The organism is Palleronia salina, assembly GCF_900141995.1.
Taxonomy (GTDB): domain Bacteria; phylum Pseudomonadota; class Alphaproteobacteria; order Rhodobacterales; family Rhodobacteraceae; genus Palleronia; species Palleronia salina.
Map to the genome: position 1 here is coordinate 61,457 of NZ_FQZA01000002.1, position 111,434 is coordinate 172,890.

Consider the following 111,434-nt stretch of genomic DNA (forward strand, 5'->3'; position numbering starts at 1 on the left):
GAAGTCGGACGCGACCGACGCGTAATCCAGCGCAGCGGCATCGGCGCCGAGACCCACGGGCTCGAGCGAGGTCGGCGAGATCAGGATGCCGATATAGCCCGCAACGGTCCAGCCATCACCGGGATACATCAGGTTGAAGCCCACGAACCAGTACATGATCGACGCGATGGAGAAGAGCGCGATGTTCTTGGTCAGCTGCGTGGTCACGTTCTTCGACCGCACCAGGCCGGCCTCGAGCATGGCAAAGCCCGCCGCCATCCAGAACACCAGGAAGCCGCCCACGAGGAACAGCAACGTGGTCATGATGTAGGGGCCGATTTCGTCGAAGCCCGGCGCGGCGGCGTCCTGGGCAACGGCCGCCAGCGGCACGAGCGTGGCCACGGCGGACAGGGGGAGAAGTTTCTTCAGTTGCATTCGTCGTTATCCTTCAGGCTGTGCCGCTTAGATGGCATCGTCGTTGGTTTCGCCGGTCCGCACGCGGATGGCGCTCTGGACGTCCAGCACGAAGATCTTGCCGTCGCCGATCTTGTCGGTCTTGGCGGTGGTCGCGATGGTGTCGACGACCTGATCGACCATGCCTTCGCTGACCACGATCTCGAGCTTGATCTTCGGCACGAAGTTCACGGCGTATTCGGCACCGCGGTAGATCTCGGTATGGCCCGACTGCGACCCAAAGCCCTTGATCTCGGTGACCATCATCCCGCGCACGCCAATTGCGGTCAGCGCCTCGCGGACCTCCTCGAGCTTGAACGGTTTGATCGCTGCAATGATGAGTTTCACGTGTCTGTCCCTTGTCGTTGCGATGAGCCGGCCCGGGGGCCTTGCCCGTGAGAGAGAGTGAAAGCCCCGGGATCGGCAAGAAATCGCCCCGGGTCGCGGCGCCTCAGAAAGGAACAAACGCACAATTTTTGCACAATTTGATGTGGTGGATTAAAAAATAGGCGGAAACGAATCCACCATCAGGCTTGCATCCGCGTTCCGCATCGCCAGATCAGACGTTATGCTGTGGTAAAAGAGCAGTGCAGTTTAAAGGGATCGGCCATGGCCAGTTCCGGCAAGGGCAAAGCCCCCCTCGTCGCGCATCGCCGCACCCGGCAGGCGAACAAGACAAAACCGACCAAGCGCAAACCGGCGCGCGCCACCGCGCGGCGGACGCGCCGCCGTGGGCCCTTGGGCTGGATCGCCGCCCTGTTCTCGTGGGTGCTGCGCCTGTTCGGGCGTCTCGTCGTGCGCGGGGTGGCGGTTGTCGCGCTGCTCGTGGGCCTGGCCACCTTCTACGTCTACACCACGCTGCCCCCGGTGACCGAGGTGCTGGATGGCCGTGCCAAGGGGTCGGTCACCATGCTAGACCGCGACGGCGACGTTTTCGCCTGGCGGGGCGAACAGTTCGGCGGCCAGATCGACGCGCAAACGATCTCGCCGCACCTGAAGAACGCCATCATCGCCACCGAGGACCGGCGCTTCTACAGCCATTTCGGTATTTCTCCGCGCGGTATCGCCAGCGCCGTGCGCATCAACCTGCGCGAAGGCCGCGGGCCGCTGTCGGGCCATGGCGGCTCGACCATCACCCAGCAGTCGGCCAAGCTTCTGTGCCTCGGCGTGCCCTACGACCCCGACACGTGGGAGTCCGAGGCCGATTACGAGGCCGACTGCCGCCGCGGGTCGCTGTGGCGCAAGGCCAAGGAGGCGATCTATGCCCTGGCGATGGAAGCCAAGTATTCCAAGGACGAGATCCTGACCATCTACGTGAACCGCGCCTTCCTCGGCGCCGGCTCGCGCGGGTTCGAGGCTGCCGCGCAGCGCTATTTCGGCAAGTCCGCCAATGATGTCACCCCGGCCGAGGCGGCGATGCTGGCGGGCCTCCTGGTGGCGCCCACCCGCTATGCCCCGACCAACAACCTCGAGCGCAGCCAGGACCGCGCGACCCTGATCGTCAGCCTCATGGAGGAACAGGGCTACCTGTCCGAAGCCGAGGCCCAACGCGCCCGCAACAACCCCGCCGTCCTGTCCGAGGCGGCCGAGGCGCGGGCCGGCGGCTATTTCGCCGACTGGGTCATGGGCGCGGCCCCCGATTTCCTGACCCGCAAGACCACCGAGGACGTGATCCTGCGCACCACCTTCGATCCGCGCATCCAGACGGCGGCCGAATCGGCCCTGCGCGAGGTGTTCGAAACCAAGGTCTCGCCCTCGTCCAAGGCGCAGGCCGCCATCGTGGTGATGAGCGCCGAAGGCGCCGTGCGTGCCATGGTCGGCGGACGCAAGTTCAAGGGCGTGGCCGGTCAGTTCAACCGCGCCACCATGGCCAACCGGCAGCCGGGCTCGGCCTTCAAGCCCTTCGCCTATGCCGCCGCGCTGGACATGGGCTATTCGCCGCTGGACCAGATCGTGGACGAACCGATGTCGCTGCAGATCCCCGGATCGGGTGACTGGTCGCCGCAAAACTATACCCGCGACTTCGCCGGTGCGATGACCATGGCCGACGCCCTGAAGGACAGCCGCAACATCCCCGCCATCAAGGTGACCGAGGCCGTGGGCCGCGACGTGGTGCGCCGGGTGGCAAGCGAATTCGGGCTTGAGTCGGACTTGGCATCGGGTCCCGCGCTGGCCCTTGGCGTGTCCGAGACGACGCTGCTGAACATGACCGGCGCCTATGCCGGGATCCTGAACGGCGGCACCTCGGTCGAGCCCTACGGCATCCTCGAACTGCGCCTGAAGGCCAGCGACGAGCCGCTGATGGGCCAGGACGGCGGGCTGGGCCAGCGCGTGATCTCGGAGGACGCCGCGCGGCAGCTGGTCTGGATGATGTCCCGCGTGATCGACGAAGGCACGGGCCAGCGCGCGCGGCTGGACGGGCGCGAGGCCGCGGGCAAGACCGGCACCACGCAGGAGGCGCGCGACGCCTGGTTCCTGGGCTTCACCGCCGATTACGTGGTGGGCGTCTGGATGGGCTACGACGACAACACCCCGCTGACCGGCGTGACCGGCGGCGGCCTGCCTGCCGACATCTGGCGCGAGACGATGGTGCGCATCAATCGCGACGTGCCCCCGCGCCCCCTGCCGATGAGCCCGCCGGCCGGCGTGTCGGGCCAGAGACAGGCGCCGCGCTACGAAGGTCAAAGCGCCGGTGCCCAAAGCGGCGGTCAACCGCAGGGTCAGCCGCGCAACCTCGGCCCGGTGCGACAGCCCAGCGTGGGCGACGTGGCCGACCAGATCATTAACGACGTGCTGGGCAAGATCTTCGGCAACTGACCGGGGCGGGTGCGAATTTTCGCAGAGGATTCGCGCGTCCCGGTCCGGCCTAGCTGCGGACCGACGTGCATTTCAGACCGCCGCCCTCGTCGTCGCGGGCCCAGGCGTCGCTGCGCGTGAGGCCGCCGGCCTCGGCGAAGCGGCGACCGTCCTGCACCGCGCCCCGGGCGGGCGTGCCCATTCCGGGCGTCAGCCGCGCGCGCAGGAACGACATGGGGTGGCGGCGCAGGGTCAGGCGCATGGCGACGTAATCCTCGATCACCTGCTCGCCCTCGGTCATCTGCGGCAGGTAGGCGGCGGGCTCGACGATGCCCTCGCCGTCCATGTCCCCGCCGAACAGCGGCAGCGGCTCGGTCCCGTGCAGCGCCTTGGCGGCCCAGATCGCCTCGCGCCGGCTAAGGCCCAGCCCGGCGAAGGCGTCCGCCTCGGCCAGCGCGCGCAGCGACCGCTGGCACAGCCCCGCGCGGCGCCACAGATCCTCGACCTGCACGTACCCGTTGCCGCGCGCCGCGGTGATCCAGTGCGCCTCGTCCTCGCGCATGGCCTTGATCTGGCGGAACCCCAGGCGCAGCGCCAGGCCCCCCTTGGCGTCGGGCTCCATCACGTTGTCCCAGAAGCTGGCGTTGACGCAGACGGGCCGCACCTCGACCCCGTGTTCGCGGGCGTCCCGCACGATCTGCGCGGGGGCGTAGAACCCCATGGGCTGCGCGTTCAGAAGGGCGCAGGCGAAGATGCCGGGATGGTGCCGCTTGACCCAGGCCGAGGCATAGACCAGCAGCGCGAAGCTGGCCGCGTGGCTTTCGGGGAAGCCGTAACTGCCGAACCCCTCGATCTGGGCGAAGCAGCGTTCGGCGAAGTCGCGGTCGTAGCCGTTGTCGCGCATCCCTTTCAGGAAGCGGTTCCGGAACTCGCTGATATTGCCGAGCTTCTTGAAGGTGGCCAGCGCCCGGCGCAGGCGGTCGGCCTCGTCCGGGGTGAAGCCCGCGCCGATGATGGCGATCTGCATCGCCTGCTCCTGGAACAGCGGCACGCCCAGCGTCTTGCCCAGCACCCGGCCCAGCGCGTCCGAGGGGAATGTCACCTCCTCTTCGCCCGCGCGGCGGCGCAGGTAGGGATGCAGCATGTCGCCCTGGATCGGGCCGGGCCGGATGATCGCCACCTCGATCACCAGGTCGTAGAAGGTGCGCGGCCGCATCCGGGGCAGGAAGTTCATCTGCGCCCGGCTTTCCACCTGGAAAACGCCAAGGCTGTCGGCCTTGCACAGCATGTCGTAGGTCGCGGGATCCTCGGGCGGCAGGCTGGCCAGCGTGTACTCGGTCCGGTGATGCCGCTGGATCAGGTCGAACGCCTTCCGCAGGCACGACAGCATCCCCAGCGCCAGCACGTCGACCTTGAGGATCCCCAGGCTGTCGATGTCGTCCTTGTCCCAGCAGATGACCGTCCGGTCCTCCATGCTGGCATTTTCCACCGGGACCAGTTCGTCCAGCCGGCCCTCGGTGATGACGAAGCCGCCCACGTGCTGGCTCAGGTGGCGCGGGAAGCCGATGATCTGGAAGATCAGTTCAAGCGTCAGGCGCAGCCGCTTGTCGCGCGGGTCGAGCCCGATTTCCGCCATGCGGTGCGCCTCGAGCCCGTTGGTGCCGAAGAATCCCCAAAGCTGCGACGACAGCGATGCCAGCGTGTCGTCGGTCAGACCCATGGCGCGCCCCACCTCGCGGATGGCGCGCTTGGCGCGATAGTGGATCACCGTGGCGCACAACCCGGCGCGGTGGCGGCCGTAGCGGTCGTAGATGTGCTGGATCACCTCCTCGCGGCGCTCGTGCTCGAAATCCACGTCGATATCGGGCGGCTCGTCCCGCGCCTCGGAGACGAAACGCTCGAACACCATGGTCCCGATCTCGGGGGAAACCGAGGTCACGCCAAGGCAGTAGCAGACCACCGAGTTCGCCGCGCTGCCCCGCCCCTGGCACAGGATGTCGCGCGACCGCGCGAAGCTGACGATATCGTTCACGGTCAGGAAATACGGCTCGTATCCCAGCTTGCCGATCAGCGTCAGCTCGTGTTCGAGCAGCTGGGCCACGTGGTCCGGCGCGCCCGAGGGATAGCGCCACTCCAGCCCCTTCAGCGCCAGCCGCCGCAGCCGGTCCGACGCCGATTCGCCGTCGGCCACCTCGGACGGGTATTCATAGCGCAGCTCGTCCAGCGAGAAGGTGCAGCGCGCGGCTAGCGCGGCGGCGCGGTCCCATGCCTTTTCGTGCTCGCCCAGCAGGCGCCGCATCTCGGGGCCCGCGCGCAGGCGCTGCTCGGCATTGGCCAGCGACGCCCGGCCCAGCGCGTCCACCCGCGTGCCGGTGCGGATCGCGGTCAGCACGTCGGCCAGCCGCCGCCGCGCGCCGTGGTGCATCATCGGCCGTGCGCTGGCCACCGTAGGCACGCCCAGGTCCGCGGCGGCGCGGGTGGCGCGGGCCCAGCGCGCGGGGTCCTGCCCGTCATAGCGGGGCGACAGGCACAGGCTCACCTGCCCGGGAAACCGGCCCGCCAGCCGCGCCGCCTGCTTGCGCCAATCGGACGGCCCGCCGGGTTGGACGATCAGCTCGCAGCCCGAGCCCCAGTCCAGAAGATCGTCAAGACGAACCTGGCAGCTGCCCTTCTCGGCCCGAAGCCGCCCGAGCGAAATCAGGCGGCACAGCCGGCCCCAGCCGTCGCGGTCGCGGGGGATGACGGTGACCTGCAGGTCGCGGTCGGTGACGATGCGCGCCGCCGGGATCAGCCGCGGCACGGTGGTGATGTCTGCGCTGGGCGGCCTGGGCAGGCCCGGTGGCGCGGGCGGGCCGATCAGCTCGGCCTCGGCCCTGAGCTTCACCATGCGCCGCAGCTCACGCGCGCGGGTATGGGCGCGCACGATGCCGGCCACGCTGTTCTCGTCGGCGATGGCGATGGCCGACAGCCCCAGCAGCCCCGCCCGGTCCACGTATTCCTCGGGGTGGGACGCCCCGGTGAGGAAGGTGAAGTTGGACGTGGCCGACAGCTCGACAGATGCGGTGACAGGGCGACTCATGCCGCCACTATGTTCTATTTTTGTTCTTCAGTGGAGTCGTTTTGCCGCGCCCCGCGACACGATGCCCCGAAGCCTAGCCGTCGGTGTCGCAGGCCCCGCCGGTGTGGCAGTCGGCAACACGCGCGACCTGCGCGGCGTCGGGATTCTGGAACAGCCATTGCGGGCAGGGCCCCACCTCCAGAACCCGGTCGCCATTCTCATGCCGCAGGAAAACCAACACGTCGCGGTCCTGCGGCGGCAGGTTTCCGCACCAGGCCCCCGCGCAACCGATCTGAACCTGGATGGACCGCGCAAACGGCCTGGCGAACCCGTCCGGGCCCAGCACGCGGCCGCGCAGCCTTGCCGCGATGCGCGTGCCCGGACGCGGCGCGAAATCGGACGAGATCGGGGTTCCGGCCGTGATGCGGCCCAGAACCACCGTGTAGAAATCATCGGAGGCGTCCGCGTCGAGATAGCTGCGCACCACGTCCGGCGCGCGGCAGGACAGCGCCAGGGCCGGTGCCGCCGCGAGGCAGGCCACCAGGGCGCCGAAGATCGCCGCCCGGATCACAGCCTGTCGCGGAAGGCGGCGAACACGGCGTGGTAGATGTCGCGCTTGAAGGGCACGATCTGGTCGATCAGCGCGTCGGGATCGGTCCAGCGCCACGCCGAGAACTCGGGGTGGTCGGTGTCGATGCGCACGTCATCGTCGCTGCCCCGGAACCGCAGCAGGAACCATTTCTGCTTCTGCCCGCGATACTTGCCGCCCCAGACCTTGCCCAGAAGGTCGTCGGGCAGGTCGTAGAACAGCCAGTCGTCCGTCGCCGCCTCGACATCGACAAGGGCGGGCGCGATGCCGGTTTCTTCCTGGAGCTCACGCAGGGCGGCGGTCTGCGCGTCCTCGCCCGGGTCGATCCCGCCCTGCGGCATCTGCCAGGCGCCCGAGGCGTGGTCGATCCGCTGCCCCGCGAAGACGTGGCCGGCCGGGTTGGCCAGGACCACGCCCGCGCAGGGGCGATAGGGCAGATCCTCGGCTTTGACGGCCACGCTTACTGGCCGCCCGGGCTCAGCGCCGACAGGCCCTTGAGGATGTCGATGGCATAGGCCAGCTGGTAATCCTCGTTGCGCAGCTCGGCGGCCTCCTCGGCGGCTTCCTGCTCCTGCAGGATGATCTCGCGCTGATCGTCGGTGACCGAGTCGTTGCTGATCGCGCCGCGCAGGTCCGCCTCGGACCGGCGCTGGAAGGGGCTCGTCTCTTCCTCGGACTCGTCTTCCTCGGGGGTTGCGGCGGGCTGCTGCACCACGATGTCGGGCGACACGCCCAGCGCTTGGATCGACCGGCCCGACGGGGTGTAGTAGCGCGCGGTGGTCAGGCGCATGGCGCCCTCGCCCCTCAGCGGCATGACCGTCTGAACCGAACCCTTGCCGAAGGACTTGGTGCCGACGACGATGGCGCGGCGGTGGTCCTGCAGCGCGCCCGCGACGATCTCGGACGCCGAGGCCGAGCCGCCGTTGATCAGCACGACGATGGGCTTGCCCTCGGTCAGGTCGCCCTCGGTGGCATTCACCCGTTCGCTGTCCTGCACATCGCGGCCGCGGGTCGACACGATTTCCCCTTCTTCGAGGAACGCATCGCTGACCTGGATCGCCTGGGTCAGAAGGCCCCCGGGGTTGTTGCGCAGGTCGATGACGAAGCCGTTGACGTTCTGCATGCCGCCGGCGGCCTCGACCTGTTCTTCCAGGTTCTCGACCAGCTTGGGATAGGTCTGGTCGCTGAAGGTGATGACCCGCAGCACCACGGTGTCGCCCACCAGGCGCGACCGCACGGCCGTCAGCTCGATCGTGTCGCGGATGATCGAAACGTCGAAGGGCTCGTCCACGCCCTCGCGCACGACGGTGACGACGATTTCGCTGCCCACCGGGCCGCGCATCAGGGCCACGGCGTCGTCCAGGGTCAGGCCCAGAAGCGACTCGCCGTCGACATGGGTGATGAAGTCGCCGGCCTGCATGCCTGCGGCGTCGGCGGGGGTGTCGTCCATGGGCGACACGACCTTCACGAAGCCCTCTTCCTGGGTCACCTCGATGCCGAGACCGCCGAATTCGCCGCGCGTCTGGGTGCGCATCTTCTGCGCGTCGTCGGGCGAGAGATAGCTGGAATGCGGGTCGAGCGAGGTCAGCATCCCGTCGATGGCGGCCTCGATCAGGTCACCCTCGTCGACCTCTTCCACGTATTGCGCGCGGATCCGTTCGAAGATGTCGCCGAACAGGTCCAGCTGCTCGTAGACGCTGGAGCGATTGGCGTTTTCCTGCGCGATCAGCGGCCCTGCGATCTGCGTGGTCAGAAGCACCCCGGCCAGCGTCCCGCCGAGGGCGGCCATTACGAACTTTCTCATTTGCCTCGTCCTATTCTTCCTGCACGGTGAACCAGTCTGCGGGGTCCACCGGGCCGTCATCCGACCTCAGTTCCACATAAAGCCTTTGTGGCGCCGTTTGACCAGCGCCGGCTTCGTCGCGGGCTTCGTCAGGGGCCGCGGTCTGTGCGCTGGGCATAAGGCCCAGCGGCGCATCGGCCCCGACGATTTGTCCGGGCGCACCGTAGACCACGTCGAGCCCGGCAAGAACCAGCAGATAGCCTTCGGCGGGCTCAAGCAGCATCACGTTTCCGTAGTCGAGAAGCGGGCCGCGATACCGTATCGTCCCCGGCCATGGCGCCGTCACAAGCGCGCCCGGCGCGGTGTCGATGACCCAGCCCGGCCGCGTGATCCCCGCCGCGTCGCGGTCGCCGAACCCCAGCCGCACCCGGCCCGCCACCGGCAGGTCCAAGCTGCCTTTCGCGCGCAGGAAATCGGCCGCCTCGGTCGCGGCCGGCCCAGCCGGCAGGTTGGCGGCGAAATCCCGGAGACTGCGCGCATCGGACGCAAGGCGGTCCATGGCGGTCTCGTCCTCGGCCACGCGGTCGGGACGGTCAACGCGATCGGCCACCGCCTTGGACAGTGCGGCGCGCGCCGTCTGGATCTGGGACAGGCCGTCGGCCAGGTCGGCCTCGGCGCTTTGTTGCACCGCGCGCAGGCTCGCGATGTTGCGAAGATCGGTCGTCAGCGCCTCGAGCCGTGCGGCCAGCGCGGGCGTCAGGTCGGCCATCAGGATCCCCGCGCGGGCCGTGTTCACCGGCCCCTCGGGATGCAGCAGCAGCGACACCTCGGGCGCGCCGCCCATGACCTGCAAGGCGCCAAGAAGCCGCCCCAGCTGATCGCGCTCGGCATCCAGCCGCGCGGTGATGCGCGCCTCGTCCTCGCGCGCGCGGCGCAACCCGGCGCGCAGGGCGGACAGCCCGTCCTCGTAGGCCTGCACGGTGCGCGTCAGCGCCGCCACCCGGTCGCGCGACGACTCGGCCGCCTCAAGCGACTCGGCGGCCCGCGACAGGGCCTGCGCCGCGCGGTCGGCCATGCTGGCCGCGTCGGATTGCGCCACGGCCGGACCGGCCAGGCAAAGCGAAAGGCAAAGCGCGCGCAGCATCAGCGGATCAGGCTTTTCCCGGTCATCTCGTCGGGCTGCGGCAGACCCATGAGCTCCAGCAGTGTCGGCGCCAGGTCCGCCAGCCGGCCATCGACCAGCGATGCCCCTTCGGGACCGCCCACCAGCATCACCGGCACCAGGTTCGTGGTGTGCGCGGTATGTGGCCCGCCCGTCTCGGGGTCGGTCATGACTTCGCAATTGCCGTGGTCGGCGGTGACGATCATCGCGCCGCCGGCCTTTTCCAGCGCGTCGAGCACGCGGCCAAGACCCTGGTCCACCGCCTCGCAGGCGGCGATGGCGGCATCCAGGTCACCGGTATGACCCACCATGTCGGGGTTGGCGTAGTTGCAGACGATCAGGTCGTAGCCCTTCTCGATCGCCTCGACGAAACGGTCGGTGACCTCGGCCGACGACATCTCGGGCTGCATGTCGTAGGTCGCGACCCTGGGCGACTTGGGCATGGCGCGATCCTCGCCGTCCTCGGGCGATTCCTTCCCGCCGTTCAGGAAGAAGGTGACGTGCGGGTATTTCTCGGTTTCGGCCAGCCGGAACTGGCTGAGCCCGTGCTTGGCCACCCACTCGCCCAGCGTGTTCACCAGCTTGCGCTTGGGAAAGACGGTCGAGAAATAGGCGTTGTGGTCCTGGCTGTACTCGACCATGCCCAGCCGTGCGTTCAGCTGCGGCCGGTCCGAGACATCGAAACCGTCGAAATCGGGCGCACCGATGGCGGCAAGGATCTCGCGCGCGCGGTCGGCGCGGAAGTTCAGGCAGAAGAACCCGTCACCATCGGCCATGCCCGCGTAATCGCCGATGACCGTCGCCGGGATGAACTCGTCGGTCGTGTCCGTGTCGTAGGCCTGGCTGACGGCGGTGTCCGCATCGGCTGCCGTCGCTTTGCCCTTGCCGGCGACCATGGCGCGGTAGGCGGTTTCGACCCGTTCCCAGCGGTTGTCGCGGTCCATGGCGTAGTAGCGCCCGATCACCGTGCCGATGCGGGCACCTTCGGGCAGGTTGTCCTGCAGGTGCCGCATGAAATCGCGGGCCGATTTCGGCGCCACGTCGCGCCCGTCGGTGATGGCGTGGATGACGATGGGAATGTTCGCCCTGGCGATGATCCGCGTCGCAGCGAGGACGTGGTCCACGTGGCCGTGCACGCCCCCGTCCGAAACCACGCCCATCAGGTGCGCCGTCCCCTCGGACGCGCGCAGGTTGGTGATATAGGCCTGCAAGGCCGGGTTCTCGGCAAAGCTGCCATCCTCGATCGCCAGGTCGATCTGGCCCAGGTCCATCGCCACCACGCGGCCCGCGCCGATATTGGTGTGACCGACCTCGGAATTGCCCATCTGGCCCTTGGGCAGGCCGACGTCGGGGCCGTGGGTGGTCAGCCGCGCCTCGGGGCCCGCGTCGCGGATCCGGTCGAAATTGGGGGTTTTCGCCAGCGCGGGGGCGTTCGCGTCGGTCTCGTCCCGCGCGCCCCACCCGTCGAGGATGCAAAGGACGACTGGCTTCGGTGCGGTCATGGCTTGCTTTCCCGTCTTTGGCTGTGCCGCCGTTCTATCGTGCCGGCCGCCGGGGCGAAAGCGTCGCGCGGCCTATTCGCGATGGTAGGGTGCGCCCGACAGGATCGACACCGCGCGATACAGCTGTTCGGACAGCATCACGCGGGCCAGCATGTGCGGCCAGACCATGCGCCCGAGGCTGAGCCGGGCATCGGCGCGCTTGCGCAAGTCCGGGTGCAACCCGTCCGCACCGCCGATCAGGAAGGCAGCCGCGGGCCGGCCCTCGTCCCGCCATCGGGCGAGCAGGTCGGCAAATTCGGGGGAGCTGAGCGTCTTGCCGCGTTCGTCCAGCGCGCAGATAACGGCGCCGTCCGGGATGGCGCGGGCCAGCGCGTCGGCCTCGGCCTCCATCCCGCTGGTCTTGCGGGTCTCGACCTCGTGCTCGGCCAGGGGACCGAGAGACAAGGGCCGTCCGGCGCGGTCGAAGCGGGCCGCGTAATCGTCGATCAGGCTGCGCTCGGGGCCGGGCCGTATCCGGCCCACGGCGCACAGATGGACCTTCACCTGGGGGTCAGGCGCGGCCCGGGGCGTCGGTCGGGCCGAGCCACATCTTTTCCAGCTGATAGAACTCGCGCACCTCGGGTCGGAACACGTGCACGATCACGTCGCCGGTGTCGATCAGCACCCAATCGCCGCCATCCTTGCCCTCGACCTTGCACAGCCGACCGAAGTCGTGCTTCAGCCGATCGACCAGCTTATCGCTGATCGACGCGACCTGGCGCGACGAGCGGCCCGAGCAGATGACCATGAAATCGGCCATTTCGGATTTGCCGCGCAGATCGATCTGCACGACCTCCTGGGCCTGGTCGTCATCGAGGGATTTCAGGATTTCCGCCAGCAGCGCATCGGGCTGCAAGCGCGTTTCGGACAGGGGCGCGGACGTGCGCTGATCCGGGTGTGCGACCTGGCTGGTCGCGGTCTGGGTAGCAGACAGGACGGTGTCCTCCTTCGTGGCTGCGCCGTCTGGCCACGACGCGGGCGTACGGAAAAGATAACCATCGCCTGGCGCGATTCCAACAGCGGCGTTCGCCCGGATCGACGACGCGGCGCGTATTTTGCGCCAAATATGCACCTTTCCGCCGCCGATCCGGCCATCCGGCTGCCCCAGCGGCTGTTTCGGGCCGCGACAACCCTATGTTAATCGTCGGAAGTAACGATCAGAACGGAGGCCGCCATGGCCACCATCCTGGGCCCGGGGCTGAACTGGCGGATCTGGTACCATGCCGCCAAGGGTGTGTTTTTCGAGCTGAACAACAACAACCTGGGCCTGATTTCGGCCGGGGTGGCCTTTTACGGCATGCTTGCGATCTTCCCCTCGGTCGCCGCGGTCATCGCGATCTGGGGCTTTTTCGCCGATCCGCTGACCGTGGCCGAGCAGTTGGATGTTCTGCGCGGCTTCGTGCCCGGCGATGCCTACGCCATCCTCGACCAGCAGGTCAGCGCGCTGATCAATGCCAACTCAAGCACGCTGGGATGGGCCACGGTGATTTCGCTGGGGGCCGCCATCTGGTCGTCGCGGGCGGGTGTCGCCGCGCTGATCCGGGGTCTGAACGCCATCTACCGCGAAAGGAACCGCGAAGGACTGCGCCAGATCGCGGCGGCCTTCGGCGTGACCTTCCTTCTGATCGGTGTCGCGCTGATCGCGCTGGCGTGCGTCGTGATTTTGCCCATCGTGCTGGCCATCCTGCCGCTGGGGCCGATCACGACGCTGCTGATCGCATCCGCGCGCTGGATCATCGCACTGGGCGTCGTGGTCGGTGCGCTGGGCGTGGTCTATCGCTATGGCCCCAACCGACGACATGCCCGTCCCGGCTGGCTGACGCCCGGGGCGATCGTGGCGATCATCATCTGGGGCGCGATTTCCTACGGGTTCTCTTACTATCTGTCGAACTTCGGCAACTACAACCAGATCTACGGCGCACTGGGGGCGGTGATCGCGTTGCTCATGTGGCTGTATCTCAGCGCGTTTTCGGTCCTGCTGGGCGCGTCGCTGAACGCCGAGCTCGAGCTGCGCACGCGAGAGGACAGCACCAAGGGCCCCGAGCGGCCCATGGGCGAACGCGAGGCGCGGGTCGCCGACACCCTGATCGAGAATTGAGGCTCAGATCAGGGGGCGCACCTTGCGCTCAACCTCGTCCATGACGGCCAGTTGGCGCAGGCCTTCCCGGTCGAAGACCCGCACGACACCTTCGGCCCAGCTTGCCAACCCCCGGTCACGCAGTTTCGCAAGGGTCTTGTTGGTGTGGACCAGTGACAGGCCCAGCGCGTCGGCCAGGTCCTGTTGGCGGAACGGGAAGGAGAAGACCCCGTTATCGACACGGCCCAGTTGCCGGAAACGGTCGTGGATGACCACCAATGCCCAGGCCACGCGTTCCAGGGCGGACCGCTGCCCCACCGTCGCCAGGGCCGAGCCCAGAAAATGCTCCTCGCTGCAGACCAGCCACGTCATGTCGAAGGCCCGTTCGGGATGGTTGCGGAACAAGGTCCAGATATCCGAGCGCCGGAAGACGCACAGCGTCATCGGCGTGGTCGCCTCGATCGAGTAGCCGATATCGTCGAGCATCGCGTCCTGCATGCCGATGAAGTCGCCCGGCATCACGAAGTTGGTGATCTGGCTCCGCCCGTCTTCCAGCGTCCGGAACCGCACGCCCATGCCATCCAGCACCGTGAAGAGCTGTGGGCTTTTCGCCCCCTCGATGACCACGGCCTGACCAGAACTCACGTCGATCTCGCCCACCTTGAAGTGCGACATGAACTCGAGCTCTTCCGGCGAAAGGTTTTCGAAGCCCGGAAGGCGACGAAGTGGGCAGTTACTACAGTCGGTCGGCATGAAGTTTCTCGTTGGGATACGTCATACTTTAATGCAAGGCTTCTCGCGGTCTATCAAGAAGCGTTCAAACGCCCATACCAGACACCATTCCGGAAATTGCCCATGCCGATCGTTCTCATTGTCGAGAATGTTCCCGTCGTTTCAGAAGATATCGCCGAAACCGTTCGAACCCAACTGCCCGACGCCGAGACCGTGACCGCCAAGTCCCTGAAGGATGCGGAGGATATTGTCGTGACCGGAACCGATATCCGGCTCTGCATCGTGTCGGGATCTGCCGCGGCGCCGCGGCTCGAGGGTCTGGCCCGGGCCCTGGCGGAACGCCAGGTGCCCACCGTGGTGATGACCAATCACCAGGTCGTCGTCGACATGTTCGACGAGCGGGCCGAGATCCTGGGCAAGCCGTTCTCGACTCAGATGCTCAGCGACGCGCTGCGCAACCTCAATCTTTCCGACTGATCGCGCGCGCGACCGACAGTCCCAGCAGGAAGGCCTGTGCGACATTCGCCGCCGTCAGGGCGCGGGCGCTTGTCTCGTCGGTGGCGGCCTCGGTGGATTTCGTGGGATCCGCCATCTGGCGCGCCTGCTCGCGCGGGATCGCGCGCGGCGGGATCTTGGAATAGGCCAGGATGAGAAGACCGATCACGAAGAAGACGCCGCCCACGATGAGCGACGCGATCAGGCCACCGTAAAGATCGATCAGGTAGATCATGCCGGCGCTGGCGAAAAAGCCGACACCGACCAACGCGAACAAGCCGCCCAGCGTGCCGTACACGGCACGCCGGGCGACGCGCTTGCCCATCAGCTGGGCGCGCAGAAGAATCGGGGCGAACACCGATCAGCGGCGGGTCAGGAAGCCGACGATCAGGCCCACCAGGGCGGCGATGCCAAGGGCCGTGGCCGGGTTTTCGCGCACGTATTCCTCGACCTCGTCGACCTTGTGCTCGGCCTCGCTGCGCATGGCGTTGGCCCGGCGGCGCGCTTCGTCGCTGTAGGCGCGGCCCTTGGCGACACCCATGTCCTTGATGGTATCCGTCAGGCGGGCGATGTCGCCCTTCAAAAGCTCGACCTGGCGCGACAGCTCCTCGGTCGACGGCTCCGGCTTGTTGGTGTTCTCAACCATGAAAAAAGTCCCCTTGAACGTCTGAATTCAAGGGGACAATCACTTGGGCTGCGACAAAGTTCCGCAGCGGTTGGGCTCACATCTGTTTGGCCGTCGTTTCGTCGCCATCCGCGGCCAGGCTCGATGCCCTCTCTTCGCCGCGACGACGCTTGCGCAAGTGGTGATCGGTCCGCTCCTTGCTGACGATTCCGAAGATCGTCACGGCCCCGAGGGTCAGGAGCGCGAGAAGCACGAGAAGGTAGGTCAGGTCCATAACTGGTCCTTTCAGGTTGCTGGTCGTTGGCTGCACAATCCACGACAGCGCCCGCCGTTCCGGAACCGCGGCGGTCTGTGCGGGTTTGCCACAGGCAGGCAAAAAGGAAACAACATGACCATCACCGCACGCACCCTGATGGCCGCCAAGGCCAAGACCGAGGATGGGGATTTTCCGGTACGCGAGCTGTTCTTCTCTTCGCGTGACTGGACCCTGCGCCACGTGCTGGTCGATCTCGGCGGATGGCTGAGCCGGGAAGAGGTGCTGGTGACCATCCGGCGGTTCGAGCGGCCAGACGATTCCGGCTGGCCCCTTGCCATGTCACGGGCCGAGCTTGACGACGCCCCCATGCTCGACCCCGCGTCCGAGCCTGCGCCCGACCTGCCGCCCGTGGTGATCGGGCCGTTCGGGAACACCTTCTCGCCCCTTCTCGCGGCAACGGTCGGCATGGAGGAGTCCATGCCTGAGACGTCCGGAGACGATGCCCCCTCGGACGTCATGCGCGATGGCAGCGGCCGCGTGTTCCGGTTGGAACGGATGTCCGAGTGGATCGGGCGCGAGGCGTTCGGCCCCGAGGGCCCGCTGGGCGAGATCACCGACTTTCGCATGACAGATGATTTCCGCATGACCGACGCCCTGCTGAAGGGCGACGGCATCGTGTCCCTGTCGCGGTTCCGGCGGCTGGCCGACCAGGGCCACGCCGTTTTCGGCTAGACCGGGGCCGCGTCCCGGACCGCGCTGATCTGGTCGCGCGCCTCGTAGCGGGCGGCCGCCGCGTTGACCAACGCCCGGAAGATCGCGCGCTGGCGGTGGGCGTAGAACAGGTGCTCGGGGTGCCACTGCACGCCCAGAGCGAAGGGCGGTGCGACCCGCTCCACCGCTTGGATCATGCCGCCTTCGTCGCGCGCGGCGACCTGCAGACCGTCCCCGAGAACCGACACCGCCTGGCTGTGCAGCGCGTTCACCCACATGGGCGCCGTGCCCGTATGGCGTGACAGAAGCGTGTCGGGCCGCACGTCGATGTGTTTCTTCGGCAGGATGGTCCAGTGCCGTTCGCTGGCCGTGTAGGTGCCGTATGCGTCTTGGTCCAGCCGCCCGCCCAGCGCGACGTTGATCATCTGCGCGCCACGGCAGATGCCCAGGACGGGCTTGCCGGCCGCCATGGCCTCGCCCACCAGGCGCTGTTCCAGCGCGTCCCGCTCGGGGTCGAGCCGGGCGGACGAGATGATCTTTCCGCCGAACAGGTCGGGCGAGATGTCGTCGCCGCCGCCGATGATGACGCCATCCACCGCGTCGATGTCGTCGGGCCGGTTTACCCCCCACCGCACCGCGCGCCCACCCGCCAGCCAGACGTTCAGCGCCACCAGCGGGAAGATCCGCCAGCCCGAGCGTTGCGAGGTGGTGACGCCGATCAGCGGTTTCCTCATGGGTGCATCCCGGCGTCGTTCAGGATCTCGGCCGCGCGGTCACGCCAGCCCCCCGGCAGGTGCAGCACGCCGGAACGGTGGTCCCGCCACGCGGTGCACAGCCGGTCGAGCAGGTCCGCGTCCGCCCCGATTCGCTCGATGGCGCACCAGCGGTTCCATTCCAGCGTGACCGACCAGGCGGGATCGTCGATCCGGCAATCGGGCAGGCGATAATGCCAGGCCGGCCGGGCGGACTTGTGGTCCATCTGCGGAACGGCGGCGACGACGCGGTCGGGCGCGTGCTGCTTCAGGATCGGCAGCAGGTCCAGCGCGTGGTTCCGGCTGGCCGCGTGTTCCAGGTAGGCGTCGGTCAGGGCGTCCATGTCCCAGTCATCGGCCTCGGGCGCGCAGATCTCGTCGGTCAGCGCCGCTGGCATGGGGTCGACGAAGGGCAGGATGCGACGGGCCGGATCGATATCCATGCTGTCGCGTAGACATTCCTCGACCAGGCAGAAGGCGCGCAGGGTCGGAAGGATCGCCGGGACCGACATCGCGGGCAGCGCCGCGTTCAGATGCACCCCGAAGCCCAACGCGACCCCGTCCTGCGTGCCCAGCGCGCCGGCGGCGACCAGGGCTTCGTTCACCGCCTCGATACGGGCCAGCTCACGCGGCAGCACCGGCTCGGTCACGTATTCCACCGGGATGACCGCGCGGCCCAGGTCGAGGCCCATCTGCGCGATCTTCGACGAGGCGTGATCGCGCAGCTTGGTGTCGAGCAGGATTTCCACCGTGCCCAGGTCCGATCCCTCGACGGTCCATTCGTAGTCGCCGGTCTGCCGCTCGGTCCCGCCAAGGCCATTGGCCAGGATATGGGTGACGGCCCGCTCGTCCAGGCCCCCGAGTTCGACCTCGACGCCGACGCGGCGTGGCGCGCCGTCTTCGGTCTCGGGGCGCGGCAGGTCCTGGGCTTCGGGATGATCCTCGGTCATGGCCAGCCAATCCCGGGCGGCAACGCCCGGTTCCCCGCTCAGACGATTTCGCCCGGAACGCCGGGCAGGGGCATGCCGAACTTGCGGGCGGGACGCACATCGTAGGGCAGAAGAAAGCTTTCGCGGTTCTCGGGCTGGCGGAACCGGTCTTCCTCGGCCCAGCCGCGGACCTGTTCGATGGCCGAGCGCTGCGGATCGAAGGCCCGCTGCCCGGCCCAATGGGTCAGGGCGCGAGACAGAACGTTGCGCGCGAAATCGCCATCCTTGGTCAGGACGCCGGCCTCGGTGTCCCAGTGCAGCGACCGACCATTCAGGTTCGCCGACGAGATCAGCGTGCTGCGATCGTCGAAGACACACAGCTTGGCATGGACGTAGATCAGCGGGGCGCCGTCGATCACGTCACGCCCCGGTGGGGGACCGGGCAGTTCGCTGCGCGGCTGGGCGGGCGAGGCGAAATAGGCGCGGTCGCCGAAGGCCTTGGACACCTGTCGCACGCAGCGCGCCTGGAGATACTCGCCGAAGCGCGCATCGACCTTGGTGCGCCGGTGAAAGGCGATATCCTCGGGCGCGGCCGGCAAGACCATCAGCAGTTTGAGATCCGGATGCTGCCCCGCGAGGTCGGACAGGTGCCGGGCCAGCGCGCGGTCGCGGAAGAACTGCGTCTCGAAATAGATCAGATCCCGCGAGGCGGCGGCTTCCTCGAAGATCGTGTCGTTGATCTCGGTCAGCAGCTGGCTGGGCCCGAACGCCGTCAGCGGCCAGTGACGCCGCTTGGACAAGGTCCGCACGAAGCCGCCCTCCCCGGGCGTGGGATCGGCGTCGCCGCGCGTCACGTCGGCCATCGCTTCCAGATGCGCCTCGGCGGCCGCGGCGGCAGGTCCCTCGACGATCATCTGCACGTCGTGCCAGGTCTGTTCGCCCGGGCCGCGGTGCTGCCGCGTGTCGTAGCGGCGCCCGTTCAGGTCCAGCCCGCCGATGTAAAGAACGCGCCCGTCCATGACCGCCAGCTTCTGGTGATGCGACACCGGATGCAGCGGGAACGGCCCGCCGCTGTGTTGTTCGACAAGGTGCTTGGCGCCCACCCGCAGCCAGCGATGCGCGCGCCGCAGGTGGCGGAACCTCGTCAGGCGCGCGGGCGCTTCCAGCCCGTTCAGCGTCTCGCGCAGTTCGGCCAGTTCGCGCGCGACACGCGGCCAGAGCGCAAAGCCGGTCAGCCATCCCACGCGCGCGGGATGCATGGCCGCGCGCGCCCGCAGCGGCGCGGCGTCGGGGCCGGCAAGCTCGGATATCGCCGCCATCTGGCGCATGGAAGACCAGCAGACCGCGTGCATCTCGGGCGAGACGATCGGGTCGAAATCCGACAGTGTCAGGTCGATGCGCACGCCGCGCCGAAGGGTGTGGATCAGCAGGTCGAACCAGTCCTCCCCGATCTCGCGCGCGTTTTCGGAACGCAGCTTGGTCTGCGCGTCGAACACGCGGAAGCCCATGACGATCCGGTCCTGCGCGGCCAGCACGGCCTCTTCGAAGGCGGGAAAGGCTTCCTCTGCCGTCAGCAGCAGCCGGGGGGCGGCCGTGTCTGTCATAGCTCGTCCGTGAATTCGCTGGTGTCGAAGACAAGGGTGACGGTATGGCGTCCTTCCGACTCGCGCACGGTCATCCTGCCGTCCAGCTGCATGACGAACGCCTGCATGAGCTGCGACCCCAGGCCCGAGGCCCCGAGCCCCGCATCGCCGGCGAATCTCGGCCCAAGAGAATTCTCGCAGCACAGCGTCACCGTGCCCTCGGACTCGGTCAGGCCAAGCTTGATCCAGGGCCGCTCATCTTTCTGCGATCCCACGTATTTGAACGCGTTGGTCAGCGTTTCCGTGACCAGCAACGACAGTGGCACCGCCTGGTCCGGGTAGAGCGCCACGGACTGGATGTCGGTCTGCAGGTCGATCGCCCCGTCGCTGACATCCGCGTTGGCGGTGATCTGGTCCACGAGATCGGCGATCAGCTGTGCGCTGTCCACCCGGCTGAGCACGTTGGCGCGATAGAGGTTCCGGTGGATCGTCGCCAGGCCCAGGACCCGGTCCTGCAGGCGGCGGATCAGGCTGCGCGTCTCCTCGGACGTGGCCTTGCGCAATTGCATGTTCATCATCGACGAGATCAGTTGCAGGTTGTTCTTCACGCGGTGGTGGACCTCTTTCAGCAGCACGTCCTTCTCGTGCAGGCTGTTCTCGAGATCGGCCTCGTCGCGCAGGATGCGTTCGGTCAGCTGCTCGAACGCCTCGACGACCTCGCGCAGTTCGCTGGGCAGGTCGCCGCCGTCGCGGAACGGCAGAACGCGGCGCGTCGTGGTGAAGGCGCGGATGCGCAGCCGCAGCTGGCGGATGTGGCGCACCACCAAGCGGTGCACCGCGAAATATGCCACCCCGATGCTGACCAGCCACATGAGCAGCGGGAACAGGATCGCGCTGGCCGCTGTCAGCCCCCCCGTCGAAACGGCCGAGGACCGCCAGATCGACATCGCGAAGATCTCGCCGGGGATGATCGGGACGGTGGTGTAGATGTAGGACCTGCCGTCAGGTCCCTCCTCGATGATCTGGCGGGCGCCCCCGAAGATCGCACCTCGGAAGTGCTCGAAATCGGGCAGCAGGGGCAATATGTCGGTCGTGCTTGCGGCGCTGGCGAGGCTCAGGACCTCGCCCGTCCGCGTCATGGTGAGGGTGGCCAGGGGCGACTCGATCCCGGCCTCTTCGCTTCCGATATTCAGCGGTGCCTGCGGGATCGAGACGCCGAAGAACCCGATCGATCGCCCATCGATACGAACGGGCTCGACGACCGAGACGACGGGCACGCCGGAGATTGCGCCCTGGGACGAAGCGAAGAAGCCGGCATATTCGGAGATCCACCGACGATAGACCGGGTTGTCGGACAGGTCCGTGCCGATACCGGAGGACGCGCACCGCACCACGCCATCATTGTCGACGTAGCCCGCGAACGACACGGACGGAAACCGCGTGGTGAACCGCACCATGTTGGCCGAGCACGCGTCTTGATCCTCGAGCGACGTCGCGACAATCTCGGCAGCGATGCGGGCCGCGCCGCGCATCTGCACCAGAGCTTCGCGCTGGTCGGTCACCGCGTTGACCGTGCGCCCGATCAACGCCGCGCGCGCGACCTCGTCGGCATTGTCGATCACGCGGTAGGTCTGCACCATGGCGATGAGGCCAATGGGCAAAAGGGCGAGGCCCAGAAGGGCCATGAGCCGGACATCAAGACGGTCCAGACCGTCAATTCCCCGCCCGCCAGGTAGCATGACTTAGCCCTGCCGCGTATGCGATGTGGTGATGACGGAATCGTTGGTCGAGTCCTGGATCACCGGATCTTCGTCCGGGTCCAGCTCCATCAGTTCGGCAAGCCGACGGCGGCCGCGGTTGGCGCGGCTCTTGATCGTGCCGACGGCGACGCCGCACATCTCGGCGGCCTCTTCATAGGCAAACCCGGACGCGCCCACCAGCATCAGCGCCTCGCGCTGTTCGTCGGGCAGTTTTTCGAACGCCTTGCGGAAATCGTTCATCGCGAGACGCCCGTCATGGTGCGGCTTCTCGGACATGCCCGCGGCCATCACGCCGTCGACATCCGCGACCTCGCGCTTGGCCTTGCGGCGGATCGAGTAGAAGGCGTTACGCTGGATCGTGAACAACCACGCCCGCAGGTTCGTGCCGGGCTGGAACTTGTCCATGTTCTTCCACGCCTTCTCGATGGTGTCCTGCACCAGGTCGTCGGCGGCGGCGGAATTTCGGGTAAGGGACATCGCGAAGGCACGCAGGGCACCAAGGTGTTCGATCAGCTCGTCCCGGGGGTCTTGGATATCATTCATCCGGTTCGACCTGCCCGCCGGAATCGGCTTCCTGATCCTTCAGCTGCTGAAGAAGCTTCTTGAATCGGTCCGGCACGTCCTCGCCGGCGTCCTGGCGATACACACGCCTTAGGTTCTCGTCGATCTGGCGCATGACTCTATCTGGGTTCTTTTCTGACGACATAAGGGGTTCGCTGTGCAGGACCTGACGGAATTTCTACTTGGCTCGGAACAAACGCCGCTTCCCGCGTGTTGTTCCAGACAAAATCAGGGACACAGTAATGACTACGAACAACCCCACGCTGGACCTGTCCGATACCATCGCTCAGGACCTGCCTTACCTGCGTCGCTACGCGCGCGCTCTGACAGGGTCGCAAAGGACCGGGGACAATTACGCCGCCGCTACCCTTGAGGCGATTCTGCAAGAGCCTTCGATCTTTCAACGCGATGCCGAGCCAAAGGTTGCACTTTTCAATGCATTCCATCGGATCTGGTCGACCGCGGGCGCGCCCACGGCAGATACCGAGGATCCGCGCACCCGCATGGAAAGCGCCGCGCTGGACCACATGGCCGGGCTGACGTCGAACACGCGCGAGGCACTTCTGCTGTCTACCATCGAGGGGTTCAGCTTCGAGAACGTGGGCAAGATCATGGGCATCGACGCCTCGGAAGCCTCCGGCCTCGTCGATATCGCCATTGCCGAGATGGAACGCTCGATGGCGGGCAAGGTGATGATCATCGAGGACGAGGCGATCATCGCCATGGACATCCATTCGATCGTCTCCGAAATGGGCCACCAGATCACCGGTATCGCGCGGACCCGGTCCTCGGCCGTGGACCTGGGCGCGAAGGACAAGCCGGACCTGATCCTGGCCGACATCCAGCTGGCCGACAATTCCAGCGGTATCGACGCGGTGAACGATATCCTCGGTCAGTTCGGGGATATTCCCGTGATCTTCATCACCGCCTTCCCCGAGCGTCTGTTGACCGGCGACAAGCCCGAACCGGCCTTCATGATCGCCAAGCCCTATTCCGAGGAGCAGGTCCGCTCGGCCGTGAGCCAGGCCATGTTCTTCGCCAGCACCGAGTCGCTGAAAGAGGCGTAATCCCCTCGCGGTCCTGACCGCAGACATCGATGCAAAAGCAAAAGGGAAGGCCGAGGCCTTCCCTTTTTTCGTCCAGCAGCTTGCCCGGGTCTAGCGGTCGTTCGCAATCTTCATCGCGAACAGGATCAGCGACGTGAGCAGGCAGACGAAAAACGCGATCTGCGCCAGGCCCGCTACCGCGCTTGCCAGGCCACCAAAGCCCAGCAATCCCGTGGCAAGTGCAGCCATGAAGAAGATCAGTGCAAGATAAAGCATTCAGGCGCTCCGAAGTGGCGTCTACCAGATTATGTCATTTGACAAACGACCGTGGCGAGGACCGGTTCCGAGTGAATCCGAGAATCCACGCCGGAACGGTTCACGTGGCGAAAATGTCGCAGCCCGGTCAGTAGTCCCGTTCGAAGAAGATGCCCAGCGAGGTCTCGCCGCTGTTGCTGGCACCGCCGCGCACGGTGATCGAGTTGGTGACGTCGAGATTAAGATTGATCTCGGCCTCGCCCGTCGCATCGACCGTGACGTCCGTATACAGGTTCTCCGACAGGTAGGCTCCGGCCCGGACACCCACGTTTCCATCCTCGTCAGTCGTAATATCAAGATCGTCCAACCCGGTGCTCTGCCGAAGGTTCCCGATGATTCCGTCGCCGCCCCGGCCCGCCAGGGTCGCGACGGCCGAGGCCAGCTGCGCCGCCTGCAAAGGCGAGATGTTGTCGATCGACCGACCGAACAGCAGCCGGGACAGCACCTCGTCCTCGGGCAGCTCGGGGTCAGACAGGAAACTGATCTCGGGGCTCAGCGCTTCGCCCTCGACCACGATGCGCACGGTCACGTCGCCCGCGTCGGTTTCGGCCACCAGTCGGATCCGGGGCGTGAAATTGCCCGCCAGGGTCACCTGGCCCTCGGTCAGGTTGAGCCGCTGTCCCAGAAGATCCAGACGACCGCGGATCAGGTCGAACTGCCCCGCCGGGATGATATCGGCGGTCGTGCCGCGCACGGTCAGCCGGCCGCCCAGCTCGGCATCCAGGCCGCGGCCCCGCACGAAGATCCGGTTCGGAGCGGAAATCGTCAGGTCCAGCGGATAGGCCACGCCGCCACCGCCGCCCGATCCGGACTCCTCGATCAGCCCCGCGCGGGCACGGGTGGCGCGGACATCGGCGGGCTCGTTCCGGTGGACCAGCCCGTCGGGGATCGGTCCCGTCGCACCCAGCCCGGTCGACGGGATCCGCAGCTCGGTCTCGCCGATCTGGATGCCGCCGGCGATGCGCGCGCCGCCGGTCAGCGGGCCGTTCACGTTGATTCGGCCGTCGAGCGACGTGGTGTAGAGACGCGGATCCTCGAGCGCGAAGCCCAGGAGTTCGACCAGGAGATCGGCGTTGAACCCGCCGCTGAGGCCGATGGGCCCCGACACGCGCAACTGCCCGCCCTCGGGATTGCTGGCCGTCGCGTTCAGCTGGACCGAGTTTCCGTTCAGCCGTGCCGTCGCGTTCAGGTCGGCCAGCGTGAGCGGCACGGAGGGCACGACGAACCGGCCGCCGCCCACCGTGACCTGCCCCGTCACCGACGACAGTTGCAGCGGACCGTTCAGCGCCACGTCGAAATTGGCCTGCCCGGTGATCGAGTTCGAGCCGAGGAACGGGTTGGCCAGCCGCAGGGGAGACGATCCGTTCACCCGCAAATTCGCGCTGTCGAAGCTTTCCGCCACGCGGCCATCCACCTGCGCGGCGATCCCTTGCGGTCCGGTCACGCCGATATCCAGCGTGAAGGACGACCCCGCCTGCCCCGCGCGGCCCTGCGCCGTGACGGGGCCGCTGATCTGGGGGACGAAGGCGCCGAGATTGGCCAGCCGCGCGTTGAAGGTCAGGTTGCTGTTGCCCCCCAGCAGCGTGCCCTGCGCCGAGGCGTCCAGGCCGGGGCTGTCGAGGTTGAAGGTCCGCACCCGGATCGGGGCATCGGCGCCATCGCGGCTGGCGACGGCGGCCAGTGTCGTGCGCCCGGCCAGCAATTGGTCGACCTGCGGGATCCCCAAGGCCAGCCGGTTGGCGGTCACGTCGGCCGTCACGTCGAAGCGGCTGCCATCGACCGTGCCGCTGCCCTCGGCCGTCAGGTCGACCGCACCGCGCAGGTCCCGGTTCGCCAGCCGGCGGAACCGCGACAGGTCGGCTGCGGTCAGTTCGACCCGGCCATCGACGCGGGGCGTTTCGGTCAGGTCGGCGATCTCGGCCATGGCCGACAGATCGACCCCGGCGCCGGTGCCGTCCAGCGACACCTGCCAGATCTCGCCCACCTCTTCGGCGAACAGATCGACGCTGCCCGGTCCCGACATCTCGGGCACGATATCGCCCAGGTTCGGGAAATTCACGTTGGCCTGCACGGCGCTGTCACCGGGGCCGTACTGTCCGTTCGCATCCACGCTGATCTGCGGGTTGCTGAGCGTGAGGTTCGGAACGCGGATCGCGTCGCCGTCCTTGCTGGCCTCGGCGGCCATTCGGGTCAGACCCGCGAACAGGCGGTTGAGCTCGGCCTGGCCCAGCGCGAGGTTGCGTGTCGTCCCCTCGACGGTGCCGCTGGCCTGCGACAGGTCGAACCGCGCCTCGCCCTCGGCCGAAAGGTCTACGGTGCCGCCCAGTTCGCGCCGCGCAAGCTCGGAGAAGACCGACAGGTCGTCCACGGCCAGGCTCAGATCGCCGGCGGCAAGGGGTGAAGTGTCGTCGGCGTTCAGGTCGGTGACCCGCCCGTCCGCGATCACCCGCGCCCCCGCGCCGGTGGCGTCCAGGTCGATGGTCCAGCCGGTAGCGTCTTCGACCGCGTCCAGGACGACAGAGGCCGGGCCGCTCATGGACGGCACGACTTCGGACAGGTTGGGCATGTCGATCCGCACGTCCACGGTGCTGTTCTGCGGCGCGATGCCCGCCGAGCCTTCCAGCGTGATCTGCGGGTTGCTGACCAGCAGCTCGGGCAGGTCGATCTGGCTTTGCAGCTTCGACAGTCGCAGCGCGATCTCGGTCACGCCGCGTAGCAGGCGGTCGGCCTCGGGCTGGTCGATGGTCACGTCCCGCGTCTGGCCGGAAATCTCGGCCTCGACCAGCGAGGTGTCGAGCCGCGCCCGGCCGTCCAGCGCCAGGTCGACCGATCCACCCAGGTCGCGCCCGACGAAGGGGGTGAACTGCGACAGGTCGCGCGCGATGATCTCGGCCGTACCCTCGGCCAGGGGCGACTCGGCCTCGAGATCCGAGACGGTGACATCCGCGGTGACATCGGCCCGGGCGCCCGAGGCGGTGAGGTCGATCTGCCAGGCCTCGCCCGGGTTCACGGCCTCGAAGGAAACCGTCGCGGGGCCGGCCAGCTCGGGATCGATCCGGCCGAGATTGTCCACCGTCAGATTGATGCGCGCCTCGCCCTGCTCGGACGTGATCCGCGCGTCGCCGGTCAGGTCGATCGCCTCGTTGTCGATGCGCAGCACGGGAACACGGGTGCCTTCGCTGTCGCGAATGGCCTGCAGCTCGAGCACCGTTCCGCCGCGCAGAAGCGGGTCAACCTGGTCGATGCCCAGCGCGAGGTCCTGCGCGCTGCCATCCAGCGACAGGTCGAAAGCCTGGTCCTGCAGCGTCGCCTGAAGCGCGACATCCGCCGACAGCCCGCCCGACAGCGGCCGTCCGGCCAGCGCAGCGAAAACAGCCAGGTCATCGGCATCAAGCCGCGCGTCCAGCGCGACCGGGATGTTCTCGCCGTCCGGATCCACCTGGCCCGAGCCCTGCAACTGGAACCCCGCACCGGCCAGGCGCAGCGTCTCCAGAAGGATCGGGTCGCCCGCCTCGTAATCGACCTCGACCCGGCCATTCAGACGGTCGCCCACCGCCTCGCCCAGGCCGGGGTCGTCGAACGACAGGCCCGCGGCCGAGAAGTCCAGGTCGGCGGTGACCGACAAGCTTTCGCCCGCGCCCGCGATGACGCCGCCGCCGTCCAGCGTGACGTTCGCGATCTCGATCCCGGGCTGGTCCAGGCCGGCGATCTCGATCAGCGCGTTCCAGTCTTCGGACTCGCTGGCATCGAATTGCAGGTCCAGGCCCACGCGGTCGACCTGCGTGCCTTCACCCACGGGAAGGGTCACGGCACCGTCGTCGCTGGCGATCTCGCCGGTCACGTCGAAGAAATCGGGCACGCCGTCGGCCCCGATCCGGACCTGACCTTGAAGGTCCAGCGACCGCGCCTGCAGGCGGAACTGGTCCAGCGCCACCGCGCCGTCGCTGCCGCGCTGCCCTTCGGCCACCAGCTGGATGTTGGGGCCGAAGAACGGGCGGTATTGCGGGGTGAAGACCGGCGCGATATCGCCCGACAGGTTCGCGACGAAGCGCTGGTCGCCCTCTTCCTCGATCAGCTCGACCGTGCCGTCCAGCCGCGGCTCGCCCGCGGTCTGCAGGGCGATGTCGGCGGTGAAATCCGAAAGCGGGCCGTCGCCCTCGACCCGCAGCTCCAGCGAAGGGCGGCCCGGCAGGTCGATCAGCGATGCGACGATGCCGTCTGCGCCCTCGTCGACCAGCAGGTTCACCGACAGGTTGCGGGACTCGTTTTCGTAGCCGCCCGACACTTCGAACACGCCGCGTTCGCCGTCCAGACGTTCGGCGCGGATATCGACCTCGCCCTCGCCGCCGGCCAGCGAGGCCGAACCGTCAAGGCTCAGTTCCGCGGGAACACCGATGACGGTTTCGCCCAGCTCGACCCGGGCCGCGCTGATCTCGCCGATCTGGATCGACACCGGAAGGTCCGGCAACGAGAACGGCTGCGCCTCGGGGTTGGGCACATCGACGGTTTCCTCGCCCTGCGGCAGGCGCGGCACGAGGATTTCCTCGGCCGACAGCTCGTTCACCGACAGGCGCCCGCGCAGCAGCGCCGCGCGGTTCCAGTCCAGCGCGGCGTTGTTCACGGTCAGCCAGGGGCCGTTGTCGTCCGAGATGACCAGCGATTCGATCGTGGCGCGCGACGACAATGCGCCTTCGAACCCGCGCACGCTGACCTGGAATCCGGGGCCGGACAGCTGATCCTCGATCAGGTTTTCCAGGAAGCCGCCGCCATCATCCTCGTCGGCGTTGTCCTGCGCGGCGACGGGAAGGGCGCAGAGCGTCAGGGCCAGCGCGGCGCGGCGGAGGGTGCGTTTGATCGTCATGCTCTAGAATGCCTGTCCGATGCCCACGTAGACTTCGACCCCGGACGGATCGCCCGGACCGCTCAGCGGTGCGGCGACGTCCAGCCGGATCGGCCCGATGGGCGTGAGATAGCGCAGGCCAAGCCCCGCGCCGGAATGACTGTCATCGCCGCTGGACGGAAAGCCGTCGCGCCCGACGATGCCGTAATCGTAGAAGGCCACCAGCCCGATGCTGTCGGTGATCCCGGCGCGCAGTTCGGCCTGGACGGCGACGAAGGATGCGCCGCCCGACTCGATCCCGTTCAGCATCACGTCCAGCGACTGGTATTCCTGGCCCCGCACGGTGCCGCCCCCGCCCGAGTAGAAGCGGTAATCGTTGGGCACCCGGTCCAGTTCGGCACCAAGGATGCTGCCCCCCTGGACGCGGCCGGCCAGGGTGATGCGATCCTCTTCGCCGAAGCTCAGGTAGCTGCGCGCGTCGAAGGTGGTGCGCACGCCCGAGCCGGTCGAATCGTTCAGCCCGGCGAAGGGCGTGACGTCGAGGTTCAGATACAGCCCGTCCTTGGCGTCCAGCGGCTGTTCGCGCGTGTCGTAGATCGCCGACAGCGGCAGGGTCGCCAGCGCATAGTCGGTGGTGCCGGCGTCGTCCTCGATCTCGCTGAAGCGCAGGCCGAGCCCGTAAGAGATCGTCAGGTCGTCGTTCACCCGCCGCTCGATCCCGATGCCCGAGGATACCAGGTTCGAAGAATAGTCGTCCTCGTTCAGACGCGCGACGCGGCCCTCGATGACCAGGGTGTTTTCCGGGGCGAAGGTGGCGGGGCGTTCGAACCGGCCGCCGAAGCTGTAATCGGTGCCGCCCGTGGTCGATCCGCCGATACCCGCGATCTCGCCGTCGATGCGCAGCCGCTCGGCCCCGCCCAGCAGGTTGCGGTGCAGCCAGAAGCCGGTGGGCGTCAGGCCGTCGATGGACGACAGCTCGGCGCCGAAACCGATGCGCCGCGGCTCGCGCGCGGCCAGCTGCGCGATGATGTCCATGCTGCCATCGGGGTTGATCGTCTCGGCCTCGGTCAGGGCGACCGACGAGAACACGCCGGTGCGGCGCAGCCGGGCGGCGGATTCTTCCAGATCGGCGGGGCTGAAGACCTGACCCACCGGAAGCCCGGCGATCTCGCGCAGGCGTTCGGGGCGCACCGCATCGCTGCCCTGCAGGATCAGGTTGCCGAAGGTGACGCGCGGCCCCGGGGCCAGCGCGATCTGAACGTCCAGCGTGTTCGCCTCGTGCTGCGCCAGGACGCGCTGATCGGCGATGTCGGCCTTGGCGTTGCCCTGGTCGCGCCAGCCCGACACGCCGGCCGCCGCTGCATCCGCGATGATGGGTGACCGGGCCGTCTGGCCGATGGCGAATTCGTCGGGCAGCTCGGTCCCCGGGGCCAGCGGCGCGATCTCGGCGCGCGAGAACAGGTAGCTTGGCCCGGCCTCGACCCGCACCACCACGTCATTGATCGCGCCCATGCGCGTCAGCGGCGAGATGCGGTCGGCCTCGGTCCCGTTGACGAGGATGTTGATGACCCCGCCGTAATGGCCCTGGTTGTAGAGCGACCCGATCAGCCGGCCGTAATCCGCGCGGGCGGCCGACAGGATTTCCTGCGGGTCGGTGACGCCTTCCTCCTTGGCGGCCACCAGCAGCGACGAGTTGCGCAGCTGGTCTTCCAGGTCCTCGCCGCCCTGGACGACGAAGGACAGGTTTTCGAAGGCGAATGCAGGCGCTGCCAAAAGGCACAGGGCGCACGAGATCCCTGCGCTGGAACGGTTTACGATCACGACGGCCCCCCGCTTTGTTTATCGCACGATAGGCAATGCGCGGGTGGGTTGCCACATCCCGCGCATCACTTTTGCCGTGACGGCCGCGCTACTCTTCGACTTCGGCCTTGACCTGCCCCCAGGTGATCAGCGCGAAAACCGCGGTGCCGCCGACCACGTTGCCGAAGAAAACCGGGATGAAGAAGCCGAAGATAGCCTGCCCCAGGCCCATGCCCCCGTGCATCAGCATGTAGGCCATCTCGACCGACCCGGCGATGATGTGGGTGAAGCCGCCGGCGGCAATCAGCCACGTGAAGACGAGGATGATCATGAAGGGATTGTGCGGCTGCGTCGGGATCATCCAGACCACGGCGGCGATCAGGACGCCGGCCGGGATGGCCTTTGCGAACCCTTCCAGCGGCGGCATGGTCGTGGCCTTTTCGCTGATCTCGTGGATGGCGGCCAGGATCTCGGTCGGGAAGGCACCGGAATAGCCCATAAAGGCCGCGGCGATGAAAGCACCCACGACGTTGGCGGCCAGAACGATCAGCCAGAGGCGCAGCACCAGCCAGATATACTCGAAGCAGGGATTGGCCATCAGCGGCAGGACGGTGGTGATGGTGTTCTCGGTGAACAGCTGCATCCGTCCGAGGATCACCAGCAGGAAGCCCAGCGTGTAGCCGAGGCTTTCGACCAGCGGGACCCAGGCCGGGCCCTTGGGCAGGTGGGCCAGGAAGATCGCCTCGCCCAGCACCGAGAACGAGATCAGGATACCGGCGGCCAGTCCCGAGAAGATCAGCGACGTCTTCGGGCGCGTGATCTCCTCGGCGCCGTCGCGGCGCACGACCTCGTAGATCAGCGGCGCGGTCAGCCGCTGGGCCTTGGTGACGGACTTTTCTTCCTTGCTGTTGGTATTGGCAGACTGTTCGCTGTCGCGTTTGAAATTCTCTTCGGTCTCGCCCATCCGGGTTGGTCCTTGTCGGTCTGTGGGAACCCGCATCGTGCTGGGCCCGTTCGGCAAGGAAATAGCGCGGAGCCCGAGATGACCAAGGATCATGGACCGTCCGTAAAGGACGACGAAACCTACAAATCCCTGCGCGAGGACGGTGCCTCGAAGGAAAAGGCCGCCCGGATCGCCAATGCCCAGGCCAACGACGACATGGACCCGGGCGAGAAGGGCGGCGAAACGCCCCCCTACGAGAAGTGGACCAAGGACGATCTGTACGACCGGGCGCAGGAGATCGGCGTCGACGGACGGTCGGACATGACCAAGGACGAGCTGATCGAGGCGCTGCGCAACCACTAGCAGCCGCCCCGTGCGCGGGTTAAGTCCGGCACGACACCGCGTCCGAGGAGAGATCATGGCCAATACGCTTTATCAGAACGACCTGCCCGACGGTCTGGACCTGGGGCCGGTCGTCGCCATCGACTGCGAGACGATGGGCCTGAACCCGCATCGCGACCGTCTGTGCGTGGTCCAGCTGTCGGGCGGCGACGGCAACGCGCATCTCGTGCAGGTGGCGCCCGGGCAGGACAGCGCACCCAACCTGGAACGGCTGCTGCGCGACCCGGACGTCCTGAAGCTCTTCCACTTCGGCCGCTTCGACATCGCCGCGATGTACCACGCCTTCGGCGCGCTGGCGGCCCCGGTCTACTGCACCAAGATCGCCAGCAAGCTGACGCGCACCTACACCGACCGCCACGGTCTGAAGCAACTGCTGCAGGAGCTGGCGGACGTGGATATCTCGAAGATGCAGCAGCAAAGCGACTGGGGCGCCGAAACCCTGAGCGATGCACAGCTCGCCTATGCCGCGTCGGACGTGCTGTACCTGCACACCCTGCGCGACCGTCTGGACGAGCGCCTGGCGCGCGAGGGCCGGACCGAACTGGCGCAGGCCTGCTTCTCGTTCCTGCCCAGCCGCGCGCTGCTGGATCTCGAAGGCTGGCCCGAGATCGACATCTTCTCGCACTGACCGGGCCGAATTGGCAGGTGTTGCCGGGGCGGATCACACCCTATCTATCGGGCATGACCCCGGACACGCACTTCCATGGCCGTCTTTGACAACCGCCATACCCGCCGCGTCGCCTTCCTGAAGGTGGCGCTGCCGCTGGTCGCGCTGGCGATCCTGTCGACCCTGTTTCTCGTGGCCGACCGGCGGGGCACCGGTAACGAGGTGCCGTTTTCCAGCGTCGAGATGGATCGCCTGATCGTCGACCAGCAGATCTCGGGACCGAACTATGCCGCCGTGACCGACGATGGCGGTGCGGTGACCGTGACCGCCCGGTCGGTCTCGCCCGGCGCCGAGGGCACCCAGCGCGGCACGGCCGAAAACCTGCTCGCCACGCTCGAAGACCCGTCGGGGAGCCGGATCGACCTGTCGGCCCCGGGCGGCAATTTCGACCCTGTGACCGGGGACGCCACGCTGAACCAGGGCGTCGCGCTGCGCAGCTCGGACGGCTACCGGCTCGAAGCGGAGGGCTTCGACCTCGACGCCGCGCGGATGCGCGTCACCAGCGAGGGCACTGTCGAGGGCACCGGACCGCCGGGCGACCTGACCGCCGGCAAGCTGACGGTCCGCCGCGAGGACGGGGCCTATGTTCTGAATTTCACCGACGGGGTGAAGCTGGTATACGACCCCAAAGCCGCGAGGGGAGAGTAGCATCGTGAGACGATTTCTGGCCGGTCTGGCCCTTGTCCTTGTCCATGCCGCGCCCGCCGTGGCGCAGGAAACCGCCATCCAGTTCGGCGGGCTGGCGCAGGACACGTCCCTGCCGGTCGAGGTCGCGTCCGATGCGCTGGACGTGAACCAGGGCGACGGCACCGCGGTGTTCACGGGCAACGTGCTGGTCACCCAGGGCGAGATGAAACTGTCGTCGCAGCGGCTGCGCGTGATCTACGGCGATGGATCCGACGGCGCGGGCCGCATATCCGAGCTTCGGGCCTCGGGCGGTGTCACGCTGGTCAACGGGGCCGAGGCGGCCGAGTCGCGCGAAGCGGTCTACAACATCGACGCGGGCGAGGTCGTGATGACGGGCGACGTGATCCTGACGCAGGGCCAGAACGCGCTGTCGTCGAATCGGCTCGTGATCGACCTGAACAACGGCACCGGCACCATGGACGGTCGCGTGCGCACCGTGTTCCAGCCCGGCGCCGACTGACATGGACGGCACCCAGGGCGATTCTTCCGCCGGCAGCGGGGGGCTGATCGTCAGCAACCTGCAGAAAAGCTACAAGCGGCGGCCGGTGATCCGCGACGTCAGCCTGCGGCTTGGCCGGGGCGAGGTCGTCGCGCTGCTGGGTCCGAACGGATCGGGCAAGACCACCTGCTTCTACGCCATCGCAGGGCTGATCGTGCCCGAAGGTGGACAGGTCATGGTCGACGGGCGCGAGGTCACGTCGCTGCCCATGTATCGTCGGGCCCGCATGGGCATCGGGTATCTGCCGCAGGAAATGTCCATTTTCCGGGGCCTCTCGGTCGAGGACAACATCCTCGCCATCCTCGAGCTGACCGTGAAGGACCGCGCGGCACGGCAGGATCGCCTGAACAAGCTGCTGGCCGAGTTCTCGATCGAGCATCTGCGCCGCACGCCCGCGCTTGCCCTGTCGGGGGGCGAGCGGCGCCGGGCCGAGATCGCCCGCTGCCTTGCCGCTGGACCCAAGTACCTGCTGCTGGACGAGCCCTTTGCCGGCGTCGACCCGATTGCCGTGGGCGACATCCGCGCCTTGGTCGCGGGCCTGACGCAGCGCGGGATCGGTGTGCTGATCACCGACCACAACGTGCGCGAGACCCTGTCGATCGTGGATCGCGCGTATATTCTGCACGACGGCACCGTGCTGATGGACGGCCCGCCCGAGGCCGTCGTGGCCGACGAAAACGTGCGCCGGGTCTACCTCGGCGACAGCTTTTCCCTGGGCTGACCGGCCCCCCGTGTTTGCAGCTGCAGCGAGGGCAAAGCTTGACAGCAGGACCGCAAATGACGCCAAATACGTGGGATGAAGAGACCGACCAACATTGGCAATCTTCGCAGACTTTCCTGCCATACCAGAGACTTGACAGGCATTCGCCCCATGGCGAACGCCGGTTGAGTGCGCGGTTTCCGTCCCGGCGCGATGCCCGGGTCGACCCATGACCATTAGCGAAGGATCCACCATGCGTTACCAGATCAGCGGCAAACAGATCGATATCGGTGAAGCCCTGCAGGCCCATTGCAAGGCCGAGATCGAGGGCGTGATCGCCAAGTATCCCGGTCGTCCGACCGACTGCCTGGTGGTGTTCTCGAAGGACGCGCATGAATACGCCTGCGAGACCGTGGTGCACCTGTCGTCGGGGCTGAGCGTGCAGGCGAAAGCCAAGGAGACCGAGATCTACGCCGCTTTCGACGCCGCGAACGAGAAGATGGAAAAGCAGTTGCGCCGCTACAAGCGGCGGTTGAAGGACCACCATCGCGAACGTCCGAACCCCGTTGAACTCTCGGGAGGCTCCGCGTATATCCTCGCCGCGAATAGCGATAACGACGCGGACGAGCCGGAAACGCTTCAGCCCATCATCGTCGCTGAAATGGAAACCCGCATCCCGTCCCTGTCGGTCGGCGAAGCGGTTATGCAGATGGAGCTGGCTGGCGTCCCGGTCCTGGTGTTCCGGAACGAGAAGCAGGCCAACGGAGTGAACGTGGTCTACCGCCGCGATGACGGCAATATCGGGTGGATCGATCCCAACACAACGTCCTGACCGCGGCGTCAGGCCCAGCGATACAGGCTGACATGACACTTGCAGATTTGCTGACGCTCGAGTCCGTGCGGGTCGTTCCTGCACTCAGCAGCAAGAAACGGCTGTTCAACACGCTTGGCGATCTGGCCGACGAGGTGTTCGGGCTGGATTCCGACCGTGTGAGCGAAGCCCTGCTGGACCGTGAAGGCCTGGGCCCCACCGGCGTGGGCCACGGTGTGGCGCTGCCCCACGCGCGGCTGGACGATCTGGACAAGGTGCGTGGCCTGTTCCTGAAGCTCGAGCGTCCGCTCGATTTCGGCGCCGTCGACCGCCAGCCCGTGGACTTGGTGTTCTGCCTGATCGCCCCCAGCGATGCCGGGGTCGAGCACCTGAAAGCCCTGGCCTCGGTGTCGCGCACGCTGCGCGACCCCGACCTCTGCGCCAAGCTGCGCGCGAACGACCATGCCCAGACCCTGCACGCGGTGCTGACCGACCGCAGCGTGACCCGCGCGGCCTGATCGTCGCCGGTCTGTCGCCGCGTCTCAGGCGCGGTCGCCGAACCCGAACATCATGAAATCCCGCTGGTAGGTATCGCGCACCGCCCGGTCGACCTCGTCGCACCAGATGGCATCGAGGCTGTGGGGCACCTCGGGCGCATCGGGGACATAGGCCTTCGCCTTCGCTCCCACCTGGGTCGCAAGGCGCGGAAGTTCCTCGGGCAACTCGTCCTCGCGGAAGACGCGGTCGGGCAGGACGAACTGGTTCATACCCTGAAGCGTCGTCGCCTGCGTGGCCCAGGCCGGGTCCACCCGCAGGCTGGTCTGCCCGCCCAGGTTGCCGCGCAGGAAATGCAGGAACGACAGGAACGCCGCCCGGTGCGCGTCGGCATCATAGCCCCGGCCCGGCGCGCCCTCGGGAATCGGCAGCGTATAGCGCGCGCGCAGGATCGCGCGAAGGTCGTCGAAGCAGTCGGGTCCGGGCACCAGTATGTGGCGGCAGAAGACGGCGTGGGCCCTATCGGCGGGGTGCCGCAGGACGGTGAAGCTGCGATGCCCGGGGTGGGTGCGCTTCCAACGCCGCAGGCCCTTTTGGTTCAACCCGGTCTCCAGCGCCTCGGGCGCGACATCGTCCAGTTCCGCCAGCCAGCGCGTCACGCTGTCCTCGGGGCCGCCTTTCACCGGCATGTAGACCAGCGGCGCGGTGGCGCCGAACACGTAGGACGGCACGGCGGGTCCGCGCCGCGGCTCGAAATTCGGCGTGCGGCCCAGGCCGAAATGGTCGATCCCGCCCAGTTCGGCGACCATCTGGTCGTAATTCGTGACCTTGTCCCGCAAGGGCGCGGGGTTCTGTACCTTGGTCCGCTCCGACAGGGCATCCAGCCGCCCGTCCAGACCCAGCCACGCGGCGAGACCGTTGATGACGTCCAGCGCGCCCACGTCCTCGTAATCCAGGTAGAAGGCGGTCTGCCCGCTGGATTGCAGGCGGTGCAGCAGCATCCGCTGAAACGCCTGCAACTGCGCCAAGTGAGACGCAAACCCGGCACTGTCGAAGGCCACGCTGGCGCGGCGCGCATCCTTGGCATCGCCCAGCCGCCACTGGTTGGTCTGGCGGGCGATCTGAAGGCTCACGTAGCTTTCCAGCGGGTTGCGCGTCAGCACGACCTTGGCGCAACGCGGATCGGCAAGGCAGGTCTCAAGCACGCGGGGATCGTGGTCGTGGAAGAACCGGAACCCCGGCAAGCCGTCGGTCCGCTCGGCCAAGGCCGACAGCAGCTTGCCCGGATCCCGCTCGCGGTCGTCCAGCGAAACGCCGGCCAGTTCCGACCGGCCCGCATGGCCCACGAAATGCGGGTTGAACGCCTCGCCCCAGCAAGTAAGGCCCGGCAAAAGGTTCAGGTTCTCTTCCAGGAAATTCGAACCCGTCCGCATCTCGGCCAGGACGATGAAACTGTCGAAGGGACGGGCCATGGATTACCGGACGATATAGGGTTTGCGGATCTCGGGCTGCTCCAGGTCCGGGCCGTCCCCGGACGAGAAGTCGCCCATCATGTAGGGGTTCATCCCCTCGTTCTTCAGGTTCTGCAGGAACTGTCCGAACCCGGTCAGGTCGATCATGCGCGGCGCCTCGGTCAGGTTGCGCGCCTGCCAGACGCCGGTCTCCTCGGCGATGCTCTGCAGCGGCTCGAGCGGGGATTCCACGAAGTCGGCCATGGACCAGACGCGCACCCGCGCCTTCACGTGCGGGTCGCGCAACAGGTCCACATGCGCCGCTTCGATCTTCTGGAGGCGCGCTGCCTCGCGCCGGACTTCGCTGAAGGGCGCGTCGGACTTGAACAGCGGCACGGCCCAGCACCCGGTGATGATCAGGATCTCGGCGTTGCTGTCATAGGCGATGAACTCGGCGATGCGCTGGTTGTCGCGGGGGCCGAACAGGAAGGCCTGCCGGTCGCCCCGTGTGTTCCAGATCAGGTTCGTCAGGAACGCGCGCGGGTTGTAGTCGCGCAGGGTCGCACTGTCGGACAGGGCGCCGGCATAGCTGCGCTGATCGTCGGTGAACTCGACCCGCTCGGGGGCGAACAGGTGTCCGTGGGCGCGCACGCCGGTGGCGCGCTGAAGCCAGCCGGGGAAGTCGTGGAACAGGTCGCCGAACCCTTCGAACACGGTATAGCGCGCGCAGGTCCGGCCGGATTCGTAATCCTTGAGCGGGAACCGGCTGGCCATGTAGAGCCCCGCCCGCCCGCGGATCCGCCGCTCGGTCGCCTTGGTGAAGATGCGGTCGATCTTGCCCGGGTTTGGCTCGGACAGGGTGGCCGAGGCCGGACGGTCGGTGAGAAAGGTATCGTAGAGCCGGTTCGCCTGCGGCCAGATCTTGCGCGCCACGAAACAGTCGGACCGCCGGAGAAGCTGCAGGTGATCGTCGTAGAAGATGTGCGGCTTGCCCTGGAAGTCGAACTTGGACAGCGTCAGCGACCGGCTTTCGACCCGGCCCGGATGCAGCCGCACGAGGGTCTGGAAATAGGATTCGTCCGGGATCCAGACCCGGCGGAAATAGCGCTCGAACTCGCCGCGCCGCGGGTCCTCGAGGATCGCCTTCAGCGCGCGGCGCGTCAGGCACCACCATTGCGACCCCATATGCGGGCGGATGCCGTAGGGCAGGCGCCGCTTGACGCCCATCCGCCGTTGCAACCGCACGTAGGCATCGAACAGCCGCCGCTGCCGTTTCCACGAGAACGGAAATCGCAGGGTGAAACGTTCGGAATCCAGCCCCCCCTTGGTCCAAGAAACGTCGGCGGTGGTGACGCTTTCGATGAAGCTCGTGTCAGGGCGGTCGGCCAGGTATGTCTTCAGGTCCGCCACGCTGCGTAGCGGCAGGCATGTGCCCGACACCATGAAGACGTGTTTGGCCTCGGGAAACCGGTCCAGCATGACCTCGGCCGCGCGCAGCGTCGCCGAAACGAGCGACCAGGTGCCCCACTCGCAGGCGACGCGGCTGGAAAAGACGATGTTGTCGTGCCGGGCGAGCGCCGTGCGGAACCGCTCGAACCGGGCGGCCGACACGCGCTTGTCCACGTGGATCACCAGGGGGCAGCCGCGATCGGCCCAGTGGCTGGCCACCTGCGCTGCGCGGTCCAGCGCCTCGTGGCACAACATGATGAAACCGACCGTCACGCCCAGTTGCCCTTCGACATCAGGCCCAGGATCTCGAGCTGACGCCAGTTGATGTATTTCTCGGACCATTTGCACCACAGGTCCGGATCGTCGCGCAAGGCGTCGGCGTAGGCGCGATACTCGGCCGCGCCGCGATAGTGCTCGGCGCGTGCCACCTCGGCCTGCGACTTCTCGAGGAACGCGTCGAGGAACTTGACGTGCAGCAGGCACCCGCAGGCCTTTTCGCCCCCGCGGTCGTCGAAGACCAGGTTCAGCCCCCGGGGCAACAGCATGTGGGTCGAGCTGACGAAGACGTTGCCGCGCCCCCATTTCACCAGCGGCACCTTGTTCAGGGCCGGCGCGCGGTAGGGCGTTTCGGCGAAGAACTTGCGTGCCCGCGGCCCCCCTTGGATCCACAGCGACGCATAGTCCCAGTTGCGGCTGATCATGTAGTTGCCCGCGTCGAACCACGAGCAGATCTCCAGCGGGTCCTGCCCCGGCTGGTAGACCACGTCGGTCATCGCGCCCTTGGGATACATGTCCAGCATCATCGCGCCGAAGGACCGGATCTCGGCCGCGTCCAGCCAGTCGGTCAGGGCGCGGATCGGTCGGGTGTCGCAGAACGGGTAGATGAAGAACTCGTCCACGTCGACGGTCAGGATCCACTTGCCCAGCCCGTACCGGCGGGCCAGCCAGTTCACCCAGTCGACGCCGAACCGCGCGCGCCGGTAGCTGGCACCGGTCGACCACAGCGACACGTCGGGCTGTTCGGCAAGGTATTCGCACGACCCGTCGGTCGAGCCGTTGTCGACCATCAGGAAATGGCGAATGCCCAGGTCGCGGTAGTATTTCAGGAAGAACGGCAGGCGCTTGATCTCGTCGCGCAGCACGGTGACGACCAGGATATCGCGCGTCTTGATCGCCTGGGTCCGGTCGCGCACGCATTCAAGCTCGCGCCGCTTGCGAATGGCGCGCAGGTACAGCCGCCTGCGGCGTGCGCCCCGCTTATACGCGTCGAGAATGCTCACCTAACGGTCCTGCCCAACATCCATGACCCGGGCGGCGGACGTATGCTCGCCCCGATCCGCGCCGATCCTGCTCGGGAACGCCTTTAACACATTCTGCCTTAAAGAAACATTCCAGAAGGACGCGGCGCTCATATCCAGCCACCCCGTGACATGAGGCCCAGCGCCTCGAGATGACGCCAGCCGCGATACCGGGTCGAATGCGGGGTCCAGAGCGTCGGGTTCTCGGTCAGCGCCTGATAATACCGGTCGTAGAGTACGGAGTTCGCGAAATGCTCGCCGCGCTGACGCTCTTCGGCCGACTTCTCAACGATCTGGTCCAGGAACTTGGTGTGCAGAAGAACGCCCGACAGCTCGGCCCCGCCCTCCACGGAATAGACGCGGTTCAACCGCTGGGGCAGCGCCGCGTGGGTCGAGTTCAGGTAGGCATAGCGCCAGTGCCAGCGGATCAAAGGGACCTTGCCCATGGTCGGCGCGCGGCGCGGATCGTCGGCGAAGAAGGCCCGCGCCCGCGGGCCACCCTGGATCCACAGCGCGTCCTGCTTCGGCTGGCGTCGGATCATGTAGTTGCCGGCGTCGAACCAGCCCAGCGCCTCTGTCGGGTCGGTGCCCGGAGGGCAGGTCGCATCCGCCAACCGGCCCTGCGGATACATGTCCAGCATCAGCGCGCCCATGCTGGCGCGGCCGCGCCGGTCCAGCTCGGCGCACAGCGCCGGCAGCGGGCGGGTCTGCCAGTAGGGATAGACCAGCAGCTCGTCCGCATCGAGCGTCAGGCACCAGTGGCCCGAGCCGTGGCGCATCTGGAGCCAGGTGATCCAGTCCAGCCCGAACCGGCTGCGGCGATAGCTCAAATCGGTGGACCAGACCGACACGTCGGCCGCGTCGCGCAGCAGGTCCAGCGATCCATCAGTGCTACCATTGTCGACGGCCAGCACGTGCGCGACACCCAGCCTGCGGCAATGGTCCAGGAAGAAGGGCAGGCGCGCCGCTTCGTTCCGCAGGCAGATGAAGCCCAGGATGTCTCCCGGCGCGATGCCGTCGGTGCGATCCACGACAGGGCGCAATTGGCGCCGCTTGGCGATGGCCCGCGCCAGGAGCCGGCGCCGGGCAAATCGCCAGCGATAGGCCTGCCAGAGATCCCGGTGCGGACGCGCGGACAGGGGTGGGCGCGGCGGCCAACCCTCGCGCGGCGCGATCACTGGGCGAAGTCTCCGTTCTGGTGCCAGGCCCACGCATCCGCGATCATCTGCTCGAGCGTTGAGCGTTCGGGTCGCCATCCAAGCTCGATCTCGGCGCGGGCGCTTCCCGAAACCAGCGCGGCGGCATCGCCTTCCCGACGCGGACCCGTGGTCACCGGCACCTGCCGGTTCGTGACAATCGCCGAGTAGTCCACCACCTGTCGCACGGAAAAGCCCTTTCCCGTGCCCAGGTTGAAGACCCGTGACCCACGGCCATCCTGCAACCAGCGCAGGCCGCGCAGATGCGCCTCGACCAGGTCCATGACATGCACGTAGTCGCGCACACAGGTGCCGTCCGGCGTATCGTAATCGTCGCCGTTGATCGTCAGCGCGGGGCGGCGCCCGTCGATGGCATCCAGCATCAGGGGGATCAGGTGCGTCTCGGGGCGGTGATGCTCGCCCACATCCAGGTCAGGCGATGCGCCGGCCACGTTGAAATAGCGGAAGATGACCGTTTCGAGGCCGTGGGCCGCGCCGAAATTCGCCAGCATCGCTTCGACCGCGCGCTTGGACGCGCCGTAGGCGTTGATCGGGTGCTGGAGACTGTTCTCGTCCAGCATGATGCCATCCTGGTCGCCGTAAATGGCGCATGTGGACGAGAACACCATATGGGGACACCCGGCCGCCACGGCCGCCTCGACCAGGTTCAGCGATCCGCCGACATTAACGCGCCAGTAAAGGCCGGGTTCGCGCACCGATTGCCCCACGTCGGACATGGCCGCGAAATGCATCACCGCCGCGGGTTCGTGGCGGGCAAAGATATCGTCCAGCGCGGCGCGATCCAGCAGGTCCGCCTGCTCGAACGGGCCAAACTGGACGGCATCCCGCCATCCGGTGGAAAGGTTGTCGACAGCGACGGGCGTGTATCCCGCCTGCGCCAGGATCTTGCAGGCGTGCGAACCGATATAGCCCGCACCGCCCGTCACCAGGATCGTGGCGCCCGACACGGTTATCCTCCGAAATCGAGCCCGCGCAGATACGCGCGGAAATCAGGACCCAAGTCGGACCGCGCCATGCCGAAGGCCACGGTCGCCTGCAGGAACCCGCCCTTGTTGCCGCAATCATACCGCTCGCCGTCGAAGATCAGCCCCGAGACACCCGGATCCTTGCCAATCTGCGCGGCGATGGCGTCGGTCAGCTGGATCTCGCCGCCGGCACCCGCCTCGGTCTCGTGCAGCTCGTCCAGCACCTCGGGCGTCAGGATATACCGGCCGATCACGGCCATGTTGGACGGCTGTTCGCCCATGGGCGGCTTTTCGACCATGCCCTTCACGTTGACCACGTTGCCGTCGCGGTTGTCGACGTCGAGAATGCCGTAGGCGCTGGCCGCCTCGGGCTCGACTTCCATCGCGGCCATCATGCAGCCGCCGATCTCGTTATGGGCTTCGATCATCTGCGCCAGGACCGGCTCGTCGGCCATGATGACGTCATCGGGCAGCAGGACCGCGAAGGGCTCGTCCCCGATCAGGCGCCGCGCGCACCAGACGGCGTGGCCCAGGCCCATGGCCTGCTGTTGGCGGACGTAGGAAATGGCGCCCGACGGCATGTTGGTGCTTTCCAGCACCTCCATCAGCTTGTCCTTGTTCTTCTCTTCCAGCGCGTGTTCGAGCTCGGGTGCGCGATCGAAGTAATCCTCGAGCGCGGATTTCCCGCGCGAGGTGACGAAGATGAAGTCGGTGATACCGGCCGCCCGCGCCTCGTCGATGGCGTACTGGATCAGCGGGCGGTCGACCAGCGTCATGATCTCTTTCGGAATCGACTTGGTGGCGGGCAGAAACCGCGTTCCCAACCCGGCGACGGGAAAGACGGCTTTGGTGACGGGCTTGACCATTTCTTTGTCCTTGTTCGTTTCGCGTGCTGCGGCATTCGGCCGCGATACTCGCTGCGCTACGTAACCTGTCTCAGGCGGTCTTCAAATCGACACCCGGGGCGTAGGCGATGAAGAACGGGTTCGCGAAGTCGGCCTTGCCGTACCCCAGGTCCCGGTGATCGTCGAACCGCACCACGCGCCCGCCGGCCCCGATCAGGACGGCATGTCCGGCGGCGGTATCCCATTCCATCGTGCGTCCGAGACGGGGATAGAAGTCCGCCTCGCCCGTGGCGACCAGGCAGAACTTGAGCGACGATCCGGCGCTCTTGCTGTCGGCAGTGGCGTACTTGCCGATGTAGTCGTCGGTCGCCTGGTCCCGGTGCGATTTCGACGCGACGACCCGCAACGCGGCGTTGTCCGGTTGCGAGACCGAGATCGGGGCAAGGTCCCCGACCGTGTCGGGGTCGAGCGCGCCGTCTTCCTCGACCGCCCGGCCGTCCGGCAGGGTCAGGAACATCCGCTTCTTCGCCGGGGCGTAGACCACGCCCCGCACCGGCGTGCCGTCTTCGACGTATGCGATGTTCACCGTGAAATCGCCGCGGCGCTTCACGAATTCCTTGGTCCCGTCCAGCGGGTCGACGATCAGGAAAGTGGAAACATCCTGACCGTGCGAGGCCGATTGTTCCTCGGTCACAAGCGGCACATCGGGAAAGGCGACTCGCAGGCCGGCCGAGATCAGGTCATCGGCGGCCCGGTCGGCGGCGGTCACGGGGCTGTCGTCATCCTTGCGGTCGACATCGAAATCGTCGCGGTCGTAGATCTCCATGATCACGTCGCCCGCCTGCAGGGCCAGCCGCCGCATGACGGTGAAAAGCGTGTCGTAATCCAAATCCCAGCCCTCTGTCGCCTTATTGATCGCGCTCGCGACCGACCTTATGATCCAACGTCAAGAAAACAACAACATTCCTCTTTATAGGTTCGCAGGCGCGCTGTCCCGGCGCGACGGCACAGGCGGAACGGAACCCGATGTTCAAGCAGGACGCGACGGAAACCCGGCTCAAGTCGGCCACCACGGTGGCCGAGCTGATCTATCACATGACCGTCCAGTCGGTGCGCAAGACCCACGCCAATGCGCTCATGGCGATCGGGCTGAACATCCTGCAGACGGTCATCTTCGTGATGGCCTTCTACCTGCTGTTCGTGGTGCTGGGGATGCGCAGCGCGGCCATCCGCGGCGATTTCCTGCTGTATATCATGACGGGCATCTTCCTTTACATGGTCAACACCCGCACCGTGACGGCCGTGGTGGGGTCTGAAGGTCCGTCCTCGCCAATGATGAAGCACCGGCCCATGACAACGGCCGTCGCCATCGGCGCGGCCGCGCTGGGGTCGCTCTATACCCAGGTGCTGTCGATGATGGTGGTTCTCTACGTCTACCACGTGGGCTGGGGCCCCATCAGCATCCATTACTGGCCCGGCGCGTTCGGCATGGTGATCCTGGCCTGGTTCTACGGCGTCGCGGTAGGGATCATCCTGCTGGCGATCAAGCCGTGGTTCCCGCAGTTCGCGGCCACCACGGCCACGATCTATACCCGGGTGAACATGATCGCCTCGGGCAAGATGTTCGTCGCCAACTCGCTGCCCGGCTACATGCTGGTCTGGTTCGACTGGAATCCGCTGTTCCACACCATCGACCAGGCGCGGGGATTCACCTTCGTGAACTACTTCCCCCATTTCTCGGACTGGCACTACGCGCTCTGGACCACTTGCGTGCTGCTGCTTCTGGGCATGATGGGCGAGTTCTACACCCGCCGGCACGCCTCGCTCAGCTGGGAGGCGCGGCGCTGACACCCGCCACGCGCAGGGTGACGTTGATCCGGCCCCCCTGCGGCAACAGGCTGCTCGATCCGAACCGAGTCCGGTCGATTCCGTGATAGGCCAGCCGCGCGTCGCCGCCGATCACCGCCACGTCCCCCGAGGACAGCCAGACCGATTTCGTCCGCCCCCCGCGTTCGGTCCCGCCCACGCGGAACAGCGCGTCGTCACCGAGCGAAAGCGACAGCACCGGGAAGTCGAACGACGCCTCGTCCCGGTCCTGGTGCAGCCCCATGCGCGCGCCTTCGCCGTAGAAGTTGATGAGGCAGGTGTCGGGGGGCGTCGCGCAATCCGCCAGCCGGTCCCACAGCGCCAGCAGGCGGTCGGGGATCGGCGGCCATGCCACGCCGGACGGGTGCGCGGGCTCGTAGCGATAGCCGCGCCGGTCGCTGACCCAGCCCAGCGCCCCGGCCGAGGTCATCCGCACGCTCATCTTCCGGCCGCGGGACGTTTCGGGATGGAACAGCGGTGCGGCGGAAACCACATCGCGCAGGTCCGCGACCAGCGCCTCCTGCGCGGCGTGGTCCAGCGCGCCGGGATGGATCGTGACCCCGTTCAGATCCATTCCGCGGCGCCCCGTTCACACACCCGAAAAAGCTTCACGTTTCTGTGCATTCGCGTCCCCCACATCGCTTGCAGCCCCCAGAGGCCATTCCTATATAGCCGTTCAACGCCGTCCCGCGGGCGCTAAACCGGGAAAATTGGGATCGTCGGTCGGGTGCCGCACCGGGCCAGACCGCACATACATCGCCTAACGAAGAGGACCAGACATATGGCCAAAGTCATCGGCATCGACCTTGGGACCACCAACAGCTGCGTCGCCATCATGGATGGCAGCCAGCCGCGCGTCATCGAAAACTCGGAAGGTGCGCGCACGACGCCCTCGATCGTCGCCTTCACCGAAGAAGAGCGGCTCGTCGGCCAGTCGGCCAAGCGCCAGGCCGTCACCAACTCGGAAAACACCATCTTCGCCGTCAAGCGCCTGATCGGCCGCCGGTTCGCCGACGAAGGCCTGGCGAAGGACAAGAAGAACCTGCCCTACACCATCGTCGACGGTGGCCAGGGCGACGCGTGGGTCCAGGCCCGCGACGAGAAATACAGCCCGTCGCAGATCTCGGCCTTCATCCTGCAGAAGATGAAGGAAACGGCCGAGTCGTATCTGGGCGAGGAAGTGACCCAGGCGGTCATCACCGTCCCGGCCTATTTCAACGACCAGCAGCGTCAGGCCACCAAGGACGCCGGCAAGATCGCGGGCCTCGAAGTCCTGCGCATCATCAACGAGCCGACGGCCGCCGCGCTGGCCTATGGCCTCGACAAGAAGGAATCGAAGACCATCGCCGTGTATGACCTTGGCGGCGGCACCTTCGACATCACCATCCTGGAAATCGACGACGGCCTGTTCGAGGTGAAGTCGACCAACGGTGACACCTTCCTCGGCGGTGAAGACTTCGACATGGCGATCGTCGATTACCTGGCCGACGAGTTCAAGAAAGAGCACGGCTCGGACCTGCGGAACGACAAGATGGCGCTGCAGCGCCTGAAGGAAGCCGCCGAGAAGGCCAAGATCGAGCTGTCGAGCTCCAGCCAGACCGAGATCAACCAGCCCTTCATCACCATGGGCTCGAACGGTCAGCCGCTGCACATGGTCATGAAACTGACCCGCGCCAAGCTGGAAAGCCTGGTGGGCGACCTGATCAAGCGCTCGATCAAGCCCTGCAAGGACGCGATCAAGGATGCCGGCCTGTCGGTGAACGAGATCGACGAGGTCGTGATGGTCGGCGGCATGACCCGCATGCCGCGCGTGGTGGAAGAAGTGACCAAGTTCTTCGGGAAAGAGCCCCACAAGGGCGTGAACCCCGACGAGGTCGTCGCGCTGGGCGCCGCCATCCAGGCCGGTGTGCTTCAGGGTGACGTGAAGGACGTGGTCCTGCTGGACGTGACCCCGCTGTCGCTGGGCATCGAGACGCTGGGCGGCGTGTTCACCCGGCTGATCGACCGCAACACCACGATCCCCACGAAGAAGAGCCAGATCTTCTCGACCGCCGAGGACAACCAGAACGCGGTGACGATCCGGGTCTTCCAGGGCGAGCGTGAGATGGCGGCGGACAACAAGATGCTCGGCCAGTTCAACCTGGAAGACATCCCGCCCGCGCCGCGCGGCCTGCCCCAGATCGAGGTGACGTTCGACATCGACGCCAACGGCATCGTGTCGGTCAGCGCGAAGGACAAGGGCACCGGCAAGGAGCAGAACATCACCATCCAGGCGTCGGGTGGCCTGTCGGACGACGAGATCGAGAAAATGGTCCGCGATGCCGAGGAGAACGCCGAGGCCGACAAGGGCCGCAAGGAGCTGGTCGAGGCCAAGAACCAGGCCGAAAGCCTGATCCACTCGACCGAGAAGTCGCTGGAAGAGCACAAGGACAAGGTCGACCCGACAACCGTCGAGGCCATCGAACTGGCCATCTCGAACCTGCAGGAGCAGCTCGAGACCGACGATGCGGGCAAGATCAAGTCCGGCATCCAGAACGTGACCGAAGCGTCCATGAAGCTGGGTGAGGCCATCTACAAGGCCGAGCAGGAAAAGGCCGATGGTGGCGACGATGACGCCGAAGGCCCGTCGGACGCGGATGACGACGTGGTCGACGCCGACTTCGAAGACCTGGACGACGACAAGCGGGCCTCCTGATCGCCCCGTCGCACTAATCGAAGGGTCGGCCTGAGCCATCGGGCCGGCCCTTTACCGTGAAGGATCATTCCTATGGCAAAACGCGATTTCTACGAGGTTCTGGGCGTCTCCAAGGGCGCCTCGGCCGATGAGATCAAGAAAGCCTATCGCCAGAAGGCCAAGGAACTGCACCCCGACCGCAATGCCGACAACCCCAAGGCCGAGGCCCAGTTCAAGGAAGCGAACGAGGCCTACGAGGTCTTGAAGGACGCCGAGAAGAAGGCGGCCTACGACCGCTACGGTCACGCCGCCTTCGAAGGCGGCATGGGCGGTGGCGGCGGCGCGCGTCGTCCCGGCGCCGGAGGCCAGGGCGACTTCGCCAGCGCGTTTTCCGACGTGTTCGACGACCTGTTCGGCGACATCATGGGCGGACAGCGCCGCGGCGGCCAACGCGCCACGCGCGGCAGCGACCTGCGGTACAACCTGAAGGTCACGCTGGAAGAGGCGCACCAGGGCCTGCAGAAGACCATCACCGTGCCGACCTCGGTGCCCTGCGACACCTGCTCGGGATCGGGCGCCGAAGGCGGGGCCGAACCGACGACCTGCCCCACCTGTTCGGGCATGGGCAAGGTCCGGGCGCAGCAGGGCTTCTTCACCGTCGAACGCACCTGCCCGACCTGTTCGGGTGCGGGCCAGATCGTCAAGAACCCCTGCAAATCCTGCGGCGGCGCCGGCCGGGTCGAGAAGGACCGCGCGCTGAGCGTCAACATCCCCGCGGGCGTCGAGACCGGAACCCGCATCCGCCTGGGCGGCGAGGGCGAGGCCGGCTTGCGCGGCGGACCGTCGGGCGACCTATACATCTTCATCGATGTGACGCCCCACCCGCTATTCCAGCGCGAGGCCGAGAACCTGTATTGCCGCGTGCCGGTGAGCATGACCGACGCGGCGCTGGGCGGAGATATCGAGGTGCCCACGATCGATGGCGGCCGCAGCCGCGTGAAGATCCCCGCGGGCAGCCAGTCGGGCAAGCAGATGCGCCTGCGCGGCAAGGGCATGCCCCACCTGCGCGGCGGCGGCGCGGGCGACATGTATATCGAGCTCGCGGTCGAAACGCCGGTGAACCTGACCTCGAAGCAGAAAGAGCTCCTGCGCGAGTTCGACAAGCTGTCCGAGGACAACAACCCGGAAAGCTCGGGCTTCTTCAAGAAGGTGAAAACCTTCTGGGACGGCCTGAACCAGTAAGACAAAGCCCCGGCCATCGCGCCGGGGCTTTTCGCTTGGTGGACCCGGTGGCGTGCACCGGCCCGCCCCCGCTTAACCTGGCTTTAACCATGCTCGGGCAAGCATCGGGCATGGCGCATGACAGGATCTCTTCCTCCGACCTGCCGCTCTTCGGTCTTGCCGAGGCACAGGCGCCGCCCGCGCGCGGCGACAAGCTGCCGTCCTACCTGCGCGACCACCGGGCCCGGCTGCGCGAGCGGTTCATGGAAGGCGGCGGCGCGCCCATGCCGGATTACGAGCTGCTGGAATTGCTGCTGTTCCGCGCCATCCCGCGCCGCGATGTCAAACCGCTCGCCCGCACGCTGATCGACACCTTCGGCGACCTGGGCTGCGTCCTGGCGGCCAGCCCCGCGCAGCTGAAGAAGATCGAGGGTCTGGGCCCCGCCGTTCTGGTCGAGCTGAAACTGGCCGAGGCGATCGCCCACCGCATCGCCCGCGCCCGCGTGATCGGGCGGCCGGTGGTCAGTTCATGGCAGGCGCTTCTGGATTACTGCCACACCACCATGACCAACCGCGCGACCGAGCAGTTCCGCATAATGTTCCTGGACACGAAGAACGCCGTCATCGCCGACGAGGAACAGGCGCGCGGCACCGTCGACCATGTGCCCGTCTACCCGCGCGAGGTCGTCAAACGCGCGCTGGAGCTCGACGCCAAATCGCTGATCCTGGTGCACAACCACCCCTCGGGCGATCCCACGCCCAGCCAGGCCGATATCGCCATGACCGACCAGATCGACCGCGCCTGCCAGGCGCTGGGCCTGACGCTGCACGACCATCTGATTATCGGTAAATCGAACGAACTCAGCTTCCGGGCACAGGGCTACCTCTAGCGGCCTAGTCCAGCCAGACCTCGACCCTGCGGTTCACGCCCCGACCCCATTCCACATCGTCACAGGCCATGGGAAGGGCTTCGCCGAAGCCGGCCACGTCCAGCGTGATGCGGCTCGGGTCCATGGTGCGGGCAGCGGTCCGCACGGCATCGCGCACCACCTCGGCCCGATCGCGCGACAGGCGGCGGTTCGCGACGGCATCACCGGTGCCGTCGGAAAATCCGGCGAAGGTCAGCCGGCGGTCATCGAATAGGCCGCGCTCCAGGGCCTCGGCCAACAGCGCGACGTTCGACCGGCTCTGCGCATCCAGCAGGGTCGAGCCCCCTTCGAAGCGAAACGAGATCGTCAGGCGCGACCGCCCTTCCAGCGTCGCGATCATGTCCTTCAGGTCCGACAGCGACACCTCCGTCCCCGCATTGCGGATCGCGTTGGCGAGCCGCGCGCCCTGCGCATCCAATGACACCGCCTGCGGGAACTGGTCGACGAACCCCGCCCGCGCGATCACCGCCTGGGCCGCGGGCGAATTGGCGTAGGCCAGGAAATCGCGCGCCAGGCGCGGTAGACGCCGCGCGGGCGTGTACAGGAAAATCGGCGTGGTCAGCGGATAATCCTCGGACTTCAGGGCCATGGCATTGGCCGCGCTGAGCCGCCCACAAGGCCCGCGCAGATCGACCGGCTGCGCGTTGCCGATATCCGAGAAGGCCACCAGTCCCAGCGCCAAGGGATCGTCCGAGACCTCGGAGACCAGTGTCCCATCGTCGTCATGCACAACCGTTCCGTCAGGCAGCGCGACGCTCTCCCGCCGAAGGACGCGCCGCATGAAGGACTGGAAAAGGCCGGTCGACGGGCGGGTGATGTGCAGGACGATCGGGCCCGGCTCCTGCCCCAGCTCGGCCCAGTCGGTGAGCCGACCCGTCACGATGCCGCGCAGATCCTCGAGCGTGATGTCGGGCAGCGGATTCTCGACCGCGACCACCGGAACGATCGCGTCCAGCGCCAGGATGCGGGACCGTCCAGGATCGGTCAGCGTGCCGCGGCCCGCCTGCCGCGCCAGGACGGCCTCGTCGCGGCTGACCGCGCGGCGCGAAATCACCAGGTCGGCCTCGTCGGCGATAAGGTCGGCGAACCCCTCGTCCGACGAATTGAGATTGAAGATGAACTCGCCCGACGGATCGTCGGACCTACGTTCCGAGAGCAGGTATGTCAGGCCACCATCGCCCTGGTCCTCGCGCGCCACGTCATAGCCGTTCCGGACCGCAAAGGTCTCCAGCAGGATCGGCAGCAGCGTGGTCCCCACGCTCGCGCTGCCCGAAATGCGAAGCCGGGCTACGAAGTTCAGAAGATCGGGGCAGCCCGGACCGTCGCAGGTGACGCCGGATCCATCCAGCGTGAGTTCGCCATACTCGGTATCGACGCGGTAGAATTCACCGTCGAAGCCCAGCAGCGTGCCGTCGATGGACAGGCTGCCGTCCCGGGCGCTGAGCGTGACGTCATCGGCGCGCGCCGGCGCGGTGACGATCGCCAGGATGGCCAGCATCCAGGCGCACGCGAATATCAAAGGCGGCGGCCTCCGATCTCGTGGGCTGGCGCGCGACGTGTGGTCGGCCGCGCCGGTGGCCCTGCTGAATGATGCAGGCGAACCCGGTGCGGCGCCGGGGGTCAGACCAGCTGCCCGTGGCAATGCTTGAACTTCTTGCCTGATCCGCAGGGGCAGGCGTCGTTCCGGCCGGGGTTGCCCCAGGTCGACGGGTCCGCCTCGACGAAACCGGGCGCGGCGGCTTCGGCCTGCGCCTCGCCCTGCGGGGGCGTGGCCTGCGCCTCGGCCTCGACCTGCTTCCGCTGCTGCTGCATCTGCGCCAGCATCGCCTGCTGTTCCTCTTCGGTCAGCGGGCGGATCTGGGCGAGCTTCTGGGTCACGTCCTCGCGCAGGCTGTCGAGCATGGATTCGAACAGCTGGAACGCCTCGTTCTTGTACTCGTTCAGCGGGTCGCGCTGCGCGTAGCCGCGGAAGCCCACGACCGACCGCAGGTGTTCCAGCGTCAGCAGGTGCTCGCGCCACTTCGCATCGATCGTCTGCAGAAGGATCTGCTTTTCGATCATGCGCATGTTCTCGGGGCCGAACTTGGAGGCCTTCTCGGCCATGAACTCGTCCGACGCGGTATAAAGCCGCTCGCGGATGACCTCGTCGTCGACGCCGTCTTCTTCGGTCCAGGCGATGACGGGCATGTCGATGCCGACCTTCTCCAGAACGGCGACATACAGGCCCTCGCCGTCCCACTGGTCGGCATAGGTCTTGGGCGGGATGTACTGGTCGACCAGGTCGTCGATCACCTGGTGGCGCATGTCCTGCGCGATCTCGCCCAGGTCCTCGGCCTCCATGATCTCGCGGCGCTGGGCGAAGATCACCTTGCGCTGGTCGTTCATCACGTCGTCGAATTTCAGCAGCTGTTTGCGGATGTCGAAGTTGCGGCCCTCAACCTTCGCCTGCGCCTTTTCCAGCGACTTGTTCACCCAGGGGTGAACGATGGCCTCGCCTTCCTTCATCCCGAGCTTCTGCAGGACGTTTTCCAGCCGCTCGGACCCGAAGATGCGCATGAGGTCATCTTCGAGCGACAGGAAGAACGAAGACCGTCCCGGGTCGCCCTGGCGGCCCGAGCGGCCGCGCAGCTGGTTGTCGATCCGGCGGCTTTCGTGCCGTTCGGTGGCCAGCACGAACAGGCCGCCGGCCTCCTTAACCTTTTCCTTCTCGTCCGCCGTCTCGGCCGCTATGCGGGCGCGGACTTCCTCGGGGTCGGCCTCGGGATTTTCCGCCAGCGCCTGCATGACCTTCATGTCCACGTTGCCGCCCAGCTGAATGTCGGTGCCGCGGCCGGCCATGTTCGTGGCGATCGTGATGGCGCCGGTCTTGCCGGCATCGGCGACGATCTGCGCCTCCTGCTCGTGCTGGCGCGCGTTCAGGACGTTGTGCGGCAGGTCGGCCTTCTTCAGCAGGTCCGAAAGCTGCTCGGACTTCTCGATCGAGGTGGTGCCGACCAGCACGGGCTGGCCCTTCTCGTGGGCCTTGCGGATGGCTTCGACGATGGCCTGGTACTTCTCGCCGGCGGTGCGGTAGACGGCGTCGTGCTCATCCTCGCGGGCGATGGGCTTGTTGGTTGGCACCTCGACCACGCCCAGGCCGTAGATCTCCTGGAATTCCTCGGCCTCGGTCAGGGCGGTGCCGGTCATGCCCGCCAGCTTGTCGTAGAGCCGGAAGTAGTTCTGGAACGTCACCTGCGCCAGCGTCACGTTCTCGGGCTGGATGTTCACGCCTTCCTTGGCCTCGATGGCCTGGTGCAAACCGTCGGACAGGCGGCGGCCCGCCATCATGCGGCCGGTGAACTCGTCGATCAGCACGACCTCGCCGTCGCGGACGATGTAATCCTTGTCCTTGGTGAACAGCTTGTGGGCGCGCAGGCCCTGGTTCACGTGGTGAACGATCGTTGTGGATTCGGGGTCGTAGAGGGTCTGCTCCTCGGGCAGGATGCCGGCGGCGTGCAGGTGCCCCTCGAGGAACTCGTTCCCCTCGTCCGTGTAGGTGACGTTGCGCGTTTTCTCGTCCAGCGAGAAATGCTCGTCCTGCAGGTGCGGGATGACCGTATCGATGGTCTTGTAGAGCTCGGACCGGTCCTGCGCGGGCCCCGAGATGATCAGCGGCGTCCGCGCCTCGTCGATCAGGATGCTGTCGACCTCGTCCACGATGGCGAAGTAGTGGTCGCGCTGGTACATGTCCTTCAGCTCGGACTTCATGTTGTCGCGCAGGTAGTCGAAGCCCAGCTCGTTGTTGGTGGCGTAGGTCACGTCGCAGGCATAGGCGTCGCGCTTCTCGGCGTCGGGCTGCTGCGGGTAGACGACGCCGCAGGTGATGCCCAGCGCGTCATAGACCTTGGACATCCATTCGCTGTCGCGCTTGGCCAGGTAGTCGTTCACGGTGACGATGTGCACGCCCCGCCCGGTCAGCGCGTTCAGGTAGGCCGGGAAGGTCGCGACCAGGGTCTTGCCTTCGCCGGTCTTCATTTCGGAAATGTTGCCCTGGTGCAGGAAGATGCCGCCCATCAGCTGCACGTCGAAGGCCCGCAGGCCCAGGGCGCGTTTCGCGGCCTCGCGGCAGTTGGCGAAGGCCTCGACCAGCAGATCGTCCAGCGACTCGCCCCCCTCGGCCCGGGCCTTCAGCGACTGGGTCTTCTCCTTCAGCGCGTCGTCCGACAGCGCCTCGTACTCGGGCTCGAGCGCGTTGATCGCATCGACGATCGGCCGCGTGGCCTTCACCTTGCGATCGTTCGGTGTGCCAAAAACCTTTTTGGCGACGGAACCCAGACCCAGCATTGTCTCTCCTGACGGCATCGTGTGTGGGGGACATGCTTGCCCGCATCCGGGCGGGCGCATAATTAGGGCGTCAAGCCGGCCCCCTTTTCAAGCTGTTAGCGATGTAAGGGGCGCCTATCACAGTGTCAACGCCGGGGCCCGCTGGACCCTTGCCACGAAGGACGAAAGCATGAATCGACTGATCCCCATCGCCACCGCCTGCACCCTTGCCATGGGCGCCGCCCTGCCGTCCCACGCGCAGGAGGCCGATACCGTCGTCGCCACGGTGGGCGACACGGCGATCACGCTGGGTCACGTGGCGGCCTACCGCGCGTCGCTGGGCGAGCAGGTGAACCAGATGCCCGCGCAGCAACTTTATGACGCGGTGCTGGATCAGCTGATCTCCATGGCCGTCCTGGCCGACGGCCGCGAGGTCGGCGAGGTCGAGCAGATCTTCATCGACAACGAGCGCCGGTCGCAGCTGGCCCGGGCCGCCGTGCTGGACCTGCAGGAGCAGCCCGTCGAGGATGCCGAGGTGCAGGCCGCCTACGAAGAGATGTTCGGCGATTTCGAGTCGAGCCCCGAATTCAACGCCTCGCACATCCTGGTCGAGACCGAGGAAGAGGCCGCCGACCTGATCGCGCAACTGGAAGACGGCGCCGATTTCGCCACCCTGGCCCGCGAAAATTCCACCGGCCCGTCTGGACCTTCGGGGGGCGAGCTGGGCTGGTTCGGCCCGGGCCAGATGGTGCCGGCCTTCGACCAGGCCGTGCAGGAGATGGACGTGAACGCCATCGCCGGCCCGGTTCAGACCCAGTTCGGCTGGCACGTGATCAAGCTGAACGACACGCGCCAGACCGAGGCGCCGTCGCTGGACGAGGTGCGCGACGAGCTGGCCCAGCAGGTCCTGAGCGAGCGCATCACGAACGAGATCGAGACGCGCCGCGAGGCCGCCGACATCACCATCGCCGAGGATGCCGTCGACCCGTCCGTCATCAACGACCCGTCGATCCTGGCGCGCTGATCCATGCCCGCGCTGTCGCCGCTGGCGCCCGAACGCTTCCCCGAACTGCCCGCCATCGACGGGTTGCGCCTGGCCACGGCGCAGGCGGGCGTGAAATACCGTGACCGCACCGACGTGATGCTGGCGGTCCTTGACCCCGGCGCCACGGTGGCGGGGGTATTCACACGCTCCGCCACGCGTTCGGCGGCGGTGCTGGATTGCCAGGCCAAGATCGGCGGCGACAGTGACGCGGGCGCGGCGATCCTGGTGAACTCGGGCAATTCCAACGCCTTCACCGGCCGCGCGGGCGAGGCATCGGTCGCCCGGATCTGCGCGGCCGTGGCCCGGGCCTGCGACGTTCCCGAGGACCGCGTCTTCACCTCCTCCACCGGCGTGATCGGTGAACGGCTGCCCGACGACCGCATCACCGCGGCCATCGACGGGCTGGTCGGGGGCCTTGCACCCGGCGGAATCGACGCCGCCGCACGCGCCATCATGACGACCGACACCTTTCCCAAGGGCGCGGTGCGCACCGTCGAGATCGACGGCGAGACGGTGACCATCGCCGGGATCGCCAAGGGCTCGGGGATGATCGCGCCCGACATGGCGACCATGCTGGTCTACATTTTCACCGATGCCAGCATCGGGCGGGCGCTGCTGCAGGACATGCTGGGCGACCTGACCGACCGCAGCTTCAACGCGATCTCGGTGGACAGCGATACGTCGACCTCGGACACGCTGCTGATGGCCGCCACCAACAAGGGCCCCGCGGTTCACGACCGCCACGGCCCGTTCGAGTATGCGCTGGGTGACCTGATGCTGGACCTGGCCCACCAGGTCGTGCGCGACGGCGAAGGCGCGACCAAGTTCATCCGGATCGACGTGTCAGGCGCCGAGAGCGACTCCGACGCCCGCAAGGTGGCCAGCGCCATCGCCAACTCGCCGCTGGTCAAGACGGCCATCGCGGGCGAGGACCCGAACTGGGGCCGCATCGTCATGGCGGTGGGCAAGTCCGGCGCCGCCGCCAACCGCGACACGTTGCGCATCACCTTCGGCGACATCGAGGTGGCGCGCGACGGCTGGGTCTCGCCCGACTATACCGAGGCGCGGGGCGCCGATTACATGAAGCGCGACGAGATCACGATCGGCGTCGACCTGGGGCTGGGCGACGGCGCGGATACCATGTGGACCTGCGACCTGACCCACGCCTACATCACGATCAACGCGGATTACCGGTCGTGAAGACGGTGCTGGTCTCCGCGGTCGCGCTGATCGACGTGGACGGGCGCGTACTGCTGGCGCAACGCCCGCCCGGCAAGTCGATGGAAGGCCTGTGGGAATTTCCCGGCGGCAAGGTCGAGCCGGGCGAAACGCCCGAGGCCGCCCTGATCCGCGAGTTGCACGAGGAACTGGGCATCGACACCTGGCAATCCTGCCTGGCGCCGCTGACCTTCGCCAGCCATGGCTACGATGATTTCCACCTGCTCATGCCGCTGTTCGCCTGTCGCAAGTGGCAGGGCCAGCCGACGGCGCGCGAGGGGCAGGTTCTGAAATGGGTCCGCCCGCGCGAGATGCGCGACTATCCGATGCCGCCGGCCGACCTGCCCCTGATCCCCATTCTGCGAGACTGGCTCTAGCGGGCCAGTTCCGGGAAGGTCTGGAGGATATCGTCGCGGGTCAGCCGCACCGGAGCCTGGCTCGCGTCCGAGCGTTCCGATTGCCCGCCCAGCAGTCTTTCCAAGATACGCGCCATGCCCCAACTCCGTCCGTGTCTATCAACTTGATAAGAAGCACGGGGGGCTGCGGGAAAAGTTTCGCAGGTATTAATGATTTCTTAACTTTTTTGCCTGCTCTCGGGATGGGCGAACGCAAAGGGCCCACCGGTGGATGCCGGCGGGCCCTTGTTTTCCTGGCGTCGGGGTCGGCTCAGAGGTTCCGCTCGACCTCTTCGCGCTCGAAGATCTCGATGACGTCGCCGGGACGGATGTCTTCGTAGTTCTCGAAGGCCATGCCGCATTCCTGGCCCGACTGGACCTCGGACACCTCGTCCTTGAAGCGCTTGAGCGTCTTCAGCGTGCCCTCGTGGATCACCACGTTGTCGCGCAGCAGGCGCACGCCGGCCGAGCGGCGGGCGATGCCCTCGGTGACGAGGCAACCGGCGACGTTGCCGACCTTGGAAACCTTGAAGACCTCCTTGATTTCGGCGTAGCCGATGAAGTTCTCGCGCACCTCGGCCGACAGCAGGCCCGAGGCCGCCGCCTTCACGTCGTCCACCAGGTCGTAGATGACCGAGTAATAGCGGATCTCGACACCCTTCTGGTTCGCGGTGTTCCGCGCCGAGGCGTTGGCACGGACGTTGAAGCCCATGATCGGCGCGCCGGACGCTTCGGCAAGGCCGACATCGGTCTCGGTGATGGCCCCCACACCGTAGTGCAGGACGCGCACGCGCACCTCGTCGTTGCCGATCTTTTCCATCGCCTGGACGATGGCCTCCGCAGAGCCCTGCACGTCGGCCTTCACCAGGATGGGCAGCTCGGCCACGTTCTCGTCGGCCTTGGCCTGCGCCATCATCGCCTCGAGCGTCGTGGCGGCACCGGCCGCGGCGCGCTTGTCCTTGGCCTGCTGCTGGCGATACTCGGCGATCTCGCGGGCCTGGGCCTCGGTCTCGACCACGTTCAGGACGTCGCCCGCCTCGGGCGTGCCGTTCAGGCCAAGAACCTCGACCGGGACCGACGGTCCGGCCTCGTTCACGCGTTCGCCCTGGTCGTTCTCCATGGCGCGGACCTTGCCCCACTGTTCGCCGACGACGAAGATGTCGCCGCGCCGCAGGGTGCCCGACTGGACCAGCACGGTGGCCACGGGGCCGCGGCCCACGTCCAGCTGCGCCTCGATCACGGCGCCCTGGGCGGCGCGGTTCGGGTTGGCCTTCAGTTCAAGAACCTCGGCCTGCAGAGCGATGGCTTCGAGCAGTTCGTCCAGGCCCTGGCCGGAAATGGCCGACACCTCGACATCCTGCACGTCGCCCGACAGCTTTTCGACGATGACCTCGTGCTGAAGCAGACCGGTGCGGACCTTGTCCGGGTCGGCGGCCGGCTTGTCGATCTTGTTGATCGCCACGATCATCGGGACGCCCGCCGCCTTGGCGTGATTGATCGCCTCGACCGTCTGCGGCATGACCGAATCGTCGGCCGCCACGACCAGCACCACGATATCCGTCACCTGAGCACCACGCGCACGCATGGAGGTAAAGGCCGCGTGGCCCGGCGTGTCGAGGAAGGTCAGCGTCGCGTCGCCCTGCTGCACCTGGTAGGCGCCGATATGCTGGGTGATGCCGCCGGCCTCGCCTGCGACGACGCGCGCGTTGCGGATGGCGTCCAGCACGGACGTCTTGCCGTGGTCCACGTGGCCCATCACGGTGATGATCGGGGCGCGCGGCTTCATGTCCTCGGGCTTGTCGTCGACCTGGTCGATGACCTGCTCCACGTCCGAGTCGCTGACGCGAACGACGCGGTGGCCGAATTCCTCGATGATCAGCTCGGCGGTGTCGGCGTCGATGGTCTGGGTCTGGGTCGCCATGATGCCGTTCTGCATCAGCGCCTTGACCACGTCGGCCACCTTCTCGGTCATGCGGTTCGCCAGTTCCGAGACGGTGATCGCCTCGGGCAGCTGCACGTCGCGGGTGACCTTTTCGCGGTCCTGCGTCTGGCCCATGGCCTTCTTGCGGGCACGCTCCTGCTGGCGCTTCATCGACGCCATCGACCGCTGCCGGCCACCTTCGCCGCCGCGCAGGGCCTGGTTCACCGTCAGCTTGCCCGAACGGCGCTTGTCGTCGCCACCCTTCGCAGGCTTGCTGGGCTTGTCGCGCTCGCGCTCGGGCGCCTTCTGGGTCTGTTTCTGCGGCTTGGCTGCGCGCGCCTCGGCCTCGGACGGATCCGGGGCGGGCGCGTTGGCGCGGGCCTTGGCGTCGGCCTCTTCCTGGAGACGACGGGCGTCTTCCTCGGCCTTGGCCTTCAGGGCCTCCTCGCGCTCGCGCTCCTCGCGCTCTTTCTCTTCCTGCTCGGCGCGGCGGCGCTCACGCTCTTCGGCGCGGGCCTGCTCCTCGGCGGCACGCTTCTCGGCCTCTTCGGTCTCGCGCGCCTTGGCGGCGGCGAGGGCCTTCATGCGGCGCTCGAGCTCGGCGTCGGAAATCCCGGCGGGGCGCTTCTTGGGGTCACCCCCGGCGGGCGCGGCGGACTTCGATCCCGCCTCGGCCTTCGAGGCCGCCGGCTTGGGCATCACGACCCGCTTGCGCTTCGTTTCGACCACGACGTTCTTGGTGCGGCCATGGCTGAAGCTCTGCTTCACCTGCCCCGAACGGGGCCCGCTGCGAACACCAAGCGTCTTCTTGCCGTCATTCTCACTCATCGGGTCTTCTTTACCTTTCCGGGAACCGGATCGTTCCCGTCATCTTGCGTTTCGCTTGTCCGAACGCCCGAAAGCCGCACGGCGTCATCCCTGAACAAATCAGCGAGTCTGCCTGCGGCAAGCGCCGCATGTATCACACGTTCGCGTCCGAAGGACAAACCCAATTCCTGGGCCGTCAGGATGTCGAAGAACGATCCCCGACCGCCCGGACGGTAGAGCTTGGACTTGCCGCGCTCGGATCCGTCACTGGCCTGAAGAAGGATCGCCGCGCGGTCGCGGTCGAGCCATTCCTTCACCCGTTCGAACCCCGCGACGGCGTCACCCGCCTTGCGCGCCATGCTGATCCGGTCGAGCACCCGGCGCACCAGCGCCTGCTCGACATCGTCGATCAGCCCGTCCGGCAGGCTGACCTGCCGTTTCGCGCCCTTCGAGAACAGCCGCTTCTTCACGGCCGTGTCCAGCGCGGCACGATCCGCCGCGACATACATTCCCCGGCCGGGCAACTTGCCCGCCATATCAGGGTAGATAGTGTCGTCCGGGCCCAAAACAAAGCGGATGAGGCCACGTTTTGGCGAAACCTCACCGCTGACCAGGCACTTGCGCTCGGGGTCGGTTATGTGGGCTGGGCGGCTCAGGCTGGCGCCTCCTCGGTTTCGCCCGCGTCATCCGCGTCGGCGTCTTCGGCGTCGTCTTCCTCGGACGCCAGGTCCTCGGGATCGACCCAGCCCAGCTGGATACGCGCGGTCATCACCATGGCCTGGGCTTCTTCCAGGTCCACGCCGAACGGCTCGAGCACGCCGTCATCCTTGTGACGCTCGCCGTCGACCACGGTCCAGCCGCCGGCCAGTTCCCAGTCGGCGCAGGTGGCGAAGTCTTCCAGCGTCTTGACGCCGTCCTTGGCCAGCGCCTCGATCATCTGCGGGGTCAGGCCTTCGAACTGGACCAGGCTGTCCTCGACACCCATCTCGCGGGCGGCCTCGAGCGCCTTGGCGTTCTGCGCCTCGATGAAGTCGCGCGCACGGGCCTGGAGCTCTTCCGCGGTCTCGTCGTCGACGCCGTCGATGACCGTCAGCTCGTCCAGCTCGACATAGGCGACTTCCTCGAGATTGGTGAAGCCTTCGGCCACCAGCAGCTGGGCGAAGAACTCGTCCAGATCCAGGGTGTCGACGAAAAGCTTGGTGCGCTCCTCGAACTCGGCCTGGCGGCGGGCGGATTCCTCTTCCTCGGTCATGATGTCGATGTCGAGACCGGTCAGCTGCGACGCCAGCCGCACGTTCTGGCCGCGGCGGCCGATGGCCAGGCTCAGCTGCTCTTCGGGCACGACGACCTCGATCCGCTCGGCATCCTCGTCGAGCACGACCTTGGTCACCTCGGCCGGCTGCAGCGCGTTCACGAGGAAGGTCGGCATATCCTCGTTCCACGGGATGATGTCGATCTTCTCGCCCTGCAGCTCGTTCACGACGGCCTGCACGCGGCTGCCGCGCATGCCGACGCAGGCGCCGACGGGGTCGATGCTGGAATCGTAGGAGATCACGCCGATCTTGGCGCGCGAACCGGGGTCACGGGCGACGGCCTTGATCTCGATGATGCCCTCGTAGATCTCGGGCACTTCCATCTTGAACAGCTCGGCCATGAACTCGGGCGCGGTGCGGCTGAGGAAGATCTGCGGGCCGCGCACCTCGCGGCGCACGTCCTTGATGTAGACGCGAATACGGTCGTTCGGGCGATAGCTTTCACGGCCGATCTTCTCGTTGCGGCGCAGAACCGCCTCGCCCGCGCCGATATCGACGATGACGTTGCCGTATTCCTCGCGCTTGACGACACCGTTGATGATGGTGCCGGCGCGGTCCTTGAATTCCTCGTACTGGCGGTCACGCTCCGCTTCGCGGACCTTCTGCAGGATCACCTGCTTGGCCGATTGCGCGGCGATGCGGCCCATCTCGACCGGCGGGACCTCTTCGACGTAGGTGTCGCCGACCTTGGGGTCGTCGAGGTACTGCTTGGCGGTCTCGACCGTCATCTCGGCCTGATAGTTTTCCAGCTCTTCCTCCTCGACCACGGTGCGGACGCGGGTGAAGGTCGCGCGGCCGGTCTTGCGGTCGATGGACACACGGATGTCCATCTCGCTGCCGTAGCGGGACTTCGCCGCCCGGGCGAGGCTTTCTTCCATGGCCTCGACCACCAGGGCGGGGTCGATCATCTTCTCGCGCGCCACCGCCTCGGCGGTCTGCAGCAGCTCAAGCTGGTTGGCGGATGTGATGGCCATGTCAGTGGTCCTTTTGCTCGGGAAGACGGGCGTCGTCTTCGCTGTCGATAATGGTTTCGATCTCGTCGAACTGGCTTTCGTCGATCTGGCCCGCGTCCTTGCGGGATTTCAGCACATCGCGGATCAGGTCGTCGGTCAGCACCAGCTTGGCGTCGTTCAGCCAGTCGAATTGCAAACCGATGGTGCCCTCGTCGATCTCCAGCAGGATCTCGCCGCCCTCGACGCCGGCCAGGATACCCTTGAACCGGCGGCGGCCGTCGATCAGCTCGTCCGTCTCGATCTTGGCGACGTAGCCTTCCCAGGCTGCGAAATCCTTGAGCCGGGTCAGCGGCCGGTCGATGCCGGGCGACGAGACTTCCAGGTTGTAGGCGTCCTCGATCGGGTCCTCGACGTCCAGGTGCGCCGACACGGCGGTCGAGATCCGGCCGCAATCGTCCACCTCGATCCCGCCCTCGGGCTTGTCGGCCATGATCTGCACAGTGGGCGTCTTGCCGCCCTGGTACCGCACGCGCACCAGCTCGAACCCCAGATCCTCGATCACGGGGGTGATGATTTCGGCCAGACGCCGGTCGATGCTGGCCTTTGCGATCAGATCGGACATGATGTCCCCTTCAAGCACAAAAAAACGGGCCCGCGGCCCGTTCGTGTCGTTCGGTGGGCGCCGGGTTTGGACCCCAGCGCGCCGCTGTTGAGATGCATCTAGAGAGTCCGGCCGCGCATTGCAAGGGTCGTGCCGCGCACCTCAGTCCCGCAGGCGGTCCATGACCTTGACCAGCGCGGCGCTGATCCCCGGCTCGGACAGGGCGTGGCCGGCGCGCGGGATCAGCTGGAGGTCCGACGCGGGCCACCGTTCGTGCAGGGCATAGGCCGAGCCGGGCGGGCAGATCATGTCGTACCGCCCCTGCACGATATGGCCCGGGATGTCGGCGATCTTGTGCGCCTGGTCCAGGAGCTGCCCGTCGTAGTCCAGCCAGCCCGCATGGGTGAAATAGTGATTCTCGAGCCGGGCGAACGCGCGGGCGTAATCGGCCGGGCTGTCGCCGCCCGCGCCGTCGTTGTCGATCGAGGCGAGCGTGTTCTCCCACGCGGCCCAGGCCCGGGCATAACGCGTCTGGGTCATCAGGTCGTCGCAGAACAGCCGCTTGTGGTAGGCGGCGATCAGGTCGTCTTGTTCATCCTCGGGAATCAGCTTGGTGAACCGCGCCCACATGTCGGGCCAGAACTTGCCCGCACCGCCGGCGTAGAACCATTGCAGCTCGGCCTGGGTCATCAGGAAGACGCCGCGCAGGATCAGGTGGCGCACCGCCTCGGGGTGGGTCTGGGCATAGATCAGCGCCAGCGTCGCGCCCCAGCTTCCGCCGAAGACCATCCAGCGGTCGATGCCCAGCGTTTCGCGGATCAGCTCGATATCGCGGACGAGGTGCCAGCTGGTGTTGTTCGTCACCGATGCGTGGGGACGGGATCGGCCGCATCCGCGCTGGTCGAACAGCACGATGCGAAAGACCGCCGGGTCGAAATACCGCCGCATCGAGGGCGAACACCCGCCGCCGGGGCCGCCGTGGAACACCACGACCGGCTTGCCCTCCGGGTTGCCGCACTGCTCGACATAGACGGTGTGACCGTCCCCCACGGACAGCATGCGCTGGTCGAACGGGTCGGTCCGCGGATAAAGAAAGCCTGCGACGCCCTGCTGTGCTGCCATCCGGTTCATTGGTGACCTATATAACCTGAGAAACGGCCTCGCCATGGGGCTTTCGGAAAAAATGAGGCCCGACTTGACCAGCACCGTCGACCCGCAGGAAATCGAGAAGTTCAGCGCCATGGCGGCCGAGTGGTGGGACCCCGAGGGGAAGTTCAAGCCGCTTCACATGATGAACCCGGTCCGGCTGGATCACATCTGCCGCCAGGTTGCCGTGCAGTTCGACCGCGACCGCGCATCGGAAACGCCGTTTCGCGACCTGTCGCTGCTGGATATCGGGTGCGGCGGCGGCCTTCTGTCCGAACCAATGGCCCGGCTGGGCGCCACGGTCACCGGCGCCGACGCGGCCGAGCGCAATATCGAGGTCGCCCGCGTCCACGCCGCCGAGCAGGACCTCGCCATCGACTATCGCGCCCGGACGGCCGAGGCGCTGGCGGCCGAAGGCGCGCGGTTCGACGTGGTGCTGGCCATGGAAATCGTCGAGCACGTGGCCGATGTGCCCGCCTTCCTGCGCGCGTGCCACGACCTGCTGACTCCGGGCGGGCTGCTGATCGTATCGACCCTGAACCGTACCACGAAAAGTTTCGGCGCGGCCATCCTCGGCGCCGAGTGGATCATGCGATGGCTGCCGAAGGGCACCCATGACTGGTCGAAATTCATCACTCCGGACGAGCTGGACGGCCACCTCCGCGCGGCGGGGCTGTCGCCCGTCGACCGGACGGGGTTCGTCTTCAACCCCATCACCTGGGGCTGGCGGCTGTCCGACCGGGATTTCGCGGTGAACTACGCCATGACGGCGGTCCGCGACTAGGGCGCGTCGAAGGGGCGGTCGTGGGTCAGGCTGGGCACCTTGCCCCGCGCTTCGGCCAACCTTTCCAGATCGAGGTCCACCATGGTGACGCCGGGCGCGGTTCCCGCGTCCGCGATCACTTCGCCCCACGGGGCAATGGCCAACGAATGACCGTGCGTGCGCCGCGCACGCCCGGCGCTGGCGATGTGCTGACCCGTCTGGGCAGCGGCCAGAACGAAGCACCCCGTCTCGATCGCGCGGGCGCGCAGCAGGACCTCCCAGTGGGCCTGCCCCGTCAGCGGCGAGAAGGCCGCCGGCACCAGCAGAACCTCGGCCCCCGCCTGTGCCAGCGCGCGGTGCAGCTGCGGGAAGCGCAGGTCGTAGCAGATCGTCAGGCCGAAGGCGGCCAGCGGCGTTTGCGCCAAAACCGCCCGGTCGCCGGGACGGTAGCCGGCCGATTCGCGATAGGTCTCGGTCTCGCTCACCTGCACGTCGAACATGTGGATCTTGTCGTAACGGGCGGCGATCCCGCCATCGGGTCCGATCAGGAACCCCCGGTTCGCCAGGCGCCCGTCCGCGTCACCGCTGGCGATACCCAGCGATCCGATATGCAGCCAGACGCCCAGCCGCGCCGCGTCTTCGCGCAGGGCGGCCAGCGTCGGGTCGTCTTCCTCGGTGGTCAGCACGCGCTGCTGATGCGCGCGGTCCGCCGACACGCAATTGGTGACCTCGGGCGTGGTGACGAATTCCGCGCCATCGGTGGCCGCACGCGCCACTAGCCCGCGCGTCACCGGCAGGTTCGCCGCCGGGTCATCGCTGCTGGTCAGCTGGATCAGCGCGGCGCGCATGGCTCAGGCGGCCAGCATCGGGTCCAGCTTGCCCTGCCGTTCCAGCGCGGCAAGGTCGTCGAAGCCGCCCACGTGGGTGCCGTCGATGAAGATCTGCGGAACGGTGTGACGACCGTTCGCGCGGTCCATCATCTTCTGGCGCAGCTCGCCATCGCGCGAGACGTCGATTTCGGTGAAGCCGGCGTCCTTGCTGTTCAGCAGGCGCTTGGCGGCATGGCAGAAACCACAGAGCGGCGTGGTGTAGATCTCGATCTGGGCCATTTTGGATCCCCTCGGAAAATGCGTGTTTCCCGGTATCTAGGGGTCCTTCACCGCCCGTGCCAGTGTCACCACGTCGACACGCGCCGCGCCGCCCGCCAACGCCGCCTCAGCCGCGGCGGCCAGCGTCGCGCCCGATGTCATGACGTCGTCGACCAGCAGGACGGCCCGCCCCCGCAGCACACCGCCATGTTTCGGATGCACGGTCATGCAGCCTTCGAGGTCGGAAAAGCGGCTGGCAAGGGTCTTGCCGTCCTGCACCTGTGTGCGCCGGGTGCGAACGAGGGCGGTTGGCGCGTGCGGCAGGTCGAGCGCGCGGGCCAGCGCCCCGCCAAGCTCAGCCGCCTGGTTGTAGCGGCGCGCCAGCGTGCGGCTCCAATGCGCGGGCACCGGCACCACGAGGCTGTCGTGGCGGACCAACCCCTGCGCTCGGCGCGCCATCCACGTTCCGGCCCCCGGCACAAGGTCCAGCCGGTCGCCGTGCTTGATCGACAGCACCACCTGCCGCCCCCGGTCGCTGTAGAGCAAGGCGGACCGCCCCCGGCTCCAGGGCCGGGCGATGTACAGGCAGTCGTCGCAGGTGACCGGGCGGTCGTCGTCGCCGGGCAGTGGCGCCCCGCAGGTGTCGCAGCCAAGGCCCAGGATGAACGGCGTGTCGCGCCAGCACGGCCCGCACAGCGCGCCCACGGCGTCGACGGTCGCATCGCAGGTTGCGCATTGCCGCGGAAAGACGGCATCGATCACCGATTGAACCAGCATGGAAGGTGCTTACCTCCAACCCCATGACCCGCGAGACACGCCGCCTCACCGACCGCGACCGCCTTGAGCAGTCCCGCCGCCGCGCCCGCGCCGATGCGCTGTTCCTCCACGGCTATGCCGCGGACCAGCTCGAGGAGAGACTGGAAGAGGTTAACAGAACCTTTACCGCCATCGCCGTGGTGACCGGCCATCCCGAATTCTGGTCGGCACGCTTCCCGGGCGCGACCATCGTGGCGGATGACGAGGTTCTGGCGCTGGAGCGTGGACGCCACGACCTGGTCATCCACGCCATGGCGCTGCACTGGGCCGATGACCCGGTGGGCCAGATGGCCCAGTGCCGCCTGGCGCTGCAGCCCGACGGCCTGTTCCTGGGGGTCTGCTTCGGTGGCCAGACCCTGTCCGAGCTGCGCAGCGTGCTGGCCCATGCCGAAAGCATCGTCAGCGGGGGGATCGCCCCGCGCGTGCTGCCCATGGCCGAGATCCGCGACCTGGGTGGCCTGATCCAGCGGGCGGGCCTGGCGCTGCCCGTGGCAGATACCGACCCGATCAAGGTGGACTACGCCGACCTGGCTGCGCTGGTCCGCGACCTGCGCCACATGGGCGAAGGCAACGCCATGGCCGCGCGCGACCCGCGCCCTCTGCCCCGCGCTGTCCTGCGGCAGGCCGCGCAGACCTATGCCGCCAGCTTCCCGGCCAGCGACGACGCCGACCGCATCGTGGCGACCTTCGAGCTGGTGTTCCTGTCGGGCTGGGCCCCCGACGAAAGCCAGCAGAAACCGCTGCGGCCGGGGTCGGCCAAGGCCCGGCTGGCCGATGTGTTGGGCACAGACGAGACAAGCCTGCGCGACGATTCGCGCCGGTCAGGCGATTGACCCCCGTGGGAAAGCCTTTATCTGAGCCTGCGTTGTCGAGAGGATGAAGACCATGCTGGATGCACGCGCCCCCGATGGGACCCCGATGTTCATCGAAGAGGGGGCGACCTGCCCCGTTCATGCGCCCGACGACCACCCGAAGATCCCGCCGGCCAAGACCGGCGTGCTGCTGGCCAACCTCGGCACGCCCGACGGCTATGACTACTGGAACATGCGCCGTTACCTGAACGAGTTCCTGTCCGACAAGCGCGTGGTCGATTACTCGGCGTGGATCTGGCAGCCGCTGCTGCAGGCCGTGATCCTGACCAAGCGGCCCTTTTCCAGCGGGGCCGCCTACAAGTCGATCTGGAACGAGGACGCGGGCGAAAGCCCCCTTCTGACCATCACCAAGGCGCAGGTCTCAAAGATCAGGGATCGGTTGGTCGGCGCCCACGGCGACAAGCTCGTGGTCGATTTCTGCATGCGCTACGGCAACCCGTCGACCCGGTCGAAGGTGCGCGAGATGATCCAGGCGGGCTGCACGCGAATCGTGTTCTTCCCGCTCTACCCGCAATACGCGGGCGCGACGACGGCCACGGCGAACGACCAGTTCTTCCGCGCCCTGATGGCCGAGAAGTGGCAGCCGTCGGTCCGCACCGTCCCCGCCTATTTCGAGCACCCGAGCTATATCGACGCCCTCGCCAGGTCGGTGGAGCGGGCCTATGGCGCGATGGAGACGAAGCCTGACGTGCTGGTCGCGTCCTATCATGGGGTGCCCCAGCGCTACCTGATGGAAGGCGACCCCTACCACTGCCAGTGCCAGAAGACCTCGCGCCTGCTGAAGGAGCGGCTGGGCTGGGCGGATACCGACATCGTCACCACGTTCCAGTCGCGATTCGGTCCCGAGGAATGGCTGAAGCCCTATACCGTGGAAGAGGTCGCCCGCCTGGCCGAGCACGGCAAGAAGCGCATCGCGGTGATCGCGCCCGCCTTCTCGGCCGACTGCATCGAGACGCTGGAAGAGATCAACGAAGAGATCCGCGAAAGCTTCGAGGAAGCGGGCGGTGAGCACTTCACCTACATCCCGTGCCTCAACGAGGACGACGCCCACATGGAAGCGCTGGTCGAGGTGATCGAGGAGAACCTGGCGGGCTGGGTCTGATCGACCCAGGCCACGGCCCGGGTGACGCTGGGGCCTTCGCGGCGCCCGAACCTCTATTTCAAAAGGAAAACGGCCGGACACTGGGTCCGGCCGTCTCCAAAAGCGTAATACCGTTCGACTGGATCAGTCGGCAGCGGCAACAGCCACGACGGCCAGCAGCAGCAGCGGGATAACGATCCCGGCCGACGAGCTGGACGATTCTTCAACGACGACGGCCGGCTCCATCATGGGCTCGACCATACCGCCCGCAAACGCACCGGTGGCGGCGACGGACAGGGCAGCGGCAAGAGCAATCTTCTTCATGGTGTATCTCCAGTAATTAGCCTGGTGCCTAGTTTGAAACGAGGCGGCAGCAGGCACCCAAGACTGTACCTCATCGACGGTATAAGCAACATCGACAACGTATTGCAAAGAATTGAAACGCTTGAACGGTTCCCACGCTCCGGCAATTCGTCAAATTAGCAACACTTGGGTTCCGGACTTGGCGAGGCCGTAAAGCTCTTCGATATGGTTGTTGTACAGGCCGATGCAGCCGTTCGACGACCGCCGTCCGATCTTGCGCGTGTCCTGGGTGCCGTGAATCCGGTAATATTGCCACGAAAGATACAATGCGTGCGTTCCCAGCGGATTGTCCGGGCCGGGGCCGATGAAGTCGGGCCACTCGGGATTCCGCTCTTTCATGGCCGGCGTGGGCGCCCAGCTCGGCCCCTCGACCTTGCGGATGACCTCGGTCCGGCCCTTGCGGGTCAGGTCATCGGTCTGCGGCACCGAGGTCGGATACAGCTTGTAGATCGATTCGTCCTCGTTCCAGTAGTGCAGCGCGCGCGAGGTGATATCGACAAGGATCGCGCCGTTGGCCAGCGAATCGAAGTAGGGCCGCCAGTGCAGCGTCCGGAAGCTGGACGCGTTGCGACGGGTGACGCCCGAGATCTGGGACCGGAACTCGGTCGAGTTCGACGTCTGCGCGATTGCGGGCGCCGCGAACGTGGTCGCTGCCGCGGCTGCGCCGCCAAGGAACCAGCGGCGGTTCAGGATATCCGAGGGGTGACGGGTCATGGCGTGTCGCACCTTTGTGATCTTGGCTGCTTCAGGTGTGCAAAATAAGGAGGCCGGCGGATCCTTGCAAATCAAACCGGCGTCAATCCGCGCAACGGCGCCGAAACGGAAAATGGCATCCCGGTCGCGTTACCGCTATTGAGACGCGAAGGGATTACAACGGTTTCGGCATGTATCGAATTTTCGCACCACTGGCCATCGGCGTCGCGGTCCTGTCGGCTTGCGCGGCACCACCACCACCCGCGCCGCGCGTTGCCGCCGACGGACGACCGCTGCCGCAGGTCTACCGGATCAGCGAAGCGGATTCGGACCGGGTCCAAATCCGGTTCCTCGACGGGGTGAACGCCGTGCGCCAGGCCGCCGGTGCCCCGCCCGTTGCGCTGAACGCCGAACTCACGGCCGCCGCGGCCACCCACAGCCGCGACATGTCGGTCCAGAACCGGCCCTGGCATTTCGGGTCGGACGGATCGTCGCCGCTGGAGCGCGTGCGTCGCGTGGGCTACCGCGGCGAGCTGCTCGGCGAAAACATCTCGGAAACCTACGAGACCGAGCTGGAAACCCTGTCGGCCTGGCTCGAATCGCCCGACCAGCGCGACATCATCACCGATCCGCGCGCCCGCGATCTGGGGTTCTCGTGGTTCCAGGAGCCCAGCGGCAAGATCTGGTGGACCATGGTCACCGGCGCCCCGCAGACCTTCGCCCAAGCCAACGGGTTCTGAGCCAGCCCGGCGGGCCGGCCGAGACGCGGTTCAGGGGAAGATGCTGATCGGCGTGCCGTCCTGGACCATGGCGTAGATCTCTTCGATCTCGTCATCGGTGACGGCGATGCAGCCCCAGGTCCAGTCGCCCGTCGCGCCCTTGGGCACGTTCTCGCCCCGGCCGTGGATGAAAATATCACCCCCGGCGGGACGTCCCAGACCGCGTGCGACCTCGATATCCCGCGCGTTGGGATACGAGATGCCCACCGACAGATGATACCGGCTGTTGGGGTTGCGGCGATCGATCAGGTAATGCCCCTCGGGCGTCTTGCCGTCGCCCTCGACCTGCTTGTGGCCCTCGGGCGCGAAACCCAGGCCGACATTGTAGACCTTCAGGGGCGTCCCGTTGTGCAGCAGTTGCAACTGACGCGCCTCTTTCAGCAGAACGACGCGGGTGACTTCCGGGCCGTCATAGCTGCGGAATTTCGATGGCGCTGCGCATCCCGTCAGGATGACCAGCGACAGCGTGATCAGAACGGATCTGATGATGGACATGGGGTCTGCTCGCCCTTGGATGTGCCTCGATGGCGCGGACCATAGCAAACTCCCACGCGACACCGAATATCCCTTGCCTCTCACATAGGCGTGAGCGGCGGGCACGTTGCAAAATCAGCGCGACAGGTGGGCGACGAGTTCCACGTGGGGCGACCAACGGAACTGGTCGACGACCTTCACCGATTTCAGCCGATAGCCGCCGCGCTGCGCGATCGCCACGTCGCGGGCGAACGTTACCGGGTTGCAGGACACCGCGGCGATCACCGGAACGTCGCTTTGGGCCAGTTCCGCGAACTGCGCCTCGGCCCCGGCGCGGGGCGGGTCGATGAGCACGGCGTCGAGGCGGCCCAGCTCCGAGGCCAGCAGCGGGCGCTGGAACAGGTCGCGCGTCTCGGCCTCGAGCGCATGCAGCCCGCCGGCCTTCTGCCAGGCGGCGCGGGTGGCATCGGACAGGCTGCGTAGCCCTTCGACCGCGACGACTTCGGCCTGGCGGGACAGGGGCAGCGCGAAGGTGCCGCAGCCCGCGAACAGGTCGGCGACACGCTTCGCGTCGCCCACGATGTCTCTGACGGCGCGCCACAGGGCGGCCTCGCCCGACTTGGTGGCTTGCAGGAACGCGCCCGGGGGCGGCACGCAGGCCACGTCGCCGAACATCTGGTGCGGTGGCCGCGCCTGGGCGATGGGGATGTCGCCCCATGTCAGCCGCGCCAGGTCGGCCGCCCCGGCGATGCGCGCCAGCTCTTCCGAAAGGGCGCGATCCGGCTCTTTCCCGCCCGACACCACCACGTCCAGCCCGGCCGGGCCGTGGGTCACGGCCAGCGACAGGGTGTCCTTGCGCCCCGCGCCCGCCGCCACAAGGTCGGAGAGGACCGGCAGGGCCTTCACGATCTGCGGGACCAGCACCCGGCAATGGGGCACGGGCACGATCCGGTCCGACGCCCGTTCGTGGAACCCGATCTCGACCCCGTCGCGGCTGCGACGGGCCGACAGCACGGCGCGCCGGCGCGAGGCGGGCGGCGAGGTCGCGATGCCGGTGATCGGCGCGGGCAGGCCCTGCGCCGCCAACGCCTGCGCCACCACCCGCACCTTGAACCGTGCCACGAAAGTATCCGAGGCATGCATCAGCGCGCAGGCCCCGCAGCGGTCGTAATGCGGGCAGGCGGGCGTCACGCGCTCGGGCGACGGCGTCACGATCTCGGGGATCGGCATCCGGTCGCCCATGACGCGGCCGCGCACCGTTTCGTTCGGCAGGGCGCGCGGGACGAAAACGGGGCCGGGGGCGATGCCGTCGCCAAGATGGCCCAGGCGGGTGATGGTCACGGTCTCCATCGGGCGGCCCTAGCCTATTCCGCGGCCTCGGAATAGCCCATGAACCCGCCCGACTGCCGCTTCCAGTAGCGGGCATAGGTACCACCCTGCGCCAACAGCGCCTCGTGGGTGCCTTCCTCGACGATGCGGCCCTGTTCCAGCACCACGATCCGGTCCATCCGGGCGATGGTCGACAGGCGGTGCGCGATGGCCAGCACGGTCTTGCCCTCCATCGCGCGCTCCAGCGCGGCCTGGATCGACGCCTCGACCTCGCTGTCGAGCGCGCTGGTCGCCTCGTCCAGCACGAGGATCGGCGCGTCCTTCAGCAGCGCGCGGGCCAGCGCGATCCGCTGTCGCTGTCCGCCCGAAAGCTTCACGCCCCGCTCGCCCAGATGCGCGTCGTAGCCGGTGCGCCCCTTGAAGTCCTGCAGGTCGAGGATGAACTCGTGCGCCTCGGCCTTGCGGGCGGCGGCGATCATCTCGTCCTCGGTGGCGTCGGGGCGACCGTAAAGGATGTTCTCGCGGGCCGAGCGGTTGAACATGGCCGTTTCCTGCGTGACCATGCCGATCTGGCGGCGCAGGCTTTCCTGCGTCACCTCGCGGATATCGCGCCCGTCCACGGTGATGCGCCCCCGTTCGGGGTCGTAGAGCCGCAGGAGTAGCGCCACCAGCGTGGACTTGCCCGCCCCCGAGGCGCCGACGACGCCGATCTTCTCGCCCTGCGCGACGGTCAGGTCCAACTGCTCGATCCCGCCCGCGCCGCGCCCGTAGGTGAACCGCAGGTCCTCGAACCCGATCGCACCGCCGTGGGGCAACGCGTCCGCCGCGTCGGCATCGGTCAGCGTGTGCGGCGGCGTCAGGGTGTTCATGCCATCCTCGACCTCGCCCACATTGGAATAGATCGCCATCAGCGTGAACGACACCCAACCCGTCATCTGCGCGATCCGGATCGAGATCGCACCGGCCGCGGCGATGTCGCCCGGCGTCGCGATCCCCCGCGTCCACAGAACGATGGTGCCGCCGATCAGAAGGATCGGCAGGATGCCGGCCAGCGCCATGAGCGAGAAACGGAAGCCCGCGGTCAGCAGGCCGAAATCCACAACCTTGTCGCGGAACGTCGAAATCGCGCCCAGCGCGGCACGGTCCTCGTGATCGGCATGGGCGAACAGCTTGACCGTCTTGATGTTGGTGATCGTGTCGACCACCTGCCCCGACACCATGGCCCGCGCGCCCGCCCGCGCCTTGGCCCGCACCCGGATGCGCGGCATGAACCAGCGGATCAGGGCAAAGTACCCCACGCACCACACGGCCAGCCCGACTGCCATCCACACGCTGATCGTCGTCAGCAGGAAGACCGAGCCGATCAGGGTCGCAAGAGCGAAGGCCACCACGTTGATCATCTCGGACGCCACATCGGTGATCGCGCGGCTGGTCTGCATCTGCTTCTGCGCGATGCGCCCGGCGAAATCGTCGTCGAAGAAGGTGACGGCCTGGCCCAGCGTCCAGCGGTGCAGGCGGCTCAGGACCAGCGGGTTCACGTTGGGCGACACGATGACGGCGTTGGCCGTCGCGCTGGCCCCGAACAGGGCCGGGCGGACGACTACGAAGAACAGCAGCGCCCCGACCAGCAGCGTGGCGTTCTCGGCCAGGTATCCCGGCGTCGCGGTCCCGGCGGCCGAGTCGATGATCCAGCCCAGAAGCAGGGCGGTCACCACCTCGGCCCCGCCGGCCAGCGCCGACACCACGGCGGCGATCGATAGCCACGGCCACGCCCCGGCCAAGGCCCAGCCCATGAACGCGCCCAGCGTCCGCGGCGGCGGGCCGTCGGCGGGCGCGAAGGCGTCGATCAGGTCGGAAAGCGGGCGCAAAAGGCGCGTGGGGCTGAAACGGTGCAATGACATTCCGGGCAACATAGGCGATGCGTCCGCGATTGCGCGCACGATCCCGTGTTCAGGTCAAAGAAAGACGGCCAACGCCGACAGCGCAAGCGCGGCGGCCATGATCCGCAGGAAGATGGCCCAGGCCGCGTCGCTGGACAACAGGGCCGTCAGCAGGTGGCCCGCACCCGTCCAGAACAGGCAGACGCCGAGGTTGATCCCCGCGAAGGCAGCGCCCAGACGCGCGCCTTCGGCAAGCGGCGGCAAGCCCGCGGCATAGCCCGACGCGGCGGCCAGCGCGACGGCCCAGACCTTGGGGTTCACCCACTGGAACAGCACCGCCTCGATCAGCGTGAAGGGCCGGTCGCGGCCTTCGACACGCGGCCGCCGGGCGCGGCGGGCCAGACCCCAGGCCATCCACAGGATCCACGCGCAGGCGGCCAGTTTCAGACCCCATTCCAGCGCCGGACGCCCCAGAAGGACCGCGCCGATACCCGCACCTGTAAGCCCTGCCGTGATGCCAACGCCCAGCGCGACGCCCGCCACATGCGGCAGCGTCCGCGCCATGCCGAACCGCGCGCCCGAGGCGGTCAGCAGGATCACGTTGGGGCCGGGCGTGAAGAGGCCCGCGAAGACGAACAGGTAAAGCGGGTCGATCATCCCAGCAGGTCTTCGCGGCTGGCCGTCATGCCCGACGCGATCCAGCGGCGTTCCAGCTCGGCCAGCTTGCGGCCGATCTCGGGGCCCTCGTAGTCACCCGCCAGGTCGGCGCCGCGCACGGGAAACCGCGCGGTCGCACCGCGCGCGATCCGGTCGCCCAGATCGGCCGGCAGCGGGGCCGAGAAGCTGGCCGCGCGCAAAAGCTCGATATCGCGGGCGGTGTCGGCCCCGTGTCGCCAGGCCAGTTCCGCCGTGCCGGCCTCGGCCCCGACCCCGTCGCGCAGCAGCGCCAGCCGGGCCGCCTGCTTGCGCGACAGGCGCAGCCGTTCGGGCGCCTCGTCCCCGCCCAGAATGGCCAGCCGACGCAGAGGGTCCGGCGCGGCATCGAGCGTGCCTTCAAGGTGGACGAGAACCGCCAGCAATCCGGGATCAGCCCCCGGAAGGATCCGCGCAAGGATCCCCGATTGCGCCATCGAGGCGACAGCGGGCGCGGGGTCGGGCGCGGAGAGAAGCTTCAGCGTCTCCGCGCCGACCCGTTCCGCCGAAAGCTGCTCCAATCCCTCGGCCAGCGCGGCGCAGGCGGCCAGCGCCTCGGCGTCGACGCCGTGCTCGGGGTCGCCGTACCATGCGTGGAACCGGAAATAGCGCAGGATGCGCAGATAATCCTCGCGGATACGCTGTTCCGCGTCACCGATGAACCTGACCCGCCGGGCCTGAAGGTCCGGAAGGCCGCCCAATGGGTCCAGAACCGTGCCGGCGGCATCGGCATAGAGCGCGTTCATCGTGAAATCGCGCCGGGCCGCGTCCTCTTCGATCCGGTCGGAAAACGCGACCGTGGCGTGACGGCCGTCTGTGTCCACGTCCTTGCGGAAGGTCGTGACCTCGTAGCCCTCGCCCTCCACCACCACGGTGACGGTGCCGTGGTCGATGCCCGTGGGCACCGGTTTCAGGCCCGCGGCCTCGGCCAGGGCGATGACCCGCTCGGGCACCGCGTCGGTGGCGATGTCCACGTCATCCACCGGCGCCCCGATCAACTGGTTGCGCACGCAGCCGCCCACCGCCAGCGCCTGGTGGCCCGCCCCGGTGAGCGTGGCCAGGACGCGCTGGGTGCCGTCGGCTGCCAGCCAAGGTGCGCCGGTGATCTTCATGCCGATACCCTCTGCGCCAGGCCCCGCAGGATCCGCGCGGTGGCGCCCCAGATGTAATATGGACCGTAGGGCACGGTGTAATAGAGCCTTTGCTGCCCCCGCCAACGGCGCGACTGAACGCTGAACCGCGCCGGGTCGGTGACGTGATCGAAGGGCACGTGGAAGATCTCGGCGACCTCGCCGGGCTCGGGCCGCGGCTCGAACGGGCGGGTGATGAACCCGAGGACGGGGTGCATGGCGAAGCCCGTGACCGTTTCGTGGGGCGGCAGCGCGCCGATGATCTCGACCGCGTCGCGCGGCAGGCCGATCTCTTCCTCGGCTTCGCGCAGGGCGGCATCGGTGGCGTCCCGGTCGCCCGGGTCGATCTTGCCGCCCGGGAACGCGATCTGGCCGGGATGCTGGCTGAGCTGGGACGATCGCTTGGTCAGGATCACGCTGCCGGTGCGGACGCAGACGGGCACCAGCACGCCGGCCCCGCGCAACCCCATGGCCGGGGGTCGCGCGGGCGCGTTCAGATCGAAATCCGAAGACGGCCCGGTGTCGCGGGCCAGGGCGGCCAGCAGACGGGCGCGCAGGTCATCCATCGTCGCCCGGTGCGATTTCCGCCTCGAACCCCAGGGTGCGGGGGTCGAACTCGTAATGGGCGCCGCAGAACTGGCAGTCGGCGGTGACCTTGCCGTCCTCGGTCGTCATGTGCGCGATGTCGCGGGCCGAGTAGATCGACAGGCTCTGGCGCACGCGATCGGCCGAGCAGGTGCAGCCGAAGGTGACCGGCTGCGCATCGAACACGCGCGGCTTTTCCTCGTGGAACAGGCGCACCAGCAGGTCGGTGGGCGCGACATGGGGGCCGATCAGCTCGGTCTCTTCCACGGTGTCCAGCAGCATGTTCGCGCGCTTCCAGTTCTCGGCCTCGTCGCCGTCCAGAACATCCTCGGCCTGCATCACGCCCGCGTCGCCCGAGCCGCCTTCGCCCTTGGCCATCAGCGGCGACGCCTTGGGCATGTGTTGCAGCATGATGCCCCCCGCGCGCCACGCGGTCAGCTGGCCCGGCTCCTGCGCCTGCCCGAAGGCGGGGGCGAACCGGGTCGGCAGCTGCTCGGACTGGGCGAAATACGTCTCGGCGCAGGCCGACAGAGACCCGCCGGCGATGGGCGTGATCCCCTGGTAGGGATGGGTGCCGTCGCCCTGGTCCATCAGGACCGCGAAATAGCCCTTGCCGATCTGGCTGAACGGGTCGGCCCCCGATTGCAGTTTGTCGGCATCGTAGCTGGCATAGGCCCGGATCTGCGCGGGCGAGCCGTCGGCGCCCGGCGCGTAGTAGTCGGTGGCGATCAGGCGAGCGGGCCCGTCGCCGCGCACCTGCAACGACAGTTTCCAGCGCAGCTTGATGGTCTGGCCGATCATCGCCGTCAGCAGAGTGGCTTCGGCGACCAGCGCCTCGATCTCTGGCGGGTAGTCGTGCTGCTCCAGCACCCGCTCGAGCGTCGAGTCGAGCCGCGCGACACGGCCGCGGATGTCCGAAGCGTCAAGCTGGAAGGGCAGGACGGTATCGTCCCAGGCGATTTTCGTGCTGAGTGTCATGGGCTTCCTTTGCCGGATGGCGTTGGGCATCAGCCCGCTATATAGGGCCGGGACACAAATCCTTGAACCCCGGGGGACCCGCCGCGATGATCCCGCGTTTCGACCTGCCGCCCGAACCCCACCGCCGCTACGTGTTCCGCCCCGGCGCCTATGCCGTGTTGCTGCGGGGGCGCGACATCCTGCTGACCCGCCAGAACGGGTCCGACCGCGCGCTGCAACTGCCCGGGGGCGGCATCGACCCGGGCGAGACGCCACTGCGCGCGTTGCACCGCGAGGTCTTTGAGGAAACCGGCTGGCGCATGGCGGTGGACCGGCGGCTGGGCAGTTTCCGCCGCTTCGCGTTCATGCCCGAATACGGGATCCACGCCGAGAAACTGTGCCACATCTTCCTAGGCCGCCCCGGCCTGCGCATCGGGCCGCCGGTCGAGCCGGATCACGATGCGGTCTGGATGGATGCCGACGAGGCGGTGACGCGGCTGGACAATGCGGGCGACGCCTATTTCCTGGCACGGTTCCTGCGCTCAGGCCGGGGCGCGGTCGATCACCGCCATTGAGACGTCGTCGGGCGGGTCGCTGCCCTCGAGCATCGCCGCAAGCTCGCCGCGCAGCGCCTTGAGCAACCCGCGCCCCGGCGCCCGCCAGTGACGGGCCACCAGCCGGGCGAGACCATCCTCACCCAGCAGCCCGCCGCCGGGATCGGGACATTCGGTGACCCCGTCGGAATGGATCAGCAGCCGATCTCCGGGAAAAAGGCTCACGGACACGGTTTCGAACGCCGCGTCTTCGATCAGGCCCACCGGCATCCCCCCCTGGCCCGCCGAATCCTGCCGTCCATCGGCGCGGACGAGGATGGGGTGCGGATGCCCGGCCTGGCACAGATCGACCCGGCCACTGTCGAAATCAACCTCGGCAAGGATCACGGTAGCGTAGTGGTCGGTCTGGAATTCCGACAGGAACATCCGGTTCAGCCGCGCGCAGACCATGTCGGGCCGCCGCATGACCACGCGCCCCCCGCGCCGCTCCAACGCGACGTTCTTCCCCGGATCCCCGCCCGTCAGCCAGCCCGAGACCCGCGCGGCAACGAGGGCCGAGGCCACCCCGTGACCAGAGATATCGAGAGAAAAGACGCCATGCCGGGTGTCCGAGATGGGAAAGCCGCCGACGAGATCGCCGCCCACGGGACCCGAGGGCTGCAACAGGTAGGACACCGATCCGCCCGCCAGCCGGGCAGAGCCGCGCGGCACCAGTGACAACTGAAGCTTGCGCGCCTCGGCCAGGTCGCGGTTCAGCGCATCGTCCAGCCGCTGAAGGTCCGACGCGGCGCGGCAGGCCTCGCGGCTGCGCAGGACCAGCTCGCGCTCGATCCGGACCACGCGGGCGGCGGCATGCAGACGCGCCAGCAGCTCGTCGGGGCTGACCGGCTTGGTCAGGAAGTCGTCGGCGCCCGATTGCAGCGCCATCGCGATCTCGTCCTTGCCGCGCTTGGCCGTCAGGACGATGAAATAGATGTATCGATCATCGCCGAAGCTGCGGACCCGGGCGCACAGGTCCAGGCCGGACAGGCCCGGCATCATCCAGTCGCTGAGAATGATATCCGGCGGATCGGTCCGGCAGAGGATCAGCGCCTCTTCCGCCGAGCCCGCCTCGATCACGCGATATTCGCTGCCCGAGAGGCTTGATGCCAACATGCGCCGGTGAAGCCGGCTGTCGTCGACGATCAGCAAGGTCAGGGTCGGTCGGCGCGGGGGCGTCAGGCCCTCATTCGCCGGACGGGTGGCTTCCTTGGGCACAGCGCCGGTGGATCCTTTCGCGGTCACACCGGGTCTAGCGGTCCGATCCTAAGGAATGGTGAAGGCCGTATTGACCGATCCTTTACGGACGGCTGCCATCCTGAGCGGTGATGACCGGCGAGAGTGATCTTCTGAACCTTGAAACCGTCGCCCTGCTCCAGCGGGAATTCGCGCCCGCGGTCCTGGCCGAACTGGTGGACCTGTTCGCCGTCGAGGCCGCGCCGATCCTGGCGCAGATCGACAGTGGGCATGATCCATCGGCCGCCGACTTTCACAGCCTGCGCGGGGCCGCCCTGGCGCTTGGTCTGACCGGTGTGGCGGCGGCCGCGCAATCCTGCGAGGAGCGGATCGCGGCCGGCCGCCCGGCCCAGATGGGCAGGCTGCGTGGACTCATCGATCGGTCGGTCGCCGCCCTGTGCGACCGGATCGGCGCGGATCAGACGAGGAAGTCTGCCAGCGTCTCGTCCTCGGTGATGTCGCGATAGACGAAGTCGGCCGCGTCGAGCTTGTCGAACAGGGTGGCGAAGTTCTCGGGCCGCGAGGTCTCGATCCCGATCAGGACAGACCCGAAATTGCGCGCGGATTTCTTCAGGTACTCGAACCGGGCGATATCGTCCTCGGGGCCCAGCATCTCGAGGAAATCACGCAGGGCGCCCGGCCGCTGGGGCATCCGCAGGATGAAGTACTTTTTCACGCCGCCATAACGCTGGGCGCGCTCCTTGACCTCGGGCAGCCGCTCGAAATCGAAGTTCCCGCCCGAGGTCACGCACACCACCGTCTTGCCCCGGATCTCGTCCGCCATCTGCGGCAGCACGTCCAGGGCCAGCGCCCCTGCGGGCTCGAGGACAATCCCCTCGATATTCAGCATCTCGATGATGGTGGCGCAGATCCGGTCCTCGGGCGCGGTCAGCACCCGCTCGGGGGGCACGTCGCGCAGCACCTCGAAGGTCCGCGCGCCGATCCGCGCGACAGCCGCGCCGTCCACGAAGCTGTCGACCTTGGGTAGTGTCACCAGCTCGCCTTTGGCCAGCGCGGCGGTCAGGCTGGCGCCGCCCGTCGGCTCGACCAGCCAGATCGGCATCTCGGGCGCCATCTGGTCAAGGTAGCGCTTCATCCCCGACGACAGGCCGCCGCCGCCCACCGGCAGGATCACCATGTCCGGTGCCCGCTCCATCTCCGACAGGATCTCGACCGCGACCGAGCTTTGGCCCTCGATCACGTGGTCATCGTCGAAGGGCGACAGGAAATGCCCGCCCCGCTCGGCGCAGAATGCCTGCGCCGTTTTCAGCGTGTCGTCGAAATAGTCGCCCACCAGCCGGATCTCGACCGCGTCACCGCCGAAGGTCCGCGTCTTCTCGACCTTCTGCGCGGGTGTCGTGACGGGCATGAAGATCACGCCCTTCACCCCGAAATGCCGGCAGTTGAAGGCGACGCCCTGCGCATGGTTGCCCGCGCTCGCGGCGACGAACAGGTCCTGGTCGGGATCGGCCTCGCGCGCCTTGCGCATGGCGTTGAACGCGCCGCGGATCTTGTAGGACCGGACCGGGCTGAGATCCTCGCGCTTCAGCCAGATGTCGGCGTCGTACTTGGCGCTGAGGTAATCGTTGCGCTGCAAGGGCGTGGCGGGGAACAGCCCGCGCAGCCGGGCCGTCACGGCCAGGGCGGTATCTGCGAAATTGCTCATGGTCAGCAGCTATGCCCGCCCGACGTCCCTGCGGCAAGGCCACCTTGCGATTGGCCCCGAAAGCCTCTACCCACGCGACGATTTGACCCGTGATGGAGACTTGGCCCATGTCCGCCCCGAAAAAAGTGGTGCTTGCCTATTCCGGCGGGCTCGACACCTCGATCATCCTGAAATGGCTCCAGACCGAGTATGGCTGCGAGGTCGTGACCTTCACCGCCGACCTGGGCCAGGGCGAAGAGCTCGAGCCGGCGCGCAAGAAGGCCGAGCAGATGGGCGCGAGCGACATCTACATCGAGGACCTGCGCGAGGAATTCGTGCGTGACTTCGTCTTCCCGATGTTCCGCGCCAACGCGCTGTACGAGGGGCTGTATCTTCTGGGCACCTCGATCGCGCGGCCGCTGATCTCCAAGCGGCTGGTCGAGATCGCGGCCGAGACGGGCGCCGACGCCGTGGCCCACGGCGCCACCGGCAAGGGCAACGACCAGGTGCGGTTCGAACTGGCCGCCTACGCCCTGAACCCCGACATCAAGGTGATCGCCCCCTGGCGCGAATGGGACCTGTCGAGCCGCACGAAGCTGATCGACTTCGCCGAGAAGCACCAGATCCCGATCGCCAAGGACAAGCGCGGCGAGGCACCGTTCAGCGTTGATGCGAACCTTCTGCACACCTCGTCCGAGGGCAAGGTGCTGGAAGATCCCGCCGTCGACGCGCCGGACTATGTCTACCAGCGCACGACCAACCCCGAGGATGCGCCCGATCAGCCGCAATATGTCGAGATCGGGTTCGAGCGGGGCGATGCCGTCAGCATCGACGGCCAGGCCATGTCGCCGGCCGAGATCCTGACCAAGCTGAACGAACTGGGTGGGGCCCATGGCTGCGGCCGGCTGGACCTTGTCGAGGGCCGGTTCGTGGGGATGAAGTCGCGCGGCATCTACGAAACGCCGGGCGGAACGCTGCTGCTCGAAGCGCATCGCGGGATCGAGCAGATCACGCTTGACCGCGGGCAGGCGCACCTGAAAGACGAGCTGATGCCGCGCTACGCCGAGCTGATCTACAACGGCTTCTGGTTCTCGCCCGAGCGCGAGATGCTGCAGGCCGCCATCGATCACAGCCAGCAGCACGTCACCGGCACGGTGCGGCTGAAGCTGTACAAGGGGTCGGTGCGTTGCGTCGGTCGCTGGTCGGATCACAGCCTCTATTCCGAGGCGCACGTGACCTTCGAGGACGATGCCGGCGCCTACGACCAGAAAGACGCGGCCGGATTCATCCAGCTGAACGCGCTGCGGCTGAAGCTTCTGGCCGCCCGCAAGCGGCGCCTGGACGGCTGAAACGAACGAACGGGGGCCGCGTCTGCGCCGCGACCCCCTAGAGCCAACGTGACAGGGACGTTGACCCTGATCCGTACTTGACGACAACTCGTTACATCGCGGGCTCCCGAGACACGGGCGGCCGGATCGGCCGGAAAACGATCGCTGCCGATCTTGCTTCCCATGAGGGAGAGTCGCATCGCTCGACAGAGGCATAGGCGGTGTCGCCGCCGCCTATTCCCAGGACCATTTTCAGCCCGCATCTTTGCGGGATCATCTGCAGTCACGTCGGCAAAGCGACAAAGTTTCGGGCCGGCGCAAAAAATTTTCGACGTCGATCTCAGGCCCCTTCACGGGGCCTTTTCGTCCCTGAAAAAGCCGCGACAGCGCATGACAGCGCTTCACCCTTGCGTGACAACACGACCCATTTCATTGAAACCGATCCCGCTTGTCGCGACCTTTCCGGTGAAAAGGGAGATCACGATGATGAACGGATTTGCGAAAACGAAATACACGGCACTCGGCGCCGCCGCGCTGCTCGCCACTGCCTTCGGGGCCCCCGCGGCCAAGGCCGAGACGGCCCTGGTCGCCGGTGGCTGTTTCTGGTGCGTCGAGGCCGATTTCGAGAAGGTCAAAGGCGTGAGCGAGGTCGTTTCGGGCTTTGCCGGCGGTGATGTCGCGAACCCGACCTACAAGCAGGTCACAGGCGGCGACACGGGTCACCTGGAGGTCGCGCAGATCGAGTTCGACGAAAGCCAGGTCAGCTACGCACAGATCATCGACCTGTTCCTGCGCTCGATCGACCCGTTCGACGCGGGCGGACAGTTCTGCGACCGGGGCGAAAGCTACAGCACCGCGATCTTCGCCCTGAACGACCGCCAGGCGCGGATCGCGCAAGAGCGGGTCGCCGCGGCCGAGGCCGAGCTGGGCCGCAAGATCGTGACGCCCGTGCGCGGCGCGGCCGAATTCTACCCGGCCGAGGAATACCACCAGGACTACTACAAGGGTGACGAACTGGTGCTGACCCGCCGCGGCCCGAAATCGAAGGCCAACGCCTATGATTTCTACCGCGACGCCTGCCGCCGAGATGAGCGTGTGCGCGAGATCTGGGGCAATGACGCCCCGTTTACGGGCTGAAGCGAGCCTTGTCGCGGCGCGTGGGCAACGGATCCCGCGCACCGCAACGCATCATCGCATCCGCCACCTCGGGTCGCGGCGCGTGGACACGGGCAGCGGCTGTGGATATGACCGGCCCATGGCCGAGCCCGCACCAGACACCGCCCCGACGCCCGCACGCGACGCCCGCGCCATCGCGCGGGACGTGCTACTGACGGAAAGCGACGGGCTGCGCCAGTTGGCCGACAGCCTGAGTCCCACCATCGCCGACACCGTGGCCCAGCTTCTGCAGACGCAGGGCCGCATCATCGTGTCGGGCATGGGAAAATCGGGCCACGTTGCCGCCAAGATCGCCGCCACGCTCGCGTCGACTGGCAGCCCGGCGCAGTTCGTCCATCCCGGCGAGGCCAGCCACGGCGACCTGGGCATGATCACCCGCAGCGACGCGGTGATCCTGATCTCGAACTCGGGCGAAACCCGCGAACTCGGCGATATCATCGCCCACACCCGGCGGTTCCGCGTCCCCATGGTCGCGATCACCCGGCGGGCCGAGTCGACCCTCGCGCAGCAGGCCGATCATTTGCTGCTGCTGCCCGACGCGCCCGAGGCCTGCGCCATCGGCATGGCACCGACCACATCGACCACGATGACCATGGCGCTGGGCGACGCGCTGGCCGTCGCCCTGATGGAGGCGCGGGGCTTCGACCGCGACAGCTTCCACGTCTTCCACCCCGGCGGCACGCTGGGCGCCCAACTTCTGAGCGTCAGCGCCGTGATGCATCGCGGGGGCGCCCTGCCCGTCGTGGCGCCCGACACCCCCATGGGCGAAGCGCTGCTCGAGATGACGGCCAAAGGCTTCGGCGTCGCCGCTGTGGTGTCGGACGGACGGCTGCGCGGCGTCATCACCGACGGCGATTTGCGGCGGAACCTCGAAGGGCTGATGGGCCGCGTCGCGGGCGACGTGGCGACGCCTGATCCGCAGACCATCGACCCCGAGGCGCTTCTGGCCGAAGCGCTGGGGATCATGAACGACCGCAAGATCTCGGCCCTGTTCGCCGTCGACGGCGACGGGATTCTGCAGGGACTTGTCCATATCCACGACGCTTTGCGGGCAGGTGTGAAATGAGCGTGACCGTCTTCATTCCCGCGCGCTATGCCTCGTCGCGCTATCCCGGCAAGCCGCTGGTGGACCTGACCGGCGCCACCGGCCGCAAGGCGTCCCTGATCCAGCGCAGCTGGGAGGCGGCGCAGGGGATTCCCGGCGTCGACGACGTCTATGTCCTGACCGATGACGACCGGATCGCGGATGCCACCCGTGCGTTCGGCGGCGCGGTCCTGATGACGTCCAGCGCGGCCCGGAACGGTACCGAACGCTGTGCCGAGGGGCTGGCCCAGCTCGACACCGCGCCCGAGATCATCGTGAACCTGCAGGGCGACGCGCCGCTGACGCCCGCCTGGTTCCTCGAGGCGCTGATCGCGCATATGCAGGCCAACCCGGACGCGCAGATGGCGACGCCCGTTCTGCGCACCGATGCCGAGACGCTGGAAAACTTCGTCACCGACCGCAAGGAAGGCCGCGTCGGCGGAACCACGGCGGTCATCCGCGGCGATGGCACCGCTCTGTATTTCTCGAAAGAGGTCCTGCCCCATGTGGCGAGCCTCACCAAGCCGCCCGAGGTCTGGCACCACGTGGGCGTCTATGCCTACCGTCCCGCCGCGCTTGACGCATATGCAGGGTGGCCCGAAGGCCCGCTTGAGCGCGCCGAGGGGCTGGAGCAGCTGCGGTTCCTGGAAAACGGCTGGCCCGTTGCCTGCGTCCCGGTGGACGCGCGCGGCCGGGTGTTCTGGGAACTTAACAACCCCGTGGACGTGGCCCGGATCGAAGCCGTGCTGAAAAAGGAAGGCATCGCATGAAGACCGTTACCATCGGCGACATTTCCGTCTCGAACACGGCGCCCTTCGCGCTGATCGCCGGGCCCTGCCAGCTCGAGTCGCTGGACCACGCCCGGATGCTGGCCGAGCGGATCGCCACCGCCGCCGACGCCGCCAACCGGCCGTGGATCTTCAAGTCGAGCTACGACAAGGCCAACCGGTCGTCTCTGAAAGGCAAGCGGGGCCTCGGGATGGACGAGGGCCTGTCGATCCTTTCGAAGATCAAGGCCGAGTTCGGCGTGCCGGTGCTGACCGACGTGCACGGCCCCGACCAATGCGCCCCGGTGGCCGAGGTCGTGGACGTGCTGCAGATCCCGGCCTTCCTGTCGCGCCAGACCGACCTGCTGCTGGCCGCGGGCGAGACCGGCGCCGCGATAAACGTGAAGAAGGGCCAGTTCCTGGCCCCGTGGGACATGGAGAACGTGGCCGCGAAGATCGCGTCGACCGGGAACGAGCGGGTCATGCTGTGCGAGCGCGGCGCGTCCTTCGGCTATAACATGCTGGTCTCGGACATGCGGTCGCTGCCGATCATGGCGGGGACCGGCTATCCGGTCGTCTTCGACGCCACCCATTCCGTGCAGCTGCCCGGCGGACAGGGCAGCGCGTCGGGCGGACAGCGCGAATTCGTCGAGCCCCTGGCCCGCGCGGCGCTGGCCGTGGGCGCGGCCGCGGTCTTCATCGAAACCCACGAAGATCCCGATAACGCCCCCAGCGACGGACCCAACATGGTGTTCATCGACAAGCTTGCCCCCCTGCTGCAAGGGCTGGCCGCGATCGACGATCTGACTAAGTCCCGGTGAAAACCACACCGGAGGAACACCCATGAAGACCGAAGAGACGGACCAAGGCACGCTGGAAACCTGGACCGTGGACGAGGTGGCGAAAGCGCTCGACGCGGGCGAGATCGCGCTGATCGACGTGCGCACCCCGGCCGAGTACAGCTTCGAGCATATCGAGGGCGCCCTGCTGTCGCCCCTGTCCCATTTCCGCGCGGACCGTCTGCCGTCTCAGCAGGGCAAGCGGCTGGTCTTTCACTGCGGCAGCGGCGTGCGGTCCGAGAAGGTCGCGCGCAAGTGCCTCGAGGCCGGCATCAGCCCCGTGGCCCACATGGAGGGCGGCTTCGGCGCGTGGAAATCGGCGAAACAGCCCCACATCGCCACCGACATGGCGTCGGGCGGTCTGAAACGGGTCGAGGCCGGCTAAGGCTCAGCCGATATCCACCGCCGCGATGGCCGCCATGTTCAGGATGTCGGTCATGTTCGATCCGGTGGACGCGATCTGCACGGGCTTGCGCAGGCCCGTGAGGATCGGGCCGATCACGGTCGCGCCCGCCATTTCCTGCATCAGCTTCACCGAGATCGAGGCCGAGTGCCTTGCGGGCACGACCAGCACGTTCGCGGGGCCGGACAGGCGGCAGAACGGATAGTTCTTCATGGCCTCGGCGTTCAGCGCCACGTCGACCGTCATCTCGCCATCGTACTCGAAATCGACCCCGCGCTTGTCCAGCACGTCCGGCGCGACATGCATCTTCTCGGCGCGCTCGGACACGGGATAGCCGAAGGTCGAGAAGCTGACGAAGGCCACCCGCGGCTCCAGCCCCAGGCCCCGCGCGACATCGGCGCCGCGTTCGGCGATATTGGCCAGGTCGTGCTGGTCGGGCCATTCGTGGATCAACGTGTCCGCGATCAGCACGATCCGGCCCCGCGACAGGACGGCGGTGATCCCCACGGCACCATCCTCGGGCCGCGCATCGAACACGCGGTTGATCAGCTCCATCACCTGCGCGGATTTCCGTGTGGCACCGGTGACCATCCCGTCGGCATGGCCATGGGCCAGCATGAGGGCCGAGAACACGTGCCGGTCCCGCGCCGCCATCCGGTGGATATCGTGCGAGTCGAACCCGCGCCGCTGGAGCCGTTCGTAGAGGAAGTCCTTGTAGGTCGAGAGATGCTCGGTCGTGGCGGCGTTGACGATCTCGATGCTGTCGATGGCGGGTTCGAGCCCTTCGGCCCGCAGAAGCTCTCGGATCTCGGGCTCGCGGCCCACGACCACGGATTCGCCCATCCCTTGCCGGGCATAGGCCACGGCGGCCTTCAGCACGCGGATATCATCGCCCTCGGCAAAGACGATGCGGGCCTGTTTCGCCCTGGCGCGGGCATAGATGCCTTCGAGAATCGACGCGGTCGGGTCCATCCGTTGTTTCAGCGTGGCCTCGTAGCCGTCCATGTCGATGATGGGCCGCCGCGCCGCGCCAGTGTCCATCCCCGCGCGTGCCACCGCCCGCGGCACCTGCCAGATCAGGCGCGGGTCGAACGGCGTGGGGATGATGTAGTCGCGCCCGAATTTCAGCTTGCGGCCATAGGCGACGGCGACCTCGTCTGGCACATCCTCGCGCGCCAGCGCGGCCAGCGCCTCGGCGCAGGCGATCTTCATCTCGTCGTTGATGGCCCGCGCGTGGATGTCCAGCGCACCCCGGAACAGGTAGGGAAACCCCAGGACGTTGTTCACCTGGTTGGGATAGTCGCTGCGCCCGGTCGCGACGATCACGTCCTCGCGCACGGCGTGGACGTCCTCGGGCGTGATCTCGGGGTCGGGGTTCGCCATGGCGAAGATCACGGCCTCTTTCGCCATGGACATGACCATGTCCTGGGTGACGGCGCCCTTGGCCGAGCAGCCCAGGAACACGTCGGCCCCGTCCAGCGCCTCGGCCAGCGTGCGCGCGTCGGTCTTGACGGCGTGAGCAGATTTCCACTGGTTCATGCCTTCGCTGCGGCCCTGGTAGATCACGCCCTTGGTGTCGCAGGCGATGCAGTTCTCGTGCCGTGCCCCCATGGATTTCAGCAGCTCGAGGCACGCGATGCCCGCCGCCCCCGCACCGTTCAGCACGATCTTCACGTTTTCGATGCGCTTGCCCGAAAGATGCAGCGCGTTGATGAGGCCGGCGGCGCAGATCACGGCCGTTCCGTGCTGGTCGTCATGGAAGACGGGGATATCCATCTCTTCCTTCAGGCGCTGCTCGATCATGAAGCACTCGGGCGCCTTGATATCCTCGAGGTTGATGCCCCCGAAGGTCGGCCCCATCAGTCGCACGGCGTTGCAGAAGGCGTCGGGGTCTTCGGTATCCAGCTCGATATCGATGGAATTCACATCGGCGAAGCGCTTGAACAGCACCGCCTTGCCTTCCATCACGGGCTTGGAGGCCAGCGCCCCGAGGTTGCCCAGGCCCAGTACCGCCGTCCCGTTCGAGATCACGGCGACGAGGTTGCCCTTGTTGGTGTAATCGTAGGCGCGGCCCGGCTCGGCCGCGATCCGGTCGCACGGCACGGCGACGCCAGGGGAATAGGCAAGGCTCAGGTCACGCTGGGTGGCCATGGGGACCGACGCGGCAATGTCGAACTTGCCCGGCCGCGGTTCCATGTGGAACTGCAAGGCCTCGTTGTCGGTCACTTTCTTCTGGGTCATCGGTCGCGTCTCCTCCGGCGTGGCGCAATTCGTGGCACAGGCCCCCGGGGGGTTCCACTGCAAAAACCGCCCCTTCATGCCCCGCGCCGCATTGGCTAGGGTGTCGCGACCTCGCGCCGGGAAACACGCCATGAACACCGCCAAACCCGCCGTCACGCCGATGATGGCGCAATATCTCGAGATCAAGGCAGGGCACGAAGGGGCGCTGCTGTTCTACCGGATGGGCGACTTCTACGAGCTGTTCTTCGACGACGCCGTCGCGGCGGCGGCGGCGCTGGACATCGCCCTGACCAAGCGGGGCAAGCACCAGGGCGACGACATTCCCATGTGCGGCGTCCCTGTCCACGCCGCCGAGGGCTACCTGCTGACGCTGATCCGCAAGGGGTTCCGCGTGGCGGTCTGCGAACAGACCGAGGATCCGGCCGAAGCGAAGAAGCGCGGATCCAAATCCGTCGTGCGGCGCGAGGTGGTGCGGCTGGTCACGCCCGGCACGCTGACCGAGGACACGCTACTCGATGCGCGGCGGCACAATTTCCTGGCCGCCTATACGGCCATGCGCGGCGACGGTGCGCTGGCGTGGTGCGACATGTCCACGGGCGAACTGTCGGTCACGCCCTGCCCGCCCGTCCGGCTGGGCCCCGAACTGGCCCGCCTCGCCCCGCGCGAAGTCCTGCTGAACGAGGCGCAGGAGGCTGATTGGGCCGAGATCGTCACTGAATCAGGCGCGTCACTTACCCCGCTATCGCGCGGGTCGTTCGACAGCACGGGCGGCGCGGCGCGGCTGTGCCGGGTATTCGACGTGGCGACGCTGGATGCCTTCGGCACCTTTTCGCGCCCCGAGATCTCGGCCATGGCGGCGCTGGTCGACTACCTGGAGATCACCCAGAAGGGAAAACTGCCGCTGCTGCGTCCGCCCCGGCGCGAGGATGCCGATGGCGTCATGCAGATCGACGCCGCGACCCGCGTCAACCTGGAACTGACGCGCGCGCTGTCGGGCGGGCGCGACGGATCGCTGCTGTCGGCCATCGACCGCACCGTGACGGCGGCGGGCGGACGCCTGCTGGAACGGCGGCTGACCGCACCGTCCCGTGACCTTGCGCTGATCCGGTCCCGCCACGATGCCATCGCCGCCGCCGTGGGCGCGCCCGACCTGGCGCAGGCCCTGCGGGAAAAGCTGCGCCACGTCCCAGATATGGACCGTGCCCTGTCGCGCCTGTCGCTGGAGCGTGGCGGACCGCGCGACCTGGCTGCCATGCGCGATGGCCTGGCCCGCGCGGCCGAGATCGCGGATTGCCTGGCGGGCGGTCCGGCCGATCTTCTGGATACTGGGCTGGAGTCGTTGACCGGACACGACGAATTGATCGACCGTCTGTCCGATGCGCTGGTCGCCGAACCGCCGATCCTGGCCCGCGACGGCGGCTTCATCGCGCCGGGCTTCGACGCGGCGTTGGACGAGGCCCGCAGCCTGCGCGACGAGGGGCGCGGCGTCATCGCCGGGATGCAGGCCAATTTCGTGAAACAGACCGACATCTCGTCGCTGAAGATCAAGCACAACAACGTGCTGGGCTATTTCATCGAGGTCACGGCCGCCCACGCCAAGAAGATGCTGGCCGAACCGCTGTCCCAGACCTTCATCCACCGCCAGACCACGGCCAACGCGGTACGCTTCACCACCGTCGAGCTTAGCGCGCTGGAGACCAAGATCCTGAACGCGGGCGGCCGCGCGCTGGAGATCGAGAAACGGCTTTTTGCCGAGCTTTCGGCACAGGTTCTGGACCACGCCGGCCCCATCGGCGACACAGCCCGCGCGCTGGCGGCACTGGACGTGACCACGGCGATGGCGGACCTGGCGGTGGGCGCGAAATGGTGCCGTCCCGACATGGTGTCGGGCCGCGATTTCCAGATCACCGGCGGCCGCCACCCGGTGGTGGAACAAGCACTGCGGCGGCAGGGCGGCGTGCCCTTCGTGCCGAACGATTGCGCGCTGTCGGATGGCGCGGACAGCGCCGCGCTCTGGCTGCTGACCGGGCCGAACATGGCCGGTAAGTCGACCTTCCTGCGCCAGAACGCGCTGATCGCCCTGCTGGCGCAGATCGGCTCTTACGTTCCCGCCGATTCGGCGCGGATCGGCGTCGTCAGCCAGCTGTTCAGCCGCGTGGGCGCGGCGGACGACCTGGCGCGCGGACGCTCGACCTTCATGGTGGAGATGGTCGAAACCGCCGCGATCCTGAACCGCGCCGACGACCGCGCGCTGGTGATTCTGGACGAGATCGGGCGCGGAACGGCCACCTATGACGGGCTGTCCATCGCCTGGGCGACGCTCGAACATCTGCACGACGTGAACCGCTGCCGCGCGCTGTTCGCCACCCATTACCACGAGATGACGCAACTGGCCGACCGGCTGAGCGGCGCGCAGAACGCGACCATGTCGGTCAAGGAACACGACGGCGAGGTCGTGTTCCTGCACGAGGTGCGCAAGGGCGCCGCCGACCGGTCCTACGGGGTGCAGGTGGCCAAGCTGGCCGGCCTACCCGCCGCGGTGGTGTCGCGCGCGCGCGATGTTCTGACGATGCTGGAAAAGGGCGAGGCCGAGGGCCGCAAGACGACCCTGATCGACGACCTGCCGCTGTTCTCGGTGGCGACGAAACCCGCGCCGACCGCCCCTGCGACAGACCCGGTGGCCGAGCGCCTGTCGCAGGTCCAGCCAGACGAGCTGAGCCCGCGCGAAGCGCTGGACCTGGTCTACGAGCTTCGTGCGCTGGCGGCCGGGTCGAAATGACAACGCCCCGGACTCGGTCCGGGGCGCTGCGAAATTCGGTACGGAGGCGGGTCGCCTCAGCCTTTCGGGGTCGAGCTCACACCGACCTTGGCGGCGCGCAGCAGCCGGTCGTGCAGCATGAACCCTTCGCCAGTCACCTGGATGATCTCCCCGGCCTTCGTGCCGGGCACCGGGGCTTCGAACATCGCCTCGTGCACGTTGGGATCGAACTTGTCGCCGACCTCGGGCGCGATCATCTTGATGCCGTGCTTCTGGAACACGCTCAGAAGCTCGCGCAGCGTCAGCTCAATCCCCTCGATCAGGGCCGCGTTCGCCTCGCGTTGCTCGTCCGAGATCGACCCGACCGCACGCTTGAGGTTGTCGAACACGGGCAGCATGTCGCGGCTCAGCTTCGAGCCGCCGTAATTCTCGGCCTCGCGCCGGTCACGTTCGGACCGCTTGCGGCTGTTCTCGGCATCTGCGAGGGCGCGGACGAACTTGTCCTTGTACTCGTCCCGTTCGGCGCGCAGCTGCTCGAGCTCTGCGCTGTCGACGGTCACGTGGCTTTCCACCGTCGCGTCATCGCCTTCGGGGCCATCGACATCGTCCAGCGGGCTGGTGCCGGGATTGTCGAGATCGAAGACGTCATCCTCCTGCGACTTCACGCGCGGCTTGCGCTTGACCTTGTCGGCCTCGGAGGTGTCGCCCTTCAGCATCTCTTCGATCGCGGCTTCGATGTCGCTTTCGTTTTCTTTCGCCATGTTTCACCCGGTTATCGTTGGCCCGACAGCAATTTGCCGACCAGTTGCGCTGTATAGTCCACGATGGGCACGATCCGTCCGTAGTTCAGCCGCGTGGGGCCGATCACGCCAACCGCGCCAATGATCTTTCGGTCAGCGTTCATATATGGAGAGACCACCAAAGAGGAACCCGAAAGTGAGAAGAGTTTGTTCTCGGAACCGATGAAAATTCGAACACCTTCGCCCTCGTCCGTCAGCTCCAGGAACTCGGCGATGTCGCGCTTGCGTTCCAGATCGTCGAACAGGTTGCGGATGCGGTCGAGGTCCTCGGCGGCGGTGCCTTCGTCCAGCAGGTGCGACCGGCCGCGCACGATCAGGCGTTCGTTCGGCTCGCCCGCGTCGTCCCAGATCGCGAGACCCGACTCCACCAGCGTCTGCGCCAGGGCGTCCAGCTCCTGCCGGTGATTCGCGATCTGCTTGGCCATACCGCTGCGCAACTCGGTCAGGGTGCGGCCCGCCGCGATCGCGTTCAGGAAGTTCGCGGCCTCGCGCATCGACGACGGGGTCTGGCCGGGTGGCGGCGCGAAGACGCGGTTCTCGACATGGCCATCCTCGAACACCAGAACGACCAGCGCGCGGTCAGGCCCGAGCGACACGAACTCGATATGCTTGATCGGCGCCTCGTGCTTCGGCGCCAGAACAAGGCTCGCCCCGCGGGTGGCGCCCGACAGGGCCGATCCGACGCGGTCCAGCAAGGTCGACACGTCGCGTTCGTTGCTGGTGAGACTGGTTTCGATCTGGCGGCGGTCGCTATCGTCGAGATCCCCGACCTCGAGCAGCCCGTCCACGAACATCCGCAGGCCCAGGTTCGTGGGCATCCTTCCGGCCGAGACATGCGGCGCGTTCAGCAGGCCCATGTACTCAAGATCCTGCATGACATTGCGAATGGTGGCGGCGCTGACCTTCTCGGTCATGTCGCGGGTCAGGCTGCGAGATCCCACCGGGCTGCCCGTTTCCAGGTAGCCCTCGACAACGCGGCGAAAGACTTCGCGCGTGCGGTCGTTCATCTGCGCCATCATGTCGTGGCGTTCACTGGCGGATTTCTGGTCGCTCATTTGCATCGGTGGTAACAGTCTTGCACCGGGATCGCACCGGTGCCAATCACGCGGAGCACGCAAAAACAGGAGCTTTCATGCGCCCTTCCGGTCGAAACCTAGACACGATGCGCCCGATTTCAATCGAGACGGACGTCACCCGCCATGCCGAGGGCTCCTGCCTGATAAAATGCGGCGACACCCATGTCCTGTGCACGGCGTCGCTGGAGGAACGCGTGCCGCCCTTCCTGCGCAACACGGGCCAGGGCTGGGTCACGGCGGAATACGGGATGCTGCCCCGCGCCACCCACACCCGCATGAACCGTGAGGCCAAGCGCGGGCAGTCCGGCCGCACGCAGGAAATCCAGCGCCTGATCGGGCGGTCCCTGCGCGCCTGTGTCGACCGCAACGCCCTGGGCGAACGGCAGATCACCGTGGATTGCGACGTCATCCAGGCCGATGGCGGCACCCGTTGCGCCTCGATCACCGGCGGATGGGTCGCGCTGCGGCTGGCCGTGAACAAGCTGATGAAGGCCGGTGACATCGTGACCGATCCGCTGACCGATCACGTCGCTGCCGTCAGCTGCGGCGTCTACGCCGGGCAGAACGTGCTCGACCTCGACTACCCCGAGGACAGCGAAGCGGGGGTCGACGGCAACTTCATCCTGACCGGCGCCAAGCGCCTGATCGAGGTACAGATGAGCGCCGAGGGCGCGACCTTCACCCGCGAGCAGATGAACGGGCTTCTGGATCTCGCCGAAAAAGGCGTGGACGAGCTGGTCGCCGCCCAGAAGAACGCGGTGGCCTGATGCGCCGTTTCACGGGCGACACGCTGGTGGTCGCGACCCACAATCGCGGCAAGCTGGAAGAAATCCGCGATCTTCTGGCGCCCTACGGCGTCTCGACCACCAGCAATGCCGACCACGACCTGCCCGAGCAGGTCGAGGACGGCACCACCTTTGTGGAAAACGCGCGGATCAAGGCCCACGCGGCGGCAAAGGCCACCGGCCTTCCGGCGCTGTCGGATGACAGCGGGCTCGAGATTGTCGCGCTGGACAACGCCCCCGGCGTCTATACTGCCGACTGGGCCGAAACGGGTCAGGGCCGCGATTTCGACATGGCCATGCGCAAGGCCCACGACGCGCTGATCGCGAAGGACGCACCCCAACCCTGGCGCGCGCAGTTCTGTTGCACGCTGGTCCTCGCCTGGCCCGACGGTCACGACGAGGTCTTCCCGGGCACCATGCCGGGTCAGATCGTCTGGCCCATGCGCGGTGAGCAGGGCCACGGCTACGACCCGATCTTTCAACCGGACGGATACGACCAGACCTTCGGCGAAATGGACCGGTGGGAGAAGAACAAGATCTCGCACCGCGCCGATGCGTTCCGCAAGCTGATCGCGGGTTGCTTTGACTGAACCCGCTTTCGGCATCTACGTCCATTGGCCCTTCTGCCAGGCGAAATGCCCTTATTGCGATTTCAACAGCCACGTGGTCGCGCAGATCGACCACGATGCCTGGCGGCGCGCCTATCGTGCCGAACTTGCGCGCATCCGTGAGATGACCGGCCCGCGCAATGTCGCGTCGGTCTATTTCGGTGGTGGCACACCCAGCCTGATGGAGCCGCAGACGGTCGAGATGATCCTGGCCGATATCCAACGCCATTGGCAGATGACCAATGACGTGGAAATCACGCTCGAGGCCAACCCGACCTCGGTCGAGGCGGACCGCTTCCGCGATTATCGGCTTGGCGGCGTTAACCGCGTCTCCATGGGCATCCAGGCGCTGAACGATCCCGACCTGCAGCGGCTCGGGCGACTGCATTCGGTGGCCGAGGCGCGGGCCGCCTTCGACATTGCCCGCACCACGTTCGACCGCGTCAGTTTCGACCTGATCTACGCGCGCCAGGACCAATCCCTGCCCGCATGGGAGGCCGAGCTGCGCGAGGCATTGACCATGGCGGCTGATCACCTGTCGCTCTACCAGCTGACCATCGAGCCCGGCACAGCCTTCGGCGATCGCTTCTCCCGCGGCGGGCTGCGCGGGCTGCCGGACGAGGATCTCGGCGCGGATATGTTCGAGCTGACCCAAGCGCTGACGGCAGAGGCCGGGCTGCCCGCCTACGAGATTTCCAACCACGCCCGCCCCGGTGACGAGTCTCGCCACAACATGGTCTACTGGACCGGCGGTGATTATGCCGGGGTCGGTCCCGGCGCGCACGGTCGCCTGACCCTCGCGTCGGGGCGGGTGGCCACGGAAACGGAAACCGCGCCGCTCCACTGGTTGCGCGGCGCACTTGACGGCAATGCACCCGAGACCGTCTCGCTGCTCTCCCCCGAGGATCAGCTGGGTGAACGGCTGATGATGGGGCTTCGGCTGCGCGATGGGATCGTCGTGGACGACCTGCCCACGAACTATGATTTAACAAGTAAAATCAATGGTTTGATAGATGGCGGCCTGCTGGAGACTTCCGCCGCCCGGGTTAGGACGACCGAGCGCGGCCGCCCTCTTCTGAATGCGATCCTTCGCGAGCTGCTGGCCTAGTCACCGCCGCCCGACAGCATCCGGCAAAGGTCGTCCAGCTGGTCCAGCGACTGGTAGCTGATGGTCAGCTTCCCATTCTCGCCATCCGAACTGTGATCGACGGACACCTTCATCCCGAGGTTCGCGGAGAGATCCTGCTCCAGCGCCCGCGTATCGGCGTCTTTCTCTTTCGGAGCCGCCGAGCGGGTGGATTTGGCGGGCTTGGGGCCCTTCGCCAACGCCTCGGCCTCGCGCACCGAAAGACCCTTTTTCACGATCTGCTGGGCAAGCGCCTCGGGGTTCTCGGCGGTAATCAGCGCCCGCGCGTGCCCGGCGGTCAATTGGCCGGAGGCCAGGTAGGATTGCACCCCTTCGGGCAGGTTCAGAAGCCGCAGGGTGTTGGCGATGTGCGACCGGCTTTTGCCCAAGGCCTCCGCCATTTGCTCCTGCGTGCGGCCGAAACGGTCCATCAGCTGCCGATAGCCCGCCGCCTCATCCACCGCGTTCAGATCGGCGCGCTGGATGTTCTCGATGATGGCGACTTCCAGGACCTCGGTATCGTCGAACTGCCGGATGATCGCGGGCACTTCGTGCAGCTGCGCCATTTGCGCTGCGCGCCAGCGACGTTCGCCCGCGACGATCTCGTATTCCTCGGGCTTGCTCGGATGCGCTCGCAGGATCAGTGGTTGGATGACGCCCTTGGTCGAAATCGACGCAGCAAGCTCCTCAAGGCTTTCGGCGACAAAGGTCCGACGCGGCTGATCCGGGTTCGGATGGATCCGCTCGATTGCGATCTGCACCTCGGCGCGGCGCGGGTTTTCGCCCTGCTGCGGCGTGTCCCCGACATCCGCCATAAGGGCTGACAATCCACGACCCAGCCCGCGACGTTCCTGCTTGCGTTCCATACCCTGCCCTTTCGTTATTCTTTAGACCACGCGGCTGGTCAGCTCATGCGCCAGTTCGCGATACGCAAGGCTGCCCTTCGACGTCGGGTCGTAGTCCAGAACCGGCTGCGCGTAGGATGGTGCCTCGCTGACGCGAACATTGCGCGGCACGATCGTCTTGAACACCAGTTCGCCCAACGTGTCCTTGGCGTCGGCCAGAACCTGCTGCGCCAAACGGTTGCGGCCATCGAACATGGTCAGGACGACGCCCTCCATCCGCAGATCCGCGTTTGCGGACTGTCGCACCTCGCGCATGGTCAGCATCAGTTGCGACAAGCCCTCGAGCGCGAAGAACTCGCTCTGCAACGGGACCAACACGGAATGCGCTGCGACCATCGCGTTCACGGTCAAGAGCGACAGCGACGGCGGGCAGTCGATCAGGATGAAGTCCAGATCCAGGCTTTCGACGTCTTTCGCATTCAACGCATCTTTCAAAAGGAAAGATCGCTTGCGATTGGAGTACATCTCGATATCCGCCGAGCTCAGATCAGGCGTGGCCGGAACGATCCGCAGGTTTTGGTACGCCGTAGGGGCCAGCACTTCGGACAGCCCACGACCTTCAAGCAGCAACTCGTAGGTGGTGAGCTGGCGATCCTCTGGTTCGATCCCCAGTCCGGTCGAGGCATTTCCCTGCGGGTCCAGGTCGATCAGGGCCACGCCGTAGCCGTCCTCGGCCAAGGCAGCGCCGAGATTGATCGCCGTGGTGGTTTTACCCACCCCGCCCTTCTGGTTTACGATTGCGATGATCTTGGGCGACCGGCGGCGGTCAGACATCTTGGATATCCTTGATTTTCAGAACAACCGAACCCGCGGAAATCTTGCTGGGCAAGATCTCGACATCGAAGCGGAAGTCCATCCTAGCCCGATCGATTTCGTCTTGGAAGCTGTTCCCCTTCGGAAACAGGCAAAGGCTGTCCGGTTTGCCGTGGTGGCGGGCAAAGCCCAGAAGCGTGTGCAAAGGCGCGAGCGCCCGGGCGCTGACGACATCGGCAGCCTGCTGTGGCGCCGCTTCAATGCGCTCCGCGAGCACCTTGAGTTTTAGCTCTTGTCGCGTTGCCATATGGCGCAGGAACGTCGCTTTCCGCTGATCGGACTCGACCGCGACGAACTGCGTCCTTTCGTGCTTCCGCAGGATCGCAGCGACGATGACCGGAAGGCCGCCACCGCTCCCGAGATCGACCCACTTGGCAATATCGACCGGAGCGGCATTTACCACCTGGATGGAATCAGCGATATGGCGTTCAGCGATATCTGCCGTGGTGGACCGACCGATGAGGTTTATTTTCGCGGTCCAACGAAGCAACTCTTCCGCGAAATCTTCCAAGCTGTCGGATGTTTCACGTGAAACATTCCGATACGTCATCCGTGGGTTCCGGTCTTCGCCTTCACCCGCAGCGCCAAGAGAATCGCATTCAGACCCGCCGGCGTCATACCCTCGATCTTGCTAGCATGGGCGATTGTCGTCGGGCGCGCACGGTTCAGCTTATCTTTCAACTCGGATGACAGCCCGTGAACGCCACCGAAATCGAAGCCACCGGGAATCTGCGTAGCTTCGTCACGACGGATCGCCTCGGCCTCGCGGGTCTGGCGATCCAGGTAATTCGCGTAAACGGCCTCTTTGGAAATCTGCTCCAGATCTGCAGTGGAGAACGACGAGGCCCTCGGAACCAATTGCTTGACGTGCTCGATCCCCACGGAAGGAATGCTGAGAAGCTCGAGCGCCGTTCTGCGCGCGCCGTCGGAGGACAGGGCAACTCCCACGGCATTGACCTCCTTGGGTGTAAAAGCCTCCGAGGACAAAACGTCCCGCAATTGCGCCAAGCGGTCCATCTTGGTTTCAAAAGCCTGGCGTCGGTCTTCCGACACGAGACCCCGCGCGATCGCCAGAGGGGTCAAGCGCTGGTCGGCGTTGTCCGCGCGGAGTTGAAGGCGGAACTCGGCACGCGAGGTGAACATGCGATAAGGCTCGGACACCCCGCGGGTCACGAGATCGTCGATCATCACACCGATATACGCCTCGGTCCGCGAGAATTTGACCGGTGCATCGCCGCTGACTGCGGCCACGGCATTGAGTCCAGCAACCAGGCCTTGCGCCGCGGCCTCCTCGTACCCGGTGGTTCCGTTGATCTGGCCCGCCAGGAACAAACCCCCGAGGGCGCCGAGCTGCAAACCGTGGTCCAAGGCCTGCGGATCAACGTAGTCGTATTCGATCGCATAGCCCGGTTGCAGGATCTTCGCCTGCTCGAGTCCCCGGATCGATGCGACGTACGCCTCCTGGATATCGACAGGCAGCGACGTCGAAATTCCATTCGGATAGACGTTTGAATCGTCCAGACCTTCCGGTTCGAGGAAGATCTGGTGCGAATCCTTGTCGGCAAAGCGTCCGATCTTGTCCTCGATAGACGGGCAATAGCGCGGGCCCACACCACTGATATTCCCGCTATACATGGCGGAACGCGACAGGTTGGCGCGAATGATGTCGTGGGTTTCGGTGTTGGTGTGGGTGATCCCGCAACTGACCTGCCGCGCCGCCGGGCGATCGGACATGAAAGACAACATCACCGGGTCCTCGTCGCCCGGCTGGCTTTCCAGACTGTCCCAATCGATGGTTCGGCCGTCCAGACGCGGTGGCGTGCCCGTTTTCAACCGACCCATGGGGAGATCCATGGCATACAGTTGTTCCGCGAGACGCAGTGCGGCGTTCTCACCCTGGCGTCCGCCGCTCCGCTGTTCTTCACCAATGTGAAGGACACCGTTCAGGAAGGTTCCGGTCGTCAGGACGACGGCATCCGCAACCAGGGTGCTTTCATCCTCCAGGACAACGCCGGTGACGCGATTATCCTTCAGGACAAGATCGACGACCTGCCCTTCCACCACGCGGATATTCTCGTGCCTAGCGATGGAGCTTTGAACGGCGTGACGATAGCGGGCGCGGTCCATCTGTGCGCGAGGGCCCTGAACGGCAGGTCCCTTGCGACGATTGAGCAGTCGGTACTGGATCCCTGCATGGTCCGCGGCGACACCCATGATCCCGCCGAGCGCGTCGACTTCCCGCACGAGGTGACCTTTGCCCAGACCCCCGATCGCGGGGTTGCAGGACATCGCCCCGATCGCGTCGACCTTCAAGGTCACGAGCTTGACCTCGGCACCGGCGCGCGCAGCTGCGCTGGCAGCTTCGACGCCGGCATGGCCACCGCCAACGACGACGATGGACGGCTTGCGATGTTTCACGTGAAACATTTTATTTCCCGATGCAGAAACGCGAAAAAATATCACCTAGTAGATCGTCCACATCGACGCGGCCGATCAACATTTCAAGGTTCACGATCGCCCGACGAAGATATTCGGCGGCCAGAACGCTGTCGCCGATCTCTGTAAGCGTCGCTCGCGATTCGGACAAGTCGGACAGCGCGCTTTGCATCGCCTGCGCGTGCCGCTCACGAATGGCGGTCGATGCCTTGGCAACGCGGCCGAGGAGGATTGTTGTCAGTCGATCGATCAGATCGCTGACCCCCTGTCCCGTGAGACCGGAAATATCGCCCTGCCCCTGATCCGCTTTACCAACGAGGACGATATCCTCGTCCTGGGCGAGCGCCGGTCTGTCCTCACCATCCCCGACGAGGAACACGCGCAGATCAGCCTCGGCCGCGCGGTCGCGGGCACGCGCGATTCCAGCGGCCTCCAGCGGATCTTCTGTTTCCCGCAGGCCGGCCGTATCAAGGAACAGGACAGGCACGCCCTTGAGGTCCGCCCGCACCTCGATCACGTCGCGCGTCGTGCCAGCGATTTCCGAGGTCAGCGCGACGTCTCGCTTGGCAATCGCGTTGAGAAGCGTGGATTTCCCGGCATTCGGCGCGCCCAAGATGGCGATTTCGAACCCATCCCGGATGCGTTCTGATGCACCGAAGCCGTTCACCTCGTACTGCAAAGCCGCGGTCACGGTATCCATGTGAGTCAGGACGTCGGGCGTGACATCCACCGGCACATCTTCGTCAGCGAAATCGAGGGTCGCCTCGATCAAGGCCGCGGCTTCCACCAGGTGGCGCCGCCATTCCAGCACTTTTCGGGACAGGTCCCCGGACAGAACCTTCTGGGCTTGCTGGCGCTGGAACTCGGTCTCGGCCTCGACAAGGTCGGCGAGCCCTTCGACCTGCGTCAGGTCCAGGCGGTCGTTTTCCAGCGCGCGGCGCGTGAATTCGCCCGGCCCGGCGGGCCGAAGGCCGTCGATCCGCCCCAGCGCCGCGAGGATTGCCGCGACGACCGCGCGGCTTCCGTGACATTGAAGCTCGACGACCGTTTCGCCGGTAAAGCTGGCGCCCTCGTCGAACGCCAGGACCAGGGCGGTGTCCAAAACTTCGCCGTTAGAATCACGCAGTACGCGCAGGGCCGCCCGGTGCGAGGGGGGCAACGATCCGCAAAGGGAGCTGCCCGCCTCGAACGCGCGGGGTCCCGACAGACGGACGACCGAGACGCCCGCTTTGCCCGGCGCCGTGGCCTCGGCAAAGATGGTGTCCATGGCCAACCAGTCAGGTATTCATCGAGTCGAAGAACTCGGAATTGGTCTTGGTCTGCTTCAGCTTGGACAGCAGGAACTCGATCGCGTCGGTCGTGCCCATCGGGTTCAGAATCCGCCGCAGCACGTAGGTCTTCTGCAGGTCCAACTTGTCGACCAGAAGCTCTTCCTTCCGGGTGCCGGATTTCAGGATATCCATGGCCGGGTAAACGCGCTTGTCGCTGACCTTGCGGTCCAGCACGATCTCGCTGTTACCGGTGCCCTTGAACTCTTCGAAGATGACCTCGTCCATGCGGCTGCCGGTATCGATCAGCGCGGTGGCGATGATGGTCAGCGACCCGCCCTCTTCGATATTCCGTGCGGCACCGAAGAACCGTTTGGGCCGTTGCAGCGCGTTGGCGTCCACACCGCCGGTCAGCACCTTGCCCGAGCTGGGAACGGTGGTGTTGTAGGCGCGGCCGAGACGCGTGATCGAGTCGAGCAGGATCACGACGTCGCGCTTGTGTTCGACCAGGCGCTTGGCCTTCTCGATCACCATTTCCGACACGGCCACGTGGCGCGTGGCGGGCTCGTCGAAGGTCGAGCTGACGACCTCGCCCTTCACGCTGCGCTGCATGTCGGTGACTTCCTCGGGTCGCTCGTCGATCAGCAGCACGATCAGGTAGCACTCCGGGTGGTTCGCCTCGATGCTGTGCGCAATGTTCTGCAGCAGCACGGTCTTGCCCGTCCGCGGCGGCGCCACGATAAGCGAGCGCTGGCCCTTGCCGATGGGCGACACCAGGTCGATGATCCGGGCCGACTTGTCTTTGACGGTGGGATCCTCGATCTCCATCTTCAGGCGCTCGTCGGGATAGAGCGGCGTGAGGTTGTCGAAGGCGACCTTGTGCCGGGCACGCTGGGGATCTTCGAAGTTGATCGACTCCACGTCGACCAGCGCGAAGTACTGCTCGGTATCCTCGGGGCCACGGATGACGCCGGAGACCGTGTCGCCGGTCCGCAGCGAGTAGCGACGGATCATGTCGGGGCTGACATAGATGTCGTCGGGACCAGGAAGGTAATTGGCCTCGGGCGAGCGCAGGAAGCCGAAACCGTCCTGCAGCACCTCGAGCACGCCGTCACCACCGATGACCCATTCCTCGTCCGCGCGCTCCTTCAGGATCGAGAACATCATCTCGCCCTTGCGCATGGTCGACGCGTTTTCGATCTCGAGCTCTTCGGCGAGCGTCAGCAGGTCCTTGGGGCTTTGCGCCTTGAGGTCCGCCAGGTTCACGCGATCCTGGGTCATGGGAAATCCTCGTGCCGCCGCGAACGGGCGGTCATCATGTCATTGGCATAGGGAACAGGCTGAACCGGACGGCCAGCAGCCATCGGTTACGCGCGCCGACCAGTTTTGTCAACGATGGCTCAGATCGGCCGGACGATCACCGAAACGACGATGACGATCAGCAACAGCGTCGGCACCTCGTTCATCATCCGGTAACGGCGCCCGCTGGTCGACAGGTCTCCGGCCGCGAGACGCTTGCGTTGCCCCGCGCACCACATGTGGAACCACGTCATGGCGATGACCGCCAGCGCCTTGGTCCAGGGCCAGACGGCAGCCCAATCGACCACTCCCGGCAGTCCCGCCATGTAGAGCCCACAGAGCCACGTCACGATCATGGCGGGGTTCATGATGACCTTCAGAAGCTTCCGCTCCATCGTCACCAGCATCGCTGCCTTGTCGGGGGCGTCCTGACCCTGCTCGACGTGGTACACGAACAAGCGGGGCAGGTAGAACAGGCCAGCCATCCAGGCCGTGAAGGCCACGATGTGAATGGCCTTGATCCAAGGGTAAAGCGCGAAGAGGAGGTCTGACATGCGCCCCTCTTAATATAATAAATATTTTTAAGAAAAGTGGTGTTTGTTAGTAGGGGTCGTGGATAACCGGGATAACTCGGTTGTCCGGCCCTTATCCCCACGCGAGGACAAGATCTGGCGGGTCATCCCATGGACGCGCATATGTCTATATTTCTATTTATTTTCATCGCATTAAACCAGAACCACCATGTGATCAGAACGGTGGATAACTTCTTGGCGGACCGGAATAACCCGTTCTTGTCCCTCCCTCGGTCGCGGCGTTCGCACACGGGGATGAAACCCGGCGGCGGGTGGTGTAGATCGCCGCTTATCCGGCGGACGACACATTTCCGCGGATTCACCCTGTCTTCGCCCGCCCCTTATCCCGGACTTATCCCATGAACCTCATCCTCGCATCCGGCTCGACGATCCGAGCGCAGTTGCTTCGGCAGGCTGGCCTGAGCTTCGAGACAGTGGTCGCACGCATTGATGAAGAGAGTGTGAAACTTTCCCTAGCGGCCGAAGGCGCCGCCCCGCGGGACATCGCCGACGCGCTGGCCGAGGCCAAGGCGCGCAAGGTATCGCTGAAGCATCCCGGTGCGCTGGTGCTGGGGTGCGACCAGGTGCTGTCGCTGAAGGGCGAAGTTCTTTCAAAGCCGCGCGATCCCGACGATGCCCGTGCCCAGCTGCGCCGCCTGTCGGACATGCGGCACAACCTTCTGTCCGCCGTGGTCGCATACGAGGACGGAGAGCCGCTCTGGCGCTTCGTCGACACCGTGCGCCTGTCCATGCGCGCGCTCAGCGACGATTTCATCGACGACTACGTGTCGCGAAATTGGGACAGCATTCGCCACAGCGTGGGCGGATACAAGCTCGAGGAGGAGGGAATGCGCCTGTTTCGTGCGGTCGAGGGCGACTATTTCACAGTGCTGGGCCTGCCGATGATCCCGCTCTTGTCGTGGCTGATCGACCGGGGCAGTTTGACCGTATGACAGACGAAAAAATCCCCGTCGCCGGCGTCATCGGTGCGCCCATCGCCCACTCCAAGTCCCCTGCCCTTCACGACTACTGGCTGAAGCGGCACGGCCTGCGCGGGCACTATGTTCCGCTGCATGTCGAGCAGTCGGACCTTGCGCAGGTCCTGCGCACCCTGCCCCGAATGGGGTTCCGCGGGGTGAACGTGACCATCCCGCACAAGCAGTCGGTGCTGGACCTGGCCGATCACGTGACCGACCGCGCCGCCCTGATAGGGGCCGCGAACACGTTGACCTTTCGCGATGACGGGCGGATCCACGCCGACAATACAGACGGGTTCGGTTTCATCGAGAACCTGCGCCAGAACGCGCCGGACTGGCGCGCGTCGGACGGGCCCGCGGCCCTGTTCGGCGCGGGCGGTGCGGCGCGGGCGGTCATCACCGCGCTGATCGACGCCGGCGTGCCAGAGATCCGCATCACCAACCGCACCCGCACCCGGACCGAGGCGCTGCGCAAGGAATTCGGTGCCAAGCTGACGGTTTACGACTGGGTGCAGGCCGGCAACACGCTGGACGATGCCGCGACGGTCATCAATACCACGTCCCTGGGCATGACCGGCAAGGCCGATTTCCGGGTGCCGCTGGACGGGTTGTCGCGCGACGCGTTGGTCACCGACATCGTCTATACCCCGCTTGAAACCGCCCTGCTGGAACACGCGCGCATGCGCGGCTGTCGCACGGTCGATGGGTTGGGCATGCTGCTTTACCAGGCGGTCCCGGCCTTCGAGCGGTGGTTCGGCGAACGCCCCGAGGTGGACGAAGACGTGCGGCAGGCCGTCCTTTCGGCATGAACCGACCGTTCCTGATCGGGCTGACCGGCTCCATCGGCATGGGCAAGTCAACGGCCGCCGCGATGTTCCGGGACATGGGCGTGCCGGTCTGGGACGCCGACGCGGCGGTGCACCGCCTGTATGCCGAAGGCGGGGCCGCGGTCGAGCCCATGCGCGCCCTGCACCCTGCCGCGATCAGGGACGGTGCCGTTGACCGCGCCGCGCTGAAGGAATGGATCGCGGCCGACCCGTCCGCCCTGCCCCGGATCGAATCCGTGGTGCATCCGCTGGTGGCCGAGGATCGCGCGGCCTTCATCGACGCCTGCGATTCCGATATTGCCGTCCTCGATATCCCGCTGTTGTTCGAGACCGGGTCGCCCGACGCGTTCGATCTTGTCGCCGTCGTCTCCGCCCCGCCCGAAGTCCAACGCGACAGGGTGCTGTCCAGACCGGGCATGACCGAGGATCACTTCGATCGCATCCTGTCGAAACAGATGCCCGACGGCGAGAAGCGTGCCCGCGCCGACGTGATCATTCCCAGCTTGAACATGGACGACACGCGGGCGACCATCGCCATGCTGATTGACGAAATCCGGAAAGGCCGCCATGCGCGAAATCGTTCTTGATACCGAAACCACCGGGTTCGAGCCCGAGCAGGGCGACCGGATCGTGGAAATCGGCGCGGTCGAGCTGATGGGCCACGTGCCCACGGGACGGACGTTTCACGAGTACATCAACCCGAAGCGTTCGATGCCTCAATCGGCCTTCGAGGTGCACGGGCTGGGCGACGATTTCCTTCGCGACAAGCCCGTCTTCGAGCAGGTAGGCCAGGCGTTCCTGGATTTCGTGGGCGACGCGAAGCTGGTGATCCACAACGCCGCCTTCGACATGAAATTTCTCAATGCCGAACTGGGCTGGATGGGCGCGCGACTGCTGCCCATGGATCAGGCCGTCGATACGCTTGCGATTGCACGGCGGCGGTTTCCTGGGGCACCCGCGTCGCTGGACGCGCTGTGTCGGCGTTTCGGGATCGACAACTCGAACCGCACGCTGCACGGCGCGCTTCTCGACTCCGAGATCCTGGCCGACGTGTATCTCGAGCTTATCGGGGGGCGTCAGCCGGATTTCGGCCTGGGATCGGACGAAGGGCCGAAGGACGACGGCCAAATGCGTGATACGTGGCGTCCGCGCCCGCGGGCCAGGCCGCTGCCATCGAAGCTGACGGAAGAAGAAAGCGCCGCCCACACGGCCTTCGTGGCCAAGTTGGGCGACGCTGCAATCTGGTCCAAGGCCTGACGGCCGACCGGGTTCAGTTGGCGGGCGTATCCGCGGCCTGCGCCTGTTGTGCGGCCTGACGCTGGGCGATGCCCTGGCGGTAGAGCGCCACGAAATCGATGGGCTCGAGGTTCAGCGCCGGGAAACCGCCGTCGCGGGTGACGTCGGACACGATTCGGCGGATATACGGGAACATCAGCCGCGGGCCTTCGATCAGCAGGAACGGGTGAAGCTGTTCCTCGGGCACGTTCTTCGCCTCGAACACGCCGCCGTATTCCAGCTCCATCAGGAACAGGGTCTCTTCCGAGCCCTTGTTCTTCGACGTGATCTTGAACTTGCCGATGACCTCGTACTGGCCGCTGTCCTCGCCACGCTTCTTCGCGTCGAGGCTGACCTGCACGGACACATCGGGCTTCACCTCGCCCGAGATGGTCTTGGAGACCAGGATGTTCTCGAACGACAGGTCGCGGATGAACTGGCCCAGCGGGCGCAGTTGCGGCTGCGCGGGGGTCTGTCCGTTGGCGTTGTTCTGCGGGGCTGCGGTCGTATCTTGCGGTTCGTTTTCAGCCATGGGGCTCCTCCGAGAAAATTGTCGTGGCTTAGCTAGCAGATGGCTATGAGCGCCTCAATGCCGTGTCCAGCCGGACGGACGGCGGTTCGGATCGGGGTCCTTGATCTCGACTTCCTCGTAGTCGCCTTCGATCACGCCGTCGCGCCGCGGCTGCCCGCCGCGCCGCCGCGGATCCGGCCCGGGGCCCTGCGGGCCGGGGCCTTGGGTGAATTGCCGCACCTCGATCCGGTCCCGCAGAAACCGGAACACGGCGCGTCTGACGGCCGGCACCAGAAGCGAGAACCCCACCGCGTCGGTAAAGAAGCCCGGTGTCAGCATCAGAGCACCGGCGAACAGGATCATGGCGCCCTGCGCCAGCGACTCGGTCGGATCACGCAAGTCGTTGAAAGACCGCCGGATTTCGTTCATCGCCAGCGCGCCTTGCGACCGGACCAGCGCCGTGCCCGCCAGGGCGGTCAGCACGACGATCGCCAGGGTCCAGCCAAGGCCGATAAAGCCACCGATCTGTATGAACAGTGCGATCTCGATCAGCGGAATGCCGACGAACAACGCGAACAACCACATGGCGGGCTCCTTCACAGGCGGGGGGCCGGTGGACTCGACCCTTTCGTGACCCTACATAGGAACTTAACCCGGGGTATGCCATGACGCGCCCCCGAAAACGCGGATTCGAGGTCCCATGAGTTCTGCCGTCATCCAGTTGCTGGTCCTTGCCGGTATCGCGATTTTTCTGATCCTGCGCCTGCGCAATGCGCTCGGCACGCGCGACGGGTTCGAGAACCCACCCCTGACCCGCGAGGAGACCGAGAAGTCTCTCGGCCGCGGTCGTCGTGATTTCGAAGTCATCGAGGGCGGCCCGGACCGGGACATCACCGATCACGTCGAGGAGGGCTCGGAAAGCGCCAAGTCGCTGGCGGGCATGAAGATCGCCGAGCCGGGCTTCAACGTGGGCGAATTTCTTGGTGGCGCACGTGGCGCCTACGAGATGATCCTCGGCGCGTTCGAGAACGGCGACATTTCCGACGTGCGTGGATTTCTCGACCCTGACGTGGCCGAGGCGTTCGACCAGGTCCTGGCCGATCGCAAGGAAAAGGGTCTGACCGTGCAAAGCGAGATCGTGGGCGTCCGCGATGTCGAACTGTACGAAGCGCGGTACGATCGCGACACCAAGGAGGCCGAACTGACCGTTCGTTTCCTGGTCGAGCTGACGGTCGCCGTGCGCGACAGCGCGGGCGAGATCATCGAGGGCGACCCGAACGAGATCAAGCGCCAGCGCGATACTTGGACGTTCGCCCGCACCATGGGCTCGGACGACCCGAACTGGGTGCTGGTCGCGACGGGCGAGTGATGCGGCGGCTCCTGGCCGCGCTATTTCTGACCGTGCCTCTCGTGGGCACGGCTTTCGCGACCGAGCCGCCTCGGCCCGAGCCGACCCATACGATCCTGCGCTTCGATGATCTGAACGGCTGGGCGCAGGACGACCACGGCGCGGCACTGGACGTCTTCCTGAACACCTGCGGCGACATGCGCGACCTGGACTGGCGTGGCCTCTGCCGTGTTGCCGCCGACCAGACCGACGCCCGCCGTTTCTTCGAACTGTTCTTCCGTCCCGTCCTGATCGAGGACGGTGACCCGATGCTGTTCACCGGGTATTACGAGCCCGAGCTGCGCGGCTCGCGCTATCGCGGCGGGCCGTATCAGTACCCGCTCTACCGGGTTCCGGACGAGGGGCGCGAGGGGCTGTGGCTCAGCCGTGCCGAGATCGAGGAGGGCGATCTGCTTGCCGGTCGCGGGCTCGAGATCGCATGGATCGATGACCCGGTGGACGTATTTTTCCTGCAGATCCAGGGGTCGGGCCGCGTGCGGCTGGACGACGGCACCGCGCTGCGCGTGGGATACGGCGGCAAGAACGGGCATGACTACAGGTCCGTGGGCATGGAACTGGTGCGTCGCGGCGAATACGAGCCGCACCAGGTGTCGGCGCAGGTGATCCGAAGCTGGGTGCGCCGCAACGGCGAAGAAGGCCGGCGGCTTCTGCACCACAACCCGTCATACGTGTTCTTCCGTGAAGTGACCGAGGTTCCGGCCGATCGCGGACCGCTGGGCGCGATGAACCGCTCGATCACCAACTTGCGGTCGATCGCGGTCGACCCGGCCTACGTCCCCCTAGGCGCGCCGGTCTGGATCGAGAAGGGCGGGCGGGATCCGCTGAAACGCCTGACCATCGCGCAGGATACCGGGTCGCAGATCAAGGGCGCCCAGCGGGCCGATATCTTCTTCGGCACCGGCGAAGAGGCCGGGCGCCGCGCGGGCCGGGTCAAGGATACGGGCCGCATGATCGTGCTGCTCCCCATCCAGCGGGCGCTCGCGCTGGCCGAGGAATTCTGATGTCCCGCCGCAAAGAACCCCGCCGGCTGCGCCCCGACGAAGAGGCGTTGTGGCAGCAGGTCGCCCGCCAGACCGCGCCCATGCATCCCGACCGGCGGTCCGAACGTCCGGCGCAGCCGGCAACCCCGTCCAGGGCCGGCACGGCCAAGGCACCCGCGCGTCCCCACACCGACCTCAGCGGTTTTCGCATCGGCGGGGCCGTACCGCAGACCGCGGCGCGCCACGACCTGCAACCCGGCCTTTCGGACCAGCTGCGCGCGCAGCCCGTCCGCATGGACGCCAAAGCCTTCGGCCGGATGAAGCGCGGCAAGCTGCGGGTCGAGGCGCGGATCGACCTGCACGGACTGACCCTGGCCGAGGCGCATCCCCGGCTCAATGGCTTCATCCTCGACGCGCACGCGGCGGGCAAGCGGCTGGTGCTGGTCATCACCGGCAAGGGCCGGGATCGCGACACCGACGGCCCGATGCCCATGCGGCGCGGGGCCCTGCGCCACCAGGTGCCGCAATGGCTGGGGCAGGGGGCCTTGCGCAACGCCGTGCTGCAGGTGACCGAGGCGCACCGCGCCCATGGTGGCTCAGGGGCGTTCTACGTGTACCTGCGCCGCCCGGGGAAGTGACCCGGCGGACCGCCCGACCCCAATGGCCACCAGGGCCGCCGCGCCGAGCATGTAGGCCGCGATCCCCAGCATCTGCTGCGGCAGGTCGAGCCCGAGGTCGATGAACGCCCCGGTCAAAGCGGGGCCGATAGCCGTGCCCAGCACCATGATGGCGGTGGCCAGCGCCTTGATCGCGCCCAAGTGCCGCGTGCCATAGAACTCGGCCCAGAAGGCGTTCGGCACGGTGTTGTTCAGACCTTGCGTGAAGCCCATCAGCCCGATGAACACCGCGGCCCAGGGCAGCGACGGCGCGAAGGCCAGCCCGGCGAAGCCAAGGGCCATGGGCAGCACCACGGTCGGCATCAGCCGCGCCGTGCCGATCCGGTCCACGATCCAGCCCGAGCCGAACATGGTCACCGTCGCGCAGGCGGTGAAGATCGGGAACAGCGCGACCAGGCCCACGTGGCTCCAGCCCTTGGCGTCGGCCAGGTGCACCTGGTGAAAGAAGAAGGCGGTGCCGAAGGCGGCGGGCGCCAGAAGGGCAGGGACCATCAGCCAGAACAGGCCATGACGCAGCATCATGGCGCGGGACCAGTGCAGATCGCGCATCCCGAAGCTTTGGTCGTCCATCGCGATGGATTGCGGCGTGCGTTCCAGCCGCAGCAGCGGCAGCAGCACCGGCACGAAGGCCAGCACACCGACGGCGGACCACATCCACAGGTTGCGCCACGGGATGTCCGCCATCAGCGCCACGAAGATCAGCGGCAGGAACGCCTCGCCCAGCGACACGCCCAGCTTGCTGATCGACAGGGCCTTGCCACGGGACATGACGAACCAGCGCGCCATCGCCACCGTCGCCACCAGCGTCGCCATGCCCTGCCCGCAGAAGCGCAGGGCGAACACGGTGAAGACCAGCGCCCACCAGCTTTGCGCCATCGCCATCGACAGGCACGCCACCGCCAGCAGGATCAGGACCAGTGGCCCCAGCACCCGCACCCGGAACGTGTCGGTCAGGATGCCGGTCCAGACCATGACAATGGCCGAGGCCGTGGTGCCGACCGAGTAGAGAAACCCCCAGTCGCCGTTCGACAGCCCGAACTCGTCGCGGATCTGCCCCGCGAAGACCGAGATGAAGAAGGTCTGCCCGAAGGACGAGCAGAAGGTCAGCAACACGCCCACGGTGAGAAAGGGCGCATTCGCGCGAAGGAAATTCAAAAAGCCCATGGCCCGCTATCGCGCCGGACGCGACCAATGGAAAGACCCGAAACGGAGACCCGGGTCAGATTCCGCGCTGCCCGGGCCGGTACACAGAAGACCTACAGCACGTAGCGCGACATGTCGGTCGAGCGGCTGAGTTCGCCCAGGTGGTCCTCGACGAAGGCGGCATCCACCGTGATCTCGGTGCCTGCCTTGTCGGGCGCCTCGAAGGACAGCTCCTCGAAGGTGCGTTCCATCACGGTGTAAAGGCGCCGGGCGCCGATGTTCTCGACCGACTGGTTCACCTCGGCCGCGATGCGGGCGAGGGCGGCGATGCCGTCGTCGGTGAAGGTGATCTTGACCTCTTCGGTGCCCATGAGCGCGGCGTATTGCCGGGTCAGGGCGTTGTCGGTTTCGGTCAGGATGCGGACGAAGTCCTCTTCGGTCAGCGCGCGCAGCTCGACCCGGATGGGCAGGCGGCCCTGCAGTTCGGGCAGCAGGTCGCTGGGCTTGGCCACGTGGAACGCGCCGCTGGCGATGAACAGGATGTGGTCGGTGCGGATTGGCCCGTGCTTGGTCGACACCACCGTGCCCTCGATCAGGGGCAGCAGGTCGCGCTGCACGCCCTCGCGGCTGACCTCGCCGCCGCGGGCGTCCTGCCGGGCGCAGACCTTGTCGATCTCGTCCAGGAAGACGATGCCGTTCTGCTCGACCGCCTCGACCGCGGCCTTGGTGACGGTCTCGTCGTCCAGCAGCTTGTCGGCCTCGTCGCTGAGCAGCAGGTCATAGCTGTCGGCGACGGTGACGCGCTTGCGGACCGTGCGGCCCTGGAAGGCTTTGCCGAACAGATCGCCCAGGTTCATCATGTTGCCGCCGGGCTGCATGCCGGGGATGTCCATGCCGCCCATGGGGTTCGACGTGTCGCTGACCTCGATATCGATCTCGGTGGCGTCCAGCTCACCGGCGCGCAGCTTCTTGCGGAACATCTCGCGCGTGGACTCGCGCGCATTCTCGCCGGCAAGGGCCTCGATCACGCGATCCTCGGCCCGGGCCTCGGCGGTGGATTTCACCTCGTCACGCATGTGATCGCGGGTCATGGTGATGGACTGTTCCACCAGGTCACGGATGATCTGCTCCACGTCCCGGCCGACATAGCCGACCTCGGTGAACTTTGTCGCTTCGACCTTCAGGAACGGCGCGCGCGCCAGCTTGGCCAGGCGGCGGCTGATCTCGGTCTTGCCGACGCCGGTGGGTCCGATCATCAGGATATTCTTGGGATAGACCTCGGCCTGCATCTCGGGCGCCAGCTGCTTGCGGCGCCAGCGGTTGCGCAGAGCCACCGAGACCGCGCGCTTGGCGTCCTTCTGGCCGATGATGAAGCGGTCGAGCTCGGAGACGATTTCGCGGGGGGTCAGGTCGGTCATGCGCGGTCCAGTGCCGTTGAGTGTTGCGCATACCTAGTCATCGGCACGCACCGTGCAACCGGCATGGCGACCGGTTGCACCATGGCTCAGGCCCGGCGAACGCTGTCGGGCGCGTTCTCCAGCGCGTCCTCGTCGGCCTTTTCGCGGCCCCAGAACACCCCGCGCTTGCCTTCGCCGGCCCGTTCGAGCAGCGCGTAAAGCGCCGGGATGATCAGGATCCCCAGGAAGGTCGCCGCTGCCATGCCGCCCAGCGCGGCGGTCCCGATGGCATTGCGCGCCGCGGCGCCCGCACCG

General features: G+C 66.9%; 110 protein-coding genes (2 of these 110 running past the window's edge). 42 read left to right on the forward strand and 68 right to left on the reverse strand.

The genetic code is table 11. The annotated features are described in order from the left end of the window. On the reverse strand, positions 1-414 hold the beginning of the coding sequence (amtB, locus tag BUB76_RS03175; protein ID WP_175550259.1) for an ammonium transporter AmtB. The gene continues 915 nt to the left of window position 1, outside the view; only the first 414 of its 1,329 coding nucleotides appear in the window; it begins with the start codon at positions 412-414; the stop codon falls past the left edge of the window. Between the two features lie 27 nt (positions 415-441). Continuing rightward, entirely contained in the window at positions 442-780 is a 339-nt protein-coding gene (locus BUB76_RS03180; protein ID WP_073126667.1) for a P-II family nitrogen regulator, read from the reverse strand. Positions 781-1,041: 261 nt separating this feature from the next. On the opposite strand from BUB76_RS03180, the gene BUB76_RS03185 reads away from it, so the two are divergent. Then, positions 1,042-3,249, forward strand: coding sequence for a transglycosylase domain-containing protein (locus BUB76_RS03185; RefSeq protein ID WP_073126669.1), 2,208 nt, complete (start codon positions 1,042-1,044; stop codon positions 3,247-3,249). Positions 3,250-3,298: 49 nt separating this feature from the next. Here BUB76_RS03185 and BUB76_RS03190 read toward each other — a convergent pair whose 3' ends face one another. The 8 genes from BUB76_RS03190 to rsfS form a co-directional block, all read right to left on the reverse strand. Beyond that, positions 3,299-6,307, reverse strand: coding sequence for an error-prone DNA polymerase (locus tag BUB76_RS03190; RefSeq protein WP_084140513.1), 3,009 nt, complete (start codon positions 6,305-6,307; stop codon positions 3,299-3,301). Positions 6,308-6,380: 73 nt separating this feature from the next. Then, positions 6,381-6,857, reverse strand: a complete 477-nt coding sequence (locus tag BUB76_RS03195) for a hypothetical protein (RefSeq protein WP_073126671.1) — start codon at positions 6,855-6,857, stop codon at positions 6,381-6,383. Continuing rightward, a complete protein-coding gene (locus BUB76_RS03200) occupies positions 6,854-7,333 on the reverse strand; it encodes an RNA pyrophosphohydrolase (RefSeq protein ID WP_073126673.1) in 480 nt (159 codons plus the stop codon). Before BUB76_RS03200 ends, BUB76_RS03195 begins: the two co-directional genes overlap by 4 nt. 2 nt (positions 7,334-7,335) lie before the next feature. Further along, positions 7,336-8,679 carry a S41 family peptidase gene (locus BUB76_RS03205; protein WP_073126675.1) on the reverse strand — a complete coding sequence of 448 codons (1,344 nt, stop codon included), beginning with the start codon at positions 8,677-8,679 and terminating at the stop codon, positions 7,336-7,338. Positions 8,680-8,689: 10 nt separating this feature from the next. After that, on the reverse strand, positions 8,690-9,802 hold the full coding sequence (locus BUB76_RS03210) for a murein hydrolase activator EnvC family protein (RefSeq protein ID WP_073126677.1): 1,113 nt from the start codon (positions 9,800-9,802) through the stop codon (positions 8,690-8,692). Next, positions 9,802-11,322 carry a 2,3-bisphosphoglycerate-independent phosphoglycerate mutase gene (gene gpmI / locus BUB76_RS03215; protein ID WP_073126680.1) on the reverse strand — a complete coding sequence of 507 codons (1,521 nt, stop codon included), beginning with the start codon at positions 11,320-11,322 and terminating at the stop codon, positions 9,802-9,804. The genes BUB76_RS03210 and gpmI overlap by 1 nt, the downstream gene beginning before the upstream one ends. 72 nt (positions 11,323-11,394) lie before the next feature. Then, positions 11,395-11,865 (reverse strand): 23S rRNA (pseudouridine(1915)-N(3))-methyltransferase RlmH, encoded by a 471-nt coding sequence (rlmH, locus tag BUB76_RS03220; protein ID WP_073126682.1) that lies wholly within the window; start codon positions 11,863-11,865, stop codon positions 11,395-11,397. 7 nt (positions 11,866-11,872) lie between these two features. After that, a complete protein-coding gene (gene rsfS / locus BUB76_RS03225; RefSeq protein ID WP_073127507.1) occupies positions 11,873-12,232 on the reverse strand; it encodes a ribosome silencing factor in 360 nt (119 codons plus the stop codon). 303 nt (positions 12,233-12,535) lie between these two features. Here rsfS and BUB76_RS03230 point away from each other — a divergent pair, with 303 nt between their 5' ends. Next, a complete protein-coding gene (locus BUB76_RS03230) occupies positions 12,536-13,459 on the forward strand; it encodes a YihY/virulence factor BrkB family protein (RefSeq protein WP_073126684.1) in 924 nt (307 codons plus the stop codon). Between the two features lie 3 nt (positions 13,460-13,462). On the opposite strand, the gene BUB76_RS03235 is transcribed toward BUB76_RS03230, so the two are convergent. Continuing rightward, a complete protein-coding gene (locus tag BUB76_RS03235; protein WP_308417658.1) occupies positions 13,463-14,113 on the reverse strand; it encodes a Crp/Fnr family transcriptional regulator in 651 nt (216 codons plus the stop codon). A 180-nt stretch (positions 14,114-14,293) separates the two neighbouring features. Between BUB76_RS03235 and BUB76_RS03240 the strand changes: the two genes are divergently transcribed. Then, a complete protein-coding gene (locus BUB76_RS03240; protein WP_073126689.1) occupies positions 14,294-14,647 on the forward strand; it encodes a response regulator in 354 nt (117 codons plus the stop codon). Here the strand turns inward: BUB76_RS03240 and BUB76_RS03245 are convergent. The 3 genes from BUB76_RS03245 to BUB76_RS17870 form a co-directional block, all read right to left on the reverse strand. Next, positions 14,631-15,023, reverse strand: coding sequence for a hypothetical protein (locus BUB76_RS03245; RefSeq protein ID WP_073126691.1), 393 nt, complete (start codon positions 15,021-15,023; stop codon positions 14,631-14,633). The two genes, BUB76_RS03240 and BUB76_RS03245, sit on opposite strands and share 17 nt — an antisense overlap. Before the next feature lie 3 nt (positions 15,024-15,026). Then, positions 15,027-15,311 (reverse strand): ElaB/YgaM/YqjD family protein, encoded by a 285-nt coding sequence (locus tag BUB76_RS03250; protein ID WP_073126693.1) that lies wholly within the window; start codon positions 15,309-15,311, stop codon positions 15,027-15,029. A gap of 76 nt (positions 15,312-15,387) precedes the next feature. Next, the gene (locus tag BUB76_RS17870; protein ID WP_175481681.1) at positions 15,388-15,564 is read right to left on the reverse strand and encodes a hypothetical protein; all 177 of its coding nucleotides are present in this window, start codon (positions 15,562-15,564) and stop codon (positions 15,388-15,390) included. 114 nt (positions 15,565-15,678) lie between these two features. On the opposite strand from BUB76_RS17870, the gene BUB76_RS03255 reads away from it, so the two are divergent. Then, positions 15,679-16,278 carry a hypothetical protein gene (locus tag BUB76_RS03255; protein WP_073126695.1) on the forward strand — a complete coding sequence of 200 codons (600 nt, stop codon included), beginning with the start codon at positions 15,679-15,681 and terminating at the stop codon, positions 16,276-16,278. On the opposite strand, the gene BUB76_RS03260 is transcribed toward BUB76_RS03255, so the two are convergent. From BUB76_RS03260 to BUB76_RS17580, 6 genes are read right to left on the reverse strand one after another with little or no spacing between them, the layout of a single operon-like run. Beyond that, a complete protein-coding gene (locus BUB76_RS03260; RefSeq protein ID WP_073126697.1) occupies positions 16,275-16,991 on the reverse strand; it encodes a gamma-glutamyl-gamma-aminobutyrate hydrolase family protein in 717 nt (238 codons plus the stop codon). The two genes, BUB76_RS03255 and BUB76_RS03260, sit on opposite strands and share 4 nt — an antisense overlap. Next, positions 16,988-17,959, reverse strand: a complete 972-nt coding sequence (locus BUB76_RS03265; RefSeq protein ID WP_073126699.1) for an amidoligase family protein — start codon at positions 17,957-17,959, stop codon at positions 16,988-16,990. The genes BUB76_RS03260 and BUB76_RS03265 overlap by 4 nt, the downstream gene beginning before the upstream one ends. A 38-nt stretch (positions 17,960-17,997) precedes the next feature. After that, on the reverse strand, positions 17,998-19,542 hold the full coding sequence (locus BUB76_RS18295) for a phospholipase D-like domain-containing protein (protein ID WP_073126701.1): 1,545 nt from the start codon (positions 19,540-19,542) through the stop codon (positions 17,998-18,000). Next, positions 19,539-21,206 carry a sensor histidine kinase gene (locus tag BUB76_RS03275; protein ID WP_073126703.1) on the reverse strand — a complete coding sequence of 556 codons (1,668 nt, stop codon included), beginning with the start codon at positions 21,204-21,206 and terminating at the stop codon, positions 19,539-19,541. The genes BUB76_RS18295 and BUB76_RS03275 overlap by 4 nt, the downstream gene beginning before the upstream one ends. Positions 21,207-21,263: 57 nt before the next feature. Further along, entirely contained in the window at positions 21,264-21,824 is a 561-nt protein-coding gene (locus BUB76_RS03280) for an RNA polymerase sigma factor (protein ID WP_073126705.1), read from the reverse strand. Then, positions 21,817-21,957 (reverse strand): NepR family anti-sigma factor, encoded by a 141-nt coding sequence (locus tag BUB76_RS17580; RefSeq protein WP_308417659.1) that lies wholly within the window; start codon positions 21,955-21,957, stop codon positions 21,817-21,819. Before BUB76_RS17580 ends, BUB76_RS03280 begins: the two co-directional genes overlap by 8 nt. 127 nt (positions 21,958-22,084) lie before the next feature. On the opposite strand from BUB76_RS17580, the gene BUB76_RS03285 reads away from it, so the two are divergent. Further along, a complete protein-coding gene (locus tag BUB76_RS03285; RefSeq protein WP_073126707.1) occupies positions 22,085-22,909 on the forward strand; it encodes a response regulator in 825 nt (274 codons plus the stop codon). A gap of 90 nt (positions 22,910-22,999) precedes the next feature. On the opposite strand, the gene BUB76_RS03290 is transcribed toward BUB76_RS03285, so the two are convergent. From BUB76_RS03290 to BUB76_RS03305, 4 genes are all read right to left on the reverse strand, one after another. Next, positions 23,000-23,164 (reverse strand): DUF1328 domain-containing protein, encoded by a 165-nt coding sequence (locus tag BUB76_RS03290; protein ID WP_073126709.1) that lies wholly within the window; start codon positions 23,162-23,164, stop codon positions 23,000-23,002. Positions 23,165-23,291: 127 nt separating this feature from the next. Continuing rightward, complete coding sequence (locus tag BUB76_RS03295) at positions 23,292-28,064, reverse strand: translocation/assembly module TamB domain-containing protein (protein ID WP_084140515.1); 4,773 nt, start codon at positions 28,062-28,064, stop codon at positions 23,292-23,294. 3 nt (positions 28,065-28,067) lie between these two features. Further along, positions 28,068-29,816 carry an autotransporter assembly complex protein TamA gene (locus BUB76_RS03300; RefSeq protein ID WP_236737847.1) on the reverse strand — a complete coding sequence of 583 codons (1,749 nt, stop codon included), beginning with the start codon at positions 29,814-29,816 and terminating at the stop codon, positions 28,068-28,070. A gap of 136 nt (positions 29,817-29,952) precedes the next feature. Further along, on the reverse strand, positions 29,953-30,807 hold the full coding sequence (locus tag BUB76_RS03305; protein ID WP_073126713.1) for a formate/nitrite transporter family protein: 855 nt from the start codon (positions 30,805-30,807) through the stop codon (positions 29,953-29,955). Between the two features lie 78 nt (positions 30,808-30,885). Here BUB76_RS03305 and BUB76_RS03310 point away from each other — a divergent pair, with 78 nt between their 5' ends. The 7 genes from BUB76_RS03310 to BUB76_RS03340 all read left to right on the forward strand — a co-directional run bounded on the left by BUB76_RS03310 (position 30,886) and on the right by BUB76_RS03340 (position 35,070). After that, the gene (locus tag BUB76_RS03310) at positions 30,886-31,149 is read left to right on the forward strand and encodes a DUF7218 family protein (protein WP_073126715.1); all 264 of its coding nucleotides are present in this window, start codon (positions 30,886-30,888) and stop codon (positions 31,147-31,149) included. Positions 31,150-31,204: 55 nt separating this feature from the next. Then, entirely contained in the window at positions 31,205-31,816 is a 612-nt protein-coding gene (locus BUB76_RS03315; RefSeq protein WP_073126717.1) for a ribonuclease D, read from the forward strand. Between the two features lie 75 nt (positions 31,817-31,891). Continuing rightward, positions 31,892-32,503 carry a hypothetical protein gene (locus BUB76_RS03320; protein WP_073126719.1) on the forward strand — a complete coding sequence of 204 codons (612 nt, stop codon included), beginning with the start codon at positions 31,892-31,894 and terminating at the stop codon, positions 32,501-32,503. A 4-nt stretch (positions 32,504-32,507) separates the two neighbouring features. Further along, entirely contained in the window at positions 32,508-33,002 is a 495-nt protein-coding gene (locus BUB76_RS03325; protein ID WP_073126722.1) for an LptA/OstA family protein, read from the forward strand. 1 nt (position 33,003) lies between these two features. Beyond that, complete coding sequence (lptB, locus tag BUB76_RS03330; RefSeq protein ID WP_073126724.1) at positions 33,004-33,762, forward strand: LPS export ABC transporter ATP-binding protein; 759 nt, start codon at positions 33,004-33,006, stop codon at positions 33,760-33,762. A 232-nt stretch (positions 33,763-33,994) separates the two neighbouring features. Next, positions 33,995-34,573, forward strand: a complete 579-nt coding sequence (hpf, locus tag BUB76_RS03335) for a ribosome hibernation-promoting factor, HPF/YfiA family (protein WP_073126726.1) — start codon at positions 33,995-33,997, stop codon at positions 34,571-34,573. Between the two features lie 32 nt (positions 34,574-34,605). Next, positions 34,606-35,070, forward strand: a complete 465-nt coding sequence (locus tag BUB76_RS03340; RefSeq protein ID WP_073126728.1) for a PTS sugar transporter subunit IIA — start codon at positions 34,606-34,608, stop codon at positions 35,068-35,070. Positions 35,071-35,094: 24 nt separating this feature from the next. Here BUB76_RS03340 and BUB76_RS03345 read toward each other — a convergent pair whose 3' ends face one another. The 7 genes from BUB76_RS03345 to cysQ all read right to left on the reverse strand — a co-directional run bounded on the left by BUB76_RS03345 (position 35,095) and on the right by cysQ (position 43,161). Beyond that, positions 35,095-36,519 (reverse strand): nodulation protein NodH, encoded by a 1,425-nt coding sequence (locus BUB76_RS03345; RefSeq protein WP_073126730.1) that lies wholly within the window; start codon positions 36,517-36,519, stop codon positions 35,095-35,097. Between the two features lie 3 nt (positions 36,520-36,522). Beyond that, entirely contained in the window at positions 36,523-38,220 is a 1,698-nt protein-coding gene (locus BUB76_RS03350; RefSeq protein ID WP_073126732.1) for a DUF5927 domain-containing protein, read from the reverse strand. Next, positions 38,217-39,227 carry a glycosyltransferase family 2 protein gene (locus tag BUB76_RS03355; protein ID WP_073126733.1) on the reverse strand — a complete coding sequence of 337 codons (1,011 nt, stop codon included), beginning with the start codon at positions 39,225-39,227 and terminating at the stop codon, positions 38,217-38,219. The genes BUB76_RS03350 and BUB76_RS03355 overlap by 4 nt, the downstream gene beginning before the upstream one ends. Positions 39,228-39,355: 128 nt before the next feature. Continuing rightward, entirely contained in the window at positions 39,356-40,384 is a 1,029-nt protein-coding gene (locus tag BUB76_RS03360; protein WP_073127511.1) for a glycosyltransferase family 2 protein, read from the reverse strand. 35 nt (positions 40,385-40,419) lie between these two features. Then, the gene (gene galE / locus BUB76_RS03365) at positions 40,420-41,409 is read right to left on the reverse strand and encodes a UDP-glucose 4-epimerase GalE (RefSeq protein ID WP_073126735.1); all 990 of its coding nucleotides are present in this window, start codon (positions 41,407-41,409) and stop codon (positions 40,420-40,422) included. A gap of 2 nt (positions 41,410-41,411) precedes the next feature. Next, entirely contained in the window at positions 41,412-42,293 is an 882-nt protein-coding gene (gene galU / locus BUB76_RS03370; protein ID WP_073126738.1) for a UTP--glucose-1-phosphate uridylyltransferase GalU, read from the reverse strand. Positions 42,294-42,363: 70 nt separating this feature from the next. Continuing rightward, a complete protein-coding gene (gene cysQ, locus BUB76_RS03375) occupies positions 42,364-43,161 on the reverse strand; it encodes a 3'(2'),5'-bisphosphate nucleotidase CysQ (RefSeq protein WP_073126740.1) in 798 nt (265 codons plus the stop codon). Between the two features lie 137 nt (positions 43,162-43,298). On the opposite strand from cysQ, the gene BUB76_RS03380 reads away from it, so the two are divergent. Then, positions 43,299-44,120, forward strand: a complete 822-nt coding sequence (locus tag BUB76_RS03380; RefSeq protein WP_073126742.1) for an ABC transporter permease — start codon at positions 43,299-43,301, stop codon at positions 44,118-44,120. Here BUB76_RS03380 and BUB76_RS03385 read toward each other — a convergent pair. Continuing rightward, on the reverse strand, positions 44,098-44,712 hold the full coding sequence (locus tag BUB76_RS03385; RefSeq protein WP_073126744.1) for an alpha-ketoglutarate-dependent dioxygenase AlkB family protein: 615 nt from the start codon (positions 44,710-44,712) through the stop codon (positions 44,098-44,100). The genes BUB76_RS03380 and BUB76_RS03385 overlap by 23 nt on opposite strands. 207 nt (positions 44,713-44,919) lie before the next feature. On the opposite strand from BUB76_RS03385, the gene dnaK reads away from it, so the two are divergent. The 3 genes from dnaK (at position 44,920) to radC (ending at position 48,923) form a co-directional block, all read left to right on the forward strand. Beyond that, complete coding sequence (gene dnaK / locus BUB76_RS03390; RefSeq protein ID WP_073126746.1) at positions 44,920-46,833, forward strand: molecular chaperone DnaK; 1,914 nt, start codon at positions 44,920-44,922, stop codon at positions 46,831-46,833. Between the two features lie 72 nt (positions 46,834-46,905). Then, complete coding sequence (dnaJ, locus tag BUB76_RS03395; RefSeq protein WP_073126749.1) at positions 46,906-48,054, forward strand: molecular chaperone DnaJ; 1,149 nt, start codon at positions 46,906-46,908, stop codon at positions 48,052-48,054. Positions 48,055-48,164: 110 nt separating this feature from the next. Beyond that, positions 48,165-48,923 carry a RadC family protein gene (gene radC, locus BUB76_RS03400; protein ID WP_073126751.1) on the forward strand — a complete coding sequence of 253 codons (759 nt, stop codon included), beginning with the start codon at positions 48,165-48,167 and terminating at the stop codon, positions 48,921-48,923. 4 nt (positions 48,924-48,927) lie between these two features. On the opposite strand, the gene BUB76_RS03405 is transcribed toward radC, so the two are convergent. Further along, positions 48,928-50,460 (reverse strand): phosphate ABC transporter substrate-binding/OmpA family protein, encoded by a 1,533-nt coding sequence (locus BUB76_RS03405; RefSeq protein ID WP_073126753.1) that lies wholly within the window; start codon positions 50,458-50,460, stop codon positions 48,928-48,930. Positions 50,461-50,582: 122 nt separating this feature from the next. Then, on the reverse strand, positions 50,583-53,285 hold the full coding sequence (secA, locus tag BUB76_RS03410) for a preprotein translocase subunit SecA (protein ID WP_073126755.1): 2,703 nt from the start codon (positions 53,283-53,285) through the stop codon (positions 50,583-50,585). A gap of 169 nt (positions 53,286-53,454) precedes the next feature. On the opposite strand from secA, the gene BUB76_RS03415 reads away from it, so the two are divergent. From BUB76_RS03415 to BUB76_RS03425, 3 genes are read left to right on the forward strand one after another with little or no spacing between them, the layout of a single operon-like run. After that, entirely contained in the window at positions 53,455-54,288 is an 834-nt protein-coding gene (locus BUB76_RS03415; RefSeq protein WP_073126757.1) for a peptidylprolyl isomerase, read from the forward strand. Between the two features lie 3 nt (positions 54,289-54,291). Beyond that, positions 54,292-55,509, forward strand: coding sequence for a bifunctional glutamate N-acetyltransferase/amino-acid acetyltransferase ArgJ (gene argJ / locus BUB76_RS03420; RefSeq protein WP_073126759.1), 1,218 nt, complete (start codon positions 54,292-54,294; stop codon positions 55,507-55,509). Next, complete coding sequence (locus BUB76_RS03425) at positions 55,506-55,904, forward strand: (deoxy)nucleoside triphosphate pyrophosphohydrolase (protein ID WP_073126761.1); 399 nt, start codon at positions 55,506-55,508, stop codon at positions 55,902-55,904. The genes argJ and BUB76_RS03425 overlap by 4 nt, the downstream gene beginning before the upstream one ends. 289 nt (positions 55,905-56,193) lie before the next feature. Here BUB76_RS03425 and infB read toward each other — a convergent pair whose 3' ends face one another. From infB to pip, 5 genes are all read right to left on the reverse strand, one after another. Then, complete coding sequence (gene infB, locus BUB76_RS03430; protein ID WP_073126763.1) at positions 56,194-58,671, reverse strand: translation initiation factor IF-2; 2,478 nt, start codon at positions 58,669-58,671, stop codon at positions 56,194-56,196. Next, on the reverse strand, positions 58,668-59,306 hold the full coding sequence (locus tag BUB76_RS03435; RefSeq protein WP_073126765.1) for an RNA-binding protein: 639 nt from the start codon (positions 59,304-59,306) through the stop codon (positions 58,668-58,670). The genes infB and BUB76_RS03435 overlap by 4 nt, the downstream gene beginning before the upstream one ends. After that, entirely contained in the window at positions 59,303-60,937 is a 1,635-nt protein-coding gene (nusA, locus tag BUB76_RS03440) for a transcription termination factor NusA (protein ID WP_073126767.1), read from the reverse strand. The genes BUB76_RS03435 and nusA overlap by 4 nt, the downstream gene beginning before the upstream one ends. A 1-nt stretch (position 60,938) precedes the next feature. Further along, positions 60,939-61,538 (reverse strand): ribosome maturation factor RimP, encoded by a 600-nt coding sequence (gene rimP / locus BUB76_RS03445; RefSeq protein ID WP_073126770.1) that lies wholly within the window; start codon positions 61,536-61,538, stop codon positions 60,939-60,941. Positions 61,539-61,679: 141 nt separating this feature from the next. Continuing rightward, on the reverse strand, positions 61,680-62,648 hold the full coding sequence (gene pip, locus BUB76_RS03450; protein ID WP_073126772.1) for a prolyl aminopeptidase: 969 nt from the start codon (positions 62,646-62,648) through the stop codon (positions 61,680-61,682). A gap of 52 nt (positions 62,649-62,700) precedes the next feature. On the opposite strand from pip, the gene ubiG reads away from it, so the two are divergent. After that, positions 62,701-63,447: a bifunctional 2-polyprenyl-6-hydroxyphenol methylase/3-demethylubiquinol 3-O-methyltransferase UbiG gene (gene ubiG, locus BUB76_RS03455; protein WP_073127513.1), complete on the forward strand. Its 747-nt coding sequence runs from the start codon at positions 62,701-62,703 to the stop codon at positions 63,445-63,447. Here ubiG and BUB76_RS03460 read toward each other — a convergent pair. Genes BUB76_RS03460 through BUB76_RS03470 form a run of 3 tightly spaced genes read right to left on the reverse strand, consistent with a single transcriptional unit; the run spans position 63,444 to position 65,291 of the window. Then, on the reverse strand, positions 63,444-64,274 hold the full coding sequence (locus BUB76_RS03460; RefSeq protein ID WP_073126774.1) for a carbon-nitrogen hydrolase family protein: 831 nt from the start codon (positions 64,272-64,274) through the stop codon (positions 63,444-63,446). The genes ubiG and BUB76_RS03460 overlap by 4 nt on opposite strands. A gap of 3 nt (positions 64,275-64,277) precedes the next feature. Next, positions 64,278-64,535: a glutaredoxin 3 gene (gene grxC / locus BUB76_RS03465; protein ID WP_073126776.1), complete on the reverse strand. Its 258-nt coding sequence runs from the start codon at positions 64,533-64,535 to the stop codon at positions 64,278-64,280. Between the two features lie 36 nt (positions 64,536-64,571). Further along, positions 64,572-65,291 carry a ComF family protein gene (locus BUB76_RS03470; protein WP_073126779.1) on the reverse strand — a complete coding sequence of 240 codons (720 nt, stop codon included), beginning with the start codon at positions 65,289-65,291 and terminating at the stop codon, positions 64,572-64,574. Positions 65,292-65,314: 23 nt separating this feature from the next. Between BUB76_RS03470 and BUB76_RS03475 the strand changes: the two genes are divergently transcribed. Beyond that, entirely contained in the window at positions 65,315-66,163 is an 849-nt protein-coding gene (locus tag BUB76_RS03475) for a methyltransferase domain-containing protein (protein WP_073126781.1), read from the forward strand. A 52-nt stretch (positions 66,164-66,215) separates the two neighbouring features. After that, on the forward strand, positions 66,216-67,304 hold the full coding sequence (gene hemH, locus BUB76_RS03480) for a ferrochelatase (RefSeq protein ID WP_084140517.1): 1,089 nt from the start codon (positions 66,216-66,218) through the stop codon (positions 67,302-67,304). 123 nt (positions 67,305-67,427) lie between these two features. Here the strand turns inward: hemH and BUB76_RS03485 are convergent, their stop codons facing one another. Together BUB76_RS03485 and BUB76_RS03490 are read right to left on the reverse strand one after the other, a co-directional pair. Beyond that, positions 67,428-67,607, reverse strand: coding sequence for a hypothetical protein (locus BUB76_RS03485; protein ID WP_073126783.1), 180 nt, complete (start codon positions 67,605-67,607; stop codon positions 67,428-67,430). 150 nt (positions 67,608-67,757) lie between these two features. Then, positions 67,758-68,360, reverse strand: coding sequence for a L,D-transpeptidase (locus tag BUB76_RS03490; RefSeq protein WP_073126786.1), 603 nt, complete (start codon positions 68,358-68,360; stop codon positions 67,758-67,760). Positions 68,361-68,530: 170 nt separating this feature from the next. Here BUB76_RS03490 and dalA point away from each other — a divergent pair, with 170 nt between their 5' ends. Beyond that, positions 68,531-69,079, forward strand: coding sequence for a divisome-associated lipoprotein DalA (gene dalA, locus BUB76_RS03495; protein ID WP_073126788.1), 549 nt, complete (start codon positions 68,531-68,533; stop codon positions 69,077-69,079). A 30-nt stretch (positions 69,080-69,109) separates the two neighbouring features. On the opposite strand, the gene BUB76_RS03500 is transcribed toward dalA, so the two are convergent. From BUB76_RS03500 to hslO, 7 genes are all read right to left on the reverse strand, one after another. Next, on the reverse strand, positions 69,110-69,613 hold the full coding sequence (locus BUB76_RS03500) for a L,D-transpeptidase family protein (RefSeq protein WP_073126790.1): 504 nt from the start codon (positions 69,611-69,613) through the stop codon (positions 69,110-69,112). Positions 69,614-69,727: 114 nt separating this feature from the next. After that, on the reverse strand, positions 69,728-70,942 hold the full coding sequence (locus BUB76_RS03505; protein WP_073126791.1) for a class I SAM-dependent RNA methyltransferase: 1,215 nt from the start codon (positions 70,940-70,942) through the stop codon (positions 69,728-69,730). Between the two features lie 14 nt (positions 70,943-70,956). After that, positions 70,957-72,822, reverse strand: coding sequence for an ABC transporter ATP-binding protein (locus BUB76_RS03510; protein ID WP_073126792.1), 1,866 nt, complete (start codon positions 72,820-72,822; stop codon positions 70,957-70,959). A 54-nt stretch (positions 72,823-72,876) separates the two neighbouring features. Next, positions 72,877-73,458, reverse strand: a complete 582-nt coding sequence (locus BUB76_RS03515) for a LysE family translocator (protein WP_073126793.1) — start codon at positions 73,456-73,458, stop codon at positions 72,877-72,879. Further along, entirely contained in the window at positions 73,455-74,606 is a 1,152-nt protein-coding gene (locus tag BUB76_RS03520; protein WP_073126795.1) for a CCA tRNA nucleotidyltransferase, read from the reverse strand. The genes BUB76_RS03515 and BUB76_RS03520 overlap by 4 nt, the downstream gene beginning before the upstream one ends. Further along, positions 74,603-75,190 (reverse strand): CoA pyrophosphatase, encoded by a 588-nt coding sequence (locus BUB76_RS03525; protein WP_073126797.1) that lies wholly within the window; start codon positions 75,188-75,190, stop codon positions 74,603-74,605. Before BUB76_RS03525 ends, BUB76_RS03520 begins: the two co-directional genes overlap by 4 nt. Further along, positions 75,183-76,187: an Hsp33 family molecular chaperone HslO gene (gene hslO / locus BUB76_RS03530; RefSeq protein WP_073126799.1), complete on the reverse strand. Its 1,005-nt coding sequence runs from the start codon at positions 76,185-76,187 to the stop codon at positions 75,183-75,185. Before hslO ends, BUB76_RS03525 begins: the two co-directional genes overlap by 8 nt. 86 nt (positions 76,188-76,273) lie before the next feature. Between hslO and BUB76_RS03535 the strand changes: the two genes are divergently transcribed. Then, on the forward strand, positions 76,274-76,741 hold the full coding sequence (locus tag BUB76_RS03535; protein WP_073126801.1) for an NUDIX hydrolase: 468 nt from the start codon (positions 76,274-76,276) through the stop codon (positions 76,739-76,741). Here the strand turns inward: BUB76_RS03535 and BUB76_RS03540 are convergent. After that, on the reverse strand, positions 76,709-78,004 hold the full coding sequence (locus BUB76_RS03540; protein ID WP_373280045.1) for a PP2C family protein-serine/threonine phosphatase: 1,296 nt from the start codon (positions 78,002-78,004) through the stop codon (positions 76,709-76,711). The two genes, BUB76_RS03535 and BUB76_RS03540, sit on opposite strands and share 33 nt — an antisense overlap. Positions 78,005-78,087: 83 nt before the next feature. On the opposite strand from BUB76_RS03540, the gene BUB76_RS03545 reads away from it, so the two are divergent. After that, positions 78,088-78,462: an Hpt domain-containing protein gene (locus tag BUB76_RS03545; RefSeq protein ID WP_073126803.1), complete on the forward strand. Its 375-nt coding sequence runs from the start codon at positions 78,088-78,090 to the stop codon at positions 78,460-78,462. Here the strand turns inward: BUB76_RS03545 and ilvA are convergent. Beyond that, the gene (gene ilvA, locus BUB76_RS03550; protein ID WP_073126805.1) at positions 78,414-79,661 is read right to left on the reverse strand and encodes a threonine ammonia-lyase IlvA; all 1,248 of its coding nucleotides are present in this window, start codon (positions 79,659-79,661) and stop codon (positions 78,414-78,416) included. The two genes, BUB76_RS03545 and ilvA, sit on opposite strands and share 49 nt — an antisense overlap. Positions 79,662-79,768: 107 nt before the next feature. On the opposite strand from ilvA, the gene BUB76_RS03555 reads away from it, so the two are divergent. From BUB76_RS03555 to BUB76_RS03580, 6 genes are all read left to right on the forward strand, one after another. After that, positions 79,769-80,989, forward strand: a complete 1,221-nt coding sequence (locus BUB76_RS03555) for an argininosuccinate synthase (RefSeq protein ID WP_073126807.1) — start codon at positions 79,769-79,771, stop codon at positions 80,987-80,989. A gap of 462 nt (positions 80,990-81,451) precedes the next feature. After that, positions 81,452-82,105 carry a peptide-methionine (S)-S-oxide reductase MsrA gene (gene msrA / locus BUB76_RS03560; RefSeq protein WP_084140519.1) on the forward strand — a complete coding sequence of 218 codons (654 nt, stop codon included), beginning with the start codon at positions 81,452-81,454 and terminating at the stop codon, positions 82,103-82,105. Between the two features lie 118 nt (positions 82,106-82,223). Further along, entirely contained in the window at positions 82,224-83,210 is a 987-nt protein-coding gene (locus tag BUB76_RS03565; RefSeq protein WP_073126809.1) for a KpsF/GutQ family sugar-phosphate isomerase, read from the forward strand. After that, positions 83,207-83,998 carry a 3-deoxy-manno-octulosonate cytidylyltransferase gene (locus tag BUB76_RS03570; protein ID WP_073126812.1) on the forward strand — a complete coding sequence of 264 codons (792 nt, stop codon included), beginning with the start codon at positions 83,207-83,209 and terminating at the stop codon, positions 83,996-83,998. Before BUB76_RS03565 ends, BUB76_RS03570 begins: the two co-directional genes overlap by 4 nt. Next, on the forward strand, positions 83,995-84,816 hold the full coding sequence (gene kdsA / locus BUB76_RS03575) for a 3-deoxy-8-phosphooctulonate synthase (protein ID WP_073126814.1): 822 nt from the start codon (positions 83,995-83,997) through the stop codon (positions 84,814-84,816). The genes BUB76_RS03570 and kdsA overlap by 4 nt, the downstream gene beginning before the upstream one ends. Positions 84,817-84,838: 22 nt before the next feature. Next, positions 84,839-85,219, forward strand: coding sequence for a rhodanese-like domain-containing protein (locus BUB76_RS03580; protein WP_073126816.1), 381 nt, complete (start codon positions 84,839-84,841; stop codon positions 85,217-85,219). Between the two features lie 3 nt (positions 85,220-85,222). Here the strand turns inward: BUB76_RS03580 and BUB76_RS03585 are convergent, their stop codons facing one another. Then, complete coding sequence (locus tag BUB76_RS03585; RefSeq protein ID WP_073126818.1) at positions 85,223-87,478, reverse strand: NADP-dependent malic enzyme; 2,256 nt, start codon at positions 87,476-87,478, stop codon at positions 85,223-85,225. Between the two features lie 130 nt (positions 87,479-87,608). On the opposite strand from BUB76_RS03585, the gene mutS reads away from it, so the two are divergent. Beyond that, complete coding sequence (mutS, locus tag BUB76_RS03590) at positions 87,609-90,257, forward strand: DNA mismatch repair protein MutS (RefSeq protein ID WP_073126820.1); 2,649 nt, start codon at positions 87,609-87,611, stop codon at positions 90,255-90,257. A 56-nt stretch (positions 90,258-90,313) separates the two neighbouring features. On the opposite strand, the gene BUB76_RS03595 is transcribed toward mutS, so the two are convergent. Further along, positions 90,314-90,997: a nucleotide exchange factor GrpE gene (locus BUB76_RS03595; protein WP_084140520.1), complete on the reverse strand. Its 684-nt coding sequence runs from the start codon at positions 90,995-90,997 to the stop codon at positions 90,314-90,316. A gap of 11 nt (positions 90,998-91,008) precedes the next feature. Continuing rightward, complete coding sequence (gene hrcA / locus BUB76_RS03600) at positions 91,009-92,091, reverse strand: heat-inducible transcriptional repressor HrcA (protein WP_073126822.1); 1,083 nt, start codon at positions 92,089-92,091, stop codon at positions 91,009-91,011. Positions 92,092-92,168: 77 nt separating this feature from the next. Between hrcA and rph the strand changes: the two genes are divergently transcribed. The 3 genes from rph to hemW are packed head-to-tail and all read left to right on the forward strand — an operon-like array spanning position 92,169 to position 94,613. Then, the gene (rph, locus tag BUB76_RS03605; RefSeq protein WP_073126824.1) at positions 92,169-92,879 is read left to right on the forward strand and encodes a ribonuclease PH; all 711 of its coding nucleotides are present in this window, start codon (positions 92,169-92,171) and stop codon (positions 92,877-92,879) included. Continuing rightward, positions 92,879-93,487, forward strand: a complete 609-nt coding sequence (rdgB, locus tag BUB76_RS03610; RefSeq protein WP_073126827.1) for an RdgB/HAM1 family non-canonical purine NTP pyrophosphatase — start codon at positions 92,879-92,881, stop codon at positions 93,485-93,487. Before rph ends, rdgB begins: the two co-directional genes overlap by 1 nt. Further along, positions 93,480-94,613 carry a radical SAM family heme chaperone HemW gene (gene hemW, locus BUB76_RS03615; RefSeq protein WP_073126830.1) on the forward strand — a complete coding sequence of 378 codons (1,134 nt, stop codon included), beginning with the start codon at positions 93,480-93,482 and terminating at the stop codon, positions 94,611-94,613. Before rdgB ends, hemW begins: the two co-directional genes overlap by 8 nt. Here hemW and BUB76_RS03620 read toward each other — a convergent pair. The 7 genes from BUB76_RS03620 to BUB76_RS03650 form a co-directional block, all read right to left on the reverse strand. Then, on the reverse strand, positions 94,610-95,497 hold the full coding sequence (locus tag BUB76_RS03620; RefSeq protein WP_073126832.1) for a ParB/RepB/Spo0J family partition protein: 888 nt from the start codon (positions 95,495-95,497) through the stop codon (positions 94,610-94,612). The two genes, hemW and BUB76_RS03620, sit on opposite strands and share 4 nt — an antisense overlap. Before the next feature lie 21 nt (positions 95,498-95,518). Beyond that, on the reverse strand, positions 95,519-96,310 hold the full coding sequence (locus tag BUB76_RS03625) for a ParA family protein (protein ID WP_073126834.1): 792 nt from the start codon (positions 96,308-96,310) through the stop codon (positions 95,519-95,521). Continuing rightward, a complete protein-coding gene (gene rsmG / locus BUB76_RS03630; RefSeq protein ID WP_073126837.1) occupies positions 96,303-96,899 on the reverse strand; it encodes a 16S rRNA (guanine(527)-N(7))-methyltransferase RsmG in 597 nt (198 codons plus the stop codon). The genes BUB76_RS03625 and rsmG overlap by 8 nt, the downstream gene beginning before the upstream one ends. Continuing rightward, positions 96,896-98,776 carry a tRNA uridine-5-carboxymethylaminomethyl(34) synthesis enzyme MnmG gene (mnmG, locus tag BUB76_RS03635; RefSeq protein ID WP_073126839.1) on the reverse strand — a complete coding sequence of 627 codons (1,881 nt, stop codon included), beginning with the start codon at positions 98,774-98,776 and terminating at the stop codon, positions 96,896-96,898. The genes rsmG and mnmG overlap by 4 nt, the downstream gene beginning before the upstream one ends. Before the next feature lies 1 nt (position 98,777). Beyond that, the gene (mnmE, locus tag BUB76_RS03640) at positions 98,778-100,052 is read right to left on the reverse strand and encodes a tRNA uridine-5-carboxymethylaminomethyl(34) synthesis GTPase MnmE (RefSeq protein WP_073126841.1); all 1,275 of its coding nucleotides are present in this window, start codon (positions 100,050-100,052) and stop codon (positions 98,778-98,780) included. Positions 100,053-100,062: 10 nt separating this feature from the next. Beyond that, positions 100,063-101,334: a transcription termination factor Rho gene (gene rho, locus BUB76_RS03645; RefSeq protein WP_073126844.1), complete on the reverse strand. Its 1,272-nt coding sequence runs from the start codon at positions 101,332-101,334 to the stop codon at positions 100,063-100,065. A gap of 119 nt (positions 101,335-101,453) precedes the next feature. Further along, complete coding sequence (locus tag BUB76_RS03650; RefSeq protein ID WP_073126847.1) at positions 101,454-101,906, reverse strand: CopD family protein; 453 nt, start codon at positions 101,904-101,906, stop codon at positions 101,454-101,456. Positions 101,907-102,283: 377 nt separating this feature from the next. Between BUB76_RS03650 and BUB76_RS03655 the strand changes: the two genes are divergently transcribed. The 4 genes from BUB76_RS03655 to dnaQ are packed head-to-tail and all read left to right on the forward strand — an operon-like array spanning position 102,284 to position 104,985. Beyond that, on the forward strand, positions 102,284-102,877 hold the full coding sequence (locus tag BUB76_RS03655; protein ID WP_073126849.1) for a Maf family protein: 594 nt from the start codon (positions 102,284-102,286) through the stop codon (positions 102,875-102,877). Continuing rightward, positions 102,874-103,710 (forward strand): shikimate dehydrogenase, encoded by an 837-nt coding sequence (locus BUB76_RS03660; RefSeq protein ID WP_073126851.1) that lies wholly within the window; start codon positions 102,874-102,876, stop codon positions 103,708-103,710. Before BUB76_RS03655 ends, BUB76_RS03660 begins: the two co-directional genes overlap by 4 nt. Next, complete coding sequence (gene coaE / locus BUB76_RS03665) at positions 103,707-104,315, forward strand: dephospho-CoA kinase (RefSeq protein WP_073126853.1); 609 nt, start codon at positions 103,707-103,709, stop codon at positions 104,313-104,315. The genes BUB76_RS03660 and coaE overlap by 4 nt, the downstream gene beginning before the upstream one ends. Next, a complete protein-coding gene (dnaQ, locus tag BUB76_RS03670) occupies positions 104,296-104,985 on the forward strand; it encodes a DNA polymerase III subunit epsilon (protein ID WP_073126856.1) in 690 nt (229 codons plus the stop codon). The genes coaE and dnaQ overlap by 20 nt, the downstream gene beginning before the upstream one ends. 13 nt (positions 104,986-104,998) lie before the next feature. Here the strand turns inward: dnaQ and secB are convergent, their stop codons facing one another. Next, on the reverse strand, positions 104,999-105,535 hold the full coding sequence (secB, locus tag BUB76_RS03675) for a protein-export chaperone SecB (protein WP_073126858.1): 537 nt from the start codon (positions 105,533-105,535) through the stop codon (positions 104,999-105,001). Positions 105,536-105,589: 54 nt separating this feature from the next. Next, positions 105,590-106,099, reverse strand: a complete 510-nt coding sequence (locus tag BUB76_RS03680; RefSeq protein ID WP_073126860.1) for an FxsA family protein — start codon at positions 106,097-106,099, stop codon at positions 105,590-105,592. Between the two features lie 115 nt (positions 106,100-106,214). Here BUB76_RS03680 and BUB76_RS03685 point away from each other — a divergent pair, with 115 nt between their 5' ends. Genes BUB76_RS03685 through BUB76_RS03695 form a run of 3 tightly spaced genes read left to right on the forward strand, consistent with a single transcriptional unit; the run spans position 106,215 to position 108,540 of the window. Next, positions 106,215-106,883: a Tim44/TimA family putative adaptor protein gene (locus BUB76_RS03685; protein ID WP_073126863.1), complete on the forward strand. Its 669-nt coding sequence runs from the start codon at positions 106,215-106,217 to the stop codon at positions 106,881-106,883. Further along, positions 106,883-107,923 (forward strand): murein transglycosylase A, encoded by a 1,041-nt coding sequence (gene mltA, locus BUB76_RS03690; RefSeq protein ID WP_073126865.1) that lies wholly within the window; start codon positions 106,883-106,885, stop codon positions 107,921-107,923. Before BUB76_RS03685 ends, mltA begins: the two co-directional genes overlap by 1 nt. Beyond that, entirely contained in the window at positions 107,923-108,540 is a 618-nt protein-coding gene (locus BUB76_RS03695) for a Smr/MutS family protein (protein ID WP_073126867.1), read from the forward strand. Before mltA ends, BUB76_RS03695 begins: the two co-directional genes overlap by 1 nt. Here the strand turns inward: BUB76_RS03695 and BUB76_RS03700 are convergent. From BUB76_RS03700 to BUB76_RS03710, 3 genes are all read right to left on the reverse strand, one after another. Beyond that, positions 108,499-109,743: an MFS transporter gene (locus BUB76_RS03700; protein WP_073126870.1), complete on the reverse strand. Its 1,245-nt coding sequence runs from the start codon at positions 109,741-109,743 to the stop codon at positions 108,499-108,501. The genes BUB76_RS03695 and BUB76_RS03700 overlap by 42 nt on opposite strands. A gap of 92 nt (positions 109,744-109,835) precedes the next feature. Next, the gene (gene hslU, locus BUB76_RS03705; RefSeq protein WP_073126873.1) at positions 109,836-111,140 is read right to left on the reverse strand and encodes an ATP-dependent protease ATPase subunit HslU; all 1,305 of its coding nucleotides are present in this window, start codon (positions 111,138-111,140) and stop codon (positions 109,836-109,838) included. Between the two features lie 86 nt (positions 111,141-111,226). Continuing rightward, positions 111,227-111,434, reverse strand: partial view of an efflux RND transporter permease subunit gene (locus BUB76_RS03710; RefSeq protein ID WP_073126875.1) — the 3' portion only. The gene runs 2,951 nt beyond the window's last position; the window shows 208 of its 3,159 coding nt (coding positions 2,952-3,159); its start codon lies off the right edge, out of view; it ends in the stop codon at positions 111,227-111,229.

Excerpts from the sequence above, each read along its gene's own strand:
- pip (WP_073126772.1), bottom strand. The coding sequence starts at position 62,648 with ATGAACCGGATGGCAGCACAGCAGGGCGTCGCAGGCTTTCTTTATCCG.
- BUB76_RS03580 (WP_073126816.1), top strand. The coding sequence starts at position 84,839 with ATGAAGACCGAAGAGACGGACCAAGGCACGCTGGAAACCTGGACCGTG.
- BUB76_RS03295 (WP_084140515.1), bottom strand. The coding sequence starts at position 28,064 with ATGACGATCAAACGCACCCTCCGCCGCGCCGCGCTGGCCCTGACGCTC.
- BUB76_RS03460 (WP_073126774.1), bottom strand. The coding sequence starts at position 64,274 with ATGCGCGCCGCGCTGATCCAGCTGACCAGCAGCGATGACCCGGCGGCG.
- radC (WP_073126751.1), top strand. The coding sequence starts at position 48,165 with ATGGCGCATGACAGGATCTCTTCCTCCGACCTGCCGCTCTTCGGTCTT.
- BUB76_RS03310 (WP_073126715.1), top strand. The coding sequence starts at position 30,886 with ATGACCAAGGATCATGGACCGTCCGTAAAGGACGACGAAACCTACAAA.
- grxC (WP_073126776.1), bottom strand. The coding sequence starts at position 64,535 with ATGGCCCAGATCGAGATCTACACCACGCCGCTCTGTGGTTTCTGCCAT.
- BUB76_RS03285 (WP_073126707.1), top strand. The coding sequence starts at position 22,085 with ATGACTACGAACAACCCCACGCTGGACCTGTCCGATACCATCGCTCAG.
- BUB76_RS17870 (WP_175481681.1), bottom strand. The coding sequence starts at position 15,564 with ATGGACCTGACCTACCTTCTCGTGCTTCTCGCGCTCCTGACCCTCGGG.
- BUB76_RS03240 (WP_073126689.1), top strand. The coding sequence starts at position 14,294 with ATGCCGATCGTTCTCATTGTCGAGAATGTTCCCGTCGTTTCAGAAGAT.
- hemH (WP_084140517.1), top strand. The coding sequence starts at position 66,216 with ATGCTGGATGCACGCGCCCCCGATGGGACCCCGATGTTCATCGAAGAG.
- BUB76_RS03380 (WP_073126742.1), top strand. The coding sequence starts at position 43,299 with ATGTTCAAGCAGGACGCGACGGAAACCCGGCTCAAGTCGGCCACCACG.
- BUB76_RS03520 (WP_073126795.1), bottom strand. The coding sequence starts at position 74,606 with ATGAAGATCACCGGCGCACCTTGGCTGGCAGCCGACGGCACCCAGCGC.
- rsmG (WP_073126837.1), bottom strand. The coding sequence starts at position 96,899 with ATGACGTATCGGAATGTTTCACGTGAAACATCCGACAGCTTGGAAGAT.
- BUB76_RS03500 (WP_073126790.1), bottom strand. The coding sequence starts at position 69,613 with ATGTCCATCATCAGATCCGTTCTGATCACGCTGTCGCTGGTCATCCTG.
- hslU (WP_073126873.1), bottom strand. The coding sequence starts at position 111,140 with ATGACCGACCTGACCCCCCGCGAAATCGTCTCCGAGCTCGACCGCTTC.
- mnmE (WP_073126841.1), bottom strand. The coding sequence starts at position 100,052 with ATGGACACCATCTTTGCCGAGGCCACGGCGCCGGGCAAAGCGGGCGTC.
- BUB76_RS03535 (WP_073126801.1), top strand. The coding sequence starts at position 76,274 with ATGATCCCGCGTTTCGACCTGCCGCCCGAACCCCACCGCCGCTACGTG.
- BUB76_RS03305 (WP_073126713.1), bottom strand. The coding sequence starts at position 30,807 with ATGGGCGAGACCGAAGAGAATTTCAAACGCGACAGCGAACAGTCTGCC.
- gpmI (WP_073126680.1), bottom strand. The coding sequence starts at position 11,322 with ATGACCGCACCGAAGCCAGTCGTCCTTTGCATCCTCGACGGGTGGGGC.
- dnaJ (WP_073126749.1), top strand. The coding sequence starts at position 46,906 with ATGGCAAAACGCGATTTCTACGAGGTTCTGGGCGTCTCCAAGGGCGCC.
- hslO (WP_073126799.1), bottom strand. The coding sequence starts at position 76,187 with ATGACACTCAGCACGAAAATCGCCTGGGACGATACCGTCCTGCCCTTC.
- BUB76_RS03250 (WP_073126693.1), bottom strand. The coding sequence starts at position 15,311 with ATGGTTGAGAACACCAACAAGCCGGAGCCGTCGACCGAGGAGCTGTCG.
- ilvA (WP_073126805.1), bottom strand. The coding sequence starts at position 79,661 with ATGAGCAATTTCGCAGATACCGCCCTGGCCGTGACGGCCCGGCTGCGC.
- BUB76_RS03585 (WP_073126818.1), bottom strand. The coding sequence starts at position 87,478 with ATGACCCAGAAGAAAGTGACCGACAACGAGGCCTTGCAGTTCCACATG.
- BUB76_RS03685 (WP_073126863.1), top strand. The coding sequence starts at position 106,215 with ATGAGTTCTGCCGTCATCCAGTTGCTGGTCCTTGCCGGTATCGCGATT.
- mnmG (WP_073126839.1), bottom strand. The coding sequence starts at position 98,776 with ATGTTTCACGTGAAACATCGCAAGCCGTCCATCGTCGTCGTTGGCGGT.
- BUB76_RS03555 (WP_073126807.1), top strand. The coding sequence starts at position 79,769 with ATGTCCGCCCCGAAAAAAGTGGTGCTTGCCTATTCCGGCGGGCTCGAC.
- BUB76_RS03620 (WP_073126832.1), bottom strand. The coding sequence starts at position 95,497 with ATGGAACGCAAGCAGGAACGTCGCGGGCTGGGTCGTGGATTGTCAGCC.
- galU (WP_073126738.1), bottom strand. The coding sequence starts at position 42,293 with ATGGTCAAGCCCGTCACCAAAGCCGTCTTTCCCGTCGCCGGGTTGGGA.
- rimP (WP_073126770.1), bottom strand. The coding sequence starts at position 61,538 with ATGTCCGATCTGATCGCAAAGGCCAGCATCGACCGGCGTCTGGCCGAA.
- BUB76_RS03260 (WP_073126697.1), bottom strand. The coding sequence starts at position 16,991 with ATGAGGAAACCGCTGATCGGCGTCACCACCTCGCAACGCTCGGGCTGG.
- infB (WP_073126763.1), bottom strand. The coding sequence starts at position 58,671 with ATGAGTGAGAATGACGGCAAGAAGACGCTTGGTGTTCGCAGCGGGCCC.
- BUB76_RS03565 (WP_073126809.1), top strand. The coding sequence starts at position 82,224 with ATGGCCGAGCCCGCACCAGACACCGCCCCGACGCCCGCACGCGACGCC.
- BUB76_RS03625 (WP_073126834.1), bottom strand. The coding sequence starts at position 96,310 with ATGTCTGACCGCCGCCGGTCGCCCAAGATCATCGCAATCGTAAACCAG.
- dalA (WP_073126788.1), top strand. The coding sequence starts at position 68,531 with ATGTATCGAATTTTCGCACCACTGGCCATCGGCGTCGCGGTCCTGTCG.
- BUB76_RS03470 (WP_073126779.1), bottom strand. The coding sequence starts at position 65,291 with ATGCTGGTTCAATCGGTGATCGATGCCGTCTTTCCGCGGCAATGCGCA.
- BUB76_RS03700 (WP_073126870.1), bottom strand. The coding sequence starts at position 109,743 with ATGGGCTTTTTGAATTTCCTTCGCGCGAATGCGCCCTTTCTCACCGTG.
- BUB76_RS03210 (WP_073126677.1), bottom strand. The coding sequence starts at position 9,802 with ATGCTGCGCGCGCTTTGCCTTTCGCTTTGCCTGGCCGGTCCGGCCGTG.
- BUB76_RS03680 (WP_073126860.1), bottom strand. The coding sequence starts at position 106,099 with ATGTGGTTGTTCGCGTTGTTCGTCGGCATTCCGCTGATCGAGATCGCA.
- BUB76_RS03205 (WP_073126675.1), bottom strand. The coding sequence starts at position 8,679 with ATGAGAAAGTTCGTAATGGCCGCCCTCGGCGGGACGCTGGCCGGGGTG.
- BUB76_RS03545 (WP_073126803.1), top strand. The coding sequence starts at position 78,088 with ATGACCGGCGAGAGTGATCTTCTGAACCTTGAAACCGTCGCCCTGCTC.
- hrcA (WP_073126822.1), bottom strand. The coding sequence starts at position 92,091 with ATGAGCGACCAGAAATCCGCCAGTGAACGCCACGACATGATGGCGCAG.
- BUB76_RS03695 (WP_073126867.1), top strand. The coding sequence starts at position 107,923 with ATGTCCCGCCGCAAAGAACCCCGCCGGCTGCGCCCCGACGAAGAGGCG.
- BUB76_RS03505 (WP_073126791.1), bottom strand. The coding sequence starts at position 70,942 with ATGGAGACCGTGACCATCACCCGCCTGGGCCATCTTGGCGACGGCATC.
- rdgB (WP_073126827.1), top strand. The coding sequence starts at position 92,879 with ATGCGCCGTTTCACGGGCGACACGCTGGTGGTCGCGACCCACAATCGC.
- BUB76_RS03490 (WP_073126786.1), bottom strand. The coding sequence starts at position 68,360 with ATGACCCGTCACCCCTCGGATATCCTGAACCGCCGCTGGTTCCTTGGC.
- mltA (WP_073126865.1), top strand. The coding sequence starts at position 106,883 with ATGCGGCGGCTCCTGGCCGCGCTATTTCTGACCGTGCCTCTCGTGGGC.
- BUB76_RS03235 (WP_308417658.1), bottom strand. The coding sequence starts at position 14,113 with ATGTCGCACTTCAAGGTGGGCGAGATCGACGTGAGTTCTGGTCAGGCC.
- BUB76_RS03655 (WP_073126849.1), top strand. The coding sequence starts at position 102,284 with ATGAACCTCATCCTCGCATCCGGCTCGACGATCCGAGCGCAGTTGCTT.
- BUB76_RS03660 (WP_073126851.1), top strand. The coding sequence starts at position 102,874 with ATGACAGACGAAAAAATCCCCGTCGCCGGCGTCATCGGTGCGCCCATC.
- BUB76_RS03485 (WP_073126783.1), bottom strand. The coding sequence starts at position 67,607 with ATGAAGAAGATTGCTCTTGCCGCTGCCCTGTCCGTCGCCGCCACCGGT.
- BUB76_RS03280 (WP_073126705.1), bottom strand. The coding sequence starts at position 21,824 with ATGAATGATATCCAAGACCCCCGGGACGAGCTGATCGAACACCTTGGT.
- argJ (WP_073126759.1), top strand. The coding sequence starts at position 54,292 with ATGCCCGCGCTGTCGCCGCTGGCGCCCGAACGCTTCCCCGAACTGCCC.
- BUB76_RS03190 (WP_084140513.1), bottom strand. The coding sequence starts at position 6,307 with ATGAGTCGCCCTGTCACCGCATCTGTCGAGCTGTCGGCCACGTCCAAC.
- coaE (WP_073126853.1), top strand. The coding sequence starts at position 103,707 with ATGAACCGACCGTTCCTGATCGGGCTGACCGGCTCCATCGGCATGGGC.
- rph (WP_073126824.1), top strand. The coding sequence starts at position 92,169 with ATGCGCCCTTCCGGTCGAAACCTAGACACGATGCGCCCGATTTCAATC.
- msrA (WP_084140519.1), top strand. The coding sequence starts at position 81,452 with ATGATGAACGGATTTGCGAAAACGAAATACACGGCACTCGGCGCCGCC.
- dnaQ (WP_073126856.1), top strand. The coding sequence starts at position 104,296 with ATGCGCGAAATCGTTCTTGATACCGAAACCACCGGGTTCGAGCCCGAG.
- BUB76_RS03405 (WP_073126753.1), bottom strand. The coding sequence starts at position 50,460 with ATGCTGGCCATCCTGGCGATCGTCACCGCGCCGGCGCGCGCCGATGAC.
- BUB76_RS03315 (WP_073126717.1), top strand. The coding sequence starts at position 31,205 with ATGGCCAATACGCTTTATCAGAACGACCTGCCCGACGGTCTGGACCTG.
- BUB76_RS03595 (WP_084140520.1), bottom strand. The coding sequence starts at position 90,997 with ATGGCGAAAGAAAACGAAAGCGACATCGAAGCCGCGATCGAAGAGATG.
- BUB76_RS03415 (WP_073126757.1), top strand. The coding sequence starts at position 53,455 with ATGAATCGACTGATCCCCATCGCCACCGCCTGCACCCTTGCCATGGGC.
- BUB76_RS17580 (WP_308417659.1), bottom strand. The coding sequence starts at position 21,957 with ATGCGCCAGATCGACGAGAACCTAAGGCGTGTGTATCGCCAGGACGCC.
- BUB76_RS03265 (WP_073126699.1), bottom strand. The coding sequence starts at position 17,959 with ATGACCGAGGATCATCCCGAAGCCCAGGACCTGCCGCGCCCCGAGACC.
- rho (WP_073126844.1), bottom strand. The coding sequence starts at position 101,334 with ATGACCCAGGATCGCGTGAACCTGGCGGACCTCAAGGCGCAAAGCCCC.
- secA (WP_073126755.1), bottom strand. The coding sequence starts at position 53,285 with ATGCTGGGTCTGGGTTCCGTCGCCAAAAAGGTTTTTGGCACACCGAAC.
- BUB76_RS03650 (WP_073126847.1), bottom strand. The coding sequence starts at position 101,906 with ATGTCAGACCTCCTCTTCGCGCTTTACCCTTGGATCAAGGCCATTCAC.
- BUB76_RS03340 (WP_073126728.1), top strand. The coding sequence starts at position 34,606 with ATGACACTTGCAGATTTGCTGACGCTCGAGTCCGTGCGGGTCGTTCCT.
- BUB76_RS03230 (WP_073126684.1), top strand. The coding sequence starts at position 12,536 with ATGGCCACCATCCTGGGCCCGGGGCTGAACTGGCGGATCTGGTACCAT.
- BUB76_RS18295 (WP_073126701.1), bottom strand. The coding sequence starts at position 19,542 with ATGACAGACACGGCCGCCCCCCGGCTGCTGCTGACGGCAGAGGAAGCC.
- kdsA (WP_073126814.1), top strand. The coding sequence starts at position 83,995 with ATGAAGACCGTTACCATCGGCGACATTTCCGTCTCGAACACGGCGCCC.
- nusA (WP_073126767.1), bottom strand. The coding sequence starts at position 60,937 with ATGGCCATCACATCCGCCAACCAGCTTGAGCTGCTGCAGACCGCCGAG.
- secB (WP_073126858.1), bottom strand. The coding sequence starts at position 105,535 with ATGGCTGAAAACGAACCGCAAGATACGACCGCAGCCCCGCAGAACAAC.
- BUB76_RS03290 (WP_073126709.1), bottom strand. The coding sequence starts at position 23,164 with ATGCTTTATCTTGCACTGATCTTCTTCATGGCTGCACTTGCCACGGGA.
- BUB76_RS03525 (WP_073126797.1), bottom strand. The coding sequence starts at position 75,190 with ATGGATGACCTGCGCGCCCGTCTGCTGGCCGCCCTGGCCCGCGACACC.
- BUB76_RS03475 (WP_073126781.1), top strand. The coding sequence starts at position 65,315 with ATGACCCGCGAGACACGCCGCCTCACCGACCGCGACCGCCTTGAGCAG.
- BUB76_RS03320 (WP_073126719.1), top strand. The coding sequence starts at position 31,892 with ATGGCCGTCTTTGACAACCGCCATACCCGCCGCGTCGCCTTCCTGAAG.
- ubiG (WP_073127513.1), top strand. The coding sequence starts at position 62,701 with ATGAGGCCCGACTTGACCAGCACCGTCGACCCGCAGGAAATCGAGAAG.
- mutS (WP_073126820.1), top strand. The coding sequence starts at position 87,609 with ATGAACACCGCCAAACCCGCCGTCACGCCGATGATGGCGCAATATCTC.
- lptB (WP_073126724.1), top strand. The coding sequence starts at position 33,004 with ATGGACGGCACCCAGGGCGATTCTTCCGCCGGCAGCGGGGGGCTGATC.
- BUB76_RS03275 (WP_073126703.1), bottom strand. The coding sequence starts at position 21,206 with ATGGCCCTTCTGGGCCTCGCCCTTTTGCCCATTGGCCTCATCGCCATG.
- BUB76_RS03185 (WP_073126669.1), top strand. The coding sequence starts at position 1,042 with ATGGCCAGTTCCGGCAAGGGCAAAGCCCCCCTCGTCGCGCATCGCCGC.
- BUB76_RS03255 (WP_073126695.1), top strand. The coding sequence starts at position 15,679 with ATGACCATCACCGCACGCACCCTGATGGCCGCCAAGGCCAAGACCGAG.
- BUB76_RS03345 (WP_073126730.1), bottom strand. The coding sequence starts at position 36,519 with ATGGCCCGTCCCTTCGACAGTTTCATCGTCCTGGCCGAGATGCGGACG.
- hpf (WP_073126726.1), top strand. The coding sequence starts at position 33,995 with ATGCGTTACCAGATCAGCGGCAAACAGATCGATATCGGTGAAGCCCTG.
- BUB76_RS03510 (WP_073126792.1), bottom strand. The coding sequence starts at position 72,822 with ATGTCATTGCACCGTTTCAGCCCCACGCGCCTTTTGCGCCCGCTTTCC.
- BUB76_RS03570 (WP_073126812.1), top strand. The coding sequence starts at position 83,207 with ATGAGCGTGACCGTCTTCATTCCCGCGCGCTATGCCTCGTCGCGCTAT.
- BUB76_RS03385 (WP_073126744.1), bottom strand. The coding sequence starts at position 44,712 with ATGGATCTGAACGGGGTCACGATCCATCCCGGCGCGCTGGACCACGCC.
- dnaK (WP_073126746.1), top strand. The coding sequence starts at position 44,920 with ATGGCCAAAGTCATCGGCATCGACCTTGGGACCACCAACAGCTGCGTC.
- BUB76_RS03515 (WP_073126793.1), bottom strand. The coding sequence starts at position 73,458 with ATGATCGACCCGCTTTACCTGTTCGTCTTCGCGGGCCTCTTCACGCCC.